This is a genomic window from Cupriavidus sp. KB_39, assembly GCF_052114485.1.
Classification (GTDB): Bacteria; Pseudomonadota; Gammaproteobacteria; order Burkholderiales; family Burkholderiaceae; genus Cupriavidus.
In genome coordinates, this window is the sequence record NZ_JBFREV010000005.1 from 54535 (window position 1) to 165890 (window position 111356).

Annotated in this window: 101 protein-coding genes and 2 tRNA genes (2 of these 103 only partly in view); 50 read left to right on the forward strand and 53 right to left on the reverse strand. The window is 66.3% G+C overall.

Features of this window, described 5'->3' with window-relative positions:
* Positions 1 to 1324, forward strand: partial view of a potassium/proton antiporter gene (locus AB4Z27_RS05380; RefSeq protein WP_092290416.1) — the 3' portion only. It extends 449 nt beyond the left edge of the window; the window shows 1324 of its 1773 coding nt (coding positions 450-1773); its start codon lies off the left edge, out of view; its stop codon occupies positions 1322 to 1324.
* 15 nt (positions 1325 to 1339) lie between these two features.
* On the opposite strand, the gene AB4Z27_RS05385 is transcribed toward AB4Z27_RS05380, so the two are convergent.
* From AB4Z27_RS05385 to AB4Z27_RS05395, 3 genes are all read right to left on the reverse strand, one after another.
* On the reverse strand, positions 1340 to 2368 hold the full coding sequence (locus AB4Z27_RS05385; RefSeq protein ID WP_092290414.1) for a tripartite tricarboxylate transporter substrate binding protein: 1029 nt from the start codon (positions 2366 to 2368) through the stop codon (positions 1340 to 1342).
* Positions 2369 to 2399: 31 nt separating this feature from the next.
* Positions 2400 to 2855, reverse strand: a complete 456-nt coding sequence (locus AB4Z27_RS05390; protein ID WP_092290412.1) for a DUF2214 family protein — start codon at positions 2853 to 2855, stop codon at positions 2400 to 2402.
* An 88-nt stretch (positions 2856 to 2943) separates the two neighbouring features.
* Entirely contained in the window at positions 2944 to 4164 is a 1221-nt protein-coding gene (locus AB4Z27_RS05395) for a CaiB/BaiF CoA transferase family protein (protein WP_092290410.1), read from the reverse strand.
* A gap of 251 nt (positions 4165 to 4415) precedes the next feature.
* Here AB4Z27_RS05395 and alaS point away from each other — a divergent pair, with 251 nt between their 5' ends.
* A complete protein-coding gene (gene alaS, locus AB4Z27_RS05400; protein ID WP_092290408.1) occupies positions 4416 to 7040 on the forward strand; it encodes an alanine--tRNA ligase in 2625 nt (874 codons plus the stop codon).
* A 99-nt stretch (positions 7041 to 7139) separates the two neighbouring features.
* On the opposite strand, the gene AB4Z27_RS05405 is transcribed toward alaS, so the two are convergent.
* The 3 genes from AB4Z27_RS05405 to AB4Z27_RS05415 all read right to left on the reverse strand — a co-directional run bounded on the left by AB4Z27_RS05405 (position 7140) and on the right by AB4Z27_RS05415 (position 10298).
* Complete coding sequence (locus tag AB4Z27_RS05405; protein ID WP_092290406.1) at positions 7140 to 7883, reverse strand: slipin family protein; 744 nt, start codon at positions 7881 to 7883, stop codon at positions 7140 to 7142.
* Between the two features lies 1 nt (position 7884).
* Positions 7885 to 9312, reverse strand: a complete 1428-nt coding sequence (locus AB4Z27_RS05410; protein WP_092290404.1) for an NfeD family protein — start codon at positions 9310 to 9312, stop codon at positions 7885 to 7887.
* 107 nt (positions 9313 to 9419) lie between these two features.
* Entirely contained in the window at positions 9420 to 10298 is an 879-nt protein-coding gene (locus AB4Z27_RS05415; protein ID WP_441644020.1) for a LysR substrate-binding domain-containing protein, read from the reverse strand.
* Between the two features lie 121 nt (positions 10299 to 10419).
* On the opposite strand from AB4Z27_RS05415, the gene AB4Z27_RS05420 reads away from it, so the two are divergent.
* The 6 genes from AB4Z27_RS05420 to AB4Z27_RS05445 all read left to right on the forward strand — a co-directional run bounded on the left by AB4Z27_RS05420 (position 10420) and on the right by AB4Z27_RS05445 (position 14665).
* A complete protein-coding gene (locus AB4Z27_RS05420; RefSeq protein ID WP_441644021.1) occupies positions 10420 to 11667 on the forward strand; it encodes a YbfB/YjiJ family MFS transporter in 1248 nt (415 codons plus the stop codon).
* A 101-nt stretch (positions 11668 to 11768) separates the two neighbouring features.
* A complete protein-coding gene (locus tag AB4Z27_RS05425) occupies positions 11769 to 12542 on the forward strand; it encodes a class II aldolase/adducin family protein (protein ID WP_092290398.1) in 774 nt (257 codons plus the stop codon).
* A gap of 34 nt (positions 12543 to 12576) precedes the next feature.
* Complete coding sequence (locus AB4Z27_RS05430) at positions 12577 to 12765, forward strand: 4-oxalocrotonate tautomerase (RefSeq protein ID WP_092290396.1); 189 nt, start codon at positions 12577 to 12579, stop codon at positions 12763 to 12765.
* 10 nt (positions 12766 to 12775) lie between these two features.
* Entirely contained in the window at positions 12776 to 13807 is a 1032-nt protein-coding gene (locus tag AB4Z27_RS05435) for a threonine aldolase family protein (RefSeq protein WP_441644022.1), read from the forward strand.
* Positions 13808 to 13826: 19 nt separating this feature from the next.
* Positions 13827 to 14423 carry an NUDIX domain-containing protein gene (locus tag AB4Z27_RS05440; protein WP_441644023.1) on the forward strand — a complete coding sequence of 199 codons (597 nt, stop codon included), beginning with the start codon at positions 13827 to 13829 and terminating at the stop codon, positions 14421 to 14423.
* 14 nt (positions 14424 to 14437) lie between these two features.
* The gene (locus AB4Z27_RS05445) at positions 14438 to 14665 is read left to right on the forward strand and encodes a sulfurtransferase TusA family protein (protein WP_092134760.1); all 228 of its coding nucleotides are present in this window, start codon (positions 14438 to 14440) and stop codon (positions 14663 to 14665) included.
* Positions 14666 to 14736: 71 nt separating this feature from the next.
* On the opposite strand, the gene galU is transcribed toward AB4Z27_RS05445, so the two are convergent.
* A complete protein-coding gene (gene galU / locus AB4Z27_RS05450; protein WP_092290390.1) occupies positions 14737 to 15606 on the reverse strand; it encodes a UTP--glucose-1-phosphate uridylyltransferase GalU in 870 nt (289 codons plus the stop codon).
* Positions 15607 to 15775: 169 nt separating this feature from the next.
* Positions 15776 to 18643 (reverse strand): valine--tRNA ligase, encoded by a 2868-nt coding sequence (locus AB4Z27_RS05455; RefSeq protein WP_092290388.1) that lies wholly within the window; start codon positions 18641 to 18643, stop codon positions 15776 to 15778.
* A gap of 240 nt (positions 18644 to 18883) precedes the next feature.
* On the opposite strand from AB4Z27_RS05455, the gene AB4Z27_RS05460 reads away from it, so the two are divergent.
* The gene (locus AB4Z27_RS05460) at positions 18884 to 21274 is read left to right on the forward strand and encodes a UvrD-helicase domain-containing protein (RefSeq protein ID WP_441644024.1); all 2391 of its coding nucleotides are present in this window, start codon (positions 18884 to 18886) and stop codon (positions 21272 to 21274) included.
* A 45-nt stretch (positions 21275 to 21319) separates the two neighbouring features.
* Here AB4Z27_RS05460 and AB4Z27_RS05465 read toward each other — a convergent pair whose 3' ends face one another.
* From AB4Z27_RS05465 to AB4Z27_RS05480, 4 genes are all read right to left on the reverse strand, one after another.
* Positions 21320 to 22120 (reverse strand): BPSS1780 family membrane protein, encoded by an 801-nt coding sequence (locus AB4Z27_RS05465; RefSeq protein WP_441644025.1) that lies wholly within the window; start codon positions 22118 to 22120, stop codon positions 21320 to 21322.
* 6 nt (positions 22121 to 22126) lie between these two features.
* Positions 22127 to 23113 (reverse strand): homoserine kinase, encoded by a 987-nt coding sequence (locus AB4Z27_RS05470; RefSeq protein WP_092290382.1) that lies wholly within the window; start codon positions 23111 to 23113, stop codon positions 22127 to 22129.
* Between the two features lie 146 nt (positions 23114 to 23259).
* Positions 23260 to 23628 carry a DUF2782 domain-containing protein gene (locus AB4Z27_RS05475; RefSeq protein WP_092290380.1) on the reverse strand — a complete coding sequence of 123 codons (369 nt, stop codon included), beginning with the start codon at positions 23626 to 23628 and terminating at the stop codon, positions 23260 to 23262.
* 196 nt (positions 23629 to 23824) lie between these two features.
* Entirely contained in the window at positions 23825 to 24772 is a 948-nt protein-coding gene (locus AB4Z27_RS05480; RefSeq protein ID WP_441590580.1) for a TIGR00730 family Rossman fold protein, read from the reverse strand.
* A gap of 4 nt (positions 24773 to 24776) precedes the next feature.
* Between AB4Z27_RS05480 and polA the strand changes: the two genes are divergently transcribed.
* From polA to AB4Z27_RS05500, 4 genes are all read left to right on the forward strand, one after another.
* On the forward strand, positions 24777 to 27599 hold the full coding sequence (gene polA, locus AB4Z27_RS05485; protein ID WP_441644026.1) for a DNA polymerase I: 2823 nt from the start codon (positions 24777 to 24779) through the stop codon (positions 27597 to 27599).
* A 204-nt stretch (positions 27600 to 27803) separates the two neighbouring features.
* Positions 27804 to 29276 (forward strand): NAD(P)/FAD-dependent oxidoreductase, encoded by a 1473-nt coding sequence (locus AB4Z27_RS05490; RefSeq protein ID WP_441644027.1) that lies wholly within the window; start codon positions 27804 to 27806, stop codon positions 29274 to 29276.
* A 105-nt stretch (positions 29277 to 29381) separates the two neighbouring features.
* Complete coding sequence (locus AB4Z27_RS05495) at positions 29382 to 30257, forward strand: dienelactone hydrolase family protein (protein ID WP_441590578.1); 876 nt, start codon at positions 29382 to 29384, stop codon at positions 30255 to 30257.
* 177 nt (positions 30258 to 30434) lie between these two features.
* Positions 30435 to 31244, forward strand: coding sequence for a ZIP family metal transporter (locus tag AB4Z27_RS05500; RefSeq protein ID WP_255370686.1), 810 nt, complete (start codon positions 30435 to 30437; stop codon positions 31242 to 31244).
* 21 nt (positions 31245 to 31265) lie between these two features.
* Here the strand turns inward: AB4Z27_RS05500 and AB4Z27_RS05505 are convergent, their stop codons facing one another.
* The 5 genes from AB4Z27_RS05505 to AB4Z27_RS05525 all read right to left on the reverse strand — a co-directional run bounded on the left by AB4Z27_RS05505 (position 31266) and on the right by AB4Z27_RS05525 (position 35250).
* Complete coding sequence (locus AB4Z27_RS05505) at positions 31266 to 32141, reverse strand: sulfurtransferase (protein WP_441644028.1); 876 nt, start codon at positions 32139 to 32141, stop codon at positions 31266 to 31268.
* A gap of 52 nt (positions 32142 to 32193) precedes the next feature.
* The gene (locus tag AB4Z27_RS05510; RefSeq protein WP_092290369.1) at positions 32194 to 32472 is read right to left on the reverse strand and encodes a hypothetical protein; all 279 of its coding nucleotides are present in this window, start codon (positions 32470 to 32472) and stop codon (positions 32194 to 32196) included.
* The gene (locus tag AB4Z27_RS05515; protein WP_441644029.1) at positions 32469 to 32927 is read right to left on the reverse strand and encodes a DUF2778 domain-containing protein; all 459 of its coding nucleotides are present in this window, start codon (positions 32925 to 32927) and stop codon (positions 32469 to 32471) included. The genes AB4Z27_RS05510 and AB4Z27_RS05515 overlap by 4 nt, the downstream gene beginning before the upstream one ends.
* A 98-nt stretch (positions 32928 to 33025) precedes the next feature.
* Positions 33026 to 33946 carry a DMT family transporter gene (locus AB4Z27_RS05520; RefSeq protein WP_092290365.1) on the reverse strand — a complete coding sequence of 307 codons (921 nt, stop codon included), beginning with the start codon at positions 33944 to 33946 and terminating at the stop codon, positions 33026 to 33028.
* 200 nt (positions 33947 to 34146) lie between these two features.
* A complete protein-coding gene (locus tag AB4Z27_RS05525; protein ID WP_092290362.1) occupies positions 34147 to 35250 on the reverse strand; it encodes an aromatic ring-hydroxylating oxygenase subunit alpha in 1104 nt (367 codons plus the stop codon).
* Between the two features lie 489 nt (positions 35251 to 35739).
* Here AB4Z27_RS05525 and AB4Z27_RS05530 point away from each other — a divergent pair, with 489 nt between their 5' ends.
* The 4 genes from AB4Z27_RS05530 (at position 35740) to folE2 (ending at position 39806) form a co-directional block, all read left to right on the forward strand.
* Positions 35740 to 36042 carry an exodeoxyribonuclease VII small subunit gene (locus tag AB4Z27_RS05530; protein ID WP_092290360.1) on the forward strand — a complete coding sequence of 101 codons (303 nt, stop codon included), beginning with the start codon at positions 35740 to 35742 and terminating at the stop codon, positions 36040 to 36042.
* Positions 36039 to 36923 (forward strand): polyprenyl synthetase family protein, encoded by an 885-nt coding sequence (locus AB4Z27_RS05535; RefSeq protein WP_092290358.1) that lies wholly within the window; start codon positions 36039 to 36041, stop codon positions 36921 to 36923. Before AB4Z27_RS05530 ends, AB4Z27_RS05535 begins: the two co-directional genes overlap by 4 nt.
* Before the next feature lie 44 nt (positions 36924 to 36967).
* The gene (gene dxs / locus AB4Z27_RS05540; protein ID WP_092290356.1) at positions 36968 to 38887 is read left to right on the forward strand and encodes a 1-deoxy-D-xylulose-5-phosphate synthase; all 1920 of its coding nucleotides are present in this window, start codon (positions 36968 to 36970) and stop codon (positions 38885 to 38887) included.
* A 112-nt stretch (positions 38888 to 38999) separates the two neighbouring features.
* Entirely contained in the window at positions 39000 to 39806 is an 807-nt protein-coding gene (gene folE2 / locus AB4Z27_RS05545; protein ID WP_092290354.1) for a GTP cyclohydrolase FolE2, read from the forward strand.
* Between the two features lie 166 nt (positions 39807 to 39972).
* Here the strand turns inward: folE2 and tsaD are convergent, their stop codons facing one another.
* Positions 39973 to 41001, reverse strand: coding sequence for a tRNA (adenosine(37)-N6)-threonylcarbamoyltransferase complex transferase subunit TsaD (gene tsaD / locus AB4Z27_RS05550; protein ID WP_092290352.1), 1029 nt, complete (start codon positions 40999 to 41001; stop codon positions 39973 to 39975).
* 153 nt (positions 41002 to 41154) lie between these two features.
* On the opposite strand from tsaD, the gene AB4Z27_RS05555 reads away from it, so the two are divergent.
* From AB4Z27_RS05555 to dnaG, 4 genes are all read left to right on the forward strand, one after another.
* Positions 41155 to 42408 carry an NAD(P)/FAD-dependent oxidoreductase gene (locus AB4Z27_RS05555; RefSeq protein WP_441644030.1) on the forward strand — a complete coding sequence of 418 codons (1254 nt, stop codon included), beginning with the start codon at positions 41155 to 41157 and terminating at the stop codon, positions 42406 to 42408.
* Between the two features lie 125 nt (positions 42409 to 42533).
* Positions 42534 to 42746, forward strand: coding sequence for a 30S ribosomal protein S21 (rpsU, locus tag AB4Z27_RS05560; protein ID WP_092290348.1), 213 nt, complete (start codon positions 42534 to 42536; stop codon positions 42744 to 42746).
* Positions 42747 to 42884: 138 nt separating this feature from the next.
* Positions 42885 to 43334: a GatB/YqeY domain-containing protein gene (locus AB4Z27_RS05565; RefSeq protein WP_092290346.1), complete on the forward strand. Its 450-nt coding sequence runs from the start codon at positions 42885 to 42887 to the stop codon at positions 43332 to 43334.
* A 216-nt stretch (positions 43335 to 43550) separates the two neighbouring features.
* Positions 43551 to 45392 (forward strand): DNA primase, encoded by a 1842-nt coding sequence (gene dnaG / locus AB4Z27_RS05570; RefSeq protein WP_092290344.1) that lies wholly within the window; start codon positions 43551 to 43553, stop codon positions 45390 to 45392.
* A gap of 162 nt (positions 45393 to 45554) precedes the next feature.
* Here dnaG and AB4Z27_RS05575 read toward each other — a convergent pair whose 3' ends face one another.
* Positions 45555 to 45887: a hypothetical protein gene (locus AB4Z27_RS05575; protein WP_255370671.1), complete on the reverse strand. Its 333-nt coding sequence runs from the start codon at positions 45885 to 45887 to the stop codon at positions 45555 to 45557.
* On the opposite strand from AB4Z27_RS05575, the gene rpoD reads away from it, so the two are divergent.
* Positions 45886 to 48195, forward strand: coding sequence for an RNA polymerase sigma factor RpoD (gene rpoD, locus AB4Z27_RS05580; RefSeq protein ID WP_255370670.1), 2310 nt, complete (start codon positions 45886 to 45888; stop codon positions 48193 to 48195). The genes AB4Z27_RS05575 and rpoD overlap by 2 nt on opposite strands.
* Positions 48196 to 48204: 9 nt before the next feature.
* A tRNA-Ile gene (locus AB4Z27_RS05585) sits at positions 48205 to 48283 on the forward strand.
* Positions 48284 to 48352: 69 nt separating this feature from the next.
* Here the strand turns inward: AB4Z27_RS05585 and AB4Z27_RS05590 are convergent.
* Both AB4Z27_RS05590 and AB4Z27_RS05595 read right to left on the reverse strand, forming a co-directional pair.
* Entirely contained in the window at positions 48353 to 49078 is a 726-nt protein-coding gene (locus AB4Z27_RS05590) for a hypothetical protein (RefSeq protein WP_441644031.1), read from the reverse strand.
* 130 nt (positions 49079 to 49208) lie between these two features.
* The gene (locus AB4Z27_RS05595) at positions 49209 to 50765 is read right to left on the reverse strand and encodes a methyl-accepting chemotaxis protein (RefSeq protein ID WP_441644032.1); all 1557 of its coding nucleotides are present in this window, start codon (positions 50763 to 50765) and stop codon (positions 49209 to 49211) included.
* 195 nt (positions 50766 to 50960) lie between these two features.
* Between AB4Z27_RS05595 and AB4Z27_RS05600 the strand changes: the two genes are divergently transcribed.
* Positions 50961 to 51569: a glutathione S-transferase gene (locus AB4Z27_RS05600; RefSeq protein WP_441590575.1), complete on the forward strand. Its 609-nt coding sequence runs from the start codon at positions 50961 to 50963 to the stop codon at positions 51567 to 51569.
* 183 nt (positions 51570 to 51752) lie between these two features.
* On the opposite strand, the gene AB4Z27_RS05605 is transcribed toward AB4Z27_RS05600, so the two are convergent.
* Positions 51753 to 52562 (reverse strand): IclR family transcriptional regulator domain-containing protein, encoded by an 810-nt coding sequence (locus AB4Z27_RS05605; protein WP_441590574.1) that lies wholly within the window; start codon positions 52560 to 52562, stop codon positions 51753 to 51755.
* Between the two features lie 176 nt (positions 52563 to 52738).
* Between AB4Z27_RS05605 and AB4Z27_RS05610 the strand changes: the two genes are divergently transcribed.
* Both AB4Z27_RS05610 and AB4Z27_RS05615 read left to right on the forward strand, forming a co-directional pair.
* Complete coding sequence (locus AB4Z27_RS05610) at positions 52739 to 54382, forward strand: acyl CoA:acetate/3-ketoacid CoA transferase (RefSeq protein WP_441644033.1); 1644 nt, start codon at positions 52739 to 52741, stop codon at positions 54380 to 54382.
* A 74-nt stretch (positions 54383 to 54456) separates the two neighbouring features.
* On the forward strand, positions 54457 to 55455 hold the full coding sequence (locus AB4Z27_RS05615; RefSeq protein WP_092290332.1) for a Bug family tripartite tricarboxylate transporter substrate binding protein: 999 nt from the start codon (positions 54457 to 54459) through the stop codon (positions 55453 to 55455).
* Positions 55456 to 55612: 157 nt separating this feature from the next.
* On the opposite strand, the gene AB4Z27_RS05620 is transcribed toward AB4Z27_RS05615, so the two are convergent.
* Positions 55613 to 57226, reverse strand: coding sequence for an alkaline phosphatase D family protein (locus AB4Z27_RS05620; RefSeq protein WP_441644034.1), 1614 nt, complete (start codon positions 57224 to 57226; stop codon positions 55613 to 55615).
* A gap of 260 nt (positions 57227 to 57486) precedes the next feature.
* Here AB4Z27_RS05620 and AB4Z27_RS05625 point away from each other — a divergent pair, with 260 nt between their 5' ends.
* Positions 57487 to 59001 carry a DEAD/DEAH box helicase gene (locus AB4Z27_RS05625; RefSeq protein WP_092290328.1) on the forward strand — a complete coding sequence of 505 codons (1515 nt, stop codon included), beginning with the start codon at positions 57487 to 57489 and terminating at the stop codon, positions 58999 to 59001.
* 78 nt (positions 59002 to 59079) lie between these two features.
* Here the strand turns inward: AB4Z27_RS05625 and gluQRS are convergent, their stop codons facing one another.
* Both gluQRS and AB4Z27_RS05635 read right to left on the reverse strand, forming a co-directional pair.
* The gene (gluQRS, locus tag AB4Z27_RS05630) at positions 59080 to 59949 is read right to left on the reverse strand and encodes a tRNA glutamyl-Q(34) synthetase GluQRS (protein WP_441644035.1); all 870 of its coding nucleotides are present in this window, start codon (positions 59947 to 59949) and stop codon (positions 59080 to 59082) included.
* A gap of 11 nt (positions 59950 to 59960) precedes the next feature.
* Positions 59961 to 60887: a LysR family transcriptional regulator gene (locus AB4Z27_RS05635; protein WP_144199677.1), complete on the reverse strand. Its 927-nt coding sequence runs from the start codon at positions 60885 to 60887 to the stop codon at positions 59961 to 59963.
* A 155-nt stretch (positions 60888 to 61042) separates the two neighbouring features.
* Between AB4Z27_RS05635 and AB4Z27_RS05640 the strand changes: the two genes are divergently transcribed.
* Both AB4Z27_RS05640 and AB4Z27_RS05645 read left to right on the forward strand, forming a co-directional pair.
* Positions 61043 to 61741, forward strand: a complete 699-nt coding sequence (locus AB4Z27_RS05640) for a pirin family protein (protein ID WP_441644036.1) — start codon at positions 61043 to 61045, stop codon at positions 61739 to 61741.
* A gap of 192 nt (positions 61742 to 61933) precedes the next feature.
* Positions 61934 to 62914 carry a CobD/CbiB family protein gene (locus AB4Z27_RS05645; RefSeq protein WP_092290320.1) on the forward strand — a complete coding sequence of 327 codons (981 nt, stop codon included), beginning with the start codon at positions 61934 to 61936 and terminating at the stop codon, positions 62912 to 62914.
* 76 nt (positions 62915 to 62990) lie between these two features.
* Here the strand turns inward: AB4Z27_RS05645 and AB4Z27_RS05650 are convergent, their stop codons facing one another.
* The 3 genes from AB4Z27_RS05650 to AB4Z27_RS05660 are packed head-to-tail and all read right to left on the reverse strand — an operon-like array spanning position 62991 to position 65524.
* Positions 62991 to 63296: a putative signal transducing protein gene (locus tag AB4Z27_RS05650; RefSeq protein WP_441590569.1), complete on the reverse strand. Its 306-nt coding sequence runs from the start codon at positions 63294 to 63296 to the stop codon at positions 62991 to 62993.
* 15 nt (positions 63297 to 63311) lie between these two features.
* Positions 63312 to 64277 (reverse strand): ribosome small subunit-dependent GTPase A, encoded by a 966-nt coding sequence (rsgA, locus tag AB4Z27_RS05655; RefSeq protein ID WP_092290316.1) that lies wholly within the window; start codon positions 64275 to 64277, stop codon positions 63312 to 63314.
* The gene (locus tag AB4Z27_RS05660; protein ID WP_092290865.1) at positions 64274 to 65524 is read right to left on the reverse strand and encodes a M48 family metallopeptidase; all 1251 of its coding nucleotides are present in this window, start codon (positions 65522 to 65524) and stop codon (positions 64274 to 64276) included. Before AB4Z27_RS05660 ends, rsgA begins: the two co-directional genes overlap by 4 nt.
* 167 nt (positions 65525 to 65691) lie before the next feature.
* On the opposite strand from AB4Z27_RS05660, the gene orn reads away from it, so the two are divergent.
* Complete coding sequence (orn, locus tag AB4Z27_RS05665; RefSeq protein WP_092290314.1) at positions 65692 to 66318, forward strand: oligoribonuclease; 627 nt, start codon at positions 65692 to 65694, stop codon at positions 66316 to 66318.
* A gap of 78 nt (positions 66319 to 66396) precedes the next feature.
* Entirely contained in the window at positions 66397 to 67278 is an 882-nt protein-coding gene (locus tag AB4Z27_RS05670) for an AEC family transporter (protein WP_092290312.1), read from the forward strand.
* Between the two features lie 21 nt (positions 67279 to 67299).
* On the opposite strand, the gene mog is transcribed toward AB4Z27_RS05670, so the two are convergent.
* Positions 67300 to 67947 carry a molybdopterin adenylyltransferase gene (gene mog, locus AB4Z27_RS05675; RefSeq protein ID WP_441644037.1) on the reverse strand — a complete coding sequence of 216 codons (648 nt, stop codon included), beginning with the start codon at positions 67945 to 67947 and terminating at the stop codon, positions 67300 to 67302.
* The gene (gene yjgA, locus AB4Z27_RS05680) at positions 67944 to 68561 is read right to left on the reverse strand and encodes a ribosome biogenesis factor YjgA (protein WP_304441446.1); all 618 of its coding nucleotides are present in this window, start codon (positions 68559 to 68561) and stop codon (positions 67944 to 67946) included. The genes mog and yjgA overlap by 4 nt, the downstream gene beginning before the upstream one ends.
* Before the next feature lie 69 nt (positions 68562 to 68630).
* Here yjgA and pmbA point away from each other — a divergent pair, with 69 nt between their 5' ends.
* The gene (gene pmbA, locus AB4Z27_RS05685) at positions 68631 to 69998 is read left to right on the forward strand and encodes a metalloprotease PmbA (protein ID WP_092290863.1); all 1368 of its coding nucleotides are present in this window, start codon (positions 68631 to 68633) and stop codon (positions 69996 to 69998) included.
* A 79-nt stretch (positions 69999 to 70077) separates the two neighbouring features.
* Here pmbA and AB4Z27_RS05690 read toward each other — a convergent pair whose 3' ends face one another.
* The 3 genes from AB4Z27_RS05690 to AB4Z27_RS05700 form a co-directional block, all read right to left on the reverse strand.
* The gene (locus AB4Z27_RS05690; protein ID WP_092290306.1) at positions 70078 to 70578 is read right to left on the reverse strand and encodes a dihydrofolate reductase; all 501 of its coding nucleotides are present in this window, start codon (positions 70576 to 70578) and stop codon (positions 70078 to 70080) included.
* Positions 70575 to 71369 (reverse strand): thymidylate synthase, encoded by a 795-nt coding sequence (locus tag AB4Z27_RS05695; protein ID WP_092290304.1) that lies wholly within the window; start codon positions 71367 to 71369, stop codon positions 70575 to 70577. The genes AB4Z27_RS05690 and AB4Z27_RS05695 overlap by 4 nt, the downstream gene beginning before the upstream one ends.
* 148 nt (positions 71370 to 71517) lie before the next feature.
* The gene (locus AB4Z27_RS05700) at positions 71518 to 72222 is read right to left on the reverse strand and encodes a TerC family protein (protein ID WP_092290303.1); all 705 of its coding nucleotides are present in this window, start codon (positions 72220 to 72222) and stop codon (positions 71518 to 71520) included.
* Between the two features lie 564 nt (positions 72223 to 72786).
* Between AB4Z27_RS05700 and egtD the strand changes: the two genes are divergently transcribed.
* Together egtD and AB4Z27_RS05710 are read left to right on the forward strand one after the other, a co-directional pair.
* Positions 72787 to 73875 carry an L-histidine N(alpha)-methyltransferase gene (gene egtD, locus AB4Z27_RS05705; protein ID WP_092290302.1) on the forward strand — a complete coding sequence of 363 codons (1089 nt, stop codon included), beginning with the start codon at positions 72787 to 72789 and terminating at the stop codon, positions 73873 to 73875.
* Positions 73876 to 74016: 141 nt separating this feature from the next.
* On the forward strand, positions 74017 to 75273 hold the full coding sequence (locus tag AB4Z27_RS05710; RefSeq protein WP_092290301.1) for an SUMF1/EgtB/PvdO family nonheme iron enzyme: 1257 nt from the start codon (positions 74017 to 74019) through the stop codon (positions 75271 to 75273).
* A 115-nt stretch (positions 75274 to 75388) separates the two neighbouring features.
* On the opposite strand, the gene AB4Z27_RS05715 is transcribed toward AB4Z27_RS05710, so the two are convergent.
* The 4 genes from AB4Z27_RS05715 to AB4Z27_RS05730 form a co-directional block, all read right to left on the reverse strand.
* Positions 75389 to 77311: a DEAD/DEAH box helicase gene (locus tag AB4Z27_RS05715; RefSeq protein WP_092290300.1), complete on the reverse strand. Its 1923-nt coding sequence runs from the start codon at positions 77309 to 77311 to the stop codon at positions 75389 to 75391.
* Positions 77312 to 78156: 845 nt separating this feature from the next.
* Positions 78157 to 78384 (reverse strand): hypothetical protein, encoded by a 228-nt coding sequence (locus AB4Z27_RS05720; RefSeq protein WP_255370669.1) that lies wholly within the window; start codon positions 78382 to 78384, stop codon positions 78157 to 78159.
* A gap of 136 nt (positions 78385 to 78520) precedes the next feature.
* On the reverse strand, positions 78521 to 78793 hold the full coding sequence (locus AB4Z27_RS05725; protein WP_092290299.1) for a hypothetical protein: 273 nt from the start codon (positions 78791 to 78793) through the stop codon (positions 78521 to 78523).
* Positions 78794 to 78823: 30 nt separating this feature from the next.
* Entirely contained in the window at positions 78824 to 79102 is a 279-nt protein-coding gene (locus tag AB4Z27_RS05730; RefSeq protein WP_092290298.1) for a hypothetical protein, read from the reverse strand.
* A gap of 370 nt (positions 79103 to 79472) precedes the next feature.
* Between AB4Z27_RS05730 and AB4Z27_RS05735 the strand changes: the two genes are divergently transcribed.
* Positions 79473 to 81620, forward strand: coding sequence for a protein kinase domain-containing protein (locus AB4Z27_RS05735; protein ID WP_441644038.1), 2148 nt, complete (start codon positions 79473 to 79475; stop codon positions 81618 to 81620).
* A 26-nt stretch (positions 81621 to 81646) separates the two neighbouring features.
* Here the strand turns inward: AB4Z27_RS05735 and AB4Z27_RS05740 are convergent, their stop codons facing one another.
* Positions 81647 to 82897, reverse strand: coding sequence for a formylglycine-generating enzyme family protein (locus AB4Z27_RS05740; RefSeq protein ID WP_441644039.1), 1251 nt, complete (start codon positions 82895 to 82897; stop codon positions 81647 to 81649).
* A 286-nt stretch (positions 82898 to 83183) separates the two neighbouring features.
* On the opposite strand from AB4Z27_RS05740, the gene AB4Z27_RS05745 reads away from it, so the two are divergent.
* From AB4Z27_RS05745 to AB4Z27_RS05785, 9 genes are all read left to right on the forward strand, one after another.
* Complete coding sequence (locus AB4Z27_RS05745; RefSeq protein ID WP_092290294.1) at positions 83184 to 83624, forward strand: DUF4399 domain-containing protein; 441 nt, start codon at positions 83184 to 83186, stop codon at positions 83622 to 83624.
* Between the two features lie 40 nt (positions 83625 to 83664).
* Positions 83665 to 84183: a DUF4399 domain-containing protein gene (locus AB4Z27_RS05750; protein WP_441644040.1), complete on the forward strand. Its 519-nt coding sequence runs from the start codon at positions 83665 to 83667 to the stop codon at positions 84181 to 84183.
* Between the two features lie 302 nt (positions 84184 to 84485).
* Entirely contained in the window at positions 84486 to 84755 is a 270-nt protein-coding gene (locus AB4Z27_RS05755) for a hypothetical protein (RefSeq protein WP_092290290.1), read from the forward strand.
* Positions 84756 to 84951: 196 nt separating this feature from the next.
* Positions 84952 to 86424 (forward strand): efflux transporter outer membrane subunit, encoded by a 1473-nt coding sequence (locus AB4Z27_RS05760; protein WP_092290288.1) that lies wholly within the window; start codon positions 84952 to 84954, stop codon positions 86422 to 86424.
* 198 nt (positions 86425 to 86622) lie between these two features.
* Complete coding sequence (locus AB4Z27_RS05765) at positions 86623 to 89193, forward strand: FHA domain-containing protein (RefSeq protein ID WP_441644041.1); 2571 nt, start codon at positions 86623 to 86625, stop codon at positions 89191 to 89193.
* A complete protein-coding gene (locus AB4Z27_RS05770) occupies positions 89190 to 90572 on the forward strand; it encodes an HlyD family efflux transporter periplasmic adaptor subunit (protein WP_092290284.1) in 1383 nt (460 codons plus the stop codon). The genes AB4Z27_RS05765 and AB4Z27_RS05770 overlap by 4 nt, the downstream gene beginning before the upstream one ends.
* 30 nt (positions 90573 to 90602) lie before the next feature.
* Entirely contained in the window at positions 90603 to 91355 is a 753-nt protein-coding gene (locus tag AB4Z27_RS05775) for a peptidylprolyl isomerase (RefSeq protein WP_441590562.1), read from the forward strand.
* Positions 91336 to 94461, forward strand: a complete 3126-nt coding sequence (locus tag AB4Z27_RS05780) for a peptidase domain-containing ABC transporter (RefSeq protein ID WP_441644042.1) — start codon at positions 91336 to 91338, stop codon at positions 94459 to 94461. Before AB4Z27_RS05775 ends, AB4Z27_RS05780 begins: the two co-directional genes overlap by 20 nt.
* Entirely contained in the window at positions 94458 to 95774 is a 1317-nt protein-coding gene (locus tag AB4Z27_RS05785) for a sigma-54 interaction domain-containing protein (protein ID WP_441590560.1), read from the forward strand. The genes AB4Z27_RS05780 and AB4Z27_RS05785 overlap by 4 nt, the downstream gene beginning before the upstream one ends.
* 15 nt (positions 95775 to 95789) lie before the next feature.
* Here AB4Z27_RS05785 and AB4Z27_RS05790 read toward each other — a convergent pair whose 3' ends face one another.
* A complete protein-coding gene (locus tag AB4Z27_RS05790) occupies positions 95790 to 96569 on the reverse strand; it encodes a PP2C family protein-serine/threonine phosphatase (RefSeq protein ID WP_092290276.1) in 780 nt (259 codons plus the stop codon).
* A gap of 103 nt (positions 96570 to 96672) precedes the next feature.
* Complete coding sequence (locus AB4Z27_RS05795) at positions 96673 to 96963, reverse strand: hypothetical protein (RefSeq protein ID WP_092290275.1); 291 nt, start codon at positions 96961 to 96963, stop codon at positions 96673 to 96675.
* A 409-nt stretch (positions 96964 to 97372) separates the two neighbouring features.
* On the opposite strand from AB4Z27_RS05795, the gene AB4Z27_RS05800 reads away from it, so the two are divergent.
* The 3 genes from AB4Z27_RS05800 (at position 97373) to AB4Z27_RS05810 (ending at position 99537) form a co-directional block, all read left to right on the forward strand.
* Positions 97373 to 97840: a lecithin retinol acyltransferase family protein gene (locus tag AB4Z27_RS05800; protein ID WP_441644043.1), complete on the forward strand. Its 468-nt coding sequence runs from the start codon at positions 97373 to 97375 to the stop codon at positions 97838 to 97840.
* A gap of 256 nt (positions 97841 to 98096) precedes the next feature.
* A tRNA-Arg gene (locus AB4Z27_RS05805) sits at positions 98097 to 98171 on the forward strand.
* Positions 98172 to 98337: 166 nt separating this feature from the next.
* Positions 98338 to 99537, forward strand: coding sequence for a tyrosine-type recombinase/integrase (locus tag AB4Z27_RS05810; RefSeq protein ID WP_441644044.1), 1200 nt, complete (start codon positions 98338 to 98340; stop codon positions 99535 to 99537).
* Positions 99538 to 99695: 158 nt separating this feature from the next.
* Here AB4Z27_RS05810 and AB4Z27_RS05815 read toward each other — a convergent pair whose 3' ends face one another.
* On the reverse strand, positions 99696 to 100370 hold the full coding sequence (locus AB4Z27_RS05815; protein ID WP_441644045.1) for a DUF6988 family protein: 675 nt from the start codon (positions 100368 to 100370) through the stop codon (positions 99696 to 99698).
* Positions 100371 to 100529: 159 nt separating this feature from the next.
* On the opposite strand from AB4Z27_RS05815, the gene AB4Z27_RS05820 reads away from it, so the two are divergent.
* Complete coding sequence (locus AB4Z27_RS05820; RefSeq protein WP_441644046.1) at positions 100530 to 101231, forward strand: FRG domain-containing protein; 702 nt, start codon at positions 100530 to 100532, stop codon at positions 101229 to 101231.
* Positions 101232 to 101302: 71 nt separating this feature from the next.
* Here AB4Z27_RS05820 and AB4Z27_RS05825 read toward each other — a convergent pair whose 3' ends face one another.
* Entirely contained in the window at positions 101303 to 103087 is a 1785-nt protein-coding gene (locus AB4Z27_RS05825) for a DNA cytosine methyltransferase (RefSeq protein WP_441644047.1), read from the reverse strand.
* 2 nt (positions 103088 to 103089) lie between these two features.
* On the opposite strand from AB4Z27_RS05825, the gene AB4Z27_RS05830 reads away from it, so the two are divergent.
* Entirely contained in the window at positions 103090 to 103533 is a 444-nt protein-coding gene (locus AB4Z27_RS05830) for a hypothetical protein (protein ID WP_441644048.1), read from the forward strand.
* A gap of 101 nt (positions 103534 to 103634) precedes the next feature.
* Here the strand turns inward: AB4Z27_RS05830 and AB4Z27_RS05835 are convergent, their stop codons facing one another.
* The 9 genes from AB4Z27_RS05835 to AB4Z27_RS05875 all read right to left on the reverse strand — a co-directional run bounded on the left by AB4Z27_RS05835 (position 103635) and on the right by AB4Z27_RS05875 (position 109899).
* A complete protein-coding gene (locus AB4Z27_RS05835) occupies positions 103635 to 104141 on the reverse strand; it encodes a hypothetical protein (RefSeq protein WP_441644049.1) in 507 nt (168 codons plus the stop codon).
* A complete protein-coding gene (locus tag AB4Z27_RS05840; RefSeq protein WP_441644050.1) occupies positions 104138 to 104272 on the reverse strand; it encodes a hypothetical protein in 135 nt (44 codons plus the stop codon). The genes AB4Z27_RS05835 and AB4Z27_RS05840 overlap by 4 nt, the downstream gene beginning before the upstream one ends.
* Positions 104272 to 104475 (reverse strand): helix-turn-helix transcriptional regulator, encoded by a 204-nt coding sequence (locus AB4Z27_RS05845; RefSeq protein ID WP_149135672.1) that lies wholly within the window; start codon positions 104473 to 104475, stop codon positions 104272 to 104274. Before AB4Z27_RS05845 ends, AB4Z27_RS05840 begins: the two co-directional genes overlap by 1 nt.
* Positions 104472 to 106214, reverse strand: coding sequence for an AAA family ATPase (locus tag AB4Z27_RS05850; RefSeq protein ID WP_441644051.1), 1743 nt, complete (start codon positions 106212 to 106214; stop codon positions 104472 to 104474). Before AB4Z27_RS05850 ends, AB4Z27_RS05845 begins: the two co-directional genes overlap by 4 nt.
* A 6-nt stretch (positions 106215 to 106220) precedes the next feature.
* Entirely contained in the window at positions 106221 to 107105 is an 885-nt protein-coding gene (locus AB4Z27_RS05855; protein WP_410748620.1) for an Rmf/CrpP family protein, read from the reverse strand.
* A 118-nt stretch (positions 107106 to 107223) separates the two neighbouring features.
* Positions 107224 to 108399, reverse strand: coding sequence for a hypothetical protein (locus tag AB4Z27_RS05860; RefSeq protein WP_410748619.1), 1176 nt, complete (start codon positions 108397 to 108399; stop codon positions 107224 to 107226).
* 41 nt (positions 108400 to 108440) lie between these two features.
* Positions 108441 to 109235: a PD-(D/E)XK nuclease family protein gene (locus AB4Z27_RS05865; protein ID WP_441644052.1), complete on the reverse strand. Its 795-nt coding sequence runs from the start codon at positions 109233 to 109235 to the stop codon at positions 108441 to 108443.
* A gap of 120 nt (positions 109236 to 109355) precedes the next feature.
* The gene (locus AB4Z27_RS05870) at positions 109356 to 109511 is read right to left on the reverse strand and encodes a hypothetical protein (RefSeq protein ID WP_441644053.1); all 156 of its coding nucleotides are present in this window, start codon (positions 109509 to 109511) and stop codon (positions 109356 to 109358) included.
* 100 nt (positions 109512 to 109611) lie between these two features.
* A complete protein-coding gene (locus AB4Z27_RS05875; protein WP_441644054.1) occupies positions 109612 to 109899 on the reverse strand; it encodes a hypothetical protein in 288 nt (95 codons plus the stop codon).
* A gap of 164 nt (positions 109900 to 110063) precedes the next feature.
* Between AB4Z27_RS05875 and AB4Z27_RS05880 the strand changes: the two genes are divergently transcribed.
* Positions 110064 to 110279: a hypothetical protein gene (locus AB4Z27_RS05880; RefSeq protein WP_441644055.1), complete on the forward strand. Its 216-nt coding sequence runs from the start codon at positions 110064 to 110066 to the stop codon at positions 110277 to 110279.
* A gap of 251 nt (positions 110280 to 110530) precedes the next feature.
* Here the strand turns inward: AB4Z27_RS05880 and AB4Z27_RS05885 are convergent, their stop codons facing one another.
* Positions 110531 to 110806, reverse strand: coding sequence for a hypothetical protein (locus AB4Z27_RS05885; RefSeq protein WP_441644056.1), 276 nt, complete (start codon positions 110804 to 110806; stop codon positions 110531 to 110533).
* 61 nt (positions 110807 to 110867) lie between these two features.
* Positions 110868 to 111356, reverse strand: partial view of a helix-turn-helix domain-containing protein gene (locus tag AB4Z27_RS05890; protein WP_441644057.1) — the 3' portion only. 804 nt of this gene lie beyond the right edge of the window; 489 of the gene's 1293 nt are visible here — the last part of the coding sequence; the start codon falls outside the window, past its right edge; its stop codon occupies positions 110868 to 110870.

The window sequence follows — 111356 nt, forward strand, 5'->3', positions numbered from 1 at the left end:
GGCGAGCGTGCTGGAGATCGAGTCGGGCATCAATGACCCCATGGCGATTTTCCTGACCCTGACGCTGATCGAATGGATCACGGCGCCGGACGGCCTGACCGCCAGCGCGCTGGCGTGGCGGCTGGTGGTGCAGTTCGGCGTGGGCGGGGTGCTCGGCGTGGTGCTGGGCCTGGGCGTGGCGCGGGTGATGGAGCGCATCCATGTGGCCGAGGGCCTCCAGGCCATCCTGGTCTGTGCGGCCGGCTGCATGGTCTTCGCGCTGGTCCAGTCGGCGCACGGCAGCGGCTTCCTGGCGGTCTACCTGACCGGGATGATCGTCGGCAATCGCGAACGGGCCGTGACCGACGACACCATGCGCGCCATGGACGGCATGGCGTGGCTGGCGCAATCGGTGATGTTCCTGCTGCTCGGCCTGCTGGTCACGCCGAGCCGGATCTGGGAGGTGGCGCTGCCGGCGGGCGCCGTGGCGTTGTTCCTGATGGTGGTGGCGCGGCCCGTGGCGGTGTGGATCGCGCTGCTGCCGTTCCGCTTCAATGGGCGCGAGAAGGGGTTCCTGGCGTGGATGGGCCTGCGCGGCGCGGTGCCGATCGTACTGTCGCTGTTCCCGCTGCTGAAGGGCATGGAGGACTCGGGGCTGCTATTCCGGGTGGCATTCGCCGTGGTGCTGTTCAGCCTGCTGTGCCAGGGCACGACAGTGGCGCTGGCGGCGCGGCTGGCCCGGGTGCTGCGGCCGGCGTACAACGACCCGGTCTCGCGGGAGCGCCTGCAGGGCACCCGCTCGCCGGCGCTGGAATTGATGCAGTTCTCCGTGGCGGCCAACGCGCCGGTGGTGGACCTCCGCGCCGACCAGCTCGAACTCCCTCCGCGCAGCCGCCTGATGACCGTGGCGCGCGACGGCGCGCTGGTGCCGCTGGAGCAGGTGGTGCTGCGCGCGGGCGATGCCGTCTCGGTACTGGCCCCCGGCGGCTCCGTGCCGCTGCTGTCGCGGCTGTTCCAGAGCGCGGCGCGCGCCCCGGCCTGGGCGCAGCTCTCGCACGATTTCCTGCTGTCCGGCGATGCCCTGCTGCGCGACGTGGCCGCCCTCTACGCCACCCGCCCCCTGACCGCCGACGAGGCGGCCCGGTCCCTGGAAGACGCGATGCTGGCGGTATTCCCCTCGCCCCCCGTGGAAGGCGACGCCCTGGAAATCGCCGGCCTCCGCCTGACCGTGACCCGCATGGAAGGCCCGAAGATCGTCCAGGTCGGCCTGCTCCTGCCACGCGGCCCGGCCACCGAGGACACGATCAAGGACAAGATGTGGCAGTTACGGCGCAAGGCGCCTTGACGGGTCGTCCGCCCCTCAATCCACCTTCGCCCCCGACACCTTCACCACCTGCCCGTACTTCTTCAGTTCGCGCTGGATCAGGGCGCCGAACTGCTCGGGGGTGGTGGGGGCCGGCTGGGCGCCGATGCGGGCCAGGCGGGCTTTCATATCGTCGGTCTTGAGGATGGCCACGATGTCGTGGTTGAGGCGGTCGACGATCTCGCGCGGGGTGCCGGCCGGGGCCAGGACGCCGAACCACGTCGAGATGTCGAACCCTTCCAGCCCGAGGCCCTTGCCGGCTTCGGCGATGGTCGGCAGTTCCGGGAACGCGGCGGCGCGGGCCGGCGTGGTCACGGCGAAGGCCTTGAGCTTGCCGGCCTTGATATTGGCCGATGCCGAGGCGAGGTTGTCGAAGATCAGGTCGGTCTGGCCCGACAGCACCGACAGCTGCGCCGGCGACGCCCCGTTGTACGGGATATGGACCATGCTGACGCGGGCCATGCTCTTGAACAGTTCGCCCGACAGGTGGCCGGCGCTGCCGTTGCCGCCCGAGGCGTAGTCGAGCTTGCCCGGATGCTTGCGCGCGTACTCCACGAGGTCACGCACCGTATTGATATGCAGCTCGGCGGCCTTGCCCGGGTGCATGACCAGCACGTTCGGCACGTCGGCGACCAGCGTGATCGGCGCGAAGTCCTTCACCGGGTCGTACGGCATCTTGGCGAACAGCGTGGGATTGATGGCGTGCGTGGCCACGGCGCCCATGACGATGGTGTAGCCGTCGGCCGGTTGCTTGGCGACGTAGTCCGCGCCGAGGTTGCCGCCCGCGCCGGGTTTGTTCTCGACGACGACCGGCTGGCCCAGGCTTTCGCGGAGCCGTTCGCCGATGGCGCGCGCCACGGTGTCCAGCGGGCCGCCGGCGGGGTAGGGCACCACGAACTTGATCGGCTTGGTCGGCCAGTTTGCCGGGGCCGGGGCAGCGGCATGGGCCGGCGTGGCCAGGGTGGCCGCCGCCAGCGTGGCGGCGGAGGCGGCCATCTTCGTGGCCGTCAGCAGGGTCTTCAGCATCTCAGGAGTCTTCAACGGATCGATGAAAAGGTCAGCGCGCGCCGATGCCGCGCGCCATCATCACGGCGCAGAGCGGCAGCAGGATGAACACATGGGCCTCGATCATGACCCAGCGGCGGGCGCGCTTGATCTCGTCCGGCATCGGCACGAAATCGGGCAGCTTGCGCGCCTGCTTGCGCCAGCGTGCGATGGCGAGCGTCGGCGGCAGCGAGCACAGGGCAATCAGCACGAACACGGTCATCTTGGCGTGGAACCACGGGTTGTGCAGGTAGAAATCCACGCCCTTGGCGCCGTAGAACAGCCGCAGCAGGCCGGTGGCGAGCACCACCATGGCCGACAGGAAGTAGAGCAGGTCGTACAGCGACAGCCGGCGCACGATGGCCGGCGTCATCCCGGGGCGCAGCACCACGGCCTCGGCCGCCAGCAGCGTGACCAGGAGGAAGATCGCCAGAAAATGGAAAAACGCCAGGAAGGCATCAGTCAGCATGCATGCTCCTAATTAGTCAGGGGACGCAAACAGAAAATCTCGCCTTCGGCTGCGGCCGGCGTGGCTCCCGAGTCGGGGTGAATCGGGGTCAGACCACGCCCTTGGCGCGCAGTGCGGCGATGTGCTCCGCACTGTAGCCGAGTGTCTCGCCCAGCACCACCTCCGTGTGCTCTCCGAGCAACGGGGGATGGCGCAGCGCCTCGGGCGGCGTGGCGCTCATCTTCATGGGGCTGCCCACCAGCTTGACCTCGCCGGCCGTCGGGTGCGGCAAATCGACGCGCAGGCCGCGCGCCAGCACCTGCTCGTTCTCGAAGACCTCGTCGAGCGTGTTGATCGGGCCGCAGGGCACGCCGGCGCGCTCCAGATCCAGGATCCACTGTTCGCGGGTGCGCGGCAGGATCATCTCGGCCAGGATCGGCACCAGCACGTCCCGGTGCGCCACGCGCTGCGGGTTGGTGGCGAAGCGCGGGTCGTCGGCCAGTTCCGGCCGGCCGCCGGCCGTCACGAACTTGCGGAACTGCCCGTCGTTGCCTACCGCGACGATGATCCAGCCGTCGGCGGCCTGGAAGGTCTGGTAGGGCACGATGTTCGGGTGGGCGTTGCCCCAGCGGCGCGGCGCCTCGCCGCTGGCGAGGTAGTTGGTATTCATGTTTGCCAGCATCGACACCTGCACGTCCAGCAGCGCCATGTCGATGTACTGGCCCTCGCCGGTCCGGTCGCGGTGGGCCAGGGCAGCCAGCACGGCGATGGTGGCGTACTGGCCGGTCATCAGGTCCGAAATGGCCACGCCGGCCTTCTGCGGGCCGCCGCCGGGCAGGTCGTCCCGCTCGCCGGTCAGGCTCATGAAGCCGCCCATGCCCTGGATGATGAAGTCGTAGCCGGGACGCTGGGCGTACGGGCCGGTCTGGCCGAAGCCGGTGACCGAGCAATAGATGATGTCCGGCTTCACCGCCTTGAGCGATTCGTAGTCGAGGCCATACTTCTTGAGTTGGCCGACCTTGTAGTTCTCGAGCACCACGTCGCTCTGGGCGGCGAGGTCGCGCACCAGCTGCTGGCCCTCGGGCGTGCTGATGTCGCAGGTTACCGAGCGCTTGTTGCGGTTGGCGGCCAGGTAGTAGGCGGCTTCGGCCGTGTCCCGGCCATCCTCGGTCTTGAGCCAGGGCGGACCCCATGTGCGCGTATCGTCACCTGCGCCGGGGCGCTCGATCTTGATCACGTCGGCGCCGAAGTCGGCGAGGTTCTGGGCGCACCATGGCCCGGCGAGGACGCGGGTCAGGTCGAGGACGCGGAGATGGCTCAAGGCTCCCATGGCAGTGGCGGCTCGGTAGATATAGTGGGGGAGCACTCTACCACCGGCCCGCCGCGCCGATGCACCCGCACGGGGCGGCGCCAGGCCAACGGTGGGCGATATTCGGCCATCGCCAGCCCGCCCGGTGCGCGCCGCCGGGCGGCCGCCCGCGAGAATGCCCCGGGAGGGGGCTTGCCCCGTATAATCAACGGTTTGCAAATCTAACCTGACTGACTGCGCCCTGCCACGATGCGGGATGCGCCCGATACAACATGAAAGTCTCCGACATTCGCAGCAAGTTCCTGCAGTACTTCGAGTCGAAGGGCCATTCCGTGGTCCGCTCGTCCAGCCTCGTGCCGGCGAACGACCCGACGCTGCTGTTCACCAATTCGGGCATGGTGCAGTTCAAGGACGTGTTCCTGGGCACCGATAAGCGTCCCTACTCGCGCGCTACATCGTCCCAGCGCTCCGTGCGCGCCGGCGGCAAGCACAACGACCTCGAAAATGTGGGCTATACGGCACGTCACCACACGTTCTTCGAGATGCTGGGCAATTTCTCGTTCGGCGACTACTTCAAGCGCGAAGCCATCCAGTACGCCTGGGAACTGCTGACCAAGACCTACCAGCTGCCGGCCGAGAAGCTCTGGGTCACGGTCTACGCCGAGGACGACGAGGCCTACGACATCTGGGCCAAGGAAGTCGGCGTGCCGGCCGAGCGCATCGTGCGCATCGGCGACAACAAGGGCGCGCGCTACGCCTCGGACAACTTCTGGCAGATGGCCGACACCGGCCCGTGCGGCCCGTGCTCGGAAATCTTCTATGACCACGGCGCCGATGTCTGGGGCGGCCCCCCGGGATCGCCCGAGGAAGACGGCGACCGCTACATCGAGATCTGGAACCTCGTGTTCATGCAGTTCAACCGCGACGAGCAGGGCAACATGACGCCGCTGCCCAAGCCGTGCGTGGACACCGGCATGGGCCTCGAGCGGATTGCCGCCGTGCTCCAGCACGTGCACAGCAACTACGAGATCGACCTGTTCCAGGCGCTGATCAAGGCCGCCGCGCGCGAGACCCATCTGGACGACCTGAACCAGAACTCGCTGAAGGTGATTGCCGACCATATCCGCGCGTGCTCGTTCCTGATCGTCGACGGCGTGATCCCGGGCAACGAAGGCCGCGGCTACGTGCTGCGCCGCATCGTGCGCCGCGCGATCCGCCACGGCTACAAGCTGGGCCAGAAGACGCCGTTCTTCCACAAGCTGGTGCCGGACCTGGTGGCGCAGATGGGCGAGGCCTATCCGGAGCTGGCCGAGGCGCAGTCGCGCGTGGTGGAAGTGCTGAGGGCCGAGGAAGAGCGCTTCTTCGAGACCATCGAGAACGGCATGACCATTCTCGACACCGCCGTGGCCGACCTCAAGGCCAAGGGCGGCAAGGTGCTTGACGGCGAACTGGCGTTCAAGCTGCACGATACCTTCGGCTTCCCGCTCGACCTGACGCAGGACGTGGCGCGCGAGCAGGAGATTGCGGTGGACGAACCCGCGTTCGACGCCGCCATGAACCGCCAGCGCGAGCAGGCCCGTGCGGCCGGCAAGTTCAAGATGGCCGCCGGCCTGGAGTACACGGGCGACAAGACCGTGTTCCACGGCTATGACGAACTGGGCTTCGAACGCGCCCGCGTGACGGCGCTGTACGTCGACGGCGCGTCCGTCGACACCATGCAGCCGGGCCAAACCGGCGTGGTGGTGCTGGACAACACCCCGTTCTACGCGGAGTCCGGCGGCCAGGCGGGCGACCAGGGCACGCTGGTGGCGGGTGCGGCCGTGTTCAACGTGGCCGACACGACCAAGGTGCAGGCCGATGTGTTCGGCCATCAGGGCACGCTGACCAACGGCCCGCTGAAGGTGGGTGACACCGTGGCGGCGCAGGTCGATGCCATCCGCCGTGCACGCACGGTACGTAACCACTCGGCGACCCACCTGATGCACAAGGCGCTGCGCGAGGTGCTGGGCACCCACGTGCAGCAGAAGGGCTCGCTGGTCGATGCCGACAAGACGCGTTTCGACTTCTCGCACAACGCGCCGCTGAGCGACGCCGAGATCCGTCAGGTCGAGGAAATCGTCAACGCCGAGATTTTGGCCAACGCGCCGACGCATGCCGAGATCATGCCGTTCGACGACGCGGTGAAGAGCGGCGCGATGGCGCTGTTCGGCGAGAAGTACGCGGACGATGTGCGCGTGCTGTCGATCGGCACCTCGAAGGAACTCTGCGGCGGCACGCACGTGACGCGCACCGGCGACATCGGCTTGTTCAAGATCGTGGTGGAAGCGGGCGTGGCAGCCGGGATTCGCCGCGTGGAAGCGATTACCGGCGACAACGCGCTGCATTACCTGCAGTCGCTCGACGCCCGCCTGAACGAAGCCGCCGCCGCGCTGCGCGCGCAGCCGTCGGAACTGGTGCCGCGTATCGGCCAGGTGCAGGAGCAGGTGCGGGCGCTCGAGAAGGAACTCGAGAAGCTCAAGAGCAAGCTCGCGGCATCGCAAGGCGACGAACTCGCCGAGCAGGCCATCGACATCAACGGCCTGAAGGTGCTGGCCGCCCAACTCGACGGCGCCGACGTGAAGACGCTGCGCGAGACCATGGACAAGCTCAAGGACAAGCTCAAGAGCGCGGCCATCGTGCTGGGGGCAGTGTCGGATGGGAAGGTTTCGCTGATTGCTGGTGTGACCGCCGATGCGACGGGCAAGGTCAAGGCTGGGGAGCTGGTGAACTTTGTGGCCCAGCAGGTGGGCGGCAAGGGCGGCGGCCGGCCGGATATGGCGCAGGCTGGGGGGACGGAGCCGGCGAATCTGCCGGCGGCGCTGGCTGGGGTTAAGGAGTGGGTGGCTGGTAAGGTTTGAGGGATTTACTAGCTGTTGAGAAGGGCGCTCTGGGGTTTGGGGCGCCCTTTTTGTTTTTGTTGCGCTCAACAGCCAACACCACAGAACCAAACCCAAAACCTACTTCATCAACCCCCTAACCAAATCCATCGGCAATGGAAACACAATAGTAGAACTCTTATCCCCAGCAATCTGCGTCAGCGTCTGGAGATACCGCAGTTGCATGGCCTCAGGCTGCTGCGCCAGCATCTGTGCCGCCTCCAGCAGTTTCACCGAAGCCTGCAATTCCCCTTCCGCGTGGATGATCTTGGCCCGCCGCTCGCGCTCGGCCTCCGCCTGGCGGGCGATGGCCCGGATCATGGTCTCGTTCAAATCCACATGCTTGATCTCGACATTGGACACCTTGATGCCCCACGCGTCGGTCTGGGCGTCGAGCACCTTCTGGATGTCGAGGTTGAGCTTCTCGCGCTCGGCTAGCATTTCGTCCAGTTCATGTTTGCCGAGCACGGACCGCAGCGTGGTCTGGGAGAGCTGGCTGGTGGCCTCGAGGAAGTTGGCCACCTGGATGATGGCCCGCTCGGGGTCCACGACCCGGAAATAGACCACCGCGTTGACCTTGACCGACACATTGTCGTGAGAGATCACGTCCTGTGGTGGCACGTCGAAGACGACCGTGCGCAGGTCCACGCGGACCATCTGCTGTATGCCGGGGATGAGCAGCACCAGCCCGGGCCCCTTGACGCCCCAGAATCGCCCGAGCATGAAGACAACCCCGCGTTCGTATTCGCGCAGCACGCGGATCGCGGCCACCACGAGCAATGCCAGCAGGAAGATCAGCCCACCAAAACTGAATCCGAATGCCATATCACGCTCCGTTGTGTTCCAGGGATGCGGCCATGTCGGCCACGACTTCCAGTACCAGCCCGCGCCGCCCGGTCACGCGTACCCGCTGGCCGCGCGCGAGCGGGCCGTCGCCATGAATTCGCCACTGTTCGCCGTGCACCATCGCCCAGCCGTCGGCGGGCGTATCGTCGATGACCGTGGCCAGGCTGCCGACCAGCGTGTCCGCGCCGCTGACCAGGGGGCGCTTGCGCGAGCGCATCAGCATCGCGGACATGCCGACCAGGAACAGCGCCGACACCCCGGCCAGCGCTGCGATCACCGTGAGCGGCACGCCGAAGCCGGGCACGTCGGTATCGATCAGCATGACCGCGCCAAACGCGAAGGCGACGATGCCGCCCACCCCGAGCGCGCCGAACGTCGGCAGGAAGAATTCGGCCACCATGCAGCCGATGCCCAGCGCGATCAGCGCCAGCCCCGCATAGTTGACGGGCAGCATTTGCAGCGCAAACAGGCCGATCAGCAGGCAGATGGCGCCGACGATGCCCGGCACGACCATGCCCGGCGTGGAGAACTCGAACATCAGCGCGTAGATGCCGATCATCATCAGGATCAGCGCCACGCTGGGTTCGGTGATGACGGCGAGCAGCCGCGCTCGCCAGTCCGGCGTGACCGTGACGATGGGCGCATCGTTGGTGTGCAGCACGCGCGATACGCCGGCCGCCTGCAGGCGCTTGCCATCGACCTGCCGCAGCAGTGCTGGCAGGTCCGGCGCGACGAGGTCGGCCACGTGCTGGGCCACTGCCTCGTCGGCGGAGAGGCTCACGGCCTCGCGCACCGCGCGCTCGGCCCAGTCGGCGTTGCGCTGGCGCAGCTGGGCCAGCCCGCGCAGGTAGGCGGAGGCATCGTGCATCTGCTTGCGTGCCATGGTGTCTTCGGTGCCGGGCGCGCTGGCTGGTGCACTGGCGGGGGAAGATCCGGGCGAGGCACCCGGCTTCGGGCCGCCGACACCGATGGCAACCGGACTCGCCGCGCCCACATTGGTCCCGGGCGCCATGGCGGCGATGTGGCTGGCATAGAGGATGTAGGTGCCGGCGCTCGCGGCCCGCGCGCCGCCCGGGTAGACGAAGGTCGCCACGGGTACGGGGGAGGCGAGGATGGCCTGGATGATGTCGCGCATGGCCACGTCGAGCCCGCCGGGCGTGTCCATCTCCAGCACGATCAACTGCGCGTTCTGCTTCTGCGCCTGCGCCATGCCGCGCGTGGCGAAGCTGGCGCTGGCTGGCCCGATGGCGCCCTTGATCGGGATGACATAGACGGGGGCCACGCCAGCCTTGGCGGCGGGCGTTGAAGCGCCTTGGGCGTAGACCATCGCGGGCAGGGCGAGGAGCATGGCCAGCCCCATCGCCATCCGGCAAACCAAAGATCGTAGCGGCGCGAAGACGAATGTCATGGCGGGGCGCGGCCCGCGAGTATGCCGTGGCAGCGCCACTTTCAGTGTAGGCGACCGGCCACATCTTGCACGCCGCAGCGCGGGCAAGGAATCCGAAGCGGAAGGGGTCAGGCAGCCTTTTGCGTGATGTCTGATACACCCGGCAGCATGTCGGCCAGCGCTGCCAGCGCCGCGCTGCCCATCGCCGGATGCCACGCCAGCACGGTGGTCACGTCCCCTTCGTCGCCGAGCGGGTGGATGCTGATCTGCGGCAGGTCGCGGTATAGCGTCAGCACCGAGCGCGGCATGATCGCCACGCCGATACCGGCCGCCGCGCAGGCGACGATGGCATGGTAGGAGCCCAGTTGGATCACCCGCCCCGCCGCGTGGCCGTCGCGACTGCACCACTGCTCGAAGCGCGTGCGGTAGTTGCAGCCGGCCTCGAACGCGAGCAGCGTGTGGCGCTCCAGGTCGGCGGCGGAGTGGATCGGCGCATGCTGCGCGCTGGCGATGATCACCAGTTCCTCGGTAAAGGCGGGCCGGGTGACCAGTTCGGCATCGCCGAGCGGCTCGGCGACGAAGGCGCAATCGACCTCGAAGCGGCGCAGGGCGTCCAGCGCCTGTCGGGTTGGCAGCGTCACGAGTTCCAGTTCGACGTCCGGCCACGCCTGGTGATAGCGCGCCAGTACCGTCGGCAGCCGGCTGGCCGCCGTGCTTTCCATCGACGCCACCCGCAGCCGCCCGTGCGGCCGCGCCGGCTGCACCGCGTGGCGAGCCTCGTCGGACAGTTGCAGGATGCGCCGCGCGTAGTCGAACAGCGTCTGCCCGGCCGGGGTGAGCACCATGCGCTTGCCGTCGCGCAGGAACAGCTCCACGCCGAGCGACTGCTCCAGTTGCCGGATGCGCGTGGTCACGTTCGACTGCACGCGGTGCAGCCGCGTGGCGGCGCGTGTGATGCCTCCGGCCTCCACCACGGTGCGGAAGATTTCGAGTGCGGCGAGATCCATGATCGGCTTCCTTCTTGAATTGAGATTGATGCTATCTCAATAATTCATTTTATGTGATGGATGAATGCGACTAGGATAGTCAGGAATCCCGCTGGCCGCCAGCCGAACCCGCCCCCCGATCATGTCTCTCGTGAATACCGATGTCTCCGCCGCCCGCGCGGCCCCGCAAACTGCCGGACCCTGGGCGGTGGCCATGGCTGGCTTCGTGTCGCTGGCGCTGGCGATGGGCATCGGTCGGTTCGCCTTCACGCCGCTGCTGCCGATGATGTTGCATGACGGCACCGTCACGCTGGCCGAGGGCGGGGCGCTGGCCACGCTGAACTACATCGGCTACCTGCTGGGGGCGCTGCTGTGCCTGTTCATCCGCCCCGATCCCGTGCGGATGGTGCGCGTGTCGCTGGTGCTCACCGTGGTGCTCACGCTGGCCATGGCGCTGCCGGGCGGCATGCCCGCGTGGCTGGCATGGCGCACGATTGCGGGCATCGCCAGCGCGCTGGTGATGGTCTACGCCACCGCGTGGTGCATGCAGCGACTGGCCGAACTGGGCCATCCCACGCTGGGCGGGCTGATGTTCTGCGGTCCCGGCGTGGGGATCGTCGTGACCGGGCTGTCGGCGTTCGGCATGGTCGGCGCGCACTGGCTGGCGAACTGGGGCTGGATCGCCTTCACGGTGCTCGGCGCGTTGTTGCTGGCGCCGGTCTGGCGCGTGTTCGGCGCGCCGCCGCCGGCCCTGCAGGCGCGGGCCGGACAGCCGGGGAGTGCAGGGCATGCGGAGGCAGTCGCCCCGACACCCCGGCTGGACCTCGAAACCTGGGCCCTGACCGTGGCCTACGGCCTCGCCGGCTTCGGCTACATCATCACCGCGACCTTCCTGCCCGTGATCGCCCGCCAGGCCATGCCCGGCACGGTCTGGGCGGACCTGTTCTGGCCGATCCTGGGCGCTGGCGTGGCCATTGGCGCCTTCCTGGCCACGCGCGTGGGCATGCATCACGACAACCGCCGGCTGGCGATGATCCTGTACGCGGTGCAGGCGGTTGGCGTGGCCGTGGCGGCATTCTGGCCGACCGTGCCGGGCTTCGCGCTGAGCAGCCTGCTCGTCGGCCTGCCGTTCACGGCGCTGGTGTCGTTCCTGATGCGCGAGGCGCGCCGGCTGTGGGGCAGCGCCGCCCCGAAGCTGATCGGGCTGATGACGGCCGCCTACGCGCTCGGGCAGATCGCCGGCCCGCCGCTGGCCACCACGCTGGTGGCGCGCACGGCCGGCTTTGCGGCATCCCTGGCCACCGCCGCCGCCGCGCTGCTGGTGGGGGCGGGCATCCTCGGCTGGATGGTCCGCGCCATGCCGTTGCGGGACGCTGCCGCCCCGCGCTGACTGCGCTACAGTTACGCCTGCGCCGCCTACTCGACCGGGACTGAACCCGCACGTGTCTGGAGCACGCCTCGCAGCAGGGCGGCCGCGGAGCGAATGTCCCCATGTCTTTTGCCTTGCAGCCCGCGCGTGCCGCGGGCCCGGCCGTTCCCGTCAGCGCCGAGGAGGCGCGCGTGCGCACCGACCTCGCCGCCGCCTACCGGCTGGCCGCGCTGGAGCGCTGGGACGACCTGATCTACACCCATATCTCGGCCACCGTGCCCGGTGAGCCGGACCACTTCCTGATCAACCCGTTCGGCTTCGCGTTCGACGAGATTCGCGCGTCGGACCTCGTCAAGATCAATGGCCGGGGCGAGGTGGTCGGCGAGACCGTGCACCCGGTCAACGTGACCGGCTTCGCCCTCCACGCCGCCGTGCACGCCGCGCGGGCCGATGCGCACTGCGTCATGCACCTGCACAACACCGCCGGCATCGCGGTCTCGGCGCAGGCGGACGGACTGCTGCCGCTGTCGCAGCACGCCATGCGCTTCCACGGCCGCATCGGCTATCACGACTACGAGGGCCTGGCGTTCACCCCGGCCGAAGGGGCCCGGCTCACGGTGTCGCTGGGCCAGCACCCGGCCATGCTGCTGCGCAACCACGGTACGCTGACGGTGGGCCGCACCGTGGCCGAGGCCTACGTGCTGATGGCCACCCTGATCAAGGCCTGCGAGATCCAGCTCGGCGCGCAGGCGGGCCGCGCCACAGTGCAGCCGCCGGCTGACGTGGCCGAGCGCACTTCGATGCAGCTGTACGACAACGGCGTCGTCGAGGGCGAGATGGAATGGCCCTCGCTGCTGCGCAAACTCGATAGAATCGATCCCTCTTACCGAGACTGAGTCTCGCAAAATCCCTAAAAACGGAGTCAGCAGCATGCCCACGTTTCACGTCGAGATGTTCGAAGGCCGCACGGTCGAGCAAAAGCGCAAGTTTGTCGAGGAAGTGACGCGCGTCACCTGCGAGACGCTGGGCTGCTCGGTGTCGGCAGTGGACATCATCATCACCGATATCAAGCGTGAGAACTGGGCCACCGGCGGCGCGCTCTGGATCGACAAGAAGTAAAGACCCGCCCATGCAGCACTTCGCCTCCGACAACTACGCCGGCTTCTGCCCGGAATCGCTGAAATACTTCCTCGAGGCCAACGCCAGCGGCCACGAGAAGGCCTATGGCGACGATTCCTGGACCCAGCAGGTCTGCGACCGCATCCGCAACCTGTTCCAGACCGACTGCGAGGTCTTCTTCGTCTTCAACGGGACGGCGGCCAACTCGCTGGCGCTGTCGTCGCTGTGCCAGTCGTACCACTCGGTGATCTGCCATGAACTGGCGCACATCGAGACGGACGAGTGCGGCGGGCCGGAGTTCTTCTCGAACGGCTCCAAGCTGCTCACGGCGCCCGGCGTCAACGGCAAGCTGACCGCCGATGCGGTGGAGGCGCTGGTCACGCGGCGCACCGACATCCACTATCCGAAGCCGCGCGTGGTCTCGCTCACGCAGTCGACGGAAGTCGGCACGGTCTACACGGTGGAGGAGGTGCGCGCCATTGCGGCCATCGCCAAGCGGCGGCAACTGCGCGTGCACATGGACGGCGCGCGCTTCGCCAATGCGGTGGCGGCGCTGGGCGTGCATCCGTCCGAGATCACCTGGCGGGCTGGCGTGGATGTGCTGTGCTTCGGCGGCACCAAGAACGGCCTGCCGATGGGCGAGGCCGTGGTGTTCTTCGACCGCCGCCTGGCCGAGGACTTCGCCTACCGGGTGAAGCAGGCCGGGCAGTTGGCCTCGAAGATGCGCTTCATTTCCGCGCCGTGGTTGGGCATGCTCGAGAACGATGTCTGGCTGTCCAACGCCCGCCATGCCAACGCGATGGCGCAACTGTTGCACCAGCGCATCGTCGACATTCCCGGCGTGCGCATCATGTTCCCGACCGAATCGAACGCGGTCTTCGCCGAACTGCCGCTGCCGGCCTTCGAGGCCTTGCGCGCCAAGGGCTGGCTGTTCTACACCTTCATCGGCGCGGGCGGTTGCCGGCTGATGTGTTCGTGGGACCTGCAGCCCGAGACCGTGGAAGCGTTCGCCGCCGATATCCGCGCGGCCTGCGCCCTCTGAACCCCTGGAGCCCCCTCCGATGCAACCGTACCGTTTCTGCCCCCAATGCGGGGCGCCGCTGGAGCACTTGCCGATGTCCGGCCGCTATCGTTATGCCTGCGTGCAGGACGGCTGCGGCTTCGTGCACTGGAACAACCCGCTGCCGGTGCTGGCGGCGGTGGTCGAGTACGAGGACAAGCTGCTGCTGGCGCGCAACGCGGTATGGCCGGAGGGGATGTTCGCGCTGGTCACCGGCTTCATGGAGCGCGACGAGACGCCCGAGCTGGGCGTGGCGCGCGAACTCAAGGAGGAGACCAATCTCGACACGGAATCCGCGTCGCTGATCGGCGTCTACGAGTTCATGCGCAAGAACGAGCTGATCATCGCCTATCACGTGAAGGCGACGGGGCGCATCGAACTGTCCGAGGAACTGGCCGAATACAAGCTCGTGGCGCCCGAGAAGATGCGGATCTGGAACGCCGGCACCGGCTTTGCCGTGGCCGATTTCCTGGAGCGGCGCGGGCTGCCCGTGCGCTTCTTCGACCGCGCCTCGGGCGAGGACATCCCCGACCCGCGCCGGCCGACGGACTTCAGCCTTGTCGCCGCTTCGTTACAATACGGCATCGACCAAAAATAAGTGGGATGAGAGGAATGGACTTCCAGAAAGAAGTGGACGCGCGCGGCCTGAACTGCCCGCTGCCGATCCTGCGGACCAAGAAGGCGCTGGCGGACATGGCCAGCGGCGACGTGCTCAAGGTGCTGGCCACCGACCCGGGCGCCACGCGCGACTTCCAGGCCTTCGCCAAGCAGACCGGCAACGAGCTGCTGTCGCACGCCGAGGTGGACAAGGTGTTCGTGTTCTACATGAAGCGCCGCTAAGACCGCCTGGCCCCCGGCCATAAAAAAAGCCGCCTCGATCGAGGCGGCTTTTTCATGCCGGGGCGGAACGCTTATCCGCGCTGGGCCAGATAGGCGCTGAACTCGTCGCGCACTTCCGGGTGCTTCAGGGCGAACTCGACAGTGGCCTTCAGGTAGCCGAGCTTGCTGCCGCAGTCGTAGCGCACGCCGTTGTAGCGGTAGGCCAGCACCTGTTCCTGGTCGAGCATCGACTGGATGGCATCGGTCAGTTGGTACTCGCCGCCGGCACCCGGCTTCAGTTCACGGATGTGGTCGAAGATGCGCGGCGTGAGGATGTAGCGGCCCACCACGCCAAGGTTCGACGGGGCGTCCTCGGGGGCCGGCTTCTCGACGATGCCGGACATCTTGATCACGCGCTCGTCCCATTCGCGGCCTTCCACCACGCCGTAGGAGCGGCTTTGTTCCGGCGCGATCTCTTCCACGCCCAGGACCGAGCAGTTGTAGTGGTTATAGACGTCGACCATCTGCTTCATGATCGGCACGTCGCCGTCGAGCAAGTCGTCCGCCAGCATGACCGCGAACGGCGTGTCGCCGACCAGCTTGGCCGCGCACAGCACGGCGTGGCCCAGGCCCAGGGCCTCGGGCTGGCGCACGTAGTAGCACTCCACGTGCGCAGGCTTGATCGAACGCACCACATCGAGCAGGGCCTGCTTGTTCTTGGCTTCCAGCTCCATTTCCAGTTCGTACGCCTTGTCGAAATGGTCCTCGATGGCGCGCTTGGAGCGGCCCGTGACAAAGATCATTTCCGTGATGCCGGCGGCCATGGCTTCTTCCACGGCGTACTGGATTAGCGGTTTGTCCACCACTGGCAGCATTTCCTTGGGACTCGCCTTGGTCGCGGGGAGGAATCGGGTACCTAGCCCAGCGACCGGAAAGACGGCCTTGGTGACGCGGTTTTCCATTTCAGCTTTCCTTTTCAATCCGGTGTAACACCGTGCCGTACAGGGAGGGCGCCGTCTGTCCGGCTTCGTCCGACGCTGACGTAACAGTCACATGTCGTTACACATGAACGAGGCCGGATACCAGTCGAGTTGCAACTTTCGTGCCGGTGGCGCAGAAGTGGCGAACCCGTCAGGCGGGCAGACGCTGTAGTTGATCCTGGAGCTTGGCCAGCGTCTGTTCGAAATCCGACAAACGCTGTGTTTCCTGCGCCACAACCGCGGGCGGCGCCTTGGCCACGAAGGCTTCGTTGGTCAGCTTGCCCCGGCATTTGCCGATTTCATTGCTGATCCGGTCGATCTCCTTGCCCAGGCGCACGCGCTCGGCTGCGACGTCGATCTCGATCTTCAGCAGCAGGTGATTGCCGCCGACGATGGCCACCGGCGCCCCGGCGCCTTCCTTCTGGAGGGCGACCTCGTCTTCGAACACCTTCACCTCGGAAAGTTTCGCCAGCGCCTGGATTTGCGCCGCCGCGGCGTTCAGGAAGGTGCTGTCGCCGTGCGTGTAGAGCGGAATGCGCTGGGCCGGCGAGATGTTCATCTCGCCCCGCAGGTTGCGGCAGGCGTCCACCACGGCCTTGAGCTGGGCCACCCAGGCTTCGGCGGCTTCGTCGATCTTGGCGGCGGCCGGCAGCGGGTAGGCCTGCAGCGCGATGGTCTCGCTGCCGTCACCCTTGGCGCGGCCGGCCAGCGGGGCCACCTTCTGCCAGAGTTCCTCGGTAATGAACGGGATGATCGGGTGCGCCAGGCGCAGTACCGTCTCCAGCACGCGCAGCAGCGTGCGGCGCGTGGCGCGTTGCTGGGCCTCGGTGCCGGTCTGGATCTGCACCTTGGCGAGTTCCAGGTACCAGTCGCAATACTCGTCCCAGACGAACTTGTAGATTGCGCTGGCGATATTGTCGAAACGGTATTCGTCGAAGCCCTTTTCGACTTCGCCTTCCACGCGCTGGAGCAGCGAGACGATCCAGCGGTCTGCCTGCGAGAAGTGCAGGTAGCCGTCCGGGCCGCAGTCGTTGCTGCACGGGCCCATGCCGCAATCATGGCCCTCGGTGTTCATCAGCACGAAGCGGGTGGCGTTCCAGAGCTTGTTGCAGAAGTTGCGATAGCCCTCGCAACGGCCCGTGTCGAAGTTGATATTCCGGCCCAGCGTGGCCAGCGAGGCGAAGGTGAAGCGCAGGGCGTCCGCGCCGAACGCGGGAATGCCGTCCGGGAACTCCTTCTTCGTCTTCGATTCGATGCGCGGCGCGTCCTTCGGGCGGCGCAGGCCCGTGGTGCGCTTCTTGAGCAGCGGGGCCAGCTCGATGCCGTCGATCAGGTCCACCGGGTCGAGGGTGTTGCCCTCGGACTTGCTCATCTTCTTGCCTTCGGAGTCACGCACCAGGCCGTGCACGTACACGGTGTGGAACGGCACCTGGCCGGTGAAGTGCTTGGTCATCATGACCATGCGCGCCACCCAGAAGAAGATGATGTCGTAGCCCGTGACCAGCACCGACGACGGCAGGAAGTGCTCCAGTTCCGGCGTCTGCTCGGGCCAGCCGAGTGACGAGAACGGCACTAGCGCGGACGAGAACCACGTGTCGAGCACGTCTTCCTCGCGGCGCAGCGGGCCGGTGCTGCCGGCCGCCTGCGCCTTGGCGCGGGCGTCTTCCTCGGTGCGGGCGACGAAGCAGTTGCCGGCGTCGTCGTACCAGGCCGGGATCTGATGGCCCCACCAGAGCTGGCGGCTGATACACCAGTCCTGGATGTTGGCCAGCCACTGGTTGTACGTGCTGTTCCAGTTCTCGGGCACCAGCTTGATCTCGCCGCTCTGCACGGCGTCCAGCGCCACTTCGGCGATCGAGCGACCCGGATAGAACGTGCCCTCGGGGGCCGGCTTGCTCATGGCGACGAACCACTGGTCGGTCAGCATCGGCTCGATCACGCTGCTGGTGCGCTCGCTGCGCGGCACCATCAGCTTGTGCTTCTTGACCTCGCCCAGCAGGCCCTGTTCCTTCAGGTCGGCCACCATCTTGTCGCGGGCCTCGAAGCGGTCCATGCCGGCGTAGGCGGCCGGCGCGTCGGCGACGATCTTGGCGTCCAGCGTCAGGATCGAGAGCTGCGGCAGGTTGTGGCGCTGGCCCACCGCGTAGTCGTTGAAGTCATGGCCCGGCGTGACCTTGACCACGCCCGTGCCGAAGGCGCGGTCGACGTATTCATCGGCAATGACGGGGATCTGGCGATCGGTCAGCGGCAGGTGCACGAACTTGCCGATCAGGTGCGCGTAGCGCTCGTCCTCGGGGTGGACCATCACGGCGGTGTCGCCGAGCATGGTTTCCGGGCGCGTGGTGGCCACGGTCAGGTGCGTCAGGCCGTGCACGGCGTCCGGCTCGGCCAGCGGGTAGTGGATGTGCCAGAGCGAGCCTTCCTCCTCCACGCTGTCCACTTCGAGGTCGGACACGGCCGTGCCCAGCACCGGGTCCCAGTTGACCAGGCGCTTGCCGCGATAGATCAGGCCCTGTTCGAACAGGCGGACGAATACCTCGGTCACGGCCTGCGACATCTCGGGCGACATCGTGAAGTACTCGCGCGTCCAGTCGATCGACGCCCCCATGCGGCGCACCTGGCGCGTGATGGTGGAGCCCGACTCCTCCTTCCACTCCCAGACCTTCTCGACGAACTTCTCGCGGCCGAGGTCATGGCGCGACACGCCCTGGGCTTCCAACTGGCGCTCCACCACGATCTGCGTGGCGATACCCGCGTGATCGGTACCCGGCACCCACAGCGTATTGGCGCCGCGCATGCGCGCGTGGCGCGTCAGGCCGTCCATGATGGTCTGGTTGAACGCGTGGCCCATGTGCAGCGTGCCGGTCACATTGGGCGGCGGCAGCTGGATGGCGAAATCGGGACGATTGGCGTCCATCGTGGGCTGGGCGATGCCGCGGCGCTCCCATTCGGGGCCCCACTTCTCCTCGATGGCGGCGGGTTCGAAGCTCTTGGCAAGGGACTGGTCTTGGGCGGTCATGCTGGGGATGTCGAGGTATGCGGGTCGGGGCTGGGCGGTGGGCGGACTGATCGAAATCCATCGAAACCAGTCGGCGCGCCACGGCGTCGGGCCGGGAAAACGTCAAATTATAGGGGAGGCGGGGGTGCCGGTGCGCATTTGCCGACGCCGACGGCTGCCGGGTGCCGCTGGCGGCCCCGGTCCCCCCGGTATAATTGCCGCCATTCCCCGGCCCCACGCGGCCAAAAGGCCCCTTCCCCGATGTCCAGCCTGCTTGCCAATCTCAACGCCGAACAACTCGCCGCCGTCACGTTGCCCGATGAACCGGCCCTGATCCTGGCGGGGGCGGGCAGCGGCAAGACCCGCGTGCTGACCACCCGCATCGCCTGGCTGATCCAGAACGGCCGGGTGTCGCCGGCCGGCGTGCTGGCCGTGACATTTACCAATAAGGCGGCCAAGGAGATGCAGACCCGCCTGTCGTCCATGCTGCCCATCAACACGCGCGGCATGTGGATCGGCACCTTCCACGGGCTCTGCAACCGGATGCTGCGCGCGCACTTCAAGGACGCCGGGCTGCCGCAGACCTTCTCGATCCTGGACACCCAGGACCAGCTTTCCGCGCTCAAGCGGCTGCTGAAATCGCTGAATGTCGATGACGAGAAGTATCCGGCCAAGAACGTCCAGTACTTCATCAACAACGCCAAGGAGCAGGGGCTGCGCCCCCGCGACGTGGAGGCGAACGACGATTTCAACCGTCGTTTCGTCGACCTGTACGCCGCCTACGACGAGCAGTGCCAGCGCGAAGGCGTGGTCGATTTCGCCGAGTTGCTACTGCGCTGCTACGAACTGCTGCGCTACAACGACGCCATCCGCCAGCACTACCAGCACCGCTTCCGCCACGTGCTGGTGGACGAGTTCCAGGACACCAACGTGCTCCAGTACCAGTGGCTCAAGCTGCTGGCCGGTTACGGCACGGGTAGCGCGGCGGCCGTGTTCGCCGTGGGCGATGACGACCAGAGCATCTACGCGTTTCGGGGTGCCAACGTCGGCAATATGCGCGACTTCGAGAGCGAATTCCGCGTGCGCCACCTGATCAAGCTGGAGCAGAACTACCGCTCGCATGGCCACATCCTCGATTCGGCCAACCACCTGATCGCCCACAACGCGCGGCGGCTGGGCAAGAACCTGCGCACGGACGCGGGCCACGGCGAGCTGGTGCGGGTGTTCCAGGCCGGCTCGGACGGGCAGGAGGCCTCGTGGATCGTCGAGGAGATCCGCGACCAGATCGCCCAGGGCATGTCGCGCTCCGAGATCGCCATCCTGTATCGCAGCAATGCGCAGTCGCGGGTGATCGAGCACGCGCTGTTCTCGTCCGGCATCGCCTATCGGGTGTATGGCGGCCTGCGCTTCTTCGAACGGGCCGAAGTGAAGCATGCGCTCGCTTATCTGCAGTTGATCGAAAACCCGCGCAACGACGCGGCGTTCGGGCGGGTGGTCAACTTCCCGACGCGCGGCATCGGGGCGCGTTCGCTGGAGCTGCTCCAGGACGCCGCGCGCCAGTACAACGTCTCGCTCTCCGAGGCCGTGGCCTACGTGCCGGGCAAGGCGGGCAGCACGATGGGCGCGTTTATCCGCCTGATCGAGCAGATGCGGGCCGAGACGCGGCGCATGACGCTGCCGGAGACGGTGGAGTATGTGATCAACACCAGCGGCCTGATCCAGCACTTCCAGAACGAGAAGGAAGGGCAGGACCGCATCGAGAACTTGCAGGAACTGGTCACCGCCGCGCAGGCTTTCGTGGTGGAAGAGGGCTATGGGCTCGACGCGCTGGCCAGCGTGCTGCCCGCCAACCGGATCGGCGACGCCGCGCCAGTGCTGGCCGATGGCGACCAGGTGCTCCAGGTGCTCGATCCCGAGCAGTTGCCGGTGGTGATGACGCCGCTCGTGGCCTTCCTGACCCATGCCTCGCTGGAGGCCGGCGACAACCAGGCCCAGGCTGGCCAGGACGCGGTGCAGATGATGACCGTGCACGCGGCCAAGGGCCTCGAATTCAACGTGGTGTTCATTACCGGGCTGGAAGAGGGCCTGTTCCCGCACGAGAACAGCGCGATGGAGGCCGATGGGCTCGAGGAGGAGCGCCGCCTGATGTACGTGGCGATTACCCGGGCGCGCGAGCGGCTCTATATGTCCTTCGCCCAGAGCCGCGTGCTGCACGGCCAGATGCGATATCACATCCGCTCGCGCTTCTTCGAGGAGTTGCCCGAGGCGTCGCTGAAGTGGATCACGCCGCCGGCACAGGCCTACGGTGCATACGGTGGTGGCAGTGGCGGTGGCTATGGCCGCAACCGCCAGGGCGGCGGGGAGCGGGAAAGCGGCTGGGGCCGCGACTGGTTCAAGAAGCCCGAGGACGTGCCCTACAGCGGCACCCGGCCCACGGGCGGCATGGACACCGGCAAGAACTACGCCGAGGAAAAGCGCGCGGCCGACACCGGCTTCCGGGTCGGCCAGAACGTGTTCCACAACAAGTTCGGGGAAGGCAAGATCACGGCGCTGGAAGGCGAGGGCGCCGATGCGCGCGCCAATATCAACTTCAAGCGCCACGGCGCCAAGTGGCTGGCGCTGGCGGTGGCCAAGCTCGACACCATCGACTAAAGCCGGGTCCTGGCCGGGGGCAGCTCCGGCCAAGTGCTTAATACGTCACGGATTGACGTTCTGGGTGTCGGTGGCCTCGGCCGGCACGATGTTGAAGCAGCCGCGATAGGTGGCGTAGAACGAGCAGTACAGGATCGCCAGCATCAGCAGCGAGTACGGCGTGACCAGGAACGACAGCACCGTCTCCGCGCCGATCGCGGCGAAGATTACCTCCAGGAACAGCGGCAGCGCCACGATCAGGACGGCGAACAGGCCGGCGTAGGCGAAGAACGCGCCCCGGTTGCGCCAGCAGGCCGTCCAGCTGAAGAACAGCGCCTTCACCGGCGGCACGCCGTGCCAGGCAGTCAGCATCGGCGCGAACCAGAACAGCATCGCGATCGGCGTGTAGAGCGCTGCCCCGGTCAGCATGGCCAGGTAGAGCTGGCGCATCGCGTCCGGCGTGGGCTCCTCGCCCTTCAGCACCACCTGCGCCAGCGCGCCGATATCAACCAGCGACGTGGCGATCAGGCTCAGCAGGAACACCAGCGCCGCATAGATGCCGCCCAGCACGAACAGATGCCGCATGGCCTGCTTGCCATTGCTGCGGAACCCGGCCAGCAGCACGGTCGGTAGCACGCGCTTGCTCTGGATGACATCGCGGCAGGCCGTCATCACCCCCACGTTGATGCCCGGCGTGACCACCAGCAGCGCGATGATGCCGAACAGCGGCACGAAGATCGCGAGCTGCGCGGCAATCAGGTAGATGAACAGCAGCATCAGGAACGCGAGCGGGTTCTTGCGGAACAGCCAGATACCCTGGCGGAACCAGACGTAGCCTTCCTTGGCGGGAACTTCCAGTAGTTGCATGGCGAATCAGATCCAGGGGAGCGGTGCGGCGTCGTCGAGACGGCGGCGCAGGATGCGTTCGAAGTGGGTCGGATCGTGCGGCTGGAGCATGTCGGCCTCGCGCGGCAGGAAAAAGTCCCACAGACGCGATACCCAGAAGCGCAGCGCGCCCGCACGGAGCATGTCCTGCCAATGCGCGGCCTCGGTGGCCGTGAGCGGCCTCACCGCATGATAAGCCCGCAGCATGGCCTGCGCCCGGTCAACGTCCAGCGCGCCGGTGGGCAGGTCGATACACCAGTCGTTCACGGTCACGGCCAGGTCGAACAGCCACTTGTCGTTGCCGGCGAAGTAGAAATCGAAGAAACCGCCGAGTTGCGGCGCGCCGCTGGCGTCGGTGTCGAACAGGACGTTGTCGCGGAACAGGTCGCAGTGGCACGGGCCGCCGGCCAGCGCGGCGTAGTCGGCGCTGCCGAAGAACGCGGTCTGGTGGGCGATCTCGCCGGCCAGCAACTGGCGCTGGGCCGGGTCGAGGAACGGCAGGATCTCGGGCTCGGTCTGGCGCCACCAGGCCAGGCTGCGCAGGTTGGGCTGCTGGCGCGGATAGTCCTGCCCGGCCAGGTGCATGCGGGCCAGCATGGTGCCCACCTCGGCGCAGTGGCTGGCCTGCGGGGACAGTTGCGACGCGCCGGAGAGCCGCGTGACGATGGTCGCCGGCTTGCCCTTGAGCGCGCGCAGGATTTCCCCGTCGCGCGCGGCCACGGGCGCCGGCACGCTGATGCCGTGTCGGGCCAGATGGTCCATCAGGTGCAGGTAATACGGCAGCTGCGCGAAGGTCAGCCGCTCGAAGATGGTCAGCACGTACTCGCGCGTGACGCCATCCTGCTCCATGGTCAGAAAGAAATTGCTGTTCTCGATCCCGGAAGCAATGCCGCGCAACGCGCGGACTTCGCCAAGGTCGTAGTCAAGCAGCCAGCGGGCGATCTCGTCCTGCGAGACCGTGGTGAATACGGCCATACTGTTTTATTGGTGCGAATCGGGCGCGGCAGGCCGGTCTGGACAAAAACCGTCCGCCGCCGCGGCATGACTGCCGGAGGGCCGGCGCGATCCGGTCGGGCGTTGCCGTCCGGCCGGGTCGTGGGTGAAAAGGGTCGTTGAGACGCTCAGAACTTCAGGTTGACCGACGGCACGCGGTTCACGTCATGGTCACGAATCTTGGGCGAGCTGTCTTCCGGCTTGCTCATCTCGTACTTCGTGCCCACGCCGGAGCGTACCTGGATATCGGTGGCCTGCCCCTTGTTCCGGTACTCGGTCACCTGGGTCCCATCGCGCTCACGCAGCACGAAACTCGGCTCGCGCGGCTGGTTGAGCTGGCTTTTCGACGCGGGCGCGATCGGCTGATTGTTGATCTGGTTCAGTTCTTGTTGTGTCAGCGCACTGCTTTCCGCGTTGCCCTGTGCGGCGGCCAGGGCCGGCACGAGTGCCAGCACGGTCGCGGCGAGCACGGCAGCCGGGTGCGAGGGGGAGGTCATCTGGGGCTCCTGTGCGTGCGGGCCGGCAGGCCCCGCCACGCGGATTGAGTCTGCGGCCCGGCGGCGCCGGACCTGGCAGACTGACAGGCTTCCATTCTAGCAATTCCTGCCGCCCACGGGCCGCTCTCGTGACCCCCGGGGCACCCCGGCACGTGCTGCCTGCGCCCCCTGGCTGGCCGGGGACGCCGCCAATGCCTTACAGATAGAACATTTCTTCCTTAGGCGGAATCGGGTGATCGCCGCCGCGCTTCTCGTAATAGTCATAGACCGCCTCCAGCACTTCCTGGGGCTCGTCCACGATCTTCATCAGGTCGAGGTCGTGCTCGGCGATCAGGCCCATCGGCAGCAGCGTGAAGCGGAACCAGTCCAGCAGGCCCTTCCAGAACCGGCTGCCGTACATCACCACCGGCACCGAGCGCGACTTGCCGGTCTGCACCAGCGTGAGCACCTCGGCCAGCTCGTCCAGCGTGCCGAAGCCGCCGGGCATGACGATGAAGGCGTCCGAATTCTTCACGAAGGTGACCTTGCGCGTGAAGAAGTGGCGGAAGCGCATGGCGATGTCCTGGTACGGATTGCCCTGCTGCTCGTGCGGAAGCTCGATGTTCAGGCCGACGCTGGCGGACTTGCCGGCGTGCGCGCCCTTGTTCGCCGCTTCCATGATGCCGGGGCCGCCGCCGGAGATCACCGCGAAGCCGGCGTCCGAGAACAGCCGGGCAATCTCGATGGTCTTCTGGTAGTACGGCGAGTCCTCGCGCAGGCGCGCGCTGCCGTAGATCGAGACCGCCGGGCGGATCTCCGAGAGGTACTCGGTCGCCTCGATGAACTCTGCCATAATCGTGAACATTTGCCACGAGGCACGCGCCTTCTTCGCGGTGGCGCGGTCTTCATCCGCCAGCGCGCGCAGGCTCGGAATCATCTTGCGTGGGTTGGCACGCGCAGCTGCCGCCGCGGCAGCTGCATCCTGGGCTTCGGGCGATTTGCCCGCCGCCGCGGCATCGGCTTTCGCGGCGATGGCGGCGGCATGCGCCGAGGCCTTCTCGGGCGGCGGGTTCACGGTATCGCCGGAGATGTCGGAAACGTCCGTATCGGCCAGGGGGCCGGTCGCTGCGCCACCAGCAGGGGCGCCAGTCAATTTAGAGTCCATGGGAATGTCGGATAGTCAAAAAACGCTTTTGCTCGTCGATGGATCGAGCTACTTGTATCGCGCGTATCACGCTCTGCCGGACCTGAGGAATGGCGAAGGGCTGCCTACAGGGGCAATCTACGGCATGATCAACATGTTGCGCAAGCTGCGCAACGACTTCCCGGCAGAGTATATCGCTTGCGTGTTCGACGCCAAGGGCAAGACGTTCCGGGATGCGCTATACCCCGCATATAAGGAACATCGCCCGTCCATGCCCGAGGATCTGGCCAGGCAGATCGAGCCGATCCACGAGGCCGTGCGCGCGCTGGGCTGGCCGATCGTGGTGGTGGAAGGCGTGGAGGCCGACGACGTGATCGGCACACTGGCCTGCCAGGCCACGGCACAGGGCGTGCGTACCGTGGTATCCACGGGCGACAAGGACCTCGCGCAGCTGGTGAACGACCACGTCACGCTGGTCAACACCATGAGCGGCGAAGTGCTCGATCCGCCCGGTGTGGTGGCCAAGTTCGGCGTGCCGCCGGAGCGGATCGTCGACTATCTCTCGCTGATTGGCGATGCGGTGGACAACGTGCCCGGCGTGCCCAAGGTGGGTCCGAAGACCGCCGTGAAATGGCTTGCCGAATACGGCACGCTCGACACCATCATGGCCGGTGCCGATGGCATCAAGGGCGTGGTGGGCGAGAACCTGCGCAACACGCTCGACTGGCTGCCGCGCGCCCGGGAGCTGGTCACGGTCAAGACCGACTGCGACCTCAGCGACGCCGTGGCGGACTTCCACGCGCTGCGCGAACTGGGCGAGGACAACGAGAAGCTGATCGCCTTCTTCTCGCGCTATGGTTTCAAGACCTGGCTGCGCGAGGCCACGGGCGAATCGCTGCCGAACGCCCGTGCCGCCGCCCGCTCGTCGCGTGCCGGCGCCGCGCCGGCGCCTTCGCCGCAGGGCGGGCTGTTCGATGGCCCGGCCGATGTGTCGACCGACCTGCCGGCACCCGACACCACCCCGGCCGAGATCCGCTACGAGACCGTGACCACCGAGGCTGCACTCGACGGCTGGATCGCCCGGATCGTCGACGCGCCGCTGACCGCCATCGACACGGAAACCACCTCGCTCGACCCGATGCAGGCCCAGTTGGTGGGCCTGTCGCTGTCGGTGGAGCCCGGCGAGGCCGCCTACATCCCGGTCGCCCATCGCGGCCCGGACGTGGCCGGCATGGATAACCACGGCCAGCTCTCGCGCGACTACGTGCTGGAGCGCCTGCGCCCGTGGCTGGAAGACCCGGCGCGGCCGAAGCTAGGCCAGCACCTGAAGTACGACTCGCACGTCTTCGCCAACCACGGCGTCAAGCTGCGCGGCATCGCCCAGGACACGATGCTGGAAAGCTACGTGCTGGCCTCGCACCGCAATCACGGCATGGACAGCCTGGCCGAGCGGTTGCTGAACCTGAAGACGCTGACCTACGAGGAAGTCTGCGGCAAGGGCGCCAGCCAGATCGGCTTCGACCAGATCGACCTCCAGCGCGCCACCGAGTACGCGGCCGAGGATGCCGACGTGACGCTGCGCCTCCATCGCAAGATGCATCCGCAGCTGGACGCGGCAGACGGGCTCAAGTACGTGTACGAGAATATCGAGATCCCGGTCTCGGTGGTGCTTCAGAAGATCGAGCGCAATGGCGTGCTGATCGATGCCGCGCGGCTTGGCGCGCAGAGCGCCGAACTCGGCCAGCGCATGATGGAACTGGAAAAAGCCGCCTTCGAGGCCGCTGGCCAGCCGTTCAACCTCGGTTCGCCGAAGCAGATCGGCGAAATCCTGTTCACGCAGATGAAGCTGCCGGTGGTCAAGAAGACCGCCAGCGGGGCGCCGTCCACGGACGAAGAGGTGCTGCAGAAGCTGGCGGAGGACTATCCGCTGCCCAAGCTGCTGCTCGACTATCGGGGTCTGTCGAAGCTCAAGTCCACCTACACGGACAAGCTGCCGAAGATGGTCAACCCGCAGACCGGACGCGTGCACACGAGCTACGGCCAGGCCACGGCCGTGACGGGCCGGCTGGCCTCGACCGAGCCGAACCTGCAGAACATCCCGGTGCGGACCGAGGAAGGCCGGCGCATCCGCGAGGCGTTCATCGCCGCGCCGGGCAACGTGATCGTCTCCGCCGACTACTCGCAGATCGAGCTGCGCATCATGGCCCATATCTCGGGCGACGAGAACCTGCTGCGCGCGTTCGCCAACGGCGAGGACATCCACCGCGCCACGGCGGCCGAGATCTTCGGCGTGGAGCGCGAGGCGGTGTCCAGCGAGCAGCGCCGCTACGCCAAGGTCATCAACTTCGGTCTGATCTACGGCATGAGCGCGTTCGGGCTGGCCAGCAACCTCGGCATCGAGCGCGAAGCGGCCAAGCACTACATCGACCGCTACTTCATGCGCTACCCGGGCGTGGCCCACTACATGGAAGAGACGCGCCAGACCGCGCGCGAGCAGGGCTACGTGGAAACGGTGTTTGGCCGCCGCCTCTGGCTGCCCGACATCAACGGCGGCAACGGCCCGCGCCGCCAGGGCGCCGAGCGCGCCGCCATCAACGCGCCGATGCAGGGCACGGCGGCGGACCTGATCAAGCTGTCGATGATCGCCGTGCAGGACTGGCTCGAGCGCGACAACCTCGGCACGCGCCAGATCATGCAGGTGCACGATGAACTGGTCCTCGAAGTGCCGCAGGCCGAACTCGAGCTGGTGAAGACGCGCCTGCCCGAGCTGATGTGCTCCGTGGCGACGCTGCGCGTGCCATTGGTGGCCGAAGTGGGCAGCGGCAGCAACTGGGAAGAGGCGCATTGAAGGTGACGCCTCTCCTGCATGCGGATGCGTACAGGAGAGGCGTTGCGGTGAATGCGCGACATCATCGCGTGGAGGCTTGCCAGTTCTATTGCCGTGCAGCAAACTGGCAGCAACGAACATGATCCGCGCGACGCCACAACGACAACATAATCCTCGCCGACGCGGGTCGACACCGGTTTCCAAATAGAGAAGATCGGGTAGACCATGAGCACCACGGATGGCAGTACAACCGGTAGCGAAGTAGCGGCAGGCACGGCGGCACACATCGGTACGCAAGCCGATACACGGGGCGAGACATCGCCCAACCCATCGCCCACCCCATCGCCCAACGCCCAGCGCGACGCGCTGCGCGCGACGCAGGCATCCACCCATCGGATCATCGTCGTTGGCGGCGGGGCCGGCGGGCTCGAACTCGTGACCCGGCTCGGCGACAAGCTGGGCAAACGCGGCCAGGCCCAGGTGGTGCTGGTGGACCGCTCGCCCACGCACATCTGGAAGCCGCTGCTGCACGAAGTCGCCGCCGGCAGCATGGATCCCAACACCCACCAGCTCGAGTACGTCGCGCAGGCGCGGTGGCACCACTTCGAGTTCCAGCAGGGCGAACTGACGGGCGTCGATCGGGCGCGCAAGGTCATCCAGGTGGCCGCGTGCGTCGATCTGGATGGCACGGAGCTGCTGCCCGCACGCGAACTCCCCTATGACACGCTGGTCCTGGCCATCGGCTGCGTCACGCACTTCTTCAACGTGCCCGGCGCGGCCGAGCATGCGATCGCGCTTGATACCGTCGAGCAGGCGGAGCGCTTCCGCCGCAAGCTGATTGCCGCGTGCGTGCGCGCCCAGAACGGGCGGGGCCGCACCGGCGAGGACGGCCGGCCGCGCGTGGACGTGGCGATCATCGGCGCCGGCGCCACGGGCGTGGAACTGTCCGCCGAGCTGCGCAACACCGCGCACGTGCTCAACGCCTACGGCCTGCACCAGTTGGACCCGCGCCGCGACGTGCGCATCCACGTGATCGAAGCCGGCCCGCGCATCCTGCCGGCGCTGTCCGAGCGCGTTTCCGCCGAGACCACCAAGCTGCTGCGCAAGCTCGACGTGGACGTGCTGACCGCCGAGCGCGTGACGCAGGTCACCGACGACGCCGTGCTCACCGCCAGCGACAAGCGCATCGACGCCGACCTGACGGTCTGGGCGGCCGGCATCACCGCGCCGGGTGTCCTCCGCACGCTCGGGCTGCCGGTCAGCAAGCAGGGCCAGATCGTGGTCGGTCCCACGCTGCAAACCGAGGCCGATCCGGACATCTTCGCGTTCGGCGACTGCGCCAGCTGCCCGTGGCCGGAGAAGCAGACCGCCGTGCCGCCGCGCGCGCAGGCGGCGCACCAGCAGGCCACCTTCCTCTATGACGCGATCCGCGCACGCATGGACGGCAAGCCGCTGCCGAAGTTCGGGTTCAAGGACTTCGGCTCGCTGGTGTCCCTGGGGCACTTCAGCGCGGTCGGCAGCCTGATGGGTGGGCTGATTGGTGGGTCGATGTTTATCGAGGGGCTGATGGCACGCTTCATGTACACCTCGCTGTACCGGATGCACGTGCTGGCGCTCCACGGCGCCATCGGCATGGGGCTCGATACGGTGACGCACTGGCTGCGCAGCAAGACCAGCCCGCGCGTAAAGCTGCACTGAGGCACTGAGGGGAGGGGGCGCACGGGGCGGCAAAGTGCGCTTAGAATCGCTGGCGTTGCGTGAGCATCGTATGCGTTACGCCAGCGAACCCAAGGAGCCCGCCCCATGTTGCAGCCTGAAGTGGAAAGCCTCGTCCCCGGCCAGACGTTCGATCGCCGGCGTTTCGTCAAGACCGCGCTGGGCTCCGCCTTTGCGGCGGCGGCCCTGCCGGTGGCGGCCGAAACCATCAAGACCGACTTCAATGGCCTGACCGCCGGCGAAGTGACCATCCCGTCCGGCGGCTTCAACATGCCCGCCTACCGCGCCCAGCCCGAAGGCAAGACCAACCTGCCCGTGGTGCTCGTGATCAGCGAGATCTTCGGGGTGCATGAACACATTGCAGACATTTGCCGACGCTTCGCCAAGCTCGGCTACCTGGCCATCGCGCCGGAACTGTTCGCGCGGCAGGGCGACCCGGGCAGCTTCGGCACGATCCAGGAATTGCAGACCAACGTCATCGCCAAGGTGCCGGACGCGCAGGTCATGGGCGACCTGGACGCCGCCAGCACCTGGGCCGGCGCCCATGGCGGCGACCTGAACCGGCTCGGCATCACCGGTTTCTGCTGGGGTGGACGCGTCACATGGCTCTACACCGCCCACAGCCCCCGGGTGAAGGCCGGCGTGGCCTGGTACGGCCAACTGGTGGGTGAGCCGACGCCGCTCAAGCCGCGCAGCGCGCTGGAGAGCGTCAACCAGCTCCACGCGCCCGTGCTGGGACTGTACGGCGGCAAGGACACCGGCATCACGCAGGAGCACGTCGCGAAGATGAAGGCCGCGCTGGCAGCATCGCCCGATGCCAATGCGAAGGCCTCGACCTTCGTGGTCTATCCCGAGGCCGGCCATGCCTTCAATGCCGATTACCGATCCAGCTACGTGGAAGCCGCCGCCAAGGATGGCTGGCAGCGCTGCCTCGCCTGGCTGAAGGCGAACAAGGTCGCCTGAGCCGGGGAGGGCGATTGACCCCGCGCTGAGTCGGACCATTGCGGACATTGCAAAGTCGGTGCGGACATACGTACAATGCGGCTTTCCAGTTTTTGCAACCTTGTTGCGTTAATCGGTATGCGGGCGGCCTGACCGTCGCATACCGGGCGCCGGGAGCCCATCATCCATTCCACGCTTCTGTACATCCTGCTGGCGGCGACCATTTCGGGCGTCGGGAGCATTCTCGGGGCGGCGCTGCTGTCGCTGACCGTGGCCTCGCGCGTGGTCGACCGCATGGTGAGCTTCTCGGTAGGGGTGCTGCTGGCCACGGCGCTGCTTCACTCGCTGCCCGAGGCGTTCGAGTCCGGCGCAGACCCGCGTGCGCTGTTCGGCACATTACTGGCTGGCCTGCTGGGCTTCTTCCTGCTGGAGAAGATCTCGCTGCTGCGCCACTCGCACCACCATGAGGGCGATGGGCACCACCATCATCACGGCCACGACCGCGAGGAAGCGGGCCGCAGCGGCCTGACCATCCTCGTCGGCGACACCTTCCACAACTTTGCCGATGGCATCGTGATTGCCGCTGCCTTCCTGGCCGATCCCAAGATCGGCGTGGTGACGGCGCTGGCGATTGCCGCGCATGAGATTCCGCAGGAAGTCGGCGATTTCATCGTGCTGCTCAACGCGGGGTTCTCGAAGGCGCGCGCCTTTGCATTCAACCTGTTGTCGAGCCTGGCGGCCGTGGTCGGCGGCGTGGTGGGATATTTCCTGCTGGACCAGCTGAGCGGCTGGATTCCGTACGTGCTCGTGATTGCATCGAGCAGCTTCGTCTACATCGCCGTGAGCGACCTGATGCCGCAGATGCAGCGCCGGCCGCGCCTCAAGGAATCGGCGGTGCAGGTGGTGCTGGTGGCGGCGGGCATCGCGGCGATCGTGTTCATCACGAACGGCGTGCGCGAGGAACACGACCACCACCGTGGGGCGAAGACGGAGGCGGCGTCGCGCTGACGCCGCTTCGCGCCTGGGGATTCAGGCCCCAGTCGCCACCGGCCGCTTCGGGTCGGCGCACCACTCGCTCCACGACCCCGGATAGAGCGCCGCGCCGGTCAGCCCGGCCACTTCCATCGCCAGCAGGTTGTGGCAGGCGGTCACGCCGGAGCCGCACTGCATCACCGTATCGGCCGGCGCCTTGCCGGCAAACACCTGGCCGAACTCCGCACGCAGCGTCTCCGCCGGCTTGAAATGGCCGTCCGCGGCGAGGTTGTCCTTGAAGAAGCGATTCACCGCACCGGGAATATGGCCGCCGACCGGGTCGAGCGTCTCGTTCTCGCCGCGGAAGCGGTCGGCGGCGCGGGCATCCACGACCAGCCGCGCGGGGCTGGCGAGATTGGCCAGCAGCGCCTCGGCATCGACGGTCGGGACCAGCGACGCCTTGCGCGACAGGTCGCCGCCAGTGCCGTTATCAGTGTCCGTATCGGGCTCCGGGGTTGCCCCGCGCTCGAGCGGCAGCCCAGCCGCCACCCAGGCATTCTTCCCGCCATCGAGCACCGTCACGGCCCCATGGCCAATCCAGCGCATCAGCCACCAGAGCCGGGCCGCGAACATGCCGCCCTGGGCGTCATAGGCCACGACCAGCGAACCATCGTTCACGCCAAGCGCCCGTAGCCGCGCGGCGAACAACTCCGCATCGGGCAGCGGATGCCGGCCGTTGAAGCCGGTCTTGGGCCCGGACAGTTCGTTATCGAGATGGAGGTAGTAGGCCCCCGGCAGGTGCCCCTGGTGATAGGCCTCGCGCCCGGCGGCCGGGTCGGCGAGATCGAACGAGCAGTCGAACAGCACGACATCGTGGGTGCCCTGACTAAGCAGTTGGTTCAGCTCGGTGGCGGTGATCAGTGGAGTCGGCATTGCGGTGAGCATGGGGTTTGGCGATGGCCTCCATGCTACACCGGGGGATCGATCAGTGCGGTTTCGCGCGTCGGCGGAGCTTGCGCCGGAGGAACAGGCCAAGTGCCGTCAGGACGGCCACCGGCGGGAACGAGAGGATCAGGTAGTAGTAGGTCGTCAACGACTCGATGCCCCTTGGCTGATAGTCCCTTGTGAGCCAGTCGATGAAACGGCCCACTGACTCAGGGTATTCAGGGAAATAGTCGGGATAGCGGCTCCATACGAGCCCATGGATATGCGTGGCGACGACCAGCCAGATCACCAGCAGGACTGCATTGCGGAGCCGACTCATCTGACGACCACTTTCCCGTAAGCGAGGAGCGTTGTTCTCGGGATCAAACGTTTGTTCGAGGCCGTCAGCAAATGACGTAGGACGTGAAAGTCATTAGCACGATCGATCGTGATGAAGCCCTTGCTGATGCCACGTCTACCTTTTGGGTGCAATCTGAAGTTGCCTCGACGAACTTCATTGCAGAACGTCCAATCGTCCATGCGGCCATCGTCGGCGTACAGCGCGAACCAATCCGTTTGGCGTTCGTACCATTCGTAAAACCACCCCAGTCGACCGCCAGATTCACGATCAAGGATGTAGTACGTGCCTGGTGGAATGGGGCCATGGTCCGGAATACAGATGCTCGTTCGCTTGTTGATGTGGGGAGCTAGGCCAGAAAAGGCAGGAAACTCGGCACTTCCTGCACGGAAGGCACTCATCGGCTGGTCGTTCAACACAAAACTGCGCTGCTGCATGGCAAGGCTCCGTCGTCGCGTTCAGACGGGAGACTCTATCCATTCATCATCCGACGGATCTGACCCGCATCAAGGCGGGTCGGCCTTTCGGCGTTCTGCTACACCTCGGGATGGACTTCCGCCTCCGCCGATTTCACTGGCGTGGCCGGGGTCGGGTGCTTGTCGGTGTCACGGGCGCGGGTGAGGGTGGTGGCGATGCCGCTGGCGATGATCAGCACCATGCCGAGCCAGGAGATCCAGTTGAGCTTGTCGTCCCAGACCAGGATGCCCCAGAGGCTGGAGAACACGATGCCGGCGTATTGGAGGTTGGCGGTCAGCAGGGTGTTGCCGCGCTTGTAGGCGCGTGTCATCGAGGTTTGGCCCAGCGTGGCCAGGATGCCGATGGCGAGCAGCAGGCCGGCGCCGTGCCAGGTGTGGTGGCTGACGCCCGAGTAGAGCATCCAGACCAGCCCGCAGACCATGCCCACGCTCGAGAAGTAGAAGACGATGCGGCCCTCGGGCTCGCCGAGCTGGCCGAGCTGGCGCACCTCCACATAGGCCAGCGCCGTGAACACGCCAGAGATCAGTCCGATGAGGCCGCCGGTCAGCTGGTCCTTGCCGACCGACGGCTGCAGCAGGCACAGCACCCCGGCGAACGACAGCAGGATTGCGCCGATCAGCTTGCGGTCCGCGCCGCCCGCCGTGCCGGCCAGCGCCGCGCTGGCGCCCAGGATCAGGGCGATCCAGACCGGCGACATGTAGTTCAGCGTCATGGCCGTGGCCAGCGGCAGCAGCGTGATCGAGGTGAACCAGAGCAGCAGGGCGGTCACGCCGAACAGGCTGCGCTTGATGTGCGTGGCCATGTGCGGTGTGCGCACGGAGATGCCTTGCGAGCGCAGCATGATCCACATGATCGTCACGCCGATGATGCTGCGGTAGAAGACGATCTCGCCTGTGGTGTAGAACTCGGATGCCAGCTTGACGCCCACCCCCATCAAGGAAAAGGCGAAGGCGGCGAACAGCATCCAGAGCGATTGCATGGCGGGGGGCGAAAGAGGTGGAACGGCGGCCGGCCGGGCTTCGTGGTGGCCGGCGCAGCGCGGGAAAACCCCGATTCTAACAGTGGCCAGATGGCCACTCCAACGCAAAACGGACCGTTTGCACGGTCCGTTTCTGGCTGGCTACAGGGCTTGGGCGAATAGCGGGCGATAACCGACCACGGTGGTGGCCCGCCGGCGCCTCAGCCGGTGTACTGCATGGCTCCCCGATACCATTCGTGGAAGTGCTGCATGCCGTCTTCCATCGGCGACTGGTACGGACCGGTCTCGCTGACGCCGCGCTTCATCAGCGCCTGGCGGCCGGCGTCCATGCGCTCGGCGATCTCGTCGTCCTCGATGCACGTCTCCATATAGGCGGCGCGCTCGGCCTCGACGAACTCGCGCTCGAACAGCGCGATTTCCTCGGGGTAGTAGAACTCCACCACATTGCGGGTCTTGCGCGGACCCACCGGGTGCAGCGTCGAGATGACCAGCACGTTGGGGTACCACTCCACCATCACGTTGGGGTAGTAAGTCAGCCAGATCGCGCCGTGCTTGGGCAGCTTGCCGTTGTTGAAGCGCAACACCGCGTCGTGCCACTTTTGGTACGTCGGGCTACCCGGCCGCTTCAGGCCCTGGTGCAGGCCCACGGTCTGCACGCTGTGCCATTCGCCGAACTCCCAGGTCAGGTCGTCGCACGAGACAAAGCTGCCCAGTCCCGGGTGGAACGGCACGACGTGGTAGTCCTCCAGATAGACCTCGATGAAGGTCTTCCAGTTGTAGTCGCACTCGTGCACTTCCACGTGGTCGAGCATGTAGCCGTCGAAGTTCAGGTCCTCGGCCACCCCCATGCGCGCGAGGTCCGCGCGCACGTCGCGGGCGCCCTCGAACAGCAGGCCGTTCCAGTTCTGGAGCGGCGACCGGTTCAGGTGGACGCACGGCTGCTGCGCGAAATGCGGCGCGCCGAGCAGGTCACCCTTGAGGTCGTAGGTCCAGCGATGGAGCGGGCAGACGATGTTCTTGGCGTTGCCGCGGCCGTTCAGCATGATGGCCTGGCGGTGGCGGCAGACATTCGACAGCAGCTCGATACCTTCCGGATTGCGGACCAGCATGCGGCCCTCGTCCTCGGCGGCGAGCGTGTGGAAATCGCCCGTCTCCGGGACCATCAGCGTATGGCCGACGTATCCCGGGCCCTTCTTGAACAGCAGTTCCAGTTCTTGTTGATGCAGCGCCTCGTCAAAGTAGACATCCACGGGCAACTGCGAATCAGCCGGCGCCAGCTTGAGCGCGGTGCTGAGATTGGACATTATCCCCACTCCCTAGTAACAGGCGAAAGCAGTGAACAACCCAACCATCGAAATATGAGAAATCGATTTGGGAAACCCTGTCAGACGAGCCGGGCGCGGTCCGGTTCCCCGGCGGGACTGGCCGAAACTGAGTTCGGTGCAGGCGGGCACAGGGCGGGAGCGGCGTTACCACAAAGACACGCAAAAGCTGGCAACGGGCGGCCCTTGGCACGGCGTCGCCGATCTCGCTGACGAGGGCGGAATTGTACCCGAGCCGAAAAGTTAAGGGTCTGATTATTTTGCCTTTTTAGCGAAAAAGTCGACCCGGGTCGTCATGGAGGTGCCCTTTGGATCGCATTCGGAATGACGACCATAGCGCACAAGTCACTTCCATGAAATGGGGTGATCGATAGATAACATTTCGTGCGTGTACGCCACGTTGACGATACGTATCTGCGGCCAAGTCCGGGATTGGCGTAAAATCCCTAATTCCCCTGAACAAGGCCCGACATGCCAAAACCCACGACCACACCGGTCCAGCCTGACGACGCGCCCGCAGCCGGCGCGCAGCCAGCCTCTTACGAGGCCGCCATGGCGGAGCTGGAAACCCTAGTGGCCAGCATGGAAAGCGGCGAACTGCCCCTCGAGGCCTCTTTCACCGCGTACCGTCGCGGTGCCGAACTGGTGCGCTACTGCCAGCAGAGCCTGGAGCGGGTGGCGCAGCAGGTCAAAGTACTGGAAGGCGACGCGCTGAAGCCGCTGGCTGGCGAGTCCCGTCCCGATAACAACAGCAACGGCACAGATTTCGAATGAGCGATTTCGCTACCTGGATGCGGGCGCAGGGCGCCCGGACCGAGGCCGCCCTGGACTCGGCACTGCCGTCCACGGACACAATTCCACACACCTTGCACGAGGCCATGCGCTATGCTGTCCTCGGCGGTGGCAAGCGGGTACGCCCGCTGCTGGTACACGCGGCCGGTGAAGTGGCCGGTGCCACACCCGAGGCATGTGACGCGGCGGCCTGCGCGGTGGAGATGATCCACGCTTACTCGCTGGTCCACGACGACATGCCCTGCATGGACGATGACGACCTGCGGCGCGGGCGCCCCACAGTGCACAAGGCCTATGACGAGGCCACCGCGCTGCTCGTGGGTGACGCATTGCAGACCCAGGCGTTCATCCTGCTGGCCCGCACCCCGGCGCTGGCGCCCGAAGCGCGCCTGAAGCTGGTGGACGAGCTGGCCGTGGCCTCGGGCTCGGTCGGCATGGCCGGCGGGCAGGCCATCGACCTGCAGAACGTGGGCTTGGCGATGTCGCGCGACGCGCTGGAAGCCATGCACCGGATGAAGACCGGCGCCCTGCTGCGCGCGAGTGTGCGCATGGGAGCGTTGTGCGGAAGTATCGATCCCGCCGGCCTGGCCGCGCTGGACCGCTACGCGGCTGCCGTGGGATTGGCGTTCCAGGTGGTTGACGATATTCTGGACGTCACGGCCGATACGGCAACCCTCGGCAAGACCGCCGGCAAGGACGCCGCCAATGACAAGCCGACCTATGTGTCGCTGATGGGCCTCGATGCCGCGCGCGCGCTGGCTGCCCAGTTGCGCACCGATGCCCACGAGGCATTGGCGGGATTCGGCACCCGGGCAGGCCGGCTGGCCGAACTGGCCGACCTGATCGTGCTGCGCTCCAATTGAACTGACAAGCCGGACATAGAGAATCCGGCGGCCGAACGGACATCATGACCTACACGCTGCTCAACAAAATCGACGAACCCGCAGACCTGCGCAAGCTGGATCGACGCCAGCTCGACACGCTGGCTGACGAACTGCGCGCCTATGTGCTGGAATCGGTCTCCCAGACCGGCGGGCACCTGTCGTCCAACCTCGGCACGGTGGAGCTGACCATTGCGCTCCACTATGTGTTCGATACCCCGTCCGACCGCGTGGTCTGGGACGTGGGCCATCAGAGCTACCCTCACAAGATCCTGACCGGCCGCCGCGACCGCATGTCCACGCTGCGCCAGTACGGTGGCATCTCGGGCTTCCCGCGCCGCGCGGAGAGCGAGTTCGACACCTTTGGCACCGCCCACTCGTCCACCTCGATCTCGGCCGCGCTGGGCATGGCCCTGGGCGCCCGCACCAAGGGCGAGAAGCGCGTCGGCATCGCCGTGATCGGCGACGGCGCGATGACCGCCGGCATGGCCTTCGAAGCGATGAACAACGCCGGCGTCTACAAGGACCTGCCGCTGCTGGTGGTGCTGAACGACAACGACATGTCGATCTCGCCGCCGGTGGGCATGCTGAACCGCCACCTCGCGCGCCTGCTCTCCGGCCAGTTCTACGCGGCCACCAAGAAGGGCATCGAGCGCGTGCTGTCGGTGGCCCCGCCGGTGCTGGAATTCGCAAAACGGCTGGAAGAACATGCCAAGGGCATGGTCGTGCCGGCCACGCTGTTCGAGGAATTCGGCTTCGACTACATCGGCCCGATCGATGGTCACGACCTGAACTCGCTGGTGCCGACGCTGCAGAACATTCGCCAGCGCGCGCTGGAAGGCCACGGCCCGCAGTTCCTGCACGTGGTGACCAAGAAGGGCCAGGGCTACAAGCTGGCCGAGGCCGACCCGATCCTGTATCACGGCCCCGGCAAGTTCAATCCGGCCGAGGGCATCCGCCCGTCTGCCAAGCCGTCGCGCAAGACCTACACGCAGGTTTTCGGCGAATGGCTGTGCGACATGGCCGCCGCCGACAAGCGTGTGATCGGCGTGACGCCGGCCATGCGCGAGGGCTCGGGCATGGTCGAGTTCGAGAAGCGCTTCCCGGACCGCTACTACGACGTGGGCATCGCCGAGCAGCACGCGGTGACCTTTGCCGGTGGCCTGGCCTGCGAGGGACTGAAGCCGGTCGTGGCGATCTACTCGACCTTCCTGCAACGCGGCTATGACCAGCTGATCCACGACGTGGCGCTGCAGAACCTGCCCGTGGTGTTCGCGCTGGACCGCGCCGGCCTGGTGGGCGCCGATGGCGCCACGCACGCCGGTGCCTACGACATCGCCTACCTGCGCTGCATCCCCAACATGATGGTGATGACGCCGGCCGATGAGAACGAGTGCCGCCAGTTGCTGACCACGGCGTTCCAGCAGGATTGCCCGACTGCCGTGCGCTATCCGCGCGGCGCCGGCGCCGGCGTGGCTACCGAGGCCGCGCTGACCGCGCTGCCGGTAGGCAAGGGCGAGATGCGCCGCGAGGGCCATGCCCGCGCGGGCCAGCGCGTGGCGTTCCTGGCGTTTGGCTCGATGCTGCACCCGGCACTGGGCGCGGCCGAGGCACTGGACGCCTCCGTGGCCAACATGCGCTTCGTCAAGCCGCTGGACGTGGAGCTGGTGAAGTCGCTGGCCGCGAACCACGACTACCTCGTGACTGTGGAGGAGGGCAGCACGATGGGCGGCGCTGGCAGCGCGGTCCTGGAGGCGCTGGCCGAGGCTGGCATCGACATTCCGGTGCTGGTGCTGGGCCTGCCCGACAAGTTCATCGATCATGGCGATCCGGCGTTCCTGCTGTCGCAGTGCGGCCTCGACGCCGCCGGCATCGAGCGTTCGGTGCGCGAGCGTTTCGCCATCGCCGAGGCGCCCGTCAAGGTCGCCACGCCGCGCGTGGCCTGATCCGCACGGCAGTTCCAGGCAGTAAAAGCCGGCGCGGCCCATCCCGCGCCGGCTTCTTTTTTCACACTCGTTGCGCGGGGGATGACCGCCGCGACCGTAAAGGAAACCGTAGATGAACGACATCAATCCCGCCTTCGTCATGCCCGACGTGCAGTCGAGCGTGGACACCCGCCAGATCGTGATCCAGCGCGTGGGCGTCAAGGGCGTGCGCTATCCGCTCTCGCTGAAGACCCCGGCCGGCGTAGTGGCCACCGTGGGCACCTTCGATCTCGATGTACGCCTGCCGGCGGACCAGAAGGGCACGCATATGTCGCGCTTCGTGGCGCTGCTGGAGGACCACCGCGCCCCGCTCGACCTGGCCGCGTTCCGCACGCTGCTGGACGACATGCTGGTGCGCCTGGAAGCCGACGCCGGCCGCATCGAGGTCACGTTCCCGTATTTCATCTCGAAGACCGCGCCGGTGTCCGGCGTGGAATCGCTGATGGACTACGCGGTCACGCTGACGGGTGAGGTCCGCGACGGCCAATCGCGCCTGTGGTTGACCGCGCTGGTGCCGGTGACCAGCCTGTGCCCGTGCTCGAAGAAGATCTCGCAGTACGGCGCGCACAACCAGCGCTCGCATATCACGATGCGCGTGGAACTGGTCGGCGACCTGCCCGTGGAAGCGCTGGTGCGCATGGCCGAGGAAGAGGCGTCGTGCGAACTGTGGGGTCTGCTCAAGCGCCCGGACGAGAAGTTCGTGACCGAGCGCGCCTACGAGAACCCGAAGTTCGTCGAAGACCTCGTGCGAGACATCGCGATGCGGCTCAACGCCGATGCGCGGATCGTCGCGTACACGCTGGAAGCGGAGAATTTCGAGTCCATCCACAATCACAGCGCCTACGCCGTGATCGAGCACGACAAGCGGCAGCCCGCCTGAGCGCGTCGTCGCCAAGAAAAAAGCCACCCTCGGGTGGCTTTTTTACTCGTTGCACGGCGGATCAGAGGAGGTTCACCGCCGGCGTGCCTGCCAGCACCTCCGCCACCTTCATGCTGGCCGTAGCCGGCTGCCGATCGGACCTGGAGGATTCCCTCGACCTTAGGCCTCAGGCGGGCAGGCGGATGTCGGCCAGATCCCAGCGCGGCGTGACGCCGTAGTCGTAGCCGTGACGGGCCACCTGCGGCGCCGCCTGGAGCCGCATGGCGCCGGCAAACGCGATCATCGCACCGTTATCGGTGCAGAAGGCGAGGTCGGGGTAGTAGACGTCCACCTTGCGGCGGCGGCCCATCTCGTTCAGGCGCTCGCGCAGTTGCTGGTTGGCGCCCACGCCGCCGGCCACCACCAGGCGCTTGTGCCCGGTCTGCTTGAGCGCGGCGAACGACTTGGCCGAAAGCACGTCGACGATGGCATCGACAAAGGCGCGCGCGAGGTTGGCACGATCCTGCTCGCACGGATTCGAAAGCTTGCGGGTTTGTGTCAATACGGCGGTCTTGAGCCCCGCGAACGAGAAATCGAGATTGCCCGAATGGAGCATCGGCCGGGGCAGGTCGAACGCGCCCGGCGAGCCGAACGCGGCCATCCGCGACACTTCCGGGCCACCCGGATAGCCGAGGCCGAGCAGCTTGGCGGTCTTGTCAAAGGCTTCGCCGGCGGCATCGTCGAGGGTCTCGCCCAGCAGCGTGTAGTCGCCCACGCCCTTGACCTCCATCAACTGCGTATGGCCGCCCGAGACCAGCAGCGCGATGAACGGGAAGGGCGGCGGTGCGTCGGTCAGCAGCGGCGAGAGCAGGTGGCCTTCCAGATGATGGACGCCCACCATGGGCACGTTCAGCGCGAATCCGAGTGCGTTGGCGACGGAAGCCCCCACCAGCAGCGCGCCGGCGAGCCCCGGCCCCTGGGTGTAGGCGATGGCGTCGATGTCCTGGCGCGTGCGGCCGGCGTCGTCCAGCACCTGGCGCAGCAGGGGCAGCACGCGGCGGATATGGTCGCGCGAGGCCAGTTCGGGCACCACGCCGCCGTATTCGCGGTGCATGGCGATCTGCGAATGCAGCGCGTGCGCGAGCAGGCCGGCCTCGGTGTCATAGAGGGCCAGCCCGGTTTCATCGCAGGAGGATTCGATACCGAGGACGAGCATGGAAAACAGGAACGGCCAGTGCGATAAACGCTGAATTGGCGTCGATCGTGCCGGCAAGTGCGCATAAATAGGGAAGGACAGCAGGGTAGCACAGCGGCAGGCGGTGCGCCGGCGCGGCTTTTCGCTACAATCCACGCTTCTTGAAAGGCAGGTATGACAACAGGGGCGATGAAGGGCAAGGCCGAGCGGTTCGACGTGGCAGTGCTGGGCGCGGGTGCGGCCGGCATGATGTGTGCCGCCGTGGCCGGGCAGCGCGGGGCGCGTGTGGTGCTGATCGACCACGCGACGCGGCTCGCTGAGAAAATTCGCATCTCGGGCGGTGGCCGCTGCAATTTCACCAATCTCCAGGCCGGCCCGGCCAACTACCTGTCATCGAACCCGCATTTCTGCCGGTCGGCGCTGGCGCGCTACACCCCGCAGGACTTCCTGGCGCTGATGCGCCGGTATGACATCGGCTGGCATGAGAAACATCGCGGCCAGCTGTTCTGTAATAACAGCGCCGAGGACGTGATCCAGATGCTGCGCGCCGAATGTGACGCGGGCAGCGTGCACTGGCGCACCGGCTGCACCATCGATGAGATTCGCCGCGAAGGCGATGACTATCTGCTGCTGACCACGCAGGGCACGGTCCGCGCCGGTGCGGTGGTCGTGGCGACGGGTGGTTTGTCGATCCCGAAGATCGGCGCCACCGATTTTGGCTATCGCATCGCCCGCCAGTTCGGGCTCAAGATGATCGATACGCGGCCCGCCCTGGTGCCGCTTACGTTCGATGGTCAGGCGTGGCAGCCCTTCGTGCCGCTTGCGGGAGTGTCGATGGAAGTCGACATCAGCACCGGCAGCGGCAAGGCGGCCGGCGCGTTCAAGGAAGATCTGCTGTGGACGCACCGCGGGCTGTCCGGCCCGGCCGTGCTGCAGATTTCCAGCTTCTGGCGCCCCGGCACGCCGATCGAGATCGATCTGTTCGATGGCGAGGATGCCGCCGACTGGCTGATCGGACATAAAAAGGGCAGCCGCAAGCATCTGGCGAACCTGCTCGGCGAACGCCTGCCGTCGCGGCTGGCCGACGCATGGTGCGCGGCGGCCGGCCTGCCGGGCGCCCAGCCGGTGGCGGACCTGCCGGACAAGGCGCTGCGCCAGCTTGGCGACGCGCTGAACCGCTGGCAACTGGTGCCCTCGGGCACCGAGGGCTACAAGAAGGCCGAAGTGACGATCGGCGGCGTGGACACGCGCGGGCTGTCCTCCGCCACGATGATGGCGCGCGAGGTGGACGGGCTCTACTTCATCGGCGAGGTGGTCGACGTGACCGGCTGGCTGGGCGGCTACAACTTCCAGTGGGCCTGGGCATCGGCCGTCGCGGCCGGCGAAGCAGTGGCGGAAGCATCACGTGGCGCGAGCGCTGTGGCGTAGCCGGCACGGTCCGTCCAGGCGGGGCCGATGCGCGTGCAGCGTCACAGGCCTTGCGCTACAATCGGCGCTCTCATCACGCTGGCAAGGGCTGGCAGCCGGCAGTCTCTTCTTTCCTTTTTGGCCAAATGACGACGATTCGCCTCAAAGAAAATGAACCGTTCGAAGTCGCGATGCGCCGCTTCAAGCGCACCATCGAGAAGAACGGGCTGATTACCGAACTGCGCGCGCGAGAGTTTTACGAGAAGCCGACCGCCGAGCGCAAGCGTAAGCGGGATGCCGCGGTGAAGCGCCATTACAAGCGCATCCGCAGCCAGACGCTGCCCAAGAAGCTCTACTGATCGCGCCTTGCGTCAGCTCCGAACCCGCTGCGGGCATGGCTCCGGCGGGTTTTTGCGTTAAGGTCCAATTATCGGTCCGGGCGACGCCGCGCTGGCGCGCGCCTGGTTGCTGTCCATCCATTCTTTCGGAAATCTGCCATGTCCCTCAAAGCCCGCATCAACGACGACATGAAGGCCGCCATGCGCGCCCGTGAATCCGAGCGGCTCGGCACCATCCGCCTGCTCATGGCCGCTATCAAGCAGCGCGAGGTGGATGATCGTGTGGAGCTGGATGACGCCGGCATCACCGCCGTCGTGGACAAGATGCTCAAGCAGCGCAAGGACTCCATCTCGCAGTTCGAGCAGGCCGGCCGTACCGACCTCGCTGACAAGGAGAAGGCCGAGGTGGAAGTGCTGACCGCCTATATGCCGGCCCAACTGTCCGAGGCCGAAGTGGCTGCCGAAGTCCAGAAGGCCGTGACCGAGTCCGGCGCGGCCGGTCCGCAGGACATGGGCAAGGTCATGGGCTTGGTCAAGGCGCGCCTGGCAGGCCGCGCCGACATGACGGCCGTCTCGGCGCTGGTCAAGGCGGCGCTGACGGGCAAGTGATCGACTGGCAATCGGCAAATTCTGGATGTTGGCGTGGCGTTGGGCGAAGAAGCCGTCAGGTTGACGGGGCTTGGCGATGAAAGCCCGGTTTTTCGGGCGCCACGTTGCATCTGCACTACAATGATTCGATAGCCACCGGGCGACGTTCCGGTCACGCATTCACAGAAAAGCGGTCGCCAACGCGGCAGGCCGCCCTCCATCAGGACGGTCAGTCGGGTGATTCCGCAATCCTTTATTCAGGACCTGCTCAACCGTGTCGACATTGTCGATGTGGTGGGCAAGTATGTGCAGCTGAAGAAGGGCGGCGCCAATTTCATGGGCCTCTGCCCGTTCCATAACGAGAAATCCCCGTCGTTCACGGTGTCGCCGACGAAGCAGTTCTATCACTGCTTTGGCTGCGGCGCACATGGCTCGGCCATCGGCTTCCTGATGGAGTATTCGGGCCAGTCCTATCCCGATGCGGTGCGCGAGCTGGCGCAGTCCGTGGGGGTGACGGTGCCCGAGGAGCGCGACCGCCTGCCGCCGGCCCAGCGTGCCGAGCAGCAGGCCAAGACCGTGGCGTTGTCCGATGCCATGACGCGCGCCACCGAGTTCTATCGCAAGCAACTGCGCGGGGCGCCGCAGGCCATCCAGTACCTCAAGGGGCGGGGCCTGACCGGCGAGATCGCGGCGAATTTTGGCCTGGGCTACGCGCCGGACGACTGGCAGGGCCTGGAAGCCGTCTTCGGCAGCTACCGGGACGACAATGTGGCTGCCCCGTTGGTCGAGGGCGGGTTGCTGATCGAGTCGAGCGAGAAGCGCGATGCCGACGGCAAGCCGCGCCGCTATGACCGCTTCCGCGACCGCATCATGTTCCCCATCCGCAACACCAAGGGGAATGTGATCGGCTTTGGGGGCCGGGTGATGGGTCAGGGTGAGCCAAAATACCTGAACTCCCCGGAAACGCCGCTCTTCAGCAAGGGAACGGAGCTGTACGGCTTGTTCGAGGCCCGGCACGCCATCCGCGAAAATGGCTACGTGTTGGTGGTGGAAGGCTATATGGATGTGGTGGCGTTGGCCCAGTTGGGCTTCGCCAATGCCGTGGCCACGCTTGGCACCGCGTGCACGACCGTGCACGTGCAGAAGCTGTTGCGCCAGACCGACGCAGTGGTGTTCTCGTTCGATGGCGACTCTGCGGGCCGGCGCGCGGCGAGGCGGGCGTTGGAAGCGTGTTTGCCGCACGTTGCCGACAACAAGACGATCCGTTTCCTGTTTTTACCGTCAGAACACGATCCTGACAGCTATGTACGGGAAGAGGGCACCGATGCCTTCGCCCGGCAAGTGCAGACCGCGATGCCGCTGTCGCGCTTCCTGCTCCAGGTGGTCACCGAGGAACAGGACCTGCGCCAGCCCGAGGGCCGCGCCCGTGCCCAGTACGAGGCCAAGCCGCTGCTCCAGTCGATGCCGGCCGGCGGATTGCGCCTACAGATCGTGCGCGAACTTGCCGATGCTACCGGTACGACACCTGCCGAGATCGAGGCCGTGTGCGGATTGGGCAGCGATTCGTCGCGGGTGGGGCGTTTCGCCCAGCCCAGGCCGCGCGCGCGCCGTCAGGCGCCGACCGGGCTGGAGCAGCGCGTGATTCAGTTGCTGATGAGCTATCCGTCGCTCGCTGGGCGTCTCGATGCCGATACGCGGGCGCTGCTGCTAGACAGTACAAGGCCGGAGGCCGAAGTACTCGCTCACTTGGTGGATGCCTGTGATGGCCTCCAGGGGGCGGTGAACTTCGCGGCATTCAGCGAGCATCTGGCGCAAACGCCCTATGCCGAGGTCTACGCGGGAGCCCGGACGGCGGTGCTCAAGGAAGAAATCGAGGAAGAGCCGGCGACGATGGAATTCGACGGCGCCATCCACAAATTATTGGCGGAACCCCTGCAGCGCGAGTTGGAAGCGCTCCAAAAGGCAGTTTCGGCCGGTGGGGCCAGCGACGCGGAAAAAACCCGCATGGTCTGGCTGGTGGCCGAGGTGCAGCGGCGCCGCCAGCTTGGCTTGCGGCCCGCCACGGCCGATGGAGCCTGAGCTGGCAGGGTGTTGAACAGGATGCAGTGGAAAGGTGAAATGGGGGCTTGAGTGCACAACGGTAGGTGTCCAGACGGGGATATCTGGCGCTTGTCCGGTGCTTAAGCCTTGATTTTTCAGGTGAAAACCTTACCTGAGTGGAAGCCGGGTGTTGGTGACGTGCTACAATGCCCGGTTTGGATTGCGAAATCTCTCTCCAGTACTGGCGAAAGTGAGCGTGCCAATGGCAAAGGCCAAAGCAACCGAAAGGGTAGCCGATAAGGCGCCCTCCAAAGCTCCCCAATCAGGGAGCGGCAAGGCGTCCGTGAATACAACGGCGGCGAAGACTTCGACCGCGACAGTCAGGACGACAACAGCCCGGTCTGCGCCAGCAAAGCCCGCGCACGGTGCAACTGCACCGGCAGGGACCACTTCCGCCAGGAATCGCATATCCGAAAAGACAAAGCCCTCGACTTCGGCACGCGAGAGCGGCGATAGCGCCAATACGAGCGGCATGCATGCCGCTTCTGCACCCGTGAAAGGCAAGAGTATCACCGTGGCGAAACAGCAGAATACCGAAGTCGAGAGCAAGCGTGCGGCAACGACGGCCAGCACCCGGAACGGAGCCGCCAAGACTGGCGCTGCCGCCGTGGCGCCAAAGGCCCGTGCCGCGACTCCCGCACCCGTTGCATCCGAGCCTCCCGCTGCCCCGGCCGTCAAGCCGGAGCCCAAGAAGCGTGGCCGCAAGCCCAAGGCCGAGATGCAGCAAGACGACAGCACCCCTGAAGACGTGACTGAAGAGTTTTACGAAAACGACGCGCCAGCGGCCGCCGCACCCGCCGCCACCGCTGCGCCCAAGACCGAGAAGCAGAAGGCCAAGGACCGCAAGGCCAAGGAAAAGGCGCTGCTCAAGGAGTTCGCCTCGACCCAGCAGGGCACCGAGGAGGAACTCGAGGTCCGCCGCCAGAAGCTCAAGGCGCTGATCAAGCTCGGTAAGTCGCGCGGCTACCTGACCTACGCGGAAATCAACGATCACCTGCCGGACGACATGGTCGATTCGGAAACGATCGACACGCTGGTCGCCACGCTGAACGACATCGGCATCGCCGTCTACGAGCAGGCGCCGGACGCCGAAACGCTGCTGCTCAACGACAACGCGCCGTCCGCCACGAGCGAGGAAGAGGCTGAGGAAGAGGCGGAAGCCGCACTTTCGACCGTCGATTCCGAATTCGGCCGCACCACCGACCCGGTCCGCATGTACATGCGCGAAATGGGCACGGTGGAGCTGCTGACGCGCGAGGGCGAAATCGAGATCGCCAAGCGGATCGAAGCGGGCCTGAAGGACATGGTCATGGCCATCTCGGCCTGCCCGGTCACGATTTCCGAGATCCTGGCGCACGCCGAGCGCGTGGCGAACGACGAGATCAAGATCGACGAGTTCGTCGATGGCCTGATCGACCCGAACGCCGACGACGTGGCGGTAGCAGCCCCGGCTGCGGCCGCAGCGGCAGCCGAGGAGGAAGATGTCGAGTCCGACGAGGAAAGCGACGGCGACGAGGAAGACGAGGACGACAGCGCTGCTGGCGGCGCGGCTTCCGCACGTCAACTGGAAGAACTGAAGCAGAACGCGCTGGAGAAATTCCGCGTGATCGCCGAGCAGTTCGACAAGATGCGCCGTGCCTTCGAGAAGGAAGGCTACAAGTCCAAACCGTACGTGAAGGCGCAGGAAGCGATCCAGGCCGAACTGATGGGCATCCGCTTCACCGCGCGTAACGTGGAGCGCCTGTGCGACACGCTGCGTGGCCAGGTGGATGAGGTGCGCAAGCTCGAACGCGCGATCCTGAACATCGTCGTGGACAAGTGCGGCATGCCGCGCTCGGACTTCGTCGCCCGCTTCCCGGGCAACGAGACGAACCTGGACTGGATCGAGACCGTGGTGGCCGACCACAAGGGCTACAGCACGATCGTCGAGCGTAACGTGCCGGCCGTGCACGAACTGCAGCAGAAGCTGATCGACCTGCAGGCGCGCGTGGTGCTGCCGCTGAAGGAGCTGAAGGACGTCAACCGCAAGATGTCCGAGGGCGAGAAGCGCGCCCGCGAGGCCAAGCGCGAGATGACCGAGGCCAACCTGCGTCTGGTGATCTCGATCGCCAAGAAGTACACGAACCGTGGCCTGCAGTTCCTGGATCTGATCCAGGAAGGCAACATCGGCCTGATGAAGGCGGTGGACAAGTTCGAATACCGTCGCGGCTACAAGTTCTCCACGTACGCCACGTGGTGGATCCGCCAGGCCATTACGCGTTCGATCGCGGATCAGGCACGCACGATCCGGATTCCGGTGCACATGATCGAAACGATCAACAAGATGAACCGGATTTCGCGTCAGATCCTGCAGGAAACGGGCAACGAGCCCGATCCGGCAACGCTGGCCGAAAAGATGGAGATGCCGGAGGACAAGATCCGCAAGATCATGAAGATCGCGAAGGAGCCGATCTCCATGGAAACGCCGATCGGTGACGACGACGACTCGCATCTGGGCGACTTCATCGAAGACACGAACACGCTGGCGCCGGCCGAGGCCGCGCTGCATGGTTCGATGCGCGACGTGGTGAAGGACGTGCTGGACAGCCTGACGCCGCGCGAGGCCAAGGTGCTGCGGATGCGTTTCGGCATCGAAATGAGCACGGACCACACGCTGGAAGAAGTGGGCAAGCAGTTCGACGTGACGCGTGAACGGATTCGCCAGATCGAGGCCAAGGCACTGCGCAAGCTGCGCCACCCGAGCCGCTCCGACAAGCTGAAGAGCTTCCTGGAAGGCAACTAAGCCCTCCAAGGGCCTCTAGCTCATGCCTGGTTAGAGCAGCGGACTCATAATCCGTTGGTGCCGTGTTCGACTCACGGGAGGCCCACCAACTTACGTGGTAGTAAAAAAGGGGTTACGGTTGATGCCGTAACCCCTTTTTTATTGCGGATGCAGCGCGCTATGGGTTCGAGGGCACCGGCGTCTCGTCAAATGTTGGCCCGCTGCGGAGCGTATCCAGCGTCCATTTTTTGCCGATTTTCAGCTTTTGCCAGGTTTCCTTCGGCTTTTGGGATTCCCCATCGCTGCGGATTGCGCGCTGCATGCCTGTCAGCAGATTCGTGCTAACGATGTCTTCCGCCCCCGAGGCGCGGTGGCGGTGATAGTACTCATAGCCGATCAGGCGCATGGCCGCGTCTTCGTAGCGGAACTTGTATTGGGTGGTGCTCATGCTCCAGCTGCCCGCACTCATCCACATCCTGAACTGGACATTGAGCAGGCCGCGCTGAATATCGATGCTGTCGAACGGATCGTCCGCCATTGGATTATCGTGGACGGGAATGAAGTTGTTGTTCTGCGTGAGTTTTCGGAAACCGCCAGCGGGGTTCGCCAAGGCGATGACCAGCATGCGCGGATTTTGGTCTACCTCTGGCTCGCCCAGTCCCTCGTTCTTCCATTGGTAAGCCTTGTCGGTACCTTGGAGGACGATGGCCAAATCAGGCTTCCCGTCGTGATTGAGGTCACCTTCGGCAGTGCCGAGCACCTTCCATCCGTTCGGTACAAAATCGGCCGCCGTTTTCCCGCCCGGCACAACCGACGGATAAACATACGGCGGAAACTCCTGCTCCCCGCAGCCAAAACTCACGGCTGGCGCTATGGCGGCGGCAATCAGGAGAAGCGTCTTCACATTGCTAAACGGCCTGGAAAGTGTCATCGCGCTCTGGGTGTGAATGGAAAGAACGCGGACGCTATCACGCCGCAAATGCGGCGCCTATCGCACAACTACGAAAGCGCGCCGCCGAGCCGCCAAACCACCCTTAACCCGCCACGGCCGGCAGCCGGAACGATGCCACCGTCGTGCGCAGCACCCCGGCCTGTTCCTCCAGCGCCTGCGCCGCCGAGGCGGCTTCTTCCACCAGTGCGGCGTTTTGCTGCGTGACCTGGTCCATCTGGGTCACGGCCAGACTGACTTGCTCGATGCCGGCGCTCTGTTCGGTCGATGCCGCGCTGATCTCGCCCATGATGTCCGTCACGCGGCGCACGGCCTGGACCACGTCGCTCATCGTCGCGCCGGCCTGGTCGACCTGGCGTGTGCCGGCTTCGACCTCGCTCACCGTTTCATTAATCAGCTGCACGATTTCCTTGGCGGCGGTAGCCGAGCGCTGCGCCAGCGCGCGCACCTCGCCCGCCACGACGGCGAAGCCGCGGCCCTGTTCACCGGCGCGCGCCGCTTCCACGGCGGCGTTGAGCGCCAGGATGTTGGTCTGGAAGGCGATGCCTTCGATCACTCCGGTAATATCGCCAATTTTGCGCGAGGCGAGCTGGATATCGCGCATGGTGTCCACCACCCGGCGCACGTCCTCGCCGCCGCGCGAGGCGGTGTCGGACGCCTGCGTGGCCAGCGCATTGGCCTGTCGCGCGTTGTCCGCGTTCTGCTTCACGATGGACGTCAGTTCTTCCATGCTGGCGGCGGTCTGCTCGAGCGCGCTCGCCTGTTCCTCGGTCCGTTGCGAGAGGTCGAGGTTGCCGGCGGCAATCTGCTGCGTGGCGCTGGCGATGGCATCGCTGCCGCCACGCATGGTCTGGATGGCGCTTACCAGGCCGCGCTGCATCTCCTGCAGGCCGCGCGTCAGGGCGCCCATCTCGTCCTCGCTGGTTACGCGGATGGTCTGGGTCAGGTTGCCCCGAGAAATTTCGCTGAAGTTCTCAAGCATGCGGCCCAGCGGCGCCGAGATCGCGCGTTGCAGGCCGACCGCACAACCCAGTGCGGCGATGATGCCCAGGCCGATGGCACCGGCCACCATCCATTGGAAGCGCTGCGCGCGGGCCGTGGCGTGCTCGTACATCGCCTTGGCCTGGTCGCTCTGGTTGCGCTCGAGGGCGTCCACGGCGGCGGTCAGTGCGACGAACAGCGGCGGAATCGTCACCATCACCGCCTTGTCGGCGCCGGCGGCGTCGTTGGCGCGCAGCGCGGCGATCAGCGGCTCCACGCCATCGCGCAGGAAGGTCGCCCGCTTGCCTTCCACCTCGGCGGTCAGGCGCTTTTCCTCTTCCGTTTTCGGAAGTGCCTGATATTTGCTCCACGCGGCCTCGGACTTCAGCCGATAGGTCAGCGCCTTCTCGATGGTGACCGGCACGTCGGCGGCATCCGGGTGGAACACGGCGCGATCCAGTGTGGTGCGGATCACGGCGGCGTTGAGCTGGGACTTGGCCACCAGCGCCGTGGAGGCCAGCTGGTTGGTGTAGATCTCGTGGATATCGGCGCGGGAATCGCGCATGCCCACCGCGCCGATGATGCCGATGACTGTGAGCAGGGTCCCAAGCAGGGCAAGCGCGGCGTTGAGACGTAGGCGGATGGAGAGCTTGTTGAACATGGCACGGCCAGGTTGATGACGATGACGCCTTTAACGGTCGCCAACCTGATCCGCTGAAGCCCCGATTGACAATGTCGACAAAGGTCGACAGGAATTCAGCAGCGCCCCACAAAACCGTTGGCATCCGTACGTGCCCAACGCATCATATGGGGATCGGAATTTCCCTATGACTGTCCTTCCACGGAGCGCAGAAACATGAGACTGATCGGTATGCTCGATTCCCCGTACGTGCGGCGCGCGGCCATCTCGCTGGCCTTGCTCGACGTGCCGTTCCGGCATGAATCAGTATCGGTGTTCAGCACCTTCGAGCAGTTCCGGGCGATCAATCCGGTGGTCAAGGCGCCTTCGCTGGTCTGCGACGACGGCACCGTGCTGATGGATTCCACGCTGATCATCGACTACGCGGAAGCGGTGGCACGGCGCAGTCTCATGCCGTCTGAGCTGGGCGCGCGCCAGCGGGCGCTGCGCATCATCGGCCTGGCGCTGGCCGCGTGCGAAAAGGCCGTGCAGGATGTCTACGAGCACAACCTGCGCCCGGCCGAGAAGCAGCACCAGCCCTGGCTGGACCGCGTGGACGGGCAGCTCGCTCGCGCCTATGCGCTGCTGGAACAGGAAATTTCAACCTGCGCCGTGCCGGCCGATGCCAGCACGCTGACCCAGGCGGACGTGACCACCGCTGTGGTCTGGACCTTCACCCAGACGCTGCTGCCGGGAAGGGTGACGCCGGCGCAACATCCGTCGCTCGCGGCATTCACCGCCGCCTTAGAGCAATTCGACGTTTTCCGCAATTGGCCACACGCCTGAAGGTGCGCCCGTTCGGAGGTGCGATACCCCACCAATTTCCCCACAAATGGGTGATGTCGGCGGAGGGACCTTCGCGCAAGATAGTCCCGGGGCAACAGGATCCTTGCCCCGCTACCACTTCAGCCCCGCGACCTCCCCGGCCTGCGGGGCTCTTTCATTCCGGGGTCCGGTTTCGGATGCTTCCTATCGGGCGCGCAGGATCGCCTCGATCTTCTCCGCCGCCGCGCGCAGTGGGGGCAAGTAGTGCGATTCCAGATAGGCCTGGTTGCGGCTGCCCAGCACCATGCTGAGCCCCAGGCCGGCCACGGTCTTGCCGGTCTGGTCGCGTAGCGGCACGGAGATCCCGGCGAAGCCATCGACCAGTTCACTGATCAGCGTGCAGAAGCCATCCGCTCGAACTTGTTCGAGCTTGCGCGCCAGCGCCGCCCGCGAGTCGATCGTGAACGGCGTCAGCTTGCGCAGTTCGGCGGATTCCAGATAGGTCACCAGCGCCGCGTCGTCCAGCCCCGCCAGCAGCACGCGGCCCAGCGAGTGGGCGTAGGCGGGCATGCGGCGGCCGATGGCCATGTCCACGCGCAGCATCTGGCTCGGCTCCTCGCGCGCCACCAGCACCACCGAGTCGCGGTCGAACATGCCGATCGAGCAGCTTTCGCCCGCCTCGGCACAGAGCGCCTGCAAATAGGGCCGGGCCAGTTGCGGCAGGTTCATCGAGGCAAAGTAGGCATAGCCGAGGTCCATCACCTTGGGCGTCAGCGCAAAGTAACGGCCGTCCTGCGCCAGGTAGCCGTTGTGCTCGAGCGTCAGCAGCAGCCGGCGCGCGGCGGCGCGGGTCACGTCAAGTTGCTCGGCCACTTCCTGCATGGTCAGCCGTTCCACGCCGCTCGCGTACAGGCGCAGCAGCGCCAGCCCCTTGGTGAGCGAATCGAGCAGCTCGTCCTTTTTCGGGGCGTCGTGGGGAACGTCGTTGGCAGCGGTGGCGTCGGAGCGCGTCATGCGAGGGTCGGGAAGGGCCGATAAAGGGCCAGATGAAGGGGAAAGTCAGGGTTTGTCGGGATGCGGCGCACACTTGCGTCCGGGCGTCCGATCCGTATGATAGGCGTTTTGCGAACATTTGTTCGGGAATCGTGGGTCAGTAGAAACCACGACACAAGAAGAACCAGGAGACAGCAATGAAGGTGATCACCACCCGGCAGGCGGCCGAGCTTGTCCAGAGCGGCTGGACCGTGGCCAGCGCAGGCTTCGTGGGCGCTGGGCATGCCGAGGGCGTGACCGAGGCGCTGGAGTCGCGCTTCCTGCAGGACGGCCTTCCGCGAGACCTGACGCTGGTCTATTCGGCCGGCCAGGGCGACCGCGGCGCGCGCGGGGTGAATCACTTCGGCAATGCCGGCATGACCCGGGCCATCGTCGGCGGTCACTGGCGCTCGGCCACGCGGCTGGCCACGCTTGCCATGAACGAGGACTGCGAGGGCTTCAACCTGCCGCAGGGCGTGCTGACCCACTTGTATCGGGCCATCGCCGGCGGCAAGCCGGGCGTGATGACGAAGGTCGGCCTCCATACCTTCGTCGATCCGCGCACCGCGCAGGATGCGCGCTACCACGGCGGCGCCATCAACCAGCGCGCGCACGACGCCATCGCGGCAGGCCGCGCCAACTGGGTCGAAGCGGTCGATTTCCGGGGCGACGAATACCTGTTCTATCCGAGCTTTCCGATTCATTGCGCGCTGATCCGCTGCACCGCCTCGGACACGCGCGGCAACCTGAGCACGCATCGCGAGGCGTTCCACCACGAGCTGCTGGCGATGGCGCAGGCCGCGCACAACTCGGGCGGCATCGTGATCGCGCAAGTGGAGTCGATCGTCGATTACCACGAGAACCTCCAGGCCATTCACGTGCCGGGCATCCTCGTCGATTACGTGGTGGTCAGCGAGGAGCCGGCGCACCATCAGATGACGTTCGCCGAGACCTATAACGCCGCCTATGTCACGCCGTGGCGCGGGGAGGCCGCTGCGGCGGCCGAAGCGGCCCGCGAGGCCGAGGCGCTGCCGGCCACCGCCGCGCCGCTCGACGCCCGCACCATCGTCCAGCGCCGCGCCGCGATGGAGATCGCGCGCCGCCAGCCGCGCGTGGTCAACCTCGGCGTGGGCATGCCCGCCGCCGTGGGCGCGCTCGCGCACCAGGCCGGGCTCGGCGGCTTCACGCTGACCGTGGAGGCGGGCCCCATCGGCGGCACGCCGGCGGATGGCCTGAGCTTCGGCGCCTCCGCCTACCCCGAGGCCGTGGTGGACCAGCCAGCCCAGTTCGATTTCTACGAGGGCGGCGGCATCGACCTGGCCATCCTCGGCCTGGCCGAACTCGACGGCCACGGCAACGTCAACGTGAGCAAGTTTGGCGAAGGCGAGGGCGCGCTGATCGCGGGCGTGGGCGGCTTTATCAACATCACCCAGAGCGCCCGCGCGCTGGTCTTCATGGGCACGCTGACGGCGGGCGGACTCGAGATCCGCGTCGAGGACGACCAGCTGCGCATCGTGCGCGAAGGCCGCGTCAAGAAGATCGTGCCCGAGGTGTCTCACCTGAGCTTCAACGGCCCGTACGTGGCCTCGCTCGGCGTGCCGGTGCTGTACGTGACCGAGCGCGCGGTGTTCGAGATGCGCGCCGACGCAAATGGCGAAGCGCGCCTGACGCTGGTGGAAATCGCCCCGGGCATGGACCTGCAGCGCGATGTGCTCGACCAATGCGCCACCCCCGTGGCCGTGGCCGATGACCTGCGCCAGATGGACCCGCGCCTGTTCCGCCCGGGCGTGATGACGCTCTGAATCTCGCGCGGTATCTATTAGTTAGTCAGTCGAAGAAGCAAGCCGGCCACGACCGGCCCATTGGAGGAAACACCGTGCATTACCAACGTCGTCGTTTTACGATTTCCGCGCTCGCGCTGTCCGTCGCCGCCACGCTGCCGCTGCTCGCCGCGCCCGCGCTGGCCCAGCAGGGCTACCCGGACAAGCCGATCCGCCTGATCGTGCCGTTCCCGGCCGGCGGCCCGACCGACACCGCCGCGCGCATCATCGGCCAGAAGATGGGCGAGAGCCTGAAGCAGACCGTGGTGATCGACAACCGCCCGGGCGCCTCGGGCACCATCGGCGCCGAGGCCGTGGCCAAGGCCGCGCCTGATGGCTACACGCTGCTGATGCTGGCCACGCCGACGCTGCTGGCCCCGCACCTGATTCCGCGCAAGAGCTACGACCTGTTCAAGGACCTCACGCCGGTGGGCGCGGCCTATGAGCTGCCGATCGTAATGGTGGTCAATCCGCAGTCGATGCCCGATGTGACCGACCTGCAGCAGTACATCGCCAAGGTCAAGGCCAAGCCCGGCGAGTTCAACTACACCAGCGCCGGTAATGGCAGCTTCGGCCATCTGTCGACGGAACTGCTGAAGAACCTCGGCCATTTCGACGTCCAGCACGTGCCGTACAAGGGCAGCGCGCCGGCGATTTCCGACCTGCTGGCCGGCCAGGTGCCGATGATGTTCGCGGACATGATCGCGGCGCTGCCGCACATCAAGGCCGGCAAGCTGCGGCCGATCGCGGTGGGCTCGGCCAAGCGCGTCAGCTTCACGCCCGATGTGAAGACGGTGGCGGAGCAGGGCTTCCCGGGCTTCGATGCGTCGTCGTGGGGCGGGCTGCTGGTGCCGGCCGGCACGCCGAAGGAGATCGTCGCCAAGCTCTCCGCTGAACTGAAGGCTGCGCTGGCCGATCCGACCGTCCAGCAGAAGATGCTGGGCGCCGGCACGGTGGCGTCCTACATGCCGCCCGATCAGCTCGCCACGCGCATGCGCAACGACTATGCGAAATGGGGCAAGGTGATCAAGGACAACAATATCAAGAGCGACTGAGGCTGGCCGTCGATTCAGACGGCCGTTTGGCGGTTCCTCGCCTATACCGGGGCGGGGGATGGGGCGGACCTTTGCCGATCAACATGTCGAACTTCGTTGATATTCCGGCCCTATCCTCCAACCCCTCTCCCTCCGGGAGCGGGGCGCCGCCAGTTGTTCAGCCCTGTGCCTGCAAGGTCTGCGCGTACTGCGACACGCCGTTCAGGTCGCGCAGATCCACGGTCAGCGCGCGCGAGGCCGGATCGATATTGATCTCGCCGAAAAACTGGAAACCGGCCAGCGGCGACAGGTTCTGCGCGGTCGGCGCCTTCTGAAACACCACGCGCGGCCCGAAGGTGTTGTCGAGCGGATTGGGACCGAAGCTGCCCGCGTTGAGCGGCCCCGCCACGAATTCCCAGAACGGATCGAAATCCCGGTAGACGGCCCGCTCGGGCGCGTAGTGGTGCGCGGCGCAGTAGTGCACGTCGGCGGTGATCCACACCACGTTCTTCAGGCCGGCCTGGCGCATCCGCGTCAGCAGCCGCGCGGTTTCCAGTTCGCGGCCCAGCGCCGGGCCGTCGCCATTGGCGATGGCCTCCCAGAGCGCGCGGCCCTGTGCATCCTTGCCATCGGGTACGCCGAGGCCGATCGGCATATCCGCTGCAATCACCTTCCACGTGGCGCGCGACGCCACCAGTTCCGCCATCAGCCATTCCAGCTGCGCGTTGCCGAGGAAAGGCGTGTCCTTGCCTTCCACGGTTTCGCGGTTGTAGCCGTTCGGGCCCCGGAAGCTGCGCATGTCGAGCACAAACACATCGAGCAGGGGGCCCTGGGCGATGCGGCGATGCACGCGCTCGTCCAGCCCCTGGCGGTGCCAGCGCATCGGCGCGTTCTCGAGGAAGGCACGCTGGCCGCGCGCCACCAGCACGCTGACGTCCTTCTCGGTGTAGCGCGCATCGCCGGACAGATCCTTCGACGCGGACCAGTTGTTGGTCACCTCGTGGTCATCCCACTGCCAGATCTGCGGCACCTGCCGGGCGAAGCGGCGCACGTTCTCGTCGAGCATGTTGTAGCGATGGCGGCCCCGGAATTCCTTCAGGGTCTCGGCCACCTTGCTGACTTCTTCGGTGACGACGTTCTTCCAGATCCGGCCGCCCTCGGCCTTCTGCTCGGCCTGGATGGGGCTGTCGGCGTAGATCGTGTCGCCACTGTGAATAAAGAAGTCAGGGTTGCGCTGGCGCATGGCGTCGTAGATGCGCATGCCGCCCAGTTCCGGATTGATGCCCCAGCCCTGGCCGACCGTATCGCCGGACCAGACGAAGCGCACGGGGCGGTCGGCGGCCAGCGAGGGGGTGCGGAAGCTGCCGTCCAGCCACGGACCCAGTCCGCGCCGCTCGCCCGGGGTCTCGAACGCCACGCGCACGAAATACGGCTGGCCCGGCGCCAGGCCGGTCAGCAGCGTGCGGGCGGTGAGGTCGGTCTCGGCGCTGGCCAGCGGCCCGGAGTGGCGGGCGGCGTTGCGGAACGACGGGTCGGTGCTGTATTCGACGACCATCCGCGCCGGGCGGTCGGCGCGGGCCCAGACCACGAGGCCGTCATCCGAGGGATCGCCCAGCTGAATGCCTGCCGGCGCACTGGGCCGGGCCGAGGACACCACGGCCGGCGCGGCGATCAATGTGCTGCTCAGCGCACTCATGCCGACGCCCAGACCCAGGAAGCGGCTCGATGTGCGCAGGAAGCGCCGACGGGCCAGATCGGTCGGGGAGGGCGCAAGTTGTGGCGTATTCGGCATGAATGGGTCTGGAATCGGGCTCAGGTGGGCCGCTGCCGGCACATCGTCGGGCCAGTATCGTCGCCGCACCATGTGACACGGCGTTGACATGACATCTGGCGATACTCACGATGCACCGGGCACTGATGGTAGAATCCAAGTCTTTGATTTTCTGGGCAATTGCCGATCGTGACCCAACGCCCCGCGTTGGCGCAGCCCGGCATGCCTTTCTCGAGACGCGTGTCAGTTGGCGCGGGCCTCGCCCGCCAGACACCGAAACCATGACGATGACGACCACCCCAGACCAGACCCCAGCCGCAGAGCAAACGTTCGAAAGCTTCGGGCTGGATTCGCGCATCCTGCGCGCCTTGACCGAACAGGGCTACACCACGCCGACGCCGATCCAGGCGCAGGCCATTCCGGTGGTCCTCCTCGGCAAGGACGTGATGGGCGCCGCGCAGACCGGCACCGGCAAGACGGCAGGCTTCGCGCTGCCGATCATCCAGAGCCTGCTGCCGATGTCGAACGCGAGTGCCTCGCCCGCGCGCCACCCGGTGCGTGCGCTGATGCTGACGCCGACGCGCGAACTGGCCGATCAGGTCTACGACAACGTGGCGCGCTACGCCAAGCATACCGACCTGCGCAGCACCGTGGTGTTCGGCGGCGTAGACATGAACCCGCAGACCGATGCGCTGCGCCGTGGCGTGGAAATCCTCGTCGCCACGCCGGGCCGCCTGCTGGACCACGTGCAGCAGAAGTCGGTGAACCTGTCGCAGGTGCAGATGCTGGTGCTGGACGAAGCCGACCGCATGCTCGACATGGGCTTCCTGCCGGACCTGCAGCGCATCATCAACCTGCTGCCGGCCCAGCGCCAGACGCTGCTGTTCTCGGCCACGTTCTCGCCGGAAATCAAGCGGCTGGCCTCGAGCTACCTGAAGCAGCCGGTGACGATCGAAGTGGCACGCAGCAACTCGACCAACGAGAACGTGCGCCAGATGGTCTACCGCGTGGAAGACGGCCACAAGCAGGCCGCCGTGGTGCACCTGCTCAAGCAGCGCGCGTCGGAAACCGATTCGCGCCAGTGCATCGTGTTCGTCAACAGCAAGATCGGCTGCTCGCGCCTGGCGCGTCACCTGGAGCGCGAGGGCATCAACGCCGCCGCCATCCACGGCGACAAGACCCAGACCGAGCGCATGCAGACGCTGGAAGGCTTCAAGACCGGCACGATCGATGCCCTGGTGGCTACCGACGTGGCCGCCCGTGGCCTGGACATCCCGGCCATGCCGTGCGTGATCAACTTCGACCTGCCGTACAGCGCGGAAGACTATGTGCACCGCATCGGCCGTACGGGCCGGGCTGGCGCCAGCGGCGATGCGCTCTCGATCTACGTGCAGGGCGGCGATGACCGCCTGCTGGCCGATATCGAGAAACTGATCAAGCGCAGCATTCCGCGCGGCGAGCTGAATGGCTTCGACCCGACCGGCGAGCGTGCGCGCACAGAGGAAACGGACCGTCGTCGCCAGCGTGCCGATGTGCGCCGCACCCGTGACAACGGCGGTGAAGCGGCGGCGGAGGCGGAAGCCGTGCCGGGCCGTCGTCGCCGCACCGAAAGCGGTGGCCGTCAGGCGTTCCGTCCGTCGGACGATCCGTTCTTCTCGCGCCCGTACGAGCCGTCGAACCATCACGCCAACGCGCAGCCGGCCGACGAGCAACTGGCTGCCGCGCTGAGCCGTGGCCGCCCGGCGCCGAAGCGTCCCGTGGCCGCGCTGCTGGGCGGCGCGCCGCGCAAGTCATAACAGACTGCCCGGGCAACAAAAAATGGCACCTTCGGGTGCCATTATTGTTTGGTGCGCGAGGTTCGGAAGAGCGCCCGGTCAGCGCTGCATCACCGCCCACTGCCCGGTTGCCGCCGCCAGCCAGGCCGGCACGCTAGTCTCGCCATTGGCGATGCCGAGATGCGTCCCGGCCATGCGCAGCGCTTCCAGCGGCGCGGCCGTGTCGATGGCCTGCGCGCCGCTCTGCTTACTGAGTTTCTCGCCATCGGCATTCACCACCACGGGCACGTGCAGGTAGGACGGCGTGGGCAGGCCCAGCAGATGTTGCAGATGGATCTGGCGCGGCGTGGAGTCGAGGAGGTCGGACCCGCGCACGATATGGGTGATGCCTTGCGCGGCGTCGTCGACCACGACGGCGAGCTGGTAGGCCCACAGGCCGTCCGCGCGGCGCAGGACGAAATCGCCGAGTTCCGTTTCCAGGTCCTGGCACTGGCGACCCTGCCAGCGGTCGTCGAAACAGATCATGGCGGCCGGGCCGTCCGGCACGCGCACCCGCCACGCGCGTGGCAGCTTGCCGTGCAGGCCGTTGCGGCAGGTGCCGGGGTAGCCGAGCGTCTGGTGGCGCTCGCGCACATGGATCAGCGAGTCGGCGATCTCCTTGCGCGAGCAGCCGCAGGGGTAGAGCTGGCCGCTGGCGTCGAGGCGGCGCAGCGCGTCGCCGTACAGCGACTCGCGGCGGCTCTGCCATTCGGGCGCCTCGTCGGCGTGCAGCCCGAGCCGTTCCAGGGTCTGCAGGATGTCGAAATCGGCGCCCTTCACGCAGCGCGGATAGTCGATGTCCTCGATGCGGACCAGCCAGTCGCCACCATGGGCGCGGGCGTCGAGCCAGCTGGCCAGCGCCGTGACCAGCGAGCCCAGGTGCAACGGGCCGGTGGGCGAGGGCGCAAAGCGCCCGCGATAGCGGGGCATCGGCAACTCCCTCAGGCCGGCTGGCTGGCTAGCGGCTGCTGCATCAGCGCCTGCGCAAGGCGGGGGTCTTCGAGCTTGCTGGTCCACCATTGCAGCGCCTTGCCGCGCGAGCTGGTGCGCCACGCCACCTTGAAATTGCCGGGCGCGCGCACTTCCACGGTCTCACGGGCCAGCAGCACGCCGCTTTCGATATGGGGCGCGGCCATCGGGGCCGGCAGCCAGCCGCAGCCGAGGCCACGGATCTGCGCCTCGAGCTTGTCACGCATGGTCGGCACCACCAGGACATCCTGCCCGGCCAGCACGCCGTGCGTACGCGCCGGCAGGTTGCGCGAGGTATCGCCCACGGCCACGATGCGGTGCTTGGCGATCTGCATCGTCGTCAGCGGTCCTTCCTCGGTGGCCAGCGGATGGTGCGAGGCCACCGCGAACACGAACGGCACCGACCCGAGCGGCCGCACCTGGAAGCCCTGCGTGCTGGGCGCCTCGTAGGCCCCGCCGATGACCAGATCGACCCGGTTGCTGACCAGCGCATCCCAGGCGCCGCCTAGCACTTCCTTCGAAAAGCGCAGCCGCGTGGCGGTGTTCTCGGCATAGAAATCCTGGATCACCGGCAGCAGCGCGCGAAAGTTGACGAGGTCGTCCAGGGCGATGCTGAGGTTGGCCTCCCAGCCCGTGGCGAGGCGCTTGACGCGCCGCGCGAGGTCGTCGGCCGCGTGGAGCAGGTGGCGGCCTTCGTCCAGCAGGGCGCGGCCCGCCGGGGTCAGTTCGGCGCGGTGACGGCGGCGGTCGAACAGCAGGACGTCCAGATCCTCTTCCAGCTTGCGGACCACATAGGTCAGCGCCGAGGGCACCTTGCCCATTTCGTGGGCGGCGGCGGCAAAGCTGCCCTTGCGCTCGATGGCGTCCAGGACTTCGAGGGATTCGAGGGAGAGTGGCATGTTCAGAAAATCTGAATGAATTCTTCTAACTGGGTGCCCGCCAATATACGCCGACTCCCCTAAACTGCCTAGCATCGAAACGCCGCTGACCCAAGCCAGTCCGATTGTGACAGGCAATTTTGGGAACCTCGGAGGCCACAAGGAGGGCCATCAAAATGATTGAAATCCGTAAGTCAGACGAACGCGGTTATGCGGACCATGGCTGGCTCAAGTCGTATCACAGCTTCTCCTTCGCAGATTACTACGACCCACGCCATGTTCAGTTCGGGCCGCTGCGTGTGATCAATGAGGATCGCGTGGCGCCGGGCATGGGCTTTGGCACGCACGGCCACCGGGACATGGAAATCATCAGTTATGTGCTCGATGGCGAACTTGCGCACAAGGACAGCATCGGCAATGGCAGCGTGATCCGCCCGGGCGATGTGCAGCGGATGAGCGCCGGTACCGGCGTGCGGCACTCGGAATACAACCACGCCGCGCACGACACCACGCACTTCCTGCAGATCTGGGTGATTCCTGCCGAGAACGGCATTGAGCCGGGCTACGAGGAGCGCAATTTCCCGGTCGAGGAAAAGCGCGGCAAGCTGCGCCTCGTCGTCAGCCCGGATGGTGCTGAGGGCTCGGTGGTGATCCATCAGGACGCGCGGCTCTACGCCGGGTTGTTCGATGGGGACGAGGCCGCCACGCTGGCCATCGCCCCGGGCCGCCGTGCCTATGTGCACGTGGCGCGCGGTGCGATCACGGTCAACGGCCAGGCGCTCGGGGCCGGCGATGCTGCGAAGCTCGAAGCGGTCGAGGCCATCACCCTGACCCAAGGCAGCGAGGCCGAAGTGCTGGTCTTCGACCTGCCCTGAACGCGACGTTAGCCTGTCGTCGTCCGCCCGCCGGTGCCCCCGGCGGGCTTTTTCATGGATGCGTTTAACACCTGCTTACAGGTCTTTCCCATTGACGGTGCGGCGTGACGCTATGCTATCGTCTGGCTATACCGCAATGCGACCGGACCGGCACTTCGCCGTCGCGCCAACGTCCGTCGCCACCGTCACGCGATGACCTTTGTTTCCATTCTTCTGGCGCTGATCGCCGAACAGTTCCGAGCCTTGGGCCGGAATAACCCTATTTACGACATCGTGCGCGTACTGGGGGAGCGGGCCGAACACGCCTTCGACACGGGCCGCCCGCGCGATGCCGCGCTGGCCTGGCTGACCGCGGTGCTGCCGCTCACGCTGGCTGCCGTGCTGGTCCACTACCTGCTGGCGTCGATCAGCGTGGCGCTGACCTTGGCCTGGAACGTCCTGCTGCTCTATCTGACCCTCGGCTTCCGCCAGTTCAGCCACTTCTTCACCGATATCCACGAGGCGCTGAATCGCGACGACCCGCATACCGCGCGCACGCTGCTGCACGAGTGGACCGGGTTGGACACGGTCGACATGCCGGTCAGCGAGATCGTGCGTCACACGCTTGAGGCGGCCATCATCGCCGTCCATCGCCATGTATTTGGGGTGTTTTTCTGGTTTCTGGTGCCGATTGGCCCGGGTGGTGTCGTGCTGTACCGCACCGCCGAGTTCCTGAGCCGGCAGTGGAACCAGCCGTCGAACGAGCGCAGCCCGGCGCTGGGGCGTTTTGCCTCGCAGGCGTTCTATGTGCTGGACTGGGTACCTTCGCGGCTGACGGCGATCGGGTTTGCCATCGTCGGCAATTTCGAGGATGCCGTGTACGCGTGGCGCAACCACGCGCGCAAGTGGAATGATGCGATCAACGGCATCCTGCTCGCCAGCGGCGGCGGGGCGCTCGGCGTGCGGCTTGGCGCGCCGCTGGCCGAGGACGACTCCAGCGTGATGCTGCGCACGAGTCTGGCCGGTGTGGACTACGCGCCGGGCATGGAAGACACCGCCGAGCCGGTGCCGCCCGAGTACGGCGCCGACCCCGGCGTGCGCACGCTGCAATCGGCGGTGGGGCTGGTCTGGCGCGCGGTCATCCTGTGGATGCTGTTGCTGGCGATGGTGTCGCTAGCGCTCTGGGTGGGCTGACCGCAGCCTTCGACCAAGATCCACCAAGAAGAAACGCCACGATCGTGGCGTTTTTTTATTCCCTTGGTTTTCCCGATTACTCCCGATGCGCCCCGCAGCGCCAGCACGACGCAAACTGCGCCTCGTGCCATTCCGCGCAGCCCGTGCATTGCCAGCGTGGCCCTGGCGGCGGGTTGGCGGCGGCGTTGAGCACGGCCCAGGCGTCGGCTTCTGCCGCATCGTCGAGAATCCAGACCTGCGGCGCGCTCTCCTGGAACGGGATGTCCCCGGCCGCACCGCCCAGCCACGTGTTGCGGACCTCGGCGCGAATGCCCGCCGCCCGCAGCACGTTTTCGCAGTGCGCGGCATGAACCAGCGATGTGGACCGCAATAGCAGCTTCATCGGGCTACTCCACGGTTACCACGGCTTCTGCTGCCGGGACTCGTGCAGCAGCTGCGTGTACAGCTGATGGCGGCGCTCGGAGATCTCGCCGCCGTCGATGGCCGCCAGCACGCCGCAGCCGGGCTCGTTGATGTGATGGCAGTTATAGAACCGGCATTCGGTGAGCCTGGGCCGGAACTCGGGGAACGCGCGCTCCAGCATGCCTTCGCTGAGGTGGTGGAGGCCGAATTCCTGGAAGCCCGGCGAGTCGATCAGGTAGCCGGGCCGGCCTTCGACCGTGCCCCAGTCGGCCGGCAGGTGATAGAGCCGGGTGAACGTAGTGGTGTGCTTGCCGGAATCGAGCTTGGCCGAAATTTCACGCGTCTGCGCTTCCACGCCGGGAATCAGCAGGTTCAGCAGCGACGACTTGCCCATGCCCGACTGGCCGATCAGGATGCTCGACACCCCGGCCGTGCGCGGCTGGAGTGTCGCCAACGCCTCTTCCGGGCGGCCATGGACGGACAGCTCGACGGTGTCGTAGCCCAGGTCCTGGTAGAGCTTCAGGCGCCGCCGGGCGTCGTCCAGCCGTGCGGTCAGGTCGGTCTTGTTCAGGATGACGAGGGGACGAATCGCCAGCGCCTCCGCCGACACCAGCGCGCGGCCCAGCAGATCCTCGGAAAAACTCGGCTCCGTGGCCAGCACGATGACCACCTGGTCGATATTGGCGGCCAGCATCTTGGACTTGAACTGGTCCGAGCGATGCAGCAGGTTCTTGCGTGGCGAGACGGCGGTGATCACGCACTGGTCCGCCGCGGCCATCTCCACGGCCACGTGGTCGCCCACGGCGCAGTCGCTCTTCTTGCCGCGCGGGAACGCGTGGATCCGCGATCCGTCGCCCAACTCCACCACATAGTGGCGGCCATGGGCGGCGATGATCAGTGCGGTCTCGGAAGCTTGGCCGGTGCCCTTGCCGGCGTTGTGATGGCGCGCGTGACGGTTCATGCGTGCGCCAGCAGGCGGTCGATCCGCTGCGCCGCCGGCGGGTGCGAATAGTAGAACGCGCTATAGATGGGGTCGGGCGTCAGCGTGGACGCGTTGTCCTTGTACAGCTTGACCAGCGCGGACACGAGGTGACCGGCATTGGTCTGATGGGCCGCGAACTCGTCGGCCTCGAACTCGTGCTTGCGCGACGACTGGCTGGCCAGCGGCCCGAGCACGAAGGTGAACACCGGCAGCGCCAGGAAGAACAGCACCAGCGCCAGCGCGTGGTTGCTGGTGCCGAAGTTCGGCAGCACCCCCAGCCCCGTGTAGAACCACGCCCGCGTGGACAGCCAGCCCAGCAGCGCCAGGAACACCAGCGAGAGCGCGAAGGTCACCGCAATCATCTTGGCCACGTGGCGGCGCTTGAAGTGACCCAGCTCGTGCGCCAGCACGGCTTCCACTTCCTCGCCGTCCAGGCGGGAGAGCAGGGTGTCGAAGAAGACGATGCGCTTGGCCGCGCCGAAGCCGGTGAAGTAGGCGTTGCCGTGCGCGCTGCGCTTGCTGCCATCCATGACGAACAGGCCCTTGCTGGCAAAGCCGCACTTGCGCAGCAGCGCCTCGATGCGCTGGCGCAGGCCCTCGTCGGCCAGCGGCTCGAACTTGTTGAAGAGCGGGGCGATGAAGGTCGGCACGATCACCTGCAGCAGCAGGCTGAAGGCCATCCACAGCAGCCAGGTCCAGACCCACCAGTAGGTGCCGGCGCGCTCCATCAGCCACAACACGGCCAGCAGCAGCGGCAGGCCCAGCACGCAGGCGACCAGCGTCATCTTGGCGAGGTCGAGCAGCCACAGGCCGAACGTCATCTTGTTGAAGCCGAAGCGCTGCTCGATGCCGAACTGGCCATATAGCGAAAACGGCAGGTCGACCAGGCCGCCGATCAGCGCCACGCTGGCAATCAGCGCCACGCCGTACAGGTAGCCGCCGCCGTCGAACACACCGAGCCAGAAGTGGTTCAGCGCGTGCAGCCCGCCCAGCATGGTGAAGCCGATCAGCACGGCGGCGCCGGCCAGCACCTCCAGCATCGACAGCCGCGTGCGGGCGATGGTGTAGTCGGCGGCCTTCTGGTGGGCGGAGAGCGTGATGGTGTCGGCGAAGCGGGCCGGCACGGCGCCGCGATGGCGGCCGACATGGCGCACCTGGCGCGCGGCCAGCCAGAGCTTGGTCAGCACCATGACGACCAGCGCGGCCAGGAAAATCAACGTGAACATCGGCAAGGCCATAGTAGTTTCGCGAAAGTCGCTCGGTGAGACTGCCGACCGGCGGCGAGGGTACGCAGCCGGGCAATTGTGGCGGATATGCGAGAATTATAAATTGTTCGCGCCGGACGCCTGTCCGGCCGGTTTTCTTCCTGTCCCCAATATCGAGCCGTACCCAGATGACTAGCCCAGCCGCCACCTCCGTCAAAAGTGAAAACAACCTCATCTGGTTGGATATGGAAATGACCGGCCTGCAGCCGGATTCCGACCGGATTATCGAGGTTGCCGTGGTGGTGACCGACTCCGAACTCAATATCCTGGCCGAAGGGCCGGTGCTGGTGATCCATCAGGCCGACGCCGTGCTCGACGGCATGGACAACTGGAACAAGGGCACGCACGGCCGCTCGGGCCTGATCGACAAGGTCAAGGCGTCCACGCTCACCGAGGCGCAGGCCGAAGCCGAACTGCTGGCGTTCCTGAAGCGCTGGGTGCCGGCCGGCAAGTCGCCGATGTGCGGCAATTCGATCTGCCAGGACCGCCGCTTCATGGCGCGTTACATGCCGAAGCTGGAATCGTTCTTCCACTACCGGAACCTCGATGTTTCCACGCTGAAGGAACTCTGCAAGCGCTGGGAGCCGGCCATCCACAAGGGTTTCGCCAAGCGCCAGCTGCACACGGCGCTGGCCGATATCCTCGAGTCGGTGGAGGAACTGCGCTACTACCGCACGCACTTTATCAAGGCGTCCACGCCGGCCGCCACGGAAACCCCGGCGGCGCCCGCTGCGCCCACCGCCCCGGCAGCCTAAGACAGAACAAGAACCCCGCGGGCCGGCCAGTCCTTCCGCTTGACGGGGAGGGGCCCCGGCTACGCCGCCCCTTCCGCCATGTTCACCCGTATCGTTTCGATCATTACGCCGGTCATCCTGATCATCCTGGTCGGATGGCTCTACGGCCGGCGCGCCCACCCAGACATGACCGGCATCAACCGCGCCACGCTCGACGTGATCGCGCCGCTGCTGGTGGTCTCGGCCTTCGTCAGCAAGGATTTCGTGCTGGCGGACCAGTTGGCGCTGCTTGGCTGCGCGGTGGCGGTGGTGATCGGCTCCGGCATCCTTGCGTGGATCGTCGCCCGGCTGATCAAGGCCGATCCGCGCACCTTCGTGCCGCCGATGATGTTCAACAACAGCGGCAACATGGGCCTGCCGCTGTCGGTCTTCGCGTTCGGCCCGGCCGGGCTGGCGCCGGCGGTGGCGCTGTTCGCGGCGTCGAATCTGATGCACTTTACGCTGGGGCTCAAGATCGTCAACCGGCATGCCTCGCTGACGCAGATCGCCCGCAACCCGATGGTGCTGGCCACCGTGGCCGGCGTGGCGCTGTCGCTGGCGCGGCCGTGGTTCACGCTGCCCGAGCCGGTTTTCGAGTCGATCAAGCTGCTGGGCGATGCCACGGTGCCGCTGATGCTGTTCGCGCTCGGCGTGCGGATGAAGGACGTCAGCCTGCGGAACTGGGGGATGGGGTTGCTGGGCGCGGCGGTGTGCCCGCTGGTGGGCATTGCGGTGGCGTTGCCGCTGGCGCTGTGGGTCCCGCTGACCGATCTCCAGCGCGGGCTGCTGTTCGTCTTCGCGGCCCTGCCGCCGGCGGTGCTCAATTTCCTGGTGGCCGACCATTTCCGGCAAGAGCCGGATCAGGTGGCCTCCATCGTGCTGCTCGGCAACATCGGGGCCGTGGTGTTCGTGCCCATCGGGCTCTACCTCGGCCTGAAGTAGCCGTTCTCTCTAAATATCTAGTCAGGACTTCGCGCGGATGGCGTGCTTCGGGCGCCACGCCTTGACCACGGCCTCGTCGGTTTCCACGTAGGGGCCGCCGATCAGGTCGATGCAATATGGCACCGCCGCGAACACGCCCTGGACCACGGACTTGCCGTCGGCATCGCGCAGACCTTCCAGCGTCTCGCGGATGGCGCGCGGCTGGCCGGGCAGGTTGATGATCAGCGCAGCACGGCCCGGCGTCTCGCGGATCACGGCCACTTGGCGCGACAGGATCGCGGTCGGCACGAAATGCAGGCTGACCTGCCGCATCTGCTCGCCAAATCCCGGCATTTCCTTGGTACCGACCGCCAGAGTTGCCTCCGGCGTCACATCGCGCCGGGCCGGGCCGGTGCCGCCCGTGGTCAGCACTAGGTCGCAGCCCGCCACATCCACCAGGTCGATCAGCGTGCGCGAGATCAGCGCCTGCTCGTCCGGAATCAGCCGTTCCACCCCTTGCCACGGCGAGGTCAGGGTGCGGCCGAACCAGTCCCGCAGGGCGGGGATGCCCTCGTCCTGGTAGGTGCCGGACGACGCCCGGTCAGAAATCGACACGAAACCGACGATCAGCTCGTCGGGATGCTTACGCACGGCCGGGGAACTGGGCTGGGTGGTCAGGGGAGAGGTCATGCCTCGGGCTCCTGTGCGGGCGGGGTGGCGGCGTCGGCTGCGGCGCCAGTGGCGGCATCCTTCTCTTCCAGCGCGGTCTTCACGGCCTGGAACAGCTCGCGGAAGTACTTGGGCGGCTTGCTCATTTCGCGCTCCTTGCGGGCATTGCGGATGATATTGCGCACGGCCTGCACGTCCACGGTGGGGTGCTCGCCGAGGAACTTGGTCAGCATCGCGTCGTCGGCCAGCAGCAGTTCGCGCCAGCGTTCGATCAGGTGCAGCCGGGCCGTCTCGGCCTTGCTTGTGCCCTTGAAGCCTTCCAGCGCGGCGCGGATGGCGTCGAGTTCGTCGTCGTCCAGCCCGCGCATGACCTTGCCGACGAACTGCATCTGGCGGCGCTTGCCTTCGTGGCTGTTGATCTTGCGGGCGGCGTGGATGGCGTCCGCCAGCGACTCAGGCATCGGCACGCGCGCCAGGCGGTCCTTGGCCAGGGCTTCGAGCTCGACGCCCAGGTCTTGCAGCGCGGTCATGTCGCGCTTGCGCTGCGACTTGCTCTTGGGCAGGTCGTCGTCCGGCTCGGGGGCAAAGCCACCGGGGAAACGGGAATTGGAGGGGCTACGGGTATTTCGCGTCATAGCCGGCATTTTATCTTGCTATGATTCCCGTTTGGACTTTTGATCACGCTTGCCCACATGGACCACCGCATGGACCAGATTGCCGACAAAACCTCGCATTTCACCTATTCCCAGGACCAGCTCAAGGCCATGGCGGCCGATGTGCTGCGCGTGGCACGCGAGCTTGGGGCGACCGACGCCGCTACCGAGATCTCGGAGGGCAGCGGCCTGTCGGTGACGGTGCGCAAGGGCCAGGTGGAGACGATCGAGCAGAACCGCGACAAGGTGGTTGGCGTTACGGTGATGATCGGCCAGCGGCGCGGCAACGCCAGCACGTCCGATTTCTCGCCGGCGGCGCTGCGCGCCACGGCCGAGGCCGCCTACAACATCGCCCGCTTCACCGCCGAGGACGATTGCGCCGGGCTGGCCGAGGAAGACCTGCTCGAGAAGAATCCGCAGAACCTGGACCTGTTCCACCCGTGGACGGTGGACGCCGAGGGCGCCATCGACATCGCCCGTCGCGCCGAAGCGGCCGCGTTCGCGGTCTCGCCGAAAATCCGCAACAGCGACGGCGCGAGCGTTTCCGCGCAGCATTCGCAATTCGTGCTGGCCACCTCGCGCGGTTTCTCCGGCGGCTACCCGTATTCCCGCCATTTCATCTCGTGCGCGCCCATCGCCGGCTCGGGTGGCGGCATGCAGCGCGACGACTGGTATTCGTCCAAGCGCTCCCCGCTGACGCTGGCCGCGCCCGAGGACATCGGCCGCTACGCCGCCGAGCGTGCGCTGGCTCGCCTGAATGCCCGCAAGCTGACCACGCGCAAGTGCCCGGTGCTGTTCGAAGCGCCGCTGGCCGCTGGCCTGCTCGGCGCGTTCGTCCAGGCGGTGTCCGGTGGCGCGCTGTATCGTAAATCGACGTTTTTGTACGACACGCTGGGCAAGGCCGTGTTCGGTCCGGACATCCAGATCCATGAAACGCCGCACGTGCCGGGCGCGATGGGCAGCGCCCCGTTCGACGAGGAAGGCGTGCGCACGCGCGAGCGCGACGTGGTGCGCGACGGTGTGGTGGAAGGCTATTTCCTCTCCACCTACTCGGCGCGCAAGCTGGGCATGAAGACCACCGGCAACGCCGGCGGCTCGCACAACCTGAAGCTGACCAGCACCCTGACCCAGCCGGGCGACGACTTCGCCGGCATGCTGAAGAAGATGGGCACCGGCCTGCTGGTGACGGAGTTGATGGGGCAGGGCGTGAACTACGTGACGGGCGACTACTCGCGCGGCGCGTCGGGCTACTGGGTGGAAAACGGCGTGATCCAGTATCCGGTGGAAGAAATCACGATTGCCGGCAGCATGGTCGAGATGTTCAAGCAAATCGTGGCCATCGGCGCGGACTCGCTGGTGCGTGGCACCAAGGAAACCGGCTCGATCCTGATCGAACAGATGACGATCGCCGGGAACTGACCGGCTGGGGCCTGGGGCTGGATCGCCCAACGAAAAACGGCAGGGTTTGAACCCTGCCGTTTTTTTTTGCAGCCTCGGCTTACTCTTCGCCGGAAGGCGGCCGTTCGTACGTCACGAACGCGTAGTCGAACTGGTTGGCCTCGGAGTGATGCGTCTCGCGGGTCAGTTCGATCCAGCGGGTCCGGTCCACGGCCGGGAAGAACGCGTCGCCGGGTACGTCGGCGTCGATCTCGGTAACGATCAGCCGGTCCGCGCTGGGCAGCGCCTCGGCGTAGAGCTGCGCGCCGCCGATCAGGAAGACCTGCTCCACGCCCACGCAGAGCCGCTGGGCGTCTTCGAGCGATGCCACCACCTCGGCGCCTTCCAGCTTCAGGTCCCGGTTCCGGCTCACCACGATATTGCGGCGCCCCGGCAGCGGTCGGCCGATGGAATCCCACGTCTTGCGGCCCATGACGACCGGCGCGCCCATCGTCGTACGCTTGAAATGCTGGAGGTCTTCCGGCAGGCGCCACGGCAGCGTGTTGTCGCGGCCGATGGTGCCGTTGCGTGCCCGGGCGACGATCAGGGTCAGCAGCGTCATACGGCCACCGGCGCCTTGATCGCGGGGTGCGATTCATAGCCCACCAGCGCGAAATCCTCGTACTTGTAGTCGAAGATGCTGTCCGGCTTGCGCTGGATCTGGAGCGTCGGCAGCTTCATCGGCGCGCGCGCGAGCTGGGTTTCCACCTGCTCGAAATGATTGTTGTAGATGTGGCAGTCGCCGCCGGTCCAGACGAAGTCGCCCACGGCCAGGCCGGCCTGCTGCGCGATCATGTGCGTCAGCAGCGCGTAGCTGGCGATGTTGAACGGCACGCCGAGGAAGATGTCGGCGCTGCGCTGGTAGAGCTGGCAGGACAGCTTGCCGTCGGCCACGTAGAACTGGAAGAATGCGTGGCAGGGCGGTAGCTTCATCTGCGGGATCTCGCCGACGTTCCAGGCCGAGACGATCAGGCGGCGCGAGTCCGGGTTGTTGCGGATCTGCTGCATCAGGTCGGCGATCTGGTCCACGTGGCGGCCGTCCGGCGTCGGCCAGGCGCGCCACTGGTAGCCGTAGATCGGGCCGAGTTCGCCGTTCTGGTCGGCCCACTCGTCCCAGATCGTCACGCCGTGTTCCTTCAGGTAGGCGATGTTGGTCGAGCCCTGGAGGAACCACAGCAGTTCGTGGATGATGGACTTCAGGTGCAGCTTCTTGGTGGTGACCACCGGGAAGCCCTCGTTCAGGTCGAAGCGCATCTGGTAGCCGAACACCGAGCGGGTGCCCGTGCCGGTGCGGTCGGCCTTGTCGGTGCCATGCTCGTAAACATGGCGCATGAAGTCGAGATACTGTTTCATCGGCTTGGAAGCGAGGGCGGGGAGAAAGTGATGTCGGCGCCCGGGGGCGCCCGAGCGGGGATTTTACCCGCAAAGCAAAAGACCGCCCGGAGGCGGTCTTTTGCTGCGCCGCGGCAGGGGGCTGCCGCGCGCCGGGGTCTGACTGGTGTCAGTGGCTTTCGGCCGGGGTAGTGCGCACGCGACGCTTCTGCGTCAGGTAGCCCGCGCCCAGCACGCCGCCGATGATCAGCACATAGAGGCCAAGCTGCACGATCGAATGCGTCTCGAAGTACGTCTTGATCAGCGGCTCCTTGACGATCATGTGCACAGCCGTGAAGGCCAGCACGCCGGCGCCCAGGTAGATGATGATCGGGAAGCGCGACATCAGCTTCAGCACCAGCGTCGAGCCCCAGACCACGATCGGGATGCTGATCAGCAGGCCCAGCACCACCAGCAGGAAGCTGCCGTGCGCGGCGCCGGCTACGGCCAGCACGTTGTCCACGCCCATCACCGCGTCGGCGATGATGATGGTCTTCATCGCGCCCACCAGCGTGGTCGCGCCGCCGCCGTGCTCGTCGCCATCTTCCTCGGCGGCCAGCAGCTTGTAGGCAATCCAGACCAGCGCCAGGCCACCCACCAGCATCAGGCCAGGGATCTTGAGCAGCCAGACCACGCCGATGGTCATGGCCGAACGGACCACTACGGCGCCGACGGTACCCCAGACAATGGCCTTCTTCTGCAGATGCGGCGGCAGGTTGCGCGCCGCCAGGGCGATCACGATGGCATTGTCCCCGGCCAGCACCAGGTCAATGACGACGATGGACAGCAGCGCCGTCAGAAACTGCATCGTGAACAAATCGGTGAACCACTCCATGAACTCTCCTCGGGTACGAACGAATAGCTGCAAGCCAATTTGGCCCGCAAGGGTTTTTGTTCACCTGAGATCACGAAGCACGGGAGTTGGAAACGCCTTTGCAACGTGAAACCAGGTTGCAAAGGTCTTGCTCGACACACAGACGCGGAATGCGCGGCAGGGTCAGCACAACCGGAGACGGGTCGCGTCTCGGAATGACGATTGTGCTAAGGGCAATGGCCCCCAAGCTACTCCCCTTTGAAGGGACGCGTCCGCAGATACTGCATGAGCGGTCGCGCTGGGCGGGATTATAAGCGAAATGCGAGGAAAAATGTTGTGCAGCCTACATGCCATTTGAATGTATCTAACATGAGGCTTTTGGGTGGAGATTTCGACATTGTCAGCGGATGTAAGTCGATGCAAGGCATCCTGCACGCATATCGATATGCACCTATCCTATTGGGACTGGCTTCGGCCGGTGCGCGTCAGACTGCACAGGCGCGGACTCCGATGACGGTCGCCTGGCGCTAGCCATGGCGGTTTTGAGGGATTCACGTAGTGCCCCATCGACAACAAGGAAGCGTCATGCCGGCTGTTACGACACCACTGAACCCAACTCGACCTCTCTCCAAAGCCAATCACAACCACCACGCCCCCGCCCCCACACTCGCGCCCGAGCCATCCCCGGTCATCGTCAATGGCAATGGCCATGCCCCGGCGGCGCTCCAGCCCGAATTCGTCCAGCAGTACCACGAGGACAGCGGCGCCCTGCGCGCCGAGATCGTCGCTGGCCTGACCCGGCATCCGGCCAGCATCAGTCCGAAGTTTTTCTACGATGTGCTCGGTTCCCGGCTGTTCGAGGCGATTACCGACCTGCCCGAGTACTACCCCACGCGCACCGAAGCATCGATCTTCGCCACCTCGGCGCCCGCCATTGCGGCGCGCGCCGGCAGTGGCTGCGTGCTGATCGACCTCGGTGCGGGCAACTGCGAGAAGGCCGCGCGGCTGTTCCCCAGCCTCCAGCCAGCGCAGTACGTGGCGCTCGATATTTCCGTGGAGTTCCTGCGCGGCACGCTGACCGGCCTGCAACAGCAGAATCCGCATATTCCGATGCTGGGCCTGGGCGCGGACCTCTGCGGCCCGCTCGACCTGCCCAGCGGCGTCCGGCGCGGGCGGCGGCTGTTCTTCTATCCCGGCTCCAGCATCGGCAACTTCGCCCCGATCGAGGCGCTCGCGCTGCTCCAGCGCCTGCGCGCGGCGGCCGGGCGCGGCGACGGCGTGCTGATCGGCGTGGATCTTTTCAAGGATTCTGCGACGCTGGTGTCGGCCTATGACGACGCCCTCGGCGTGACCGCCGCGTTCAATCGCAACGTGCTGCGCAACCTGAACCGCATCGTTGGCAGCGACTTCGCGCTCGACGACTGGCGCCATGCGGCCAGCTTCGACGCCCGGTCCTCGCGCGTGCAGATGCATCTGGAGGCCACGCGCGACGTAACCGTGCGCTGGGCCGACGGCGAGCGGCGCTTCGCGGCCGGGGAGCAGATCCATACGGAGGATTCCTATAAGTATCGTCCGGAGGACTTCTCGATCCTGCTCGAGTCGGCCGGCTTCACCGATCCGGTGTGCTGGACCGACCCGAACGGCTGGTTCGCGGTGTTCCACGCGCGCGGCTGACCGTCGCGGCCGGGTCCGCGACAGAAGCCGCAGCCCAAGCAGGGGATTGAATGCCCGGGAAGGGCCATCGTCGCGCCAGTGTCATAATGCGCGCAGCCGGTGGCCCCGGCATCCCTTTTACCTTCTGTCACGGATCTGTCGATGAGCGGCTTCTCCATGCTTCCCGATCTTCACTTCACTGGCGGCAAGGCGACGTGGGCTGACGCGCGCCGGCTGCCGCGCGAAGGGCTGGCGCAGGCGCTGGTGGAGTCGCGCAATCGCACGCTGGCGTGGCTGGCGGCCTTCGGCCAGACCCGCAAGGGCTGGATGGTCACGCGCCAGTACGACTGCAATCCGCCGCTGTGGACCCTCGGTCACATCGCCTGGCATGCCGAATGGTGGTGCCTGCGCGGCGTGCGCCACCTCGAGCGGGGTGGGGTGCGGCTGCCGGTGGCCAGTGAGCCGTCGCTGCTCGACGGCGCCGATGAATGGTTCGACCCGGACCGCATCGGCCCGGACGAGCGCTGGGAAATCGTGCTGCCCGATGTCGCACGCGTGAAGCAGTACGCCACGCAGGTGCTGGACGGCCTGCTGCGCCGCATCGCGCTGTTGCCCGACGACGAAGATGTCACGCTCTATCCGTTTCGCCGGGCGCTGTTCCATGAGGATGCCCAGGGCGAGACCATCGCCGCGCTGCTTCAGGCGCTGGGCATGGCGCCGGCCGAGCCGGCTGCCGTGGGCCCGTCGATCTCCGTCTCGCACAACGGCACGCTGCACTTCCCGGGCGGCCGCTTCACGCAGGGCTGGCATGACCCGGACGGCCTCGCGCTGCCGGACGAGCTGCCGGCCCAGCAGACCTATGTGCCCGCGTTCGATATGGACGGCGCGCTGGTCACCAATGCGCAATTCCTGGAATTTGTCGAAGACCACGGCTACGAGCACCCGTCGTGGTGGTCGGCGGCGGGGCGGCAATGGCTGATGACGCAGGAGCGCTCGGCGCCGCGTTACTGGTCGCGCCACTTGGTCACCCGGGCGTGGATGGTGTCGCGCTTCGGCGCGGAGCGCACGCTCAATCCCGACGAGCCGGTGCGCCACGTCACGCTGTTCGAGGCGCAGGCATGGTGCGTCTGGGCCGGCCGGCGGCTGCCGCAGGAAGTGGAGTGGGAGCTGGCAGCCACGCAGAATCGTGGCCTGCAATGGGGCGCGCTGCGCGAGTGGACGGCCACACCCTACGAGCCCTACGCGGGCTTTGTGGCGCAGCCGGCTGACCTGGAGCTGGTGGGACGCTTCGGCACGCACCAGGCCGTGCGCGGCGTCTCGTTCGCGAGCCCGGCGCGCCAGCGCCATACCCGGGCGCGCACGGCGCTGCTGCCCGAGGACGATGTCTCCTTCGTCGGCTTCCGGTCCTGCGCGGTGTAGGCCCCGACGTCGATTCCATCGCACGCAGGCAAAAAAAAACGGCACCCGAGGGTGCCGTTCTTCATGGATCGTAGCGACCCCGGTCAACTGATCAACCGGTCACCCGGTCAGCCGATCAACGCTCGTAGCGCGAGCGGGTGTTGCCGTTGCGCTGGCCGCCGAAGCCGCCGCGATCGCCGAAGCCGCGGTTGCCGTCGCGCGGAGCGCCGCCTTCACGGTTGCCGCCGAAGCCGCCACGGTTCGCGCCTTCGCGGTTACCGAAACCTTCGCGGTTGCCGAAGCTGCGGTCGCCGAACGAGCGCTCGCCGCCGAAGCTGCGTTGCTGCTCGCCGCCGAACGGACGCTGTTGCGGCTGGCCACGGTCGCCGAAGCCACGGTTGCCGTCGCGCGGTGCCGCCGCAGCGCCTTCACGGTTGCCGAAGCCTTCGCGATTACCAAAGCCTTCACGGTTGCCGAAGCCGCCGCGATCGCCGAAGCCACGGCTTTCGCCGCCGCCGAACTTGCGGTCGCCGAAGCTGCGCTCGCCGCCGGTGCCGCCATTGCCGCGGTAGCCACCGCCGCTACCGCTGTTGCCGCCGCGATAACCGCCGCCGGTGCCACTGTTACCACGGTAGCCGCCGCCGCTGCCGCCCGGCTTGCCGCCGAAGTTCGAACGCGGCTTGGGCTGGCGACGCGGCTCGAGGCCTTCGATCACCGACGCGTCGATGCGGTGGTTGGTGAAGCGCTCGATGCGCTTCCACTGGAACATGTCGCCATGGTTCACGAGGTTGATCGCGATACCCGAGCGGCCGGCACGGCCGGTACGGCCGATACGGTGAACGTAGTCTTCCGCCTGCTTGGGCAGGTCGAAGTTCACCACGTGGGTGATGTCGGGCACGTCGATACCGCGTGCGGCCACATCGGTCGCCACCAGCACGCGGATGTTGCCGCGGCGCAGGGCGGTCAGCGTGCGGTTACGCGCACCCTGGGTCATGTCGCCATGCAGGGCGCCGGCCGAGAAACCGGTGTCCGAAAGACGTTCGGCCAGCGAATCGGCATCGCGCTTGGTCGCCGTGAAGACGATGGCTTGCTTGAGCGAGGCGTCGCGCAGCAGGTGATCCAGCAGGCGCTCCTTGTGCGACATGTCGTCGGTGAAGTGCAGGCGCTGCTCGATGTTGCTCTGGTCGGCGCGGACGGCGGCGATCTCGATACGCTGCGGGTCGCGCAGCTGGCGCGAGGCCAGTTGGGCGATGCGGGCGTCGAGCGTGGCCGAGAACATCAGCGTCTGGCGCGTGGACGGCGTGGCCGCGACGATGGCGTCGATGTCATCGGCAAAGCCCATGTCCAGCATGCGGTCGGCTTCGTCGAAGACGAGCATGTCGAGTGCGGACAGGTCGATACGGCCGGCTTCGATGTGATCGAGCAGGCGGCCCGGCGTGGCCACGAGGATGTCAGGCATCTTCGACAGCATGGCCAGCTGCTTCGGGTAGGGCATGCCGCCCAGGATGCTGGCGCAGACGATGCGGCGCAGATGGCGGCCGTACTTGGCGGCAGCCTCGGTCACCTGCAGGGCCAGTTCACGCGTCGGCGTGAGCACCAGCAGCGACGGCTGGGCCGGCGACGGACGGGGGCGCTTGCCCTTCATGCGCTTGACGGGTTCGTCGCTGCGCGGACGATTCGGGGCCGCCTTCTCGCTGATGCGCTGGATGGCGGGCAGCATGAACGCGGCGGTCTTGCCCGAGCCGGTCTGGCTCGAGACCAGCAGGTCACGGCCGGCCAGGAACTGGGGAATGGCCTGGGCCTGCACCGGCGTCGGCGTGAGGTAGTTCAGTTCGGAGAGGGCGCGCAGGATGGCTTCGTCCAGACCGAGCTTGGCAAAGCCGTTTTCGGCGATGTCGACGGGTTGGGCTGCCTGGGCGGGTGCTGCGGACGCTTCGGGCGCGTCACCGGCGGTCAGCATGGCGTCGAGCTTGTCGAGCGGGCTGATGTCGGCGGGCGTGGCGGATGCGTCGGTGGCGGAGGCAAAAGATTGCTCCGCACGGAAATCGTGCTGGGTCATGTCGTGCTTATTAAATATGCATGGCACCCCCGCGGTCATGCGCAAAGGGGTGGGCGCAGTGCAAAGTCTTAAAAAAGGCTTCGGCGCCAATCGGTAGGCCGTTCGACAGACTCAGCTGGCAACACGGCGGCAGGCAGGGTGGGCGGCTGGTTTTTTAAATAAACCGGCTACTAATCCCTGGCAGGCAAACAGCGCAGGCAAACAGGCTGTTCATCAGGATCGGAGACGAGGCGACGTCTGGTGAGCGGTGCGTTCTGGCCAACACCTGTCACGGAACATCTGGAGGACAGAGGCGGGGTGCAGAGCTTGGGAGGTAGCGGGTACGCCATGGCAGGATTGCCGGGCGCTTTGCGGAACTCACAGTGCGAAACTCACGGCGCGCAGTATAGCAGAACAATTAAATTTTTGTTGCAGTGCGAAACGTAACGAGATGTGTCGCGCACATCTGGATCACGGCAATCATCCGGCGCCACTTGCGAATGCGTCTCGCTTGAAAGCGGGGGCGTCCTGCCTATACTCAGAGCGCGAGCAATCCATGCCCGCATGGGGCGGACACCCATCGTTCCCGATGATTCGCCTTCGGCAAGGTTAGCTTGCCGCTCGCCCCCGGCATTGCGGTCATTGATGCCACTGCCAGGTTTTCTTCGACTATCCGGGTGGTCCGGATGGACGTCCGCGTCATGGGCGGAACCATGGGAAAACATGCTTGGCACAGGAATGACCGGAATTCGCCGGCGACGTTGACCCAGGTGGTCCGGGCCCGTCCGCAACCAAAGCCCGCCAGTTGTCTGGCGGGCTTTTCTTTGCAGCGACTGCCTTGCTTTGTCTGCCGGGGCGTATCGCGCCTATTTGCGCGACAGCTTCCCGGTCACCCGTTCCTGCCCTGCATGCTGTCCGGACGCTTCGGGCTGGCCCGGGAAGCCTTCCGGATACTGGATCAGGCGCGCCTGCGCACGTCGGTGGGCCTGCCAGTGGCGGCCGCCTCCGGTGCGGGCACCGCCCGTGATGGCGGTCATGGCCTCGCGGTCGAGGTCCATGTTCTCCGTCAAATCCTTGATGACGATTACTGCCATGGCGTTCTCCAGCTTTTGGGCCTGGCCATGGCCGGTCTGTTTGGGGCCGGCCGGGCGGCGCCGGGGCAGGCGCGGGCCCGATTCAGTATAGGCCAGCGGTGCCGCCGTGGCGGCACCGCCACTGGAGGGTGGCCGGTCAGGCCGCCGCCCAGTTGCCGCCCCACTGCGACGGGTTGACGCCGAGCTTGATGTTGCCCAGGTCCACGCCGACCAGCGTGTTGTTGTTGAACGCAGCCACGTTCACCTGCTGCAGCTGCTGCACGCTTTGGTTGATGTTGATGTTCACGTTGGCCAGCGGGCCCATGTTGCCGGCCTTGGCGAGCCAGCTATTGCCGCCACGGATGGCGCACAGGGACTTGCGGTCGAGTTCCTTGCTGGCGGCAAGGTCGCGCACGATGATCGAAGACATGATGGACTCCTTGATCCGGGACCGTTGGGCTCAGACCGGGCCGTACACGTTGTTGCTGGCCGTCTGCGAGGTCGTCACGGTGTTCTTCATGTGGTCCTGGAAGGCCGAGCCGTTGCCGAACGCGCTCGTCACGCTTTGCATTTGCTGGTTTTGCTGGTTGATCTCGGTGTGCTTGTCGATGGACAGCTTGAACGGGCTGTAGACCGAGGTGTAGGGGGCGAAGAGGCCGAGGCCGCCGGATACGGCGCTCATCTTCTTGGCGTCGAGGGTTGCGGTCGAGGACAGGTCTTGGATGGTCAGCGTGGTCATTTCAGTTCTCCTAGAGAGGAAGGGTGAAGCTTGGTGGTTGGTTGAGCATCGGGTTGGTGTCGCGCTCGGTTGTCATATCGCAGCAAGCGTGCCAGCGCAGGCCCGGCACATCGAAAAAAGTTGGAAAACCGCGTGGGATAAGGCGTTGCGGGGAGGTCGGGGCTGGCACGGTGCCGGCGCGCGGTGCCGCTGGCAGGGGAGAGTGGTGGATTGCCGCCAACAGATCGGCCGTGCCTGTCGGGGCGGGGCCAACGACCCGGGCAGTACCGGGTTTGCGGTTGGACAGAGTGCGCACTAGTATCCATCGTGGGCGATGGTTCGTGACGTAGCGGCATCGCCGGTCCGCAACCACTCGTCGGGATCGCATTTGATGTCTAGCCTGACCGACCTGATACGCAACTTCCAGCGCGGTGGCCTCTCGCGTGACGAGTTCCTTGCGTCAGTCGACCTGGCCCTCCAGGACGACCAGACACAGCCGACCCAGCTCGCCCGCGTGCTCAGTGAAGAACACACGCGCGCGCCGCTGCCGCCTGGCGTCTATGCCGAGGTGATGCGCCGCATCGAGTCGCGCGTGGCCACGCAGTTCGACCCGATCGGGGACGCCATGCGTGAGCCGCTGGGCGAGGAAACCCGCATGGCGCCCGATCCGCTGGACCGCAGCGCGCCGCCATCGTCCTCGTCTTCGCCCACGTCGCCTTCCGCCTCCTCCCATCCCTCCGCGGGCCACAGCGGCAACACCGGCAGCACGGGCAACACCGGTGGCTATGTCACCGCCGGGGCCAGCAAGGGCGTTGGCGATACCCTCAACGGCCGCTTCGTGCTCGAGGAATGCCTGGGCATCGGCGGCATGGGCACGGTCTACAAGGCGCTCGACCTGCGCAAGCTCGAGGCGTCCGACCGCAAGCCCTATATCGCCATCAAGGTGCTGAACCTCCAGTTCAGCGGGCACCCCAAGTCCCTGATGGCCTTGCAGCGGGAGGCGCGCAAGGCGCAGACGCTGGCGCACCGGAATATCGTCACCGTCTACGACTTCGACCGCGATGGCCCGACAGTCTTCCTGACCATGGAATATCTGTCCGGGAAGTCCCTCAACCGCGTGCTGCGCGCGCCGGATTTCGCCGGCCTGCCGTACGCCAAGGCGCTGCCGATCATCGTCGGCATGGGCCGGGCGCTGGCCTATGCACACGAGCGCGGCTTCGTGCATTGCGATTTCAAGCCGGCCAATGTGTTCCTGACCGATCGTGGCGAGGTCAAGGTGATCGACTTCGGCATCGCGCGCGGCTTCCAGCAGCCGACCGATGACGCGGACCAGACCGTGTTCGATCCCGGCTCGCTGGGCGGCATGACGCCGGCCTACGCCAGCCCGGAGATGTTCGAGCACCGCGAGCCCGATCCGCGTGACGATATCTATGCGCTGGGTTGCGTGACCTATGAGCTGCTGACCGGCAAGCATCCGTACGAGCGGATGTCGGCCAACCAGGCGCGCGCCTCGCACATGAAGCCGACGCCGCCGAAGGTGCTCAGCCGCAACCAGTGGAAGACGCTGCGCCAGGCGCTCTCGCTGGACCGTGCCACGCGCACGCCCACCGTGAAGCGCTTCCTGGAAGGGCTGGGCGCCGAGCCGGCGCGGCCGACGTCGAGCGTGCCGATGGCGATAGGCGGCGTGCTGGCGGGCGCCGCGTTCGTGGCGGGACTGGGCTACTACGTGTGGCGCATGGGGGCCCAGCCGAAGGAACCGACGGAAGCCACCCAGGCCAGCACGACCGAGCCGGCCGCTGTCGAGCCGCCGAAAGCCGAGCCGCCGAAAACCGCTGCACCCCCGAAAGCTGCGGAGCAACCGCCAAAAGCCCCCGAACCCAAGCTCACGCTGCAGGCCGTCACCCCCGTGCTGGCAGCCGCGCCTTGCTCGCTGCTCACGGCTGCCGTCGATGGCGGCACGCTGCGTGTGGAGGGCTACGTCGCGGATACGGCCACGCGCAAGCTGCGCGACCAGTTGAACGCCATCCCCGGTGTGAAATCCCTGAAATTCGATGCCCAGCCGCTTGCCGCCGACAAGTGCGATGTGGTGCGCCTGGTGGCGCCGTACTGGTCCGGGCACAAGCCCGGCGGTGCTGTGGTGCGCACCCGGGGCAGCGACAAGCTGACCGAGGGCACGCCGCTGATCATGGACCTGAACACGCCGGGGCAGGAGACCTATGTCTACGTCGATTACTTCGTCGTCGATGGCAAGGTGGCTCACCTTGTGCCCAGCAAGCGTATTCCGGGGCACCAGGCGCCGGCCAGTTATAGCGCCACGATCGGGGAGGCGGGGGAGTGGGTGGTCTCGCGGCCATTCGGCACGGAACTGGTGGTGCTGCTGACCACCCCGGCGCCGCTGTTCGACTCGCGCCGGCCCGAGTTCGAGACCCGGCAGGAATACCTGCGGGCGCTCGACAAGCCGCTCGCGCAGATGGCCGGCAAGTACGGCCGGGACCGCATCAGCGCGGACCTCGTGCAGATTTCAACCAGCGCCCGCTAGCCCGCTAGCCCGCTACTTCAAGTCTGCTACTTCATGTCCCGCGCCACGCGGAAGCCGTTCTGCGACTGGCGCACGCTGGTGCTGTACTTGAAGCGCGTGGAAGACACCATATAGGTCGCCCCCTCCCGCCAGGAGCCACCGCGGATCACGCGCGCGGTGCAGGCCGCCTCGTCCCAGGCGCGGCCATCGACCGGTGCGTTCTTGTACGAACTGTGCCAGCAGTCGCCCACCCATTCCCAGACGCTGCCGTTCATGTCATGCAGGCCGTACGGATTGGCCGCGAACGAGCCGACGTTGGCCGGCGCGGCATCGCTCCACGGCTCGCCGCAGTCCTTGCAGTTGGCGTTGCCCTTGCGCATCTGGTCGCCCCACCAGTAGGCGGAGCTGGTGCCGCCGCGCGCTGCGTACTCCCATTCGGCTTCGGTGGGCAGGCGATAGGTCTTGCCGGTAGTCTTCGTGAGCCAGGCGAGGTACTGCTGGGTGTCATCCCAGCTGACGTCGCGCACCGGGGCGGCCTTCGCCTCGGCAGGATTGGTGGCGATGCGCGGGCAGCCGTTGGCATCGGCACAGGCATTCCATTGCTCGACGGTCACCTCGAACTTGCCGATGGCGAACGGCTGGCTGATGGTCACGCGGTGCGGCGGACGCTCGGCGGGGTCGCTGGTGCTGCTGCCCATCGTGAAGCCGCCCGGGCTGACGCTGACGAGTACCGGGCAGGCCGGGCAGTCACGGATCTCGCCGCCCTTGGCTTCGGCCTGCTTGGCCGGCGCGGTGGCGGGGGCGCCTTCCTTGCCTTCGTTCGCATAGGTCACGGTGCCCTGCGCGATGGGCCCGCCGCTGCGCGAGCGCGGCTGGTTGGCGGTGGGTGGCGTGGCGGGCGGTGTGGCGGGTGTGGCCGGGGCGCGTGCGGCAGGCGGCGGGGCGGGTGTCGGCGCCGGGGTGGGCGTCGGGGCCGGCTTGGCTTCCACCTTCGGCTCGGGCTTGGCGGGCTGGGCGGGAGACGTGGCCTTGATGCGCTCGATGCGAGACTTGGCGAGCGCCGCGAATCGCCCGTTCGGGTATTGCTTCAGATACGCCTCGTAGTCGCTGGCGTAGTTACTGTTCTTGATGGAGTCCCAGAACGACAGTTCGTACTGCTCGTCACTGTTCTTCGGCAGGATGCCGGCGCTGGCCGACGTGGCGAACATCGTACCCGCCACACCGAGGGCGCCACAGAACGCGCCGCCCCCGAGCAAAGCACTGCCAATCCATGACACGACAAGAGTTTTCCGCCACATATTCAGGCCCCGTGGGTGCTGCGCAGCGCGCGGTGTGGAGTTGCCGTGACGCAATCCGGCTCGTTTCAAGATAGCACAGCAGGTGTGGCGTGAAAGGTCGCCGCGCCGTGCCAGGCCGCCCGGTTAGCTTCCGTTCGCTTTTTCCGATCTTCCGACCTACGCTTGAGGACACATCGCCGAGCGCACTGCCGCCACAACACTAATCAAGATCCGCTGCCCGCTCGCCTCGCCGGTGTCCCCGCGCGGGCACCGTGTGAAGCGGACAGATCTCCGGGAGGAGCCGCGTATGTCCAGACGATCCCCGCTCCGCGTGCTCGCGGCCGCCGTGCTTGCCACGGGACTGGCTGCCTACGCCACCCTTGCCACGCCGCTGACCCCCGCCCCGAAGAACGCCGAGACGTACATCATCTGGCCCGGCGACGGCGCCGTCATCGACGGCGGCAAGCTCTGGGTCCGCATGGGCCTGAAGGGTATGGGCGTCTGTCCGAAGGGTGTCGAGCGCCCCAACTGCGGTCACCATCACCTGCTGATCGACGCCGAATTGCCGCCGATGGACAAGGAAATTCCCAACGACCGCAACCACCTGCATTTCGGCGCGGGCGAGACCGACGCGCGCATCGAACTGCCGCCAGGCAAGCACACGCTGCAGCTATTGCTGGGCGACAGCAAGCACGTGCCGTTCGATCCGCCGATTTATTCGAAGAAGATCACGATCACCGTGCGGTGAGCGCACATTCGCGATGATCGCCGCGCAGGGGAGGGAAGCCATGACGAAGCCAGTCGCCGCAGTGATCGTTCTTGCCGCCGGCTGTCTGTGGGCAGGCAGTGCCATGGCCGCCGATGCCTCGGCGCCCGCCGGCTCGGCCGGCCATGCCGCGCATGGCGGCACGGCGGCATCGGCCGCGGGGGCCACCCCGGCCAGCGGCCCCACGCCGGCGCCGAAGAACGCCTATCTCTATATCGGCTATCCGAACAACAACCAGACCCTGCCAGCCGGAAAGCCGGTCAAGGTCTGGTTCGGGCTGCGCAACATGGGCGTGGCGCCCAAGGACGTCAAGTTCCCGAACACCGGCCACCACCATCTATTGATCGATGTGGACCTGCCGCCGATGGACAAGGAGATTCCGAACGACCGCAACCACCTGCACTTCGGCGCGGGCGAGACCGAGACCACGGTGGAGCTGGCGCCGGGCAAGCACACGCTGCAACTGCTGATGGGCGACGAGAAGCACATCCCGACCAGTCCGCCGGTGTACTCGAAGAAGATCACGATCTTTGTGAAGTAGGCGGGCGGAACGCCTGCTCCACGGGGCGCGCAGCGATGCGCGCCTTTTTTCGTCCGCGATGTTGGCGCCAGCCAGACAGTTGGCCCGCATCCGTTGTGCCGCCACCAACAGGCCGGGGCCCCGCCACCCCCCATGCCGTGTGACGCGCTCATCCGCAAAGCCTTGACCCGCCGGCGCTGGCGGGTTTTTTTCGGTCTTCTGGCACGGGCTGGCACGCTTGCTGCGATATGACAACCGAGCGCGACACCAACCCGATGCTCAACCCAACTAAGCCTTACCTCTTCCTCTCTAGGAGAATTGAAATGACCACGCTGACCATCCAAGACCTGTCCTCGACCGAAACCCTTGACGCCAAGAAGATGAGCGCCGTATCTGGCGGCCTCGGCCTGTTCGCCCCCTACACCTCGATCTATCACCCGGTGAAGATCGACTTCGACAAGACCACGACGATCAACCAGAGCAACCAGCAAATGCAGGAAGTCAACAACCTGTTCGGCAACGGCTCGGCCTTCCAGGAGCACCTGAAGAACACGGTGACGACCTCGCAGACCGCCTCGAACAACGTGTTCTGATTTATCGCCGGTTCAGATCGGCAGGGCACCGCGAACGACGGTGCCCCAAGCCGCACGGGGAGCATTGCGCCGGGGACCCCTCCGTCCCGGCGCCTTTTTTTTCGCCCCGCACACATGTCGAGGTTGGAGCTGGCTCCGCTTCGCACCACAATACAGTCGAGCGCCACGGCAGGCAGCACGAGTCCGACGGCGTTCCATGCAGGAAGTCATCGTGTTCGCTTTCGCCCCGGCCCCCGCACTGGCCAAACCTGTTGCCGCCGCGCTCTGCGCGCTGCTGATGGCGGGTTGCGCCGATTTTCGCCCCCCCGAGTACAAGCGCCCGGAAACGCCGGCCAAGGCGGACTGGTCGCGCACGGAGTCGATCACGGTATCGCCGGCCGAGACCATCGTGCCGAACTGGTGGCAAGGCTTCGGCGACCCCTATCTCGATGAACTGGTGGCCAAGGCGCTGGCCGGCAACTACGACATCCGCGTGCTGGCCGCACGTATCCGCGTGGCGAGCGCGCAGATTGGCGAAGCCCGTGCCGGCGCGCTGCCCGTGTTCGATATCGGCGCCGGCGCGAGTTTCGACAAGACCACCGGCCAGGCCATGACGCGCACCTTCAACCTGGGCGCCACGGTCAACTGGGACATCGATATCTGGGGCAAGGTGGAAAAGGGCGTGCAGGCCCAGACCGCCGAGTACCGCGCCTCCGAGGCGGACTGGCGCGCAGGCTACCTGGCGCTGGTGTCCGATGTGTCGATCACGTACTTCACGCTGCTCCAGCTCGACGAGCAGATCGCCCAGCAGCGGCTCACCGTGTCGCGCAACAACGACATCCTGACCACCTACAAGGCGATGCTCGCCAACGGGCTGCTGCCGCAGATCCGCGTGATGCAGCAGCAGGCGGAAATCAACCGTCTCAACAAGGATTTGATCGAGCTGCGCCGCTCGCGCGACGTGGCCGAGAACGCACTGGGCACGCTGGTCGGCGTGCCCGCCGGCGACTTCAAGGTGCCGGCCGGCCGATTGCAGGATCGGGTCAAGCTGCCCGTCGTGCCGGCCGGGCTGCCGTCGCAGTTGCTGGCACGCCGCCCGGACATCGTCGCCGCCGAGTACCGCGTGCTGTCCGCGTACAACGTCGTCGGCCAGGCCCGGCTCGCCCAGCTGCCCAGCATCAGCCTCACGGCGCGCGGCGGCACGGCCAGTTTCGCGCTGTCCGACCTGCTCAAGTCCTTCACTTTCGGCTTCATGCCGAGCATCAACCTGCCGATGCTCGACCCCAACGTGCGCGCCCGCGTGAAGACCACTGAAGCCAATATCGGCGTGGTGGAGAACGAGTACGGCCGCACGGTCATGACGGCGTTCGAGGAAGTGGAGAGTGCGCTGGTCAATGTGGATGCCCACAAGCGGCAGCGCATCGAACTCCAGCAGCAGGTGGATCAGCTGCGCGTGGTCTCCACCCAGATCGAGGCACAGGCCAAGGAAGGGATTGCGTCACAGCTGGAGGTCTTCGAGACCGAGCGTTCGCTGCTCCAGGCGCAACTGGCGTTGTTGGGGGCGCACCAACAAATCCTGGCCGATACCGTCACGCTGTACAAGGCACTCGGTGGCGGCTGGCCGAGCACCACCGTCAGCAATGCCGCGCCATCCAACGGTGCGAATACGACAGCGAACGTAGCGCCTTAGCCGCACGCGCGCACAAAGCGTTTCAACCTTGAAACCCGCCTGCCGCGTGCGTTCGCGCAACGCTGCACCGCAGCGGATTGACTCCCGAAAAGCGTGGCCTACTATGTTCATACGCGTGACCTCCCGTACCCCCATGGCCGGCCCATCCGGCCATGCGCGGCACAGCGCCACCGGCCCGACTGTTGGTTCCGTTGAAACATGACGCGCGACGATGCCCTGATCATGGAAATGCCGGTGAGAACGGGGCAGGCGTTCGACGTCCTGCTGATGCCCGTGTCCCGGCCCGAACTCGGCGAAATCCGGATCGGGGAGGATTTGTTCGCCATCGGCCGCGGCGAGGCGCCGTTCGTCGCCTATCCGGCGGAGACGGTCTCGGTACTTTCGCGCCGCCATGCGCGCATCTTTGCCGAGGACGGCGCGGTCTACGTGGCGGACCTCGGCAGCAAGAACGGCACGCGCGTGAATGGCGATGCGGTGGTCAAGCAGCCGGCACTGCTGCGCGATGGCGACGAGGTGAGCTTTGGCGCGGCGCTGTCGTACCGCGTGCGCGTCTATCCCCGCCCGCCGACCCCGGAGCCGCCGCGCCTGGCAGTCACGCTCGCGCCGATCCGGCCGGAAATCGGCCTGCAGCCGGTGGTCGTCGCGGGTTTCCCGTTCCTGGTCAGCAAGGCCGATGACACGTTTGCACGCTATCGCGACGACTATCCGCATCAGGTCAACTACCTCTCGCGCCGCCACGCGCACCTGTTCCTGAAGGCGGGGTCGCCGTGGCTGGAGGACCTGGGCAGCACCAACGGCACCTTCGTCAACGGCGTGCGGCTCGAGGACCAGGCTGTGCGGCTGGAGCCCGGCGATGTGATTGCATTCGGCGGCAGCCACTTCGTCTACCGCGTGGACATCGAGCGCGAGGACGATGCCGACGCCACGGCCACGCGCACCGTGGTGTACGAGGCGCCGCCGCCCGCCCTGGAGGCCGCCGCCGCTCCCGCCGCCGTTGACCCGCTGGGCGTCGACCCCGACAAGACCACCTTCGTCGGCGCCGCTGATTCCTTCCTCGACATCTTCTGCGTCGACTACGCCGCCGCGCAGGAAGACGAAGTGAACCCGGAGCCGATGCCAGACGGCGGGCACGCCCCGGCCCACAAGCCGGCGCCGCGCGGCAAGGTGGCCATGCTGCTGGCCGAGGCGGCGCGCACCTTCGGCATCGATGACCGGCGCAAGCAGGCGCGCGTGGCACGCTGGGGCGCCGTGGCGCTGCTGCTGGCGGCCATCGGCGGCGGCTACCTGTACTGGCGCGGCGCGCCGGACCGCTCGCTGACCGCGCTGATGGATAAGGGCGAGTACGCACGCGCCGCCGCGCTGGCGGACGATTACCTGACGCGGCAACCGGACAACTCCCAATATCAGGCGACCGGCACCGAGGCGCTGATGCGTGCCTGGGTGCCGCCGTGGACCGCCCGGGTGCGCGCAAAGGACTTCAGCGGCGCCGATGCCGTGCTGGCCGAGATGCGCACCCACAGCCGCCATAACGCCGATGGCCGCGCGCTCATCGACGAACTGGAGTGGGTGACCAGCGTGGCGCGGCTGATGGCGGCACGCGGCGGCCCCGACGCCCCGATCCGCATGTATGCCGACGAAGCGCGCATCCGCGCGCTGGTCGCCCGCTGGGGTACCGACACGGTGGCGCACCAGCGCGCGCTGGGCCGCATCGCCAACCAGGTGCCGGTGTTCCGCGACGCCTATGCGGAGGGCCTGAGCAACCTGCGCAGGCTCCAGAACGAGGACTCGGTGTATCTGACTGCCATCGATCGTCTCAATGTCGCCATCGCCACCGAACTGGCCCGCGAGCAACCCGAGGCACTGCAGGCGATGCTGGCCGACTACAAGGACAAGTACCCGCGCCTGGCCGGGCTGGACAGCGTGGAGAGCGACCTGAAGCAGTACACGGCGCTGATCGAGGCGCTGCGCCAGCGCGCCACGGGGCCGCTCGTCGCCCAGATGCGGCAGGTCAGCTTCGCCACGCCGCCGTTCAAGACGCAGTACGAGACGCTGCGCGCGGAGAAGCTGCCACCGGCCGATGTGCAGCGCCAGTACGCGCTGGCCGACGATGCCTGGCGGCGCGGCGACAGCGCGGCGGCCATCGACGCCCTGCGCCAGATTAACAGCGGACCGTGGGCGGCCGATGTGGCGAAGGACGTGGCGCACAAGCAGCAGGTGGCCGCGCAGTTCGCCAAGGTGAAGGAGGGCCGGGCGGGCAGCAGCGGCTATGAGGACGCCTTGCTGGCCTTCTACGCCGCGCTCGACCCGGATGCCGATGCGTATTACGTGAAGGCCATCGACGCCGACGTCAACACCATCCGCGAGGCCGCGCTGCGGCGCGCCAACCAGCTGCTGAACCGCGCCGCCACGCAGTGGCGCCAGTACCGCAACAACGGGCTGATCGCGGGCGAACAGCGGCTGGAGGCCGGTATCTCGCCGAAGTTCCGCGCGCAGGCCCGCCTGCTGGCCGAGGCGCAGGGCGATGCCCGCCAGGGCTTGCGCATCTACACCCAGCTCAAGGCCGGCGACTTGGCGGAGTGGACCAAGGTGCGCGACGAGATCCAGGCCGAGGTGGACCTCCAGCGGCGCTCGCTCAACGACCTGCGCATGGTGCTGGACCCGGCCGTGCTGCGCGCCAAGCTAGAACTGGTGGGCGAGGGCAGCAAGGAGGCCGCGTCGGCCGGTGCCAGCGCCCCCGCCAGCACCACCGCATCCGGAGGCGCGCGATGAGCGAGGATCCCCGCGACAACAAGCTGCGCCCGCTCAACGAGGCGCTCGAGGACCACAGCGCCGAAGGCATCGCCATCCTGAGTTCGGAGCCGTGGCGGCTGTCGATGCTGACCGTGGTCATCACCGGCGCGCTGGTGATCTGCGCGCTGATCTGGTCGTTTTTCGGTCATGCCGATGTCATCGTGACGGCCCACGGCACGCTGGCGCCGGAGTCGGAAGTCCGCCGCTTCTACGCCCCCGTCGATGGCGAGCTGGCCGACCTCTACGTGGCCGAAGGCCAGCCGGTGTCGAAAGATGACGTGCTGGCGCGGCTCAACGCGCGCGGCGCGATCGAGGCGGCGGCCAGTGCGCTGGAGGCGCAGCTCAAGCTGGAGGACTCCGAGCGCGAATGGAAGCAGTTTCCCGAGCGCAAGGTGCTGATGGAGCGCCGCGCGCAGGCGCTCAAGCAGCAGATCGAGCTGGGCACGCGCCAGCACGAGAACCGCATGGCCGAGGGCACGACGCGGCTGGCCGAGCAGCAGCGCGCGCAGTTGCAGGAGGCGCGCAGCAATCTCGAAAACGCCCGCCGGGCGCGCGACTTCGCCCGGCAGGAGCAGGACCGCTACGCGCGCCTGTTCGCGCTGCCGGCTGGCGGCGGCGTGTCGCAGTCGCAGGTGGAAGGCAAGCGCGCCATCACCCAGGATGCCGAGAACAACCTGCGCGTGGCGCAGTCGCGGCTGAGCGAGCTGGACGCGCGGCTGTCGCAGCAATACACGCAGGCCAGCGCGCAGTTGGAGGGCAGCGGGCAGGAGCTGGCGAACCTGCGTATCCAGTACGACGCGGCGATGCGCGAGATCAGCAACACCGAGGACAAGCTGCGCCTGCAGGTGCAGACTGCCCGCCTGGTGGCCGAGGCCGCCGCGCGCATCAAGTTCGAGAACATCGACAAGGACAACTTCCTGCTGATCGTGGCGCCGGTGTCGGGCGTGATTACCGACGTCACCTCCACCCAGCGCGGCGACAAGGTGCAGGCCAACGCGCCGCTCGGGGGCATCGCCCCGAAGGATGCCCGGCCGATGCTGCGCATCGAGATTGCCGAGCGCGACCGCGCCTTCCTGCGCGAGGGCCTGCCGGTCAAGCTCAAGTTCAACGCATTTCCGTATCAGCGCTATGGGCTGATCGCGGGGACGCTGGAGTACATCTCGCCGGCCACCAAGCCGTCGGGGCCGGACAAGCAGCCCGTGTACGAGGGGCGTGTGCGGCTGGCGCAGGACTACTACGCCGTGGCCAGCAGCCGCTACCCGCTGCGCTACGGCATGACCGCCACGGCCGAGATCGTGGTGCGCGAGCGCCGCCTGATCGACCTCGGGCTAGACCCGTTCCGGCAGGTGGCGGGCTGAACAGATTCCAGCAAGAAAAAGGAGAGGGCGATGACAGCCATCGTGCGGATCGACGAGGAAGTGATCGGCGTCGACGAATTCGTGAGGGTACTCAAGCTGACCGGCCAGTTCGAGGGGCTGGTGGAACAGCTCGTGCGTGACAAGCTGACCGCCCACGCGGCGCGGCGGCACGGCATCAAGCTGGCGCCGGAGGAGATCCAGGAGCGCGCCGACCAGTTCCGCCGCGTGCAGGGGCTGCATCGGGCGGCGGACATGAACCACTACCTCGACGCGCTCGGCATCACGCTGGACGAGTTCGAGGCGTTCATCACCGACAGCCTCTACCAGGAGAAGATGCTGGCCGAGGTCTGCAACGACGCGGCCATGGAGACCTACTTCCAGCTCAACTCGCCGAAGTTCGACAGCATCGAGGTCAGCCATATCGTGGTGGATACCGAAGGCAAGGCGCGCGAGCTGGTCTCCTACCTCCAGGACGACCCGGACAGCTTCAGCGAGATGGCGCGCGAGCACTCGATCGCCGACACCCGTGAGCAGGGCGGCGACATCGGCAAGGTGCTGCGCGGCTCGCTCAAGAGCGACATCGAGGCCAAGGTGTTCAATGCCGAGCCGGGCGCCCTGCTGGGGCCGTTCCCGGCGGCGGACCGCTCGTTCTTCGAGGTGTTCCTGGTGCGGGCCAAGCATCCGGCGCGGCTCGATGCCGACGTGGCCGTGGAAGTGCGCCGGCTGCTGCGCGAGGAATGGCTGATGGCCAGGGCTCAGGAACATGTCATCCAAGCCCGCTAGCGATGCCGCCGCCGAGGCGCCCCCGCCAGGGGCCGCCCCTACGTTGGCCGCCCCTACGTTGGCCGCCCCTACGTTGGCCGATTTCCTGGCCACGGTGGAGATCCTCTCGCCGCTCTCGCGCGAGGAACTCGAACGGCTGGCCGCCAGCGCCCGCACGCTGACCTTCGGCTTCGGCGACACGGTCTGCAACGCGGGCGATCCGGCCGACGGCATCTTCATCGTCCGGGCCGGCTCGGTGCGCGTGTTCAACGAGGAGCACGGCAAGGAAATCAGCATGGGCGTGCGCAAGGCCGGCGAGGTCTTCGCCGACATCGCCCTGCTGCGCGACTATCGGCACGAGTCGTCGGTGCGGGCGTCGGGCAAGACCGAGCTGATCACGATTCCGCGCAGCGTGTCGGAGCCGGTGGTGGGCGGCAACCCGGCCGCGCTGGCCTTCATCACCAGCTACGTGGCGATCAGTTCGGCCGGCGGCTTCGTCGCACGGCTGTTCGATCTGCGCGGCAAGCTGGACAAGAGCGAACTGGAGGACGCGGTGCGCAGCGTGGGCGTGAAGCGCGTGGCGGCCGGCAAGCCCATCCTCCAGCAGGACGGCCGCGACGACCGCCGCCTCTACGTGGTGCGGCAGGGCACGGTGCGGATCGTGCGCGAGGAGGACGGCGATACCTTCCCGCTCGCCACGCTCGGCCAGGGCGAGATCTTCGGCGAACGGGCCTGCGTGATGCGGCAGGAGCAGATCGCCTCGGCCATCGCCGAAACCGACACGCGGCTGCTGGTGATTCCCGAGAAGACGGTCCAGCTGATCCTGGAGCGCAACGTGCGGCTGCGCGAGGTGCTGGAGGAACGCATCCGCGCCGTGGACCGCGAACTGCATCGCCAGAAGAAGCTGGCCGAGCGGCGCAAGCGTCCGGTGCTGCTCGATCTCCACTCCAAGCCGGAGTTCGGCGAGCGGGTCATCCGCCGTTTCGCGATGGTCGAGCAGGCCGAGGAGATGGATTGCGGCGCGGCGTGCCTGGCGATGATCTGCCGGCACCACGGCATTCCGATGACGCTGGGCAAGCTGCGCGAGCTGGCCAACGTAACCACGTCCGGCGCCACGCTGGACAGCCTGGCGCGCGCCGGCGAGTCGCTGGGCTTTACCACGCGCGGCGTGCAATGCACGCGCGACGCGCTGCTCGGCTTCGAACTGCCGTTCATCGTGCACTGGGAGGGCTACCACTACGTGGTGGTGTACGGCATCTCGGCGCGCCATGTCTGGGTGGCTGATCCGGCCATCGGCTTCCGCAAGATGAGCACGGAGGAGTTCGAGCGCGGCTGGAGCGGTACCTGCCTGCTGTTCACGGCCGGCGAGACCATGACCGAGCTGGCCGTGGCGCGCTCGCCGTGGCTGCGCTTCATCGGCTACCTGTCGCCCTACAAGCGCATCCTCGCGCACCTGTTCCTGGCGACCTTCGTGATCCAGATGCTCGGGGTGGTGCCGCCGCTGATCATCCAGAACATCCTCGACGGCGTGGTGGTGCACCAGAACGTCGGCCTGCTCCACCTGCTGATCCTGGGGCTGGTGATCTCCAACATCTTCACCCAGCTGATGGCAACCGTCCGCGCGTACCTGGCCAATTTCATGGTGCGCAACATGGACTTCGCGATGATGTCGCACTTCTTCAAGCACACGCTGTCGCTGCCGCTGTCGTTCTTTGCCAAGCGCAAGACCGGCGACATCTTCGCGCGCTTCCAGGAGAACCAGACGATCCGGGCCTTCCTGACCGAGTCCACGGTGACCACGGCGCTGAACCTGCTGATGGTGTTCATCTACTTCACCATCATGTTCTTCTACAACGTCAAGCTGACGCTGCTGCTGATCGCCTTCATCATCCCGATTGCCGCCCTGACCGTCATCGTCACGCCGAAGGTGAAGACCTACGCGCGCGACGTGTTTTCGGCCTCGACCGACGCCAAGTCCTACCTGATGGAGACGCTGGGCGGCGCGGAGACGGTGAAGGGCATGGGCATCGAGCGGCCCGTGCGGCTGCGCTGGGAGCGCAAGTACGCCAAGGCGCTGGAGAAGCAGTACCAGGCCCAGTCCTTCCACATCCTGGTCGGGCTGGTCAGCCAGGTCCTGAACGCGGCCACGACCATCGCGGTGCTGTGGGTGGGCGCCACGCTGGTGCTGGAGCGCGAGCTGACCATCGGCCAGCTGATCGCCTTCAACGCCTTCATGGGCAGCGTGCTGGCCCCGGTGATGGGGCTGGTGGCGCTGTGGAGCCAGTTGAACGACGCCGGTGTGGCGATGGAGCGCCTCGGCGACGTGCTCGACCTCGAACCCGAGCAGAAGCCTCAGGACGTCCTCTCGCGCGTGATGCTGCCGGACCTCCAGGGCGAGATCCGCTTCGAGGGCGTGTACTTCCGCTATGGCGGCGAGGACACCCCCTACGTGCTCGAAAACATCAGCTTCCACATGCGGCCGGGCGAGATGGTGGCCATCGTGGGCCGCAGCGGCTCCGGCAAGACCACGCTGGCCAAGATGCTGGTGGGCTTCTACAAGCCGAGCGAGGGGTCGATGTCGGTGGATGGCTACGACCTCAATGTGATCGACGCCGGCTTCTATCGCGCCCAGGTGGGCTATGTGATGCAGACCAACCTGCTGTTCTCGGGCACGATTGCCGAGAACATTGCCTGCGGCGACGACAGCCCGGACCGCCGCCGCATCGAGGAAGTCGCCAAGATGGCGGACGCGCACGCCTTCATCTCCAAGCTGCCGCTCGGCTACGAGCAGGTGGTGGGCGAGCGCGGCATCGGCCTGTCGGGCGGGCAGATCCAGCGGCTGTGCATCGCCCGGGCGCTGTACCACGACCCGCGCCTGCTGGTGTTCGACGAAGCCACCTCGGCGCTGGACACGCAATCCGAGAGCAACATCCTCGCCAACATGCAGGAGATCCTGCGCGGGCGCACGGCCGTCATCATCGCGCACCGGCTCAGCACAATCATGCAGGCAGACAAGATCCTCGTGCTGTACGAAGGCGGCATCGTGGAGCAGGGGCGGCACGAGGAACTGCTCGCGCGCCGCGGCATGTACTACCAGTTGGTCCAGAAACAGTTGAGCGCGGCATGAAGCTATTCAACCAGGGCACGCCTGTTACCTCCGCGGTGTCGTTTGCCGGGCTGATCGAGAAGATCGAGATCCTGCGCTCGACGCTGCGCTGGTCGTCGCGGCTGGAGCGGCCCGAGATCGAGAAGCTGCTCAAGCAGGCCACCACGCTGCGCGACGAGGTGATGGGGCTGTCACACAAGGAGCGCTTCGTGGCGGCCGCCTCGGCCGAGCCCGAGGCGGTGACCGAGGTGGAGCCGGTGGACCTGTCCTCGCGCGAGCGGCGCCAGGCGCTGATGGAGCGCAGCTTCATCTTCGAGGGCACCTTCGGCGACAACCCCAAGCTGCTGGAGGCACTGGAGATTGCGGAGAAAGCCTCCCCGACCGACCTCCCGGTGCTGATCGACGGCGAAAGCGGCACCGGCAAGGAGCTGATGGCGAAGGTGATCCACGCCAACGGCTCGCGCACGGACAAACCGTTCATCTCGGTCAACTGCGGGGCGATTCCGGACAGCCTGCTCGAATCGGAACTGTTCGGCCACAAGAAGGGCGCGTTCACGGGCGCCGCCAACGACCGGCGCGGCAAGTTCGAGAGCGCCCACACCGGCACGATCTTTCTCGACGAAATCGGCGAACTGCCTCTGGTCGGGCAGGTCAAGCTGCTGCGCGTGCTGGAGGCGCACGAGATCCAGCGCGTGGGTTCGGACGAGGTGATCTCGGTGGACGCCCGCATCGTGGCGGCCACCAACAAGGATCTACGGCGGATGAGCCAGGAAGGCACCTTCCGCGAAGACCTGTTCTACCGGCTCAGCGTGATTCATGTGACGTTGCCGGCACTGCGTGAGCGGCGCGACGAGATCGCGCTGCTGGTGGCCTATTTTGGCGATGAGTCCGCTGGGCAGCTCAAGCGCCGTCCGGTCAAGCTGACGCCCCGCCTGCGCGACTTCCTGATGCACTACGACTACCCCGGCAATATCCGCGAACTGCGCAACATCATGTACCGGATCTCCTGCCTGGCCGGCGATACGGCCGATCTGGCGCACCTGCCGCAGGACATCCGCCCCCGGCCGGCGGGGCTGTCCGTGGTGGCGGGGGCAGGGCGCGCCGGCGTGGCGGACGTGACCACGGCGACCTCGCTCGCCGAGGCCAAGCGCGCCGCCAGCGACGAGGCCGAGCGGGCCTTCCTCGAACGGGGCCTGCAGGAAGTGGGCGGCACGGTGGCGGAGCTGGCGCGGCGCTTCGAGATGAATCGCTCGCACGTGCAGATGCTGCTTAAGAAGCACGGCATCCATTCGAAGGATTTCCGGGGCAACCGGGCGGCGGAGGGCGGGAAGTAGGGCCCCTCGCTTCGCTCAGACTTCCGGATTGAGCAGCGTCATGTCGGAGCCGCCGCCGATGTCCTCGGCGCGCAGTACGACAACCGACACGTTGTCGTGCCCGCCATTCACCAGCGCGCGCTGCACCAACTCGTTGGCCGCCGCCGCGCAGTCCCCCGCGCTGGCTGCCAGCACCGCCGCGATGCCGGCATCCTCCACCTCGTTGCTCAGGCCGTCGCTGCAGAGCAGGAACATATCGCCATCGCCCACCTCTAGCGTCAGCACGTCGAGGTCGAGCCGGGTGGCGGCGCCCACGGCGCGCGTGATGGTGTTGTGGGCGGGATGGTGCTTGGCTTCCTCGGCCGTGATCAGCCCCCGGGCGCGCAGCCGCTCCACCTGGCTGTGGTCGCGCGTGAGCTGTTTCAGATGGCCGGCCCGGAAAAGATAGAGCCGGCTGTCGCCGGCCCAGAGGCACCCGCATCGCCGCTCGCAGGCCAGCATCGCCACGACGGTGCTGCCGATCACCCGGACCTTCATCCGCACGGCTTCGTCGATCAGCGCCTGGTTCACGGTCAGCAGCGTCGTGCGGGCGTCGTCCAGCGCGCCATCGAGGCTGCCGGGCGGCCCCAGGCCGGAGAGGGCCTGGACGATGGCCCGGCTGGCGAAGTCCCCCACGGCATGGCCGCCCATGCCGTCGGCCACCGCCCAGATGCCGCGTTCGGTCAGGTCCAGGCAGGCGTCCTCGTTGCGTTCCCGCACCCGGCCGACGTCCGTGGCGGCGGCCGAGCTCCAGCGGAATTCCGTTGCGCAGGTCACGGTGTGCTCCGGCGCGGAAGAAAGCGGCTCCGCGCAAGCGCCGCCCCCCGGGGCAGCATCAAAGGGTGGCCGGTGGGAGTGCCCCCCGGCTACCGGGCAGGACTCAGATCAACCGACCCTTGTTCCGGGCGTCCAGCGCGGCGTCCACGGTGATGGTCGAATTGGGCGCGTTGTTCTGGACGTCGATGTTCTGGAACTGGTTGTTCATCTGATCAGCATAGAAGCTGTAGTTGATCTCGTAAAAGTTCACGACTGGAGACGCGCTCGGGCGGGAGGCCACGTAGGGCTGGATCCAGCCGAACACCCACGGCGCGCCGCCGCCGCGAATGCAGGACATGGCGCGGAAATCCAACACGTGGTGGGTGTCGAGGTCCTTGACGATGAGGGTGGCCATGATGGTCTCCAGAGTCGGGGGGCGGCGCGTGGCGCCATGGCTGTATAGAGCAATCGGTGTGCCACAGGGGCTTTGTGAGGCCGGGGGCGCATGGCGGGCGCGACGTGGCGTCGGGACGGCCTGCGGCGTTGGCACCGGCCCAACACCGGGCACGAGGGATGTCGGCTGGCACCCGCCACAGCTATCCGGCTCTGGATGGGCAAGGTGGAAGCTCGGTTGATGGCCGCCAGCCAACACATCGCTCACAAAACTGTTGGATGGCCGCGCACGGTTTCTGGCCGGGAAGGGGTGCCGATCCCCCGCAACCCCTTGTCCTGCCGTGGTTTGATGGCATTGGCACGCTTGATGCGGTTGGTTGGCATCGACACAGCACTGGCTGCCTCCCACCGACACCGAACCGAGAACCGCCATGAACACCCAAAACCAACAACAAGACGACTACCTGCCCGGCGCCCATCTGGTTACGGAACGCAACGGCTACGTCCATCATGGCATCTACGCCGGCAACGGCCGCGTCATCCACTACGCAGGCTTCTGCCACGCCCTGCACGCCGCCCCGGTCGAGGAAACCTCGCTCACCCAGTTCGCCCACGGTCACACAGTGGCGGTGAAGATTGAACCCTGCGCCCGCTACCTCGGCATGGAAGCCGTCGCCCGTGCCCGCACCCGCCTCGGCGAAGACCACTACCACCTGCTGACCAACAACTGCGAACACTTCTGCACCTGGTGCCTGCTCGGCCAGGCCCGCAGCGAACAGGTGGACGCCTGCCTGCGCCAGCCCCGTGCCGCCGTCCACACCGTCCTGTCGATGGTGCGCGCCCTGCTGGCATCGATCGGCACCGGTACCGGCACCGGCACCGGCCTGACCGCCGCCTGAGCGGACCATCGAACCAACAGGGAGCAAGCCATGAGCGGACTGATCGATTGGGTAGGCTGCGAAAGCCGCCAGGCAAGGGCCTGCCACCGGCGCGCCGCCCGAGCCACCGCCAGCGGACGGCGTGACCAGCAAGGCGCGCGCCGTCGCACCAGCACCCGCCGCCGGCCATGGGCCGAACTTGCCGAGTTTGCTATACTCCGCCCCGTCTTCCGGCTCGGCCGGCCCATGGCGGCTGGCGCACCGTGCAGACGGTCCGCTCGCCGTAGTTCAATGGATAGAACGAGCGCCTCCTAAGCGCTAGATACAGGTTCGATTCCTGTCGGCGGGACCATAATCAAGTTCGCAGCAGTTCTCCAAAGTCCTCCGATCCGCGATAAATCAAGCCTTCCCGGCCTTTCGACGTTCGTCAAAGTTCGTGGCGAATCGTTGGCATCCGGCATTTTTCGAGGCATCATTCGTGGCACCAGTAATGCCACGATTTTCGGTGCCACGAAAAAATGCCTATCCGCGTCGAGCCCCTCTCCGACACCAAACTCCGTAACGCCAAAGCAAAAGAGAAGCCGTACAAGCTGGCGGACGGTGGTGGCCTGTTTTTAGAGGTAATGCCCGACGGCCGCAAGCTGTGGCGCTTTCGTTATTTCCGGCCGTCAGGTAGCGAGAATCGTCTCGGATTCGGCGTGTACCCCGAGGTCACCCTGGCCCAGGCGCGCGCGCAGCGCGATTCGGCGCGCACCCTGCTGGCCGCCGGCACCGATCCCGGCACTGCCAAACAGGATCAGCGCCTCGCGGCGAAGATCGCTGCCGGCAATTCCTTCGAGGCGGTCGCCCGTGATTGGCATGCCACCCAGAAGGAAAGCTGGAACGAAGTCTATGCGGGCAAGGTCCTCGCCTCGCTCGAGAACGACGTCTTCCCCGTCTTGGGCAGTACGCCCATCTCCGACATCCGCGCGCCGGCCATCCTGGCGCTGCTGAAGAAGGTCGAGGCGCGCGGCGTCCGCGATACCACGAAGCGCGTGCTGCAGCGCATGCGCGCAGTGTTCCAGTACGGCATCGTCTATGGCCTGTGCGACCGGAACCCGGCCACCGACATCGACAGTGAGGTCGTGCTCAAGGCGGCGCCGGTCCAGCACATGGCCAGGGTGTCGCTGGCCGAGCTGCCGCAGCTGCTACGCGACATCGATGGCTACGAGGGCGACAAGGTGACGCGCCTGGCGTTGCAGTTCATGACGCTGACGTTCGTGCGCACCACGGAAATGATTCAGGCAAAGTGGGACGAGATCGACGAGGACAAAGCTGAGTGGCTGGTGCCGGCCGAGCGCATGAAGATGCGTGATCCCCACGTGGTTCCGCTATCCACGCAGGCGCTGGCCGTGCTGAAGGAGCTGCGCGAAATCAATGGCCACCGCGGCTTCATCTTCTATAGCCCGCGCGGCAAGACAGGCCACATCAGCAACAACACGATGCTGTATGCGCTGTACCGCCTGGGCTATCACTCACGAATGACCGGGCACGGATTCCGGGGACTGGCGTCGACGGCGCTGAATGAGCTGGGCTTCCGGCCGGACGTCATCGAGCGCCAGTTGGCGCACGTCGAGCGGAACAAGGTGCGCGCCGCGTACAACCACGCGCAGTACCTGTCAGAGCGCCGGAAAATGATGCAGGCATGGGCAGACCGGATTAATCTGCTGAAGGGCTAGGAGTGCTAAATTGAGGGCGCCGCGAATCAGGTTGGAATTGGATCGGTTAATGGTGTGCCGCGCAACGTGTATAGGCGATCTATGAACGAGTCAAGAAATGCTTCGCCCCGGTATTCCCATTGATGCAATCCATGCCGTCAATTGAGTGGGGAAACGTCCTACTCGGCATGCGATTCGCCGGTGCCACGGACTTCAGCATGGGCGAAAGAAGCGAGATACTCGGACGTTCGATCCGCGACTGCTTGGGCGACATCTCGCTGACCACCGATCCATGCGATTTCGAGCATGGCGAACAATCCAAGAAAGGCGGCCTCTCGAAGCAGGAAGATAACTTCGTCGACTAGGTATCCCCGACTCTCGTCTTCACCAAACCTTCTCCCCGCTTGCATTGCCCCTGTATGGGCAAATGCGCACAGTATTTTCCAATAGCGGTCGCGGAAATTCCCCAGAACGTCAGATGTATGATCAAGCGCACGCTCGATGTCTCGGACAAACAGAGAGGCATCACGCAGATGCGGAAGCGATTTGTGATCCTCATTGGCAAAAGCCATGACCTGATCGTCTGAAGCGCACCGGTACAGCCACATGCCTCGAGTAAAGGACTCAAAGACTGAGCGGCCGAGCGCGTGAGCTGAGCCGTGAAGACCGCTAAGCGTGAGAAGCAGGATGGCTCTTTGATGCTCAAGAGTCTGATCTAGGCATCCACCTGCTAGCACTTCTCTTTGGTTGGAGGGGATCTGAACGGCGCCGCCGCAGTCATCGAGCCATTTGGCCAGATCAAACAGACGCTCCAACTCCATTTCCACTGCCGCCTTCTCATCTATTGTCCACATAACGTTTCACTTTCCGTTCGCTCAAGTGCATTAGAACACTTTCGGCCGGAAGGAGCCGTCCACTGGCTTTGCGAAAAGACGCTGGCACCATGGCGCCGGGGCAGAGGACGGGGCGTTCTTTGGTCATGCTAGGATTCCTCCACTCGACCGGAGGCGACGATGGAAATTCACCAAGTCACCATGCTGCAGCAGTACATCGATCTCTGCCTCACCTGGCAGGATCCTGTGTCTCATCTCTTTCGGGGCGTCTCCAATGCTTCTTACGATCTGCTTCCTTCGGTCGGAAGGGCAAATACGGAAGCTCACCGTCAGCGGCCTGAACTGAACTTCGTTGAGGCCCGCGAGCGATACGCACTGGAGCGTTTCCAGGACCAATCCGTGTTCTATCTGAAGCACAGACCTGCAGATCTTCTTGAGTTCATGGTCATTGCACAGCACCATGGCTTGCCGACACGCCTCTTGGATTGGTCCTTCAGTCCCCTTGTCGCTATGTTCTTTGCCGTTCAAGCGGGGGACACGGATGTTGACGGTGCCGTGTATGTCATTCCGCCGCTCAGTGACATGAGGGATTTCGGCGCGACTGTACGAAACGATCCGTTGTCCATAAGGCAAGACTATTTGGTCGCGCCACCGCATATCAACGCAAGAGTTGTTGCGCAGAAGAGTGTATTCACAATCCACGCGGACCCGACTACTCCCCTGAGAGGAGAGGAGTTCAAGAAGGTCATCTTCCCAGGCGCGCAAAAGGTACGCTTCCGAAAGGAACTCTTTCGGTTGGGCATCGATGCCTCGACAGTTTTTCCAGACATTGACGGCATCGCGGAAACAATTAAGTTTCTGCAGTTCGGTCCGAACATATGAGATGTTGGGCGGCGGGATGCTCTCGGACATCTTCAGGTGCTGGCCGCCGTCGAAGATTGATGACTGGTGGTTCATTCTGCCTCCGCAATGCCAGCTACCGACAGCGCCACCGCCACCGGCCGGACCCACACCGGCGCGGCCGACAGCATGAACGTCTCGCCGGTCTCGGCCAGCAGGAGGGTGGTGCCCATCACCTCGGCGATCGCGCGCGCGGCGTCCGGCGGCACGGCGTTGCCGATGCGCTCGCGCCAGGCCTGATCGCTCAGCCCGTCCAGTTCCAGGTATTCCTCCGGCTCGATCAGCGATTGCAGGGCGGCCAGTTCCAGCGTGGTGAACGGGCGGTGCCACGTGCCGTCCAGCGCGCGGATAATCGCCACCAGCTTGTCGTTCGGCGCCGGCATGCGCGGATCTGCCACCGACCACCGGCCATTGTCGTGGCCGGCAGCTGCTGACACGGCGCCGCTCGACTGGTCCCATGCGACCACGCCGTAGTAGCCGCCCGTCAGGTATGCGTCTCCACGCTCGCGGCGCATGCTGGTGCGCGGGTCGGCCACAGCGAAGGCGCCCTGGCCCGTCGTGCTGCCGCTGATCACTGTGCCGGTGGGCGCGTCGAATGGCGTCACCGCGTACTTGCCAAAGGTCGGACCGGCGCGCCGTGGGTCCTGCACGCACTGTCCCGTCCCGTGTGCGCTCGTGACGGCGCCGGCGGCCTGGTCCCACGGGACGATGCGGAATTCGTTGTTGTGCTTGGCCGGGCCGGCGTGGCGCGGGTCGGCCACGCTGAAGGTGCCCTGGCCGGGATTCGTTCCGGCGGTGATCGCGCCTGATGCTTCGCCCCAGCGGAGAACCCCGTACTGCTGATACTGCGCCGCGCCGGCGGCATGACGCGGATCCGCCACGGAGAATGCGCCATTGCTGGGGAGCGACTCACCGGCGACGGCGCCGACATGCTCTGCCCAGTCCAGCACGCCCAGATACCCGTTGCGCCGCTCGGGGATGACCAGGTAGTCCCGCAGGTGGCCATTCTCGACGGCCAGCTTGTTCAGGCTACGCCAGTCGCTGCCGGCCTCCACGAACGCCAGGCGCACCCACGTCTTCCACTGCAGCGACGGGACACGGTGCATCGGTCCGCCGGCGGCATCGCCCGGCTGGGGCATCCGGCCGAGCACGGTGCCGACGCCCTGCAGGCGTCGCAGCTCGGGCTCGTACAGGAAGGCCGGCACCTTTTCCATGTGCCGCGCCACCAGGAGGAAGCGCTTCCGGCTCTGGGCCAGCCCGCCCAGTTCGCCGCAGTCGTGCGTCGTCTCGTTCACCGCGTAGCCGTAGTGCCGCAGAATCTGGGCAATCTGGTCAAGCAGGTGCCGGCCGCGCGTGGCCAGACGCGGCACGTTCTCGAAGACGATCAGCTCTACCGGGTCATCCTTCCAGGCTTCGCACATCAGCCAGACGCAGCGCAGCGTCAGCTCGTTCAGCGCCTGGTATTTCGGCGTGCGGCTCAGAGTCTCCGACAGCAGGCCGGACGCGCCCTTGCACGGGGAAGAGATGAACACGCAGTGAGGCCGCTCGTGGCCGGCGGCGCGCACGATGTCGTTCGGCGTGGCCTCGCGCCAACCGGCGGGCGGCTCTGCACTGTGGAACGCGGTGTACTGTTCGCGGGTGAACAGGTCCATGACCGTGCACGGCACGCCCACCAGGGTCTCGAAGTCGCGCGCGGCAGCCGGGTCGACGTCGATGCCACCGATGCAGCGCCAGGTGGCGACCATGTTGCCAACCTGCGAGGCGGCTTTCTTGAAGCCCTTGGCGCCTCCGCCGAGGCCGCAGCAGAAGCCGAACGTACGGTATTCGCGGCGGATCATGCGTGCACCTCGCCACCGGACAGCGTCGCACGCAGCTTCGCCAGATTGTTAACGGCCCGCGCGATATGTTGCGAGGGAAGCACATCCAAGGCTTCCGTTGCGCATACTCCCTCATTTCCGACTACCGGGTGCCGGAACGGCGTGCTAGGTTGAGAGGACTGCTGGAGACACCGATGAGCCGATCCTTGCGCTGGATTCTCGAACTGCACCGTGGCATGTATGTTCATGTCTTGGCCTTTAAGCTCCCCGACGATTGGCGTGATGCAACCGCGCCAGGGCAGAAGTGGGGCTACTTGGTGGGCGTCGGTCGAAGCAACGCGCCCACCACCGAAATGCAGTACATCCCAGAAACCGACGACTACGACTACTTCACTCCCGAGGCGGCCGAACAGGCAGCGCTGCACTACGGAAGGCGCGTCATTGACGTGATGATCGAGTGCGGCTGAATGGCGCATAGTCATTTCCGGCATCACAGTTTCCCGTTCTCGCGGTCTGCCTGGGACGCAGCGCGCAGCTCGTCCAGGCTCTTGCCGGCCCGCGCGCGCCACTAGGCGCCATGCTGGAGCGCCAGCTGGATCAGCCAGTGCAGCACGTATGCCTGCTCTTCCTCGCAGCGCTTCGGGATGTCTGTACCGGCCGCGCGCAGGGCCTGTGCGATGGGGGTGGTGGTGTAGAGCATCAGGCCGAGCACCTCGAGCAGCGCATCGGTCGGCTCGGTCGGGTAGGGCAGGGTGCCCGGTGTAATCGCCGCAGAATGTGCGGATATTGGGGCGGTATTCTCCGCATGCTCGCTCTGGGGCGCAGCGCCCGGCGCCGTGGCTTCGAGGCTCTTGCGCAGGCGTTCTCCCGCTTGGATAGCCTCGTCGCGGACCTTCTTGTTGGTTGCGGACAGGCGCAGCTCAGGATTGGCGACGGTGGTGTTGTAGAAGTCGCGCGCGACGGCGCGCAGGCGCAGCAGTTGGCGTGCCAAGGAGACGAGCGCATGGGCGTCACGCCATTTCATCGTGCCGGCCACGGCGGCCCGCTCGAGCGCATCAAGGTTCATGGTCATCATTTCTTCCCGTTCTTGAATTCTTCTTCCTTCTCAGCCATCCACTTCGCCTGGCGGCGTGCCGCCCACACGCTCACGGCGATGTAGGCGATGGCTGCGACGACGGTAATGCCCAGTGCAGCGGTGGTGGACATCAGTGCTTCCCGCGCGAGGCCTCGATCTGCTCGTCAACCCACTGCTGCACCTCTTCCTCGACCCAGCCGCTTGCGCGGCCGAGCTTGATCGGTGAGGGGAACGTGTGGTCCTTGATGCGCCCGTAGATGGCCGTCTTGCCCAGGCCCACGCGCTCGCAGACCTCCGGCAGCCGGATGATCCGGCGTTGCGGTTGGGTGTTCATGCTGCCTCCCGTACGGTGCCGACCTCGTGGTCTTCGATCCAGAACGGCGTGATGGCGTCCGGCAGGGCGGCCGGGGGTGCCTTCAGGCTCATGAACACCAGCGCGGTGTCGATCGCGCCGTCGGCGGCCAGGTCGTCGAGCCACCAGAACAGCCGATCACGCTCGGCACCGATCAGCACGTCAGCACGGTCCAGCACCAGCAGGCGCAGGCCCGCCAGGTGCGTGATGGCCTCGGCGATCACCGCGTCGGCGCGCCACTTCTCGGACTCGGACAGCAGGGCGTAGGGGCGGCCGCCGTCGGCGGTGATGGACATGTCCGCCTCGATCCCGATGCGTGCCCATTCCGACAGGTTGGCCATGGCGGCCAGGCGCTCATTGATCGGGCCCAGCGCCTCGGCCAGCAGCTCGGCGGGGATGCCGCTCGGGCCCAGTGCCTCGGCGAGGGCATCCCATGCCACCACGTCGGCGTGGTGCTGCGCGGCCTGCGTGGTCTGCTCTGCCGCCTGCGCGGCGGCGCGCTGGCCTGCGCGCACGTCTTCCAACTCTTTGCTGGTCGCCGCAATGGCTGCCTGCAGGTTGGCCAGCTGAGCCTCGACGGTCTTCCGCAGCTCCGCGTCATCGTCGCCGGCATCGGCCGCGGCGTCCTTGCGCAGGAGTTCGAGCTGCGTGGCGGCGGCCTTCGCGCCATCGCGCTCGGCCGTTCGGCTCTTCAGCGCGTTTTCCAGCACGGTCAGGCTGCGCTCGTACTCGGGCAGGCGGCCGGCCGCTTCCGGGTCGGCCTGCGTCTGCTCGCGCAGGGCCAGCTGGCCGGCGAGGTATTGCAGCAGCACGCCGCATTCGGGGCAGGTGCACGGCATGCCGGCCACCTTGCCGCCGGCCGCCGCACGCATGGCTTCGACCTTGGGCAGGAAGGCATCGCGCTCGGCTTGCGCGCGGTCGACGGATTCCTGGGCCTTGGCCAGGCCGGCCGCCTTGTCGGCCAGCTCGCAGATCTTCGTGTCGCGGGTGGCGCGCTGGCGCGCGGCGGCGTCCATCTCGCCCAGCTGGCGCTGCATGTCGCCGGCTTCGGTCGACGCCTCGGCGATGTCGGCCTGCAGCTCGGAGATCGTTGCGTTCACGTCTTCGGGGACGTGCGCGCCGGCCGGCACCGGGGCCTTCCAGTCGCCGGCCTTTACCGACCCATAAGTCTCTCCAGTGACGGCGCGCCAAGCTCCCTTGGCTGCCGTGGCCTTGGTCTGGGCTTCCTTCGCCGCGGCGTCGAATCCGGCGCGCACCAGCGGTAACACCGCCTCGATCTTCCTGGGGTGGCAGCCGCGCGCCACCAGGCGCTCGCGCACGAGGTCGGTACCGAGCTTCAGGCCCATCAGGTCGAACAGGAACGCACGGCGTTCTTTGACCTCGAGGCGGGCGAAGCGCTGGGCGTCCAGCACGTACGGCAGGCGCGGGTCAGCCTGCAGCCCGGCGGTCAGCTTGCCCGAGGGCAGGGCGATGCTGTTCGCCTGCGGGCCGGCCGACACCACGATCGAACCCGACTCGGTGCCATCGTGCAGCAGCTGGCCGTATTCCTTCTTCAGACCCACGCGCACGCTCTCGCCGGTCAGGGCCATGCGCACGGCTTCCTGCAGGCTGGACTTGCCCGCGCCGTTCGGGCCGCAGATCAGCGACACCGGCGTAGCCGGGATGATGTCGGCCGCCCGGAGGCCGAGGAAATTGCGGGCATGGATGGCGGTGATCTTCATGGCTGCTTACCCTTCCTGGTCTTCGGTGCTCTTCAGGACCTTGCGCTGGCCGTCCGCGTCAGCCGCGCTGATGACGCCCTTGGCTTCCAGGCGCTCGACCAGACGCGCGGCGCGGTTGTAGCCGATCGTGAAGTGGCGCTGGATCTGGGTGATGGATACGCGCTGCTTCGCAATGACGAAGGCCTCGACGTCGGCGTAGATCGAATCCTCTTCAGGGTGCTCGTCGTGCCAATCCTTCCAGCCCTTCACCCACTCGATGCACAGGGCGCCGGCCATCACCGGGCAGTCGCTCTCGGGCTTGCCTTCTGCAGCTGCATCGCGGCCTGCCTGATAGGCGGCATCCAGCTCTTCCTGCAGTGGTTGATGCTCGATAGCGACTGTCTTGGCGTCGACGTCGACAACGCCGTCATCCCCAGGCGCATCGGCGTCCGGCATGCCATCACCATCGCTGCTGGTGTACTCGCGGCCCATCTCGAATGCGCGCTGGTCGGACTCGCCACGCACCTCGTCCATGCCGCGGGTGTACTGGCTTTCGCCGCCGCTCAGCACGAGCAGCACGGCCTGGCCTTGAGCCTCGGCCAGCTCATGCAGGGCAGACACCGACTTCCCGATCTTGATCAGCGCCTGGGCGCCGTCCTTGATGGTGATCTTGTCCAGATCGCCCTGGACCACAGTGCGGCCGTTCGCGGCGATCAGGTGCACCGCCATCTTCACCGACGCATCTACGCGGCTGCGCAGGCGGTCGATGACGTCGTTCTGCTTCTTCTCGGACAGCTTCACCCACGTGTCGGGCATCATCTTCATTTCCAGCACCAGGGCGGACAGCAGGTCCTTGCCGAGAGTGTTGGCGGTCATGTTCATCGTGGCTTTGAATTCGGGCGATTGGCTCATTTCGGTGTCCTGGTGTACGTGTCTGCGTTCGGGCCGCGCCTCGGCATTCGGCGGCGCGGCGCTGTTCTTCCTCCCGCGCTACAGCCGTCCGCGCGGGCAGTCCTCTCTCACAGGTGTTTCAGTCGGCGTTGATGGGGGCGCGCTGGCGGCGGGTGGTCGTTTGCGCCGGCGCGACATCCTCTGCCGGCTGCGTCAGCTCGCGCATGCGGCGCGAGGCGACCTGGTGCAGCGTGGCCTGTTCCGCTTCGCCTACCACTTGTTTGATCTGGCTGCGGGCGAAGTCCAGGTCTTCGACGGTCTGCGCCTGCAACAGCTCGCGATTCACGTCTTTGAAGCTGAGCGGTGCGCTGTCGCCGTGTTGCTGGCTGCCTTCGTCAGCCGGAATCAGGTCGGCTTGCTGGCCGCCGTCCTCGTCGCCTGCATCGTCGGGCGACTGGTTGTCGTCCGTCGCCCCCGCCGGCTCCTCGGGGTGCTCGACCACCTCGGCGGGCTGGGCCGCGGCGGTGCGTGCCGCGCCGCGCAGTTCGTTGACTGAGGCGCTGGCGACTGAGTACGAGCCGTCCGGGTTCAGGTCGATGATGTCCTGCGCTTCCTCGACGGTCTGCAGGCCCATCAGCAGCTCGGGGGCGTAGAGCTTGCCGAAGAAGCTGGCCGTGCGGTACCGCAACATGACCTCGTCCATGGTCTGCCACTTGCTGCCGTTCTTCGTGTACCAGCCTTCCTTCACGGCCATCTCGATCGACACGGCCGGCGATTCCAGGCGCTCACCGGTTTCCTTCTCGATGGCCCAGGCGATGCAGACCTTGTCGAGGATGTCGACCTTCTTCGTGACGCTGGTGCGATTGCCGCCTTCCCAGACCGTTTCGGTGCGCTCGACATTCTTCTTGCCCAGCACCTTGATATCGAAGCGCAGCGGAGAGAATCGACCGCTGCCGTTGATAGCGGCGATGATCCACTGCGACGACCAGGACGGCCGGCCTTCGACGATGTACAGGTTCTGCATCACCATCAGGGGATCCGCGCCCATGCGCTGCGCCATGTTCAGCGCGACGACGGCGTTGGCCAGCGCGTTCGGGTTCTCGCGCGATTCCTTCACGTTGCCATACTTGTCCAACTTCTCGATCACCTTGCGGTACGCCGCAGGCACGAGGGTGGACGAGGCGAGCAGGTTGGCGGCGCGCTGCATCAGTTCGAAGGATTGCAGGCTGCCGAAGCCCATCGTGACGACGGGTGCGGGGGCGGCTTCGCGCACGGCGGGCGCGCGCATTTGTTCAAGGGTGGCGGTTGCGGACATAGCGGTGATCTCTCGAAGTTTCGAAATTTCGAAATTTGTGGTCAGGACTTGTAGGGGCAGGTGGCGTGGCGCGGGCAGTACTTCGGCGAGCACAGGACCGACTTGCCGTTGCCGTAGAAGGCGCCGGAATGGATGAGGCGCGAGGCGTGCTGCAGAAGGCCAGGCTGTTCTTCGGTGCCCAGCAATGCCTTGCGCGGTGAAGCGATCTCGCCCACGCCCACACGCTGCGCAGCTGCCGTCTTGCCGGTGTTCAGGCCGACGATCTGCGCCGGTGCGCTGATGGGAATGCCCATGGAGTGCTCGGCCAGCAGCTCATACACGCCCAGCTGCGGACCGTGGCCAGCGGTGACCGCCACGCCGTCGGTGCCCACGGCACGGCCGCCGGTCTTCAAGTCGCTGATGCCTGCGCCGTCAGTCGTGGTGCGCACACGGTCGGTGGTGCCAGTCAGCGCAAGTCCCAGCTCGGGAATCTCCAGACGATCGCAGGCAATCTCGACGCCGATGTAGTGCTGGCGCGGGGCGATGTCGACACAGTAGCGAGCGTGCAGCGCCAGGCCGATGCGTTCGGCATCCGCCGGATTGGTCTCGTCCCAGTCGACCTCGGCGTTCTTGTCGCGGATCGTGTCGACGAGCGCGCCGGCGGCGTCGTCGGCGGTGATGGGCGCGCCGTCGAGTGTGGCCTGGTCGAACAGCCCGGTGCTGGCGTGGACGGCGGTGCCCAGGTGCGCGGCCACACCGGACGGCATGCGCATGCCCAGGATGTGCTTCGCTTCCCAGCGCGCCGGGCAGTCGAAGAGTTCGGCCAGCGAACTGGCGCGGATGGTGACGATGTTCATGGGCGTGGCCTCAGTGGATGCGGATCAGTTCAGGTTCACCGCTGGCGAGCCAGCGGCCGGTGGGGCGGAAGCCAGCGGCGCGCTGCACGCGCAACCAGGCCTCCCAGGTGATTTCGGGATTCACGTGGCGCTCCGGGACGTGGTGGATGCAGGCTGGCTCGGCTCGGCGTTGGCCAGGTGGTAGACGGCAAACAAGGCCGCCATGGCAAGCGTGGTGCCGACCCAGAGGGCCAGCAGCTCGACGATGGCGCGGCGGGTGGTCGGACGGCGCGTCATTGCCACCCCCGGCTGAAAAGGGTGGCGGCCAGCACCACCAGCGGCGGCGCCGTGCAGATCAGCAGTGCGGTCAGGAAGAAGTCGCGGTTCATGGCTGGGCTCAGTCCAGGCCGAAACAACGGACCATCACCACGTACTCGTCGCCTTCCCAGTAGCGGTAGGCGATGGCCGGCGAGCGGTAGATGTCGAGGGAGTTCTTACGGTCAAGCGCGGCCTCGTAGACCGAATCCTCGGTGGCGCCGCGGAACTCGAAATGGTCGCGGCCGTGGATCCGGGTCACCGTCTCGCGCACCAGAGTGCGGATGGAAACCACCTGGCCGCCGGCGGCGCGCTGCTGCGCGTCGTGTGCATGCCGGTATGCGGCAGCAAGGGGAATGGCATTTGGCATCGTCTGTCTCCAGCGAACCGCTGTGAACGTCAGCGGCGTGGAAAAAGTATAGATACACTAGACTTGGTAAGTCAAGCGAATCTATACATTGTCGATGTTTTCTATACCCGAGCTTCAGGCGTGCGCGGTAGACTCGCCGCAATCTAGGAGCGGAGAACCAACAAATGGGACCGGATGACGTGATCCGAGAGTTCGAGCAGATGGCGCTCGACGACGATGTGGAGCTGGAGATTGACGACGTGATCGCCGGGCTGGCGATACTGCTGTGCGATCCGGCAATCCAGGGAAAGGAGAGGGCGCTGCTTACGCGGGCCGGCGCGACGCTCTATCGAGCGGGCTTGGACCAGAGGGTGGTCGCGGCACTGGAACGGCCGCAGTAGGCAACAAAAAGCCCGCCATGTAGCGGGCCTCTCAACAAGCTAGGAATCTCTTTATTTGGCGCGCACCGGCCTCTTCGGAGTCGGTCCTTTAGAAGGCGCTCGATCGAAAGTTTTAGCACGCAGAGTCTTGGACTGCGTCTTTATCATCTCTTTTTGGACTTCGCGCGTAGCTACGAACATCGCGTTCAAGGGGGCAAAGTAGAGCTTCGGGGTTTCCTTTGCAGCGTCCCAAAATAGCTTCCAACTGCTGCTCATTTCATCTCCTTAAAGGCTGCCTGCACCGCGTTCCAAAGGAAGAATAGCACGCACAAAGCATCGGCGGCGAAGATCAAGTATTCGAGTGCGGTTAGGCAAACGACCAGGACGTAGGACGCGCCGTTGGCTTCTAAAAAGCCTACAAACTTCCCCAGCCCGAATGCAAGGAACGCCAAGATCACAAAAATGCAGGCCCCGGCAAGCGCGTGGCCTGCAAATGCCCAAACCGCTTTCCACGGCGAGTGACCGTTCCCGTTCTTATTGTCTGACATTAGATTGATTTTTGAGTTCTACGTTTTGGTCGCTTTGTGCCCTGAGATACAGACCCAGATGCTAGTCGGGTCGCCAGGCAGACCGCTTCACGATGCCGCCTACAAAATGCATTCGCTCGATCTGGTCCTGCGGAATCCGCAGCATGCCGTGGCGCTCGTTCACCGATGACAAGTGCACGATACCGTCGCGGATGTAGGCCAGTTCCTTCACCATAACCCGGCCGTCCAGCGATTTCACCAGGACCTCATCGCCGTTCTGGACCTGGGTGTTCGGCTCGACCACCACGAATTCGTTGTGCTTTACCCGCGGCCGCATTGACTCGCCATTGCACCGCAGCGCATACGCGTCGGGGTCCTTGGTTGGGAAGAAGACGTAGCCGTCGCCGTGCCCAACGGGGTACTCGACGTCCACGAAGTGTCCGTTGTCACCTAACTGCGCCATGCCTCTAACGGGGATCTTCCTGAATGCGTCGTCAGGAATTTGGAACGTATCAAACGGGAGGGAAGGCTCGTCGAGTTCAGGCTCGATGGCGCCGCTGAGCTTCGGATG

Bases quoted from the DNA above. Each gene is read 5' to 3' on its own strand.
- AB4Z27_RS05525 (WP_092290362.1), bottom strand. From the start codon at position 35,250: ATGTCCAATCTCAGCACCGCGCTCAAGCTGGCGCCGGCTGATTCGCAG.
- pmbA (WP_092290863.1), top strand. From the start codon at position 68,631: ATGGACCAGATTGCCGACAAAACCTCGCATTTCACCTATTCCCAGGAC.
- AB4Z27_RS05535 (WP_092290358.1), top strand. From the start codon at position 36,039: ATGAGCGATTTCGCTACCTGGATGCGGGCGCAGGGCGCCCGGACCGAG.
- AB4Z27_RS05395 (WP_092290410.1), bottom strand. From the start codon at position 4,164: ATGGGAGCCTTGAGCCATCTCCGCGTCCTCGACCTGACCCGCGTCCTC.
- AB4Z27_RS05750 (WP_441644040.1), top strand. From the start codon at position 83,665: ATGACGAAGCCAGTCGCCGCAGTGATCGTTCTTGCCGCCGGCTGTCTG.
- AB4Z27_RS05460 (WP_441644024.1), top strand. From the start codon at position 18,884: ATGTCCAGCCTGCTTGCCAATCTCAACGCCGAACAACTCGCCGCCGTC.
- AB4Z27_RS05425 (WP_092290398.1), top strand. From the start codon at position 11,769: ATGTCTTTTGCCTTGCAGCCCGCGCGTGCCGCGGGCCCGGCCGTTCCC.
- AB4Z27_RS05880 (WP_441644055.1), top strand. From the start codon at position 110,064: ATGGGACCGGATGACGTGATCCGAGAGTTCGAGCAGATGGCGCTCGAC.
- rsgA (WP_092290316.1), bottom strand. From the start codon at position 64,277: ATGAACCGTCACGCGCGCCATCACAACGCCGGCAAGGGCACCGGCCAA.
- AB4Z27_RS05770 (WP_092290284.1), top strand. From the start codon at position 89,190: ATGAGCGAGGATCCCCGCGACAACAAGCTGCGCCCGCTCAACGAGGCG.
- AB4Z27_RS05795 (WP_092290275.1), bottom strand. From the start codon at position 96,963: ATGGCCACCCTCATCGTCAAGGACCTCGACACCCACCACGTGTTGGAT.
- AB4Z27_RS05850 (WP_441644051.1), bottom strand. From the start codon at position 106,214: ATGAAGATCACCGCCATCCATGCCCGCAATTTCCTCGGCCTCCGGGCG.
- AB4Z27_RS05475 (WP_092290380.1), bottom strand. From the start codon at position 23,628: ATGACCTCCCCCTCGCACCCGGCTGCCGTGCTCGCCGCGACCGTGCTG.
- AB4Z27_RS05505 (WP_441644028.1), bottom strand. From the start codon at position 32,141: ATGCCGACTCCACTGATCACCGCCACCGAGCTGAACCAACTGCTTAGT.
- AB4Z27_RS05385 (WP_092290414.1), bottom strand. From the start codon at position 2,368: ATGCTGAAGACCCTGCTGACGGCCACGAAGATGGCCGCCTCCGCCGCC.
- AB4Z27_RS05625 (WP_092290328.1), top strand. From the start codon at position 57,487: ATGACGATGACGACCACCCCAGACCAGACCCCAGCCGCAGAGCAAACG.
- AB4Z27_RS05600 (WP_441590575.1), top strand. From the start codon at position 50,961: ATGAGACTGATCGGTATGCTCGATTCCCCGTACGTGCGGCGCGCGGCC.
- AB4Z27_RS05800 (WP_441644043.1), top strand. From the start codon at position 97,373: ATGAACACCCAAAACCAACAACAAGACGACTACCTGCCCGGCGCCCAT.
- AB4Z27_RS05530 (WP_092290360.1), top strand. From the start codon at position 35,740: ATGCCAAAACCCACGACCACACCGGTCCAGCCTGACGACGCGCCCGCA.
- AB4Z27_RS05760 (WP_092290288.1), top strand. From the start codon at position 84,952: ATGCAGGAAGTCATCGTGTTCGCTTTCGCCCCGGCCCCCGCACTGGCC.
- AB4Z27_RS05775 (WP_441590562.1), top strand. From the start codon at position 90,603: ATGACAGCCATCGTGCGGATCGACGAGGAAGTGATCGGCGTCGACGAA.
- AB4Z27_RS05730 (WP_092290298.1), bottom strand. From the start codon at position 79,102: ATGACCACGCTGACCATCCAAGACCTGTCCTCGACCGCAACCCTCGAC.
- AB4Z27_RS05390 (WP_092290412.1), bottom strand. From the start codon at position 2,855: ATGCTGACTGATGCCTTCCTGGCGTTTTTCCATTTTCTGGCGATCTTC.
- AB4Z27_RS05845 (WP_149135672.1), bottom strand. From the start codon at position 104,475: ATGAACACCCAACCGCAACGCCGGATCATCCGGCTGCCGGAGGTCTGC.
- AB4Z27_RS05875 (WP_441644054.1), bottom strand. From the start codon at position 109,899: ATGCCAAATGCCATTCCCCTTGCTGCCGCATACCGGCATGCACACGAC.
- AB4Z27_RS05480 (WP_441590580.1), bottom strand. From the start codon at position 24,772: ATGGACTCTAAATTGACTGGCGCCCCTGCTGGTGGCGCAGCGACCGGC.
- AB4Z27_RS05820 (WP_441644046.1), top strand. From the start codon at position 100,530: ATGGAAATTCACCAAGTCACCATGCTGCAGCAGTACATCGATCTCTGC.
- AB4Z27_RS05785 (WP_441590560.1), top strand. From the start codon at position 94,458: ATGAAGCTATTCAACCAGGGCACGCCTGTTACCTCCGCGGTGTCGTTT.
- AB4Z27_RS05455 (WP_092290388.1), bottom strand. From the start codon at position 18,643: ATGACCGCCCAAGACCAGTCCCTTGCCAAGAGCTTCGAACCCGCCGCC.
- AB4Z27_RS05715 (WP_092290300.1), bottom strand. From the start codon at position 77,311: ATGACCCAGCACGATTTCCGTGCGGAGCAATCTTTTGCCTCCGCCACC.
- AB4Z27_RS05420 (WP_441644021.1), top strand. From the start codon at position 10,420: ATGTCTCTCGTGAATACCGATGTCTCCGCCGCCCGCGCGGCCCCGCAA.
- AB4Z27_RS05635 (WP_144199677.1), bottom strand. From the start codon at position 60,887: ATGCCACTCTCCCTCGAATCCCTCGAAGTCCTGGACGCCATCGAGCGC.
- AB4Z27_RS05405 (WP_092290406.1), bottom strand. From the start codon at position 7,883: ATGGCATTCGGATTCAGTTTTGGTGGGCTGATCTTCCTGCTGGCATTG.
- AB4Z27_RS05435 (WP_441644022.1), top strand. From the start codon at position 12,776: ATGCAGCACTTCGCCTCCGACAACTACGCCGGCTTCTGCCCGGAATCG.
- AB4Z27_RS05815 (WP_441644045.1), bottom strand. From the start codon at position 100,370: ATGTGGACAATAGATGAGAAGGCGGCAGTGGAAATGGAGTTGGAGCGT.
- AB4Z27_RS05765 (WP_441644041.1), top strand. From the start codon at position 86,623: ATGACGCGCGACGATGCCCTGATCATGGAAATGCCGGTGAGAACGGGG.
- AB4Z27_RS05410 (WP_092290404.1), bottom strand. From the start codon at position 9,312: ATGACATTCGTCTTCGCGCCGCTACGATCTTTGGTTTGCCGGATGGCG.
- AB4Z27_RS05740 (WP_441644039.1), bottom strand. From the start codon at position 82,897: ATGTGGCGGAAAACTCTTGTCGTGTCATGGATTGGCAGTGCTTTGCTC.
- AB4Z27_RS05595 (WP_441644032.1), bottom strand. From the start codon at position 50,765: ATGTTCAACAAGCTCTCCATCCGCCTACGTCTCAACGCCGCGCTTGCC.
- alaS (WP_092290408.1), top strand. From the start codon at position 4,416: ATGAAAGTCTCCGACATTCGCAGCAAGTTCCTGCAGTACTTCGAGTCG.
- AB4Z27_RS05430 (WP_092290396.1), top strand. From the start codon at position 12,577: ATGCCCACGTTTCACGTCGAGATGTTCGAAGGCCGCACGGTCGAGCAA.
- AB4Z27_RS05670 (WP_092290312.1), top strand. From the start codon at position 66,397: ATGTTCACCCGTATCGTTTCGATCATTACGCCGGTCATCCTGATCATC.
- AB4Z27_RS05605 (WP_441590574.1), bottom strand. From the start codon at position 52,562: ATGACGCGCTCCGACGCCACCGCTGCCAACGACGTTCCCCACGACGCC.
- AB4Z27_RS05700 (WP_092290303.1), bottom strand. From the start codon at position 72,222: ATGGAGTGGTTCACCGATTTGTTCACGATGCAGTTTCTGACGGCGCTG.
- AB4Z27_RS05725 (WP_092290299.1), bottom strand. From the start codon at position 78,793: ATGTCTTCGATCATCGTGCGCGACCTTGCCGCCAGCAAGGAACTCGAC.
- egtD (WP_092290302.1), top strand. From the start codon at position 72,787: ATGCCGGCTGTTACGACACCACTGAACCCAACTCGACCTCTCTCCAAA.
- AB4Z27_RS05660 (WP_092290865.1), bottom strand. From the start codon at position 65,524: ATGTTCACGTTGATTTTCCTGGCCGCGCTGGTCGTCATGGTGCTGACC.
- AB4Z27_RS05780 (WP_441644042.1), top strand. From the start codon at position 91,336: ATGTCATCCAAGCCCGCTAGCGATGCCGCCGCCGAGGCGCCCCCGCCA.
- AB4Z27_RS05710 (WP_092290301.1), top strand. From the start codon at position 74,017: ATGAGCGGCTTCTCCATGCTTCCCGATCTTCACTTCACTGGCGGCAAG.
- AB4Z27_RS05690 (WP_092290306.1), bottom strand. From the start codon at position 70,578: ATGACGCTGCTGACCCTGATCGTCGCCCGGGCACGCAACGGCACCATC.
- AB4Z27_RS05465 (WP_441644025.1), bottom strand. From the start codon at position 22,120: ATGCAACTACTGGAAGTTCCCGCCAAGGAAGGCTACGTCTGGTTCCGC.
- AB4Z27_RS05755 (WP_092290290.1), top strand. From the start codon at position 84,486: ATGACCACGCTGACCATCCAAGACCTGTCCTCGACCGAAACCCTTGAC.
- AB4Z27_RS05490 (WP_441644027.1), top strand. From the start codon at position 27,804: ATGAGCACCACGGATGGCAGTACAACCGGTAGCGAAGTAGCGGCAGGC.
- AB4Z27_RS05640 (WP_441644036.1), top strand. From the start codon at position 61,043: ATGATTGAAATCCGTAAGTCAGACGAACGCGGTTATGCGGACCATGGC.
- AB4Z27_RS05870 (WP_441644053.1), bottom strand. From the start codon at position 109,511: ATGACGCGCCGTCCGACCACCCGCCGCGCCATCGTCGAGCTGCTGGCC.
- AB4Z27_RS05620 (WP_441644034.1), bottom strand. From the start codon at position 57,226: ATGCCGAATACGCCACAACTTGCGCCCTCCCCGACCGATCTGGCCCGT.
- yjgA (WP_304441446.1), bottom strand. From the start codon at position 68,561: ATGACGCGAAATACCCGTAGCCCCTCCAATTCCCGTTTCCCCGGTGGC.
- AB4Z27_RS05575 (WP_255370671.1), bottom strand. From the start codon at position 45,887: ATGCCGCTCGTATTGGCGCTATCGCCGCTCTCGCGTGCCGAAGTCGAG.
- AB4Z27_RS05865 (WP_441644052.1), bottom strand. From the start codon at position 109,235: ATGAACATCGTCACCATCCGCGCCAGTTCGCTGGCCGAACTCTTCGAC.
- orn (WP_092290314.1), top strand. From the start codon at position 65,692: ATGACTAGCCCAGCCGCCACCTCCGTCAAAAGTGAAAACAACCTCATC.
- galU (WP_092290390.1), bottom strand. From the start codon at position 15,606: ATGGAAAACCGCGTCACCAAGGCCGTCTTTCCGGTCGCTGGGCTAGGT.
- gluQRS (WP_441644035.1), bottom strand. From the start codon at position 59,949: ATGCCCCGCTATCGCGGGCGCTTTGCGCCCTCGCCCACCGGCCCGTTG.
- AB4Z27_RS05565 (WP_092290346.1), top strand. From the start codon at position 42,885: ATGTCCCTCAAAGCCCGCATCAACGACGACATGAAGGCCGCCATGCGC.
- AB4Z27_RS05860 (WP_410748619.1), bottom strand. From the start codon at position 108,399: ATGTCCGCAACCGCCACCCTTGAACAAATGCGCGCGCCCGCCGTGCGC.
- AB4Z27_RS05840 (WP_441644050.1), bottom strand. From the start codon at position 104,272: ATGTCCACCACCGCTGCACTGGGCATTACCGTCGTCGCAGCCATCGCC.
- AB4Z27_RS05520 (WP_092290365.1), bottom strand. From the start codon at position 33,946: ATGCAATCGCTCTGGATGCTGTTCGCCGCCTTCGCCTTTTCCTTGATG.
- AB4Z27_RS05440 (WP_441644023.1), top strand. From the start codon at position 13,827: ATGCAACCGTACCGTTTCTGCCCCCAATGCGGGGCGCCGCTGGAGCAC.
- AB4Z27_RS05650 (WP_441590569.1), bottom strand. From the start codon at position 63,296: ATGAAGCTGCTATTGCGGTCCACATCGCTGGTTCATGCCGCGCACTGC.
- rpsU (WP_092290348.1), top strand. From the start codon at position 42,534: ATGACGACGATTCGCCTCAAAGAAAATGAACCGTTCGAAGTCGCGATG.
- mog (WP_441644037.1), bottom strand. From the start codon at position 67,947: ATGACCTCTCCCCTGACCACCCAGCCCAGTTCCCCGGCCGTGCGTAAG.
- AB4Z27_RS05825 (WP_441644047.1), bottom strand. From the start codon at position 103,087: ATGATCCGCCGCGAATACCGTACGTTCGGCTTCTGCTGCGGCCTCGGC.
- AB4Z27_RS05720 (WP_255370669.1), bottom strand. From the start codon at position 78,384: ATGGCAGTAATCGTCATCAAGGATTTGACGGAGAACATGGACCTCGAC.
- AB4Z27_RS05735 (WP_441644038.1), top strand. From the start codon at position 79,473: ATGTCTAGCCTGACCGACCTGATACGCAACTTCCAGCGCGGTGGCCTC.
- polA (WP_441644026.1), top strand. From the start codon at position 24,777: ATGTCGGATAGTCAAAAAACGCTTTTGCTCGTCGATGGATCGAGCTAC.
- AB4Z27_RS05510 (WP_092290369.1), bottom strand. From the start codon at position 32,472: ATGAGTCGGCTCCGCAATGCAGTCCTGCTGGTGATCTGGCTGGTCGTC.
- tsaD (WP_092290352.1), bottom strand. From the start codon at position 41,001: ATGCTCGTCCTCGGTATCGAATCCTCCTGCGATGAAACCGGGCTGGCC.
- AB4Z27_RS05885 (WP_441644056.1), bottom strand. From the start codon at position 110,806: ATGTCAGACAATAAGAACGGGAACGGTCACTCGCCGTGGAAAGCGGTT.
- AB4Z27_RS05495 (WP_441590578.1), top strand. From the start codon at position 29,382: ATGTTGCAGCCTGAAGTGGAAAGCCTCGTCCCCGGCCAGACGTTCGAT.
- AB4Z27_RS05645 (WP_092290320.1), top strand. From the start codon at position 61,934: ATGACCTTTGTTTCCATTCTTCTGGCGCTGATCGCCGAACAGTTCCGA.
- AB4Z27_RS05810 (WP_441644044.1), top strand. From the start codon at position 98,338: ATGCCTATCCGCGTCGAGCCCCTCTCCGACACCAAACTCCGTAACGCC.
- folE2 (WP_092290354.1), top strand. From the start codon at position 39,000: ATGAACGACATCAATCCCGCCTTCGTCATGCCCGACGTGCAGTCGAGC.
- AB4Z27_RS05835 (WP_441644049.1), bottom strand. From the start codon at position 104,141: ATGATGACCATGAACCTTGATGCGCTCGAGCGGGCCGCCGTGGCCGGC.
- AB4Z27_RS05855 (WP_410748620.1), bottom strand. From the start codon at position 107,105: ATGAGCCAATCGCCCGAATTCAAAGCCACGATGAACATGACCGCCAAC.
- AB4Z27_RS05445 (WP_092134760.1), top strand. From the start codon at position 14,438: ATGGACTTCCAGAAAGAAGTGGACGCGCGCGGCCTGAACTGCCCGCTG.
- AB4Z27_RS05470 (WP_092290382.1), bottom strand. From the start codon at position 23,113: ATGGCCGTATTCACCACGGTCTCGCAGGACGAGATCGCCCGCTGGCTG.
- AB4Z27_RS05515 (WP_441644029.1), bottom strand. From the start codon at position 32,927: ATGCAGCAGCGCAGTTTTGTGTTGAACGACCAGCCGATGAGTGCCTTC.
- rpoD (WP_255370670.1), top strand. From the start codon at position 45,886: ATGCATGCCGCTTCTGCACCCGTGAAAGGCAAGAGTATCACCGTGGCG.
- AB4Z27_RS05695 (WP_092290304.1), bottom strand. From the start codon at position 71,369: ATGAAACAGTATCTCGACTTCATGCGCCATGTTTACGAGCATGGCACC.
- AB4Z27_RS05415 (WP_441644020.1), bottom strand. From the start codon at position 10,298: ATGGATCTCGCCGCACTCGAAATCTTCCGCACCGTGGTGGAGGCCGGA.
- AB4Z27_RS05610 (WP_441644033.1), top strand. From the start codon at position 52,739: ATGAAGGTGATCACCACCCGGCAGGCGGCCGAGCTTGTCCAGAGCGGC.
- AB4Z27_RS05745 (WP_092290294.1), top strand. From the start codon at position 83,184: ATGTCCAGACGATCCCCGCTCCGCGTGCTCGCGGCCGCCGTGCTTGCC.
- AB4Z27_RS05555 (WP_441644030.1), top strand. From the start codon at position 41,155: ATGACAACAGGGGCGATGAAGGGCAAGGCCGAGCGGTTCGACGTGGCA.
- dxs (WP_092290356.1), top strand. From the start codon at position 36,968: ATGACCTACACGCTGCTCAACAAAATCGACGAACCCGCAGACCTGCGC.